The sequence below is a fragment of the Stenotrophomonas sp. STEN035 genome, assembly GCF_056759935.1.
On the sequence record NZ_JBRRDY010000010.1, the window covers coordinates 1 to 113,548 of the forward strand.

At 60.4% G+C, this 113,548-nt stretch carries 98 protein-coding genes, 1 tRNA gene, 9 pseudogenes and 1 other annotated feature (1 of these 109 cut by a window edge); of the genes and pseudogenes, 42 read left to right on the plus strand and 66 right to left on the minus strand.

From position 1 onward, the window contains the following. Window positions 1-141: 141 nt before the first annotated feature. The 7 genes from tsaC to ACVOLL_RS07020 all read right to left on the minus strand — a co-directional run bounded on the left by tsaC (window position 142) and on the right by ACVOLL_RS07020 (window position 8,238). Window positions 142-702 carry an L-threonylcarbamoyladenylate synthase type 1 TsaC gene (gene tsaC, locus ACVOLL_RS06990; protein ID WP_481512249.1) on the minus strand — a complete coding sequence of 187 codons (561 nt, stop codon included), beginning with the start codon at window positions 700-702 and terminating at the stop codon, window positions 142-144. 228 nt (window positions 703-930) lie between these two features. Next, complete coding sequence (locus tag ACVOLL_RS06995; protein ID WP_481512250.1) at window positions 931-3,432, minus strand: DNA topoisomerase I; 2,502 nt, start codon at window positions 3,430-3,432, stop codon at window positions 931-933. A 188-nt stretch (window positions 3,433-3,620) separates the two neighbouring features. Continuing rightward, window positions 3,621-4,574: an RDD family protein gene (locus ACVOLL_RS07000; protein WP_481512251.1), complete on the minus strand. Its 954-nt coding sequence runs from the start codon at window positions 4,572-4,574 to the stop codon at window positions 3,621-3,623. A 33-nt stretch (window positions 4,575-4,607) separates the two neighbouring features. Next, window positions 4,608-5,342, minus strand: coding sequence for a GYF domain-containing protein (locus tag ACVOLL_RS07005; protein ID WP_481512252.1), 735 nt, complete (start codon window positions 5,340-5,342; stop codon window positions 4,608-4,610). Between the two features lie 21 nt (window positions 5,343-5,363). Beyond that, window positions 5,364-5,837 (minus strand): DUF494 family protein, encoded by a 474-nt coding sequence (locus ACVOLL_RS07010; RefSeq protein WP_481508841.1) that lies wholly within the window; start codon window positions 5,835-5,837, stop codon window positions 5,364-5,366. A gap of 45 nt (window positions 5,838-5,882) precedes the next feature. After that, window positions 5,883-7,034 carry a DNA-processing protein DprA gene (dprA, locus tag ACVOLL_RS07015; RefSeq protein ID WP_481512253.1) on the minus strand — a complete coding sequence of 384 codons (1,152 nt, stop codon included), beginning with the start codon at window positions 7,032-7,034 and terminating at the stop codon, window positions 5,883-5,885. A gap of 79 nt (window positions 7,035-7,113) precedes the next feature. Next, window positions 7,114-8,238 carry a LysM peptidoglycan-binding domain-containing protein gene (locus tag ACVOLL_RS07020; RefSeq protein ID WP_481512254.1) on the minus strand — a complete coding sequence of 375 codons (1,125 nt, stop codon included), beginning with the start codon at window positions 8,236-8,238 and terminating at the stop codon, window positions 7,114-7,116. Window positions 8,239-8,366: 128 nt separating this feature from the next. Between ACVOLL_RS07020 and def the strand changes: the two genes are divergently transcribed. The 4 genes from def to ACVOLL_RS07040 all read left to right on the plus strand — a co-directional run bounded on the left by def (window position 8,367) and on the right by ACVOLL_RS07040 (window position 12,313). Further along, on the plus strand, window positions 8,367-8,882 hold the full coding sequence (gene def / locus ACVOLL_RS07025) for a peptide deformylase (RefSeq protein WP_481512255.1): 516 nt from the start codon (window positions 8,367-8,369) through the stop codon (window positions 8,880-8,882). 189 nt (window positions 8,883-9,071) lie between these two features. Continuing rightward, window positions 9,072-9,995, plus strand: a complete 924-nt coding sequence (gene fmt / locus ACVOLL_RS07030; protein ID WP_481512256.1) for a methionyl-tRNA formyltransferase — start codon at window positions 9,072-9,074, stop codon at window positions 9,993-9,995. A gap of 4 nt (window positions 9,996-9,999) precedes the next feature. Further along, window positions 10,000-11,343, plus strand: coding sequence for a 16S rRNA (cytosine(967)-C(5))-methyltransferase RsmB (gene rsmB / locus ACVOLL_RS07035; protein ID WP_481512257.1), 1,344 nt, complete (start codon window positions 10,000-10,002; stop codon window positions 11,341-11,343). A gap of 202 nt (window positions 11,344-11,545) precedes the next feature. After that, the gene (locus ACVOLL_RS07040; protein ID WP_481512258.1) at window positions 11,546-12,313 is read left to right on the plus strand and encodes a glycosyltransferase family 25 protein; all 768 of its coding nucleotides are present in this window, start codon (window positions 11,546-11,548) and stop codon (window positions 12,311-12,313) included. 27 nt (window positions 12,314-12,340) lie between these two features. Here the strand turns inward: ACVOLL_RS07040 and ACVOLL_RS07045 are convergent, their stop codons facing one another. The 5 genes from ACVOLL_RS07045 to ACVOLL_RS07065 form a co-directional block, all read right to left on the minus strand. Next, window positions 12,341-13,258 carry a glycosyltransferase family 2 protein gene (locus ACVOLL_RS07045; RefSeq protein WP_481512259.1) on the minus strand — a complete coding sequence of 306 codons (918 nt, stop codon included), beginning with the start codon at window positions 13,256-13,258 and terminating at the stop codon, window positions 12,341-12,343. Further along, window positions 13,255-14,202, minus strand: a complete 948-nt coding sequence (locus ACVOLL_RS07050; RefSeq protein WP_481512260.1) for a UDP-glucuronic acid decarboxylase family protein — start codon at window positions 14,200-14,202, stop codon at window positions 13,255-13,257. Before ACVOLL_RS07050 ends, ACVOLL_RS07045 begins: the two co-directional genes overlap by 4 nt. A gap of 115 nt (window positions 14,203-14,317) precedes the next feature. After that, window positions 14,318-15,238: a glycosyltransferase family 2 protein gene (locus ACVOLL_RS07055; RefSeq protein ID WP_481512261.1), complete on the minus strand. Its 921-nt coding sequence runs from the start codon at window positions 15,236-15,238 to the stop codon at window positions 14,318-14,320. Beyond that, entirely contained in the window at window positions 15,235-16,431 is a 1,197-nt protein-coding gene (locus ACVOLL_RS07060) for an O-antigen ligase family protein (protein ID WP_481512262.1), read from the minus strand. Before ACVOLL_RS07060 ends, ACVOLL_RS07055 begins: the two co-directional genes overlap by 4 nt. Before the next feature lie 286 nt (window positions 16,432-16,717). Beyond that, entirely contained in the window at window positions 16,718-17,539 is an 822-nt protein-coding gene (locus ACVOLL_RS07065) for a glycosyltransferase family 2 protein (RefSeq protein ID WP_481512263.1), read from the minus strand. A gap of 102 nt (window positions 17,540-17,641) precedes the next feature. Between ACVOLL_RS07065 and ACVOLL_RS07070 the strand changes: the two genes are divergently transcribed. Beyond that, the gene (locus tag ACVOLL_RS07070; RefSeq protein ID WP_481512264.1) at window positions 17,642-18,673 is read left to right on the plus strand and encodes a CDP-glycerol glycerophosphotransferase family protein; all 1,032 of its coding nucleotides are present in this window, start codon (window positions 17,642-17,644) and stop codon (window positions 18,671-18,673) included. A gap of 44 nt (window positions 18,674-18,717) precedes the next feature. Here ACVOLL_RS07070 and ACVOLL_RS07075 read toward each other — a convergent pair whose 3' ends face one another. The 4 genes from ACVOLL_RS07075 to ACVOLL_RS07090 all read right to left on the minus strand — a co-directional run bounded on the left by ACVOLL_RS07075 (window position 18,718) and on the right by ACVOLL_RS07090 (window position 23,055). Further along, window positions 18,718-20,211, minus strand: coding sequence for a PH domain-containing protein (locus ACVOLL_RS07075; RefSeq protein WP_481512265.1), 1,494 nt, complete (start codon window positions 20,209-20,211; stop codon window positions 18,718-18,720). A 17-nt stretch (window positions 20,212-20,228) separates the two neighbouring features. Then, entirely contained in the window at window positions 20,229-20,735 is a 507-nt protein-coding gene (locus ACVOLL_RS07080) for a PH domain-containing protein (protein ID WP_481512266.1), read from the minus strand. Between the two features lie 203 nt (window positions 20,736-20,938). After that, window positions 20,939-22,060, minus strand: a complete 1,122-nt coding sequence (ribA, locus tag ACVOLL_RS07085) for a GTP cyclohydrolase II RibA (protein WP_481512267.1) — start codon at window positions 22,058-22,060, stop codon at window positions 20,939-20,941. A 74-nt stretch (window positions 22,061-22,134) separates the two neighbouring features. Continuing rightward, a complete protein-coding gene (locus tag ACVOLL_RS07090; protein ID WP_481512268.1) occupies window positions 22,135-23,055 on the minus strand; it encodes a lauroyl acyltransferase in 921 nt (306 codons plus the stop codon). 63 nt (window positions 23,056-23,118) lie between these two features. On the opposite strand from ACVOLL_RS07090, the gene dtd reads away from it, so the two are divergent. From dtd to ACVOLL_RS07120, 6 genes are all read left to right on the plus strand, one after another. Continuing rightward, complete coding sequence (gene dtd, locus ACVOLL_RS07095) at window positions 23,119-23,559, plus strand: D-aminoacyl-tRNA deacylase (protein WP_481512269.1); 441 nt, start codon at window positions 23,119-23,121, stop codon at window positions 23,557-23,559. 93 nt (window positions 23,560-23,652) lie between these two features. After that, a complete protein-coding gene (gene rpoD / locus ACVOLL_RS07100) occupies window positions 23,653-25,500 on the plus strand; it encodes an RNA polymerase sigma factor RpoD (RefSeq protein ID WP_481512270.1) in 1,848 nt (615 codons plus the stop codon). Window positions 25,501-25,680: 180 nt separating this feature from the next. Continuing rightward, on the plus strand, window positions 25,681-25,863 hold the full coding sequence (locus ACVOLL_RS07105) for a type II toxin-antitoxin system HicA family toxin (protein WP_481512338.1): 183 nt from the start codon (window positions 25,681-25,683) through the stop codon (window positions 25,861-25,863). A gap of 8 nt (window positions 25,864-25,871) precedes the next feature. Next, window positions 25,872-26,261: a type II toxin-antitoxin system HicB family antitoxin gene (locus ACVOLL_RS07110; protein ID WP_481512271.1), complete on the plus strand. Its 390-nt coding sequence runs from the start codon at window positions 25,872-25,874 to the stop codon at window positions 26,259-26,261. A gap of 293 nt (window positions 26,262-26,554) precedes the next feature. Continuing rightward, window positions 26,555-26,630, plus strand: a tRNA-Ile gene (locus ACVOLL_RS07115). 180 nt (window positions 26,631-26,810) lie between these two features. Continuing rightward, a complete protein-coding gene (locus tag ACVOLL_RS07120; protein WP_481512272.1) occupies window positions 26,811-27,995 on the plus strand; it encodes a tyrosine-type recombinase/integrase in 1,185 nt (394 codons plus the stop codon). A gap of 619 nt (window positions 27,996-28,614) precedes the next feature. On the opposite strand, the gene ACVOLL_RS07125 is transcribed toward ACVOLL_RS07120, so the two are convergent. Then, window positions 28,615-29,103, minus strand: a complete 489-nt coding sequence (locus tag ACVOLL_RS07125; RefSeq protein ID WP_481512273.1) for a hypothetical protein — start codon at window positions 29,101-29,103, stop codon at window positions 28,615-28,617. A 372-nt stretch (window positions 29,104-29,475) separates the two neighbouring features. Here ACVOLL_RS07125 and ACVOLL_RS07130 point away from each other — a divergent pair, with 372 nt between their 5' ends. After that, window positions 29,476-29,817: a hypothetical protein gene (locus ACVOLL_RS07130; protein WP_481512274.1), complete on the plus strand. Its 342-nt coding sequence runs from the start codon at window positions 29,476-29,478 to the stop codon at window positions 29,815-29,817. Window positions 29,818-30,062: 245 nt separating this feature from the next. On the opposite strand, the gene ACVOLL_RS07135 is transcribed toward ACVOLL_RS07130, so the two are convergent. The 6 genes from ACVOLL_RS07135 to ACVOLL_RS07160 form a co-directional block, all read right to left on the minus strand. Further along, window positions 30,063-30,794 (minus strand): NYN domain-containing protein, encoded by a 732-nt coding sequence (locus ACVOLL_RS07135; protein WP_481512339.1) that lies wholly within the window; start codon window positions 30,792-30,794, stop codon window positions 30,063-30,065. A gap of 119 nt (window positions 30,795-30,913) precedes the next feature. Next, window positions 30,914-31,582, minus strand: a complete 669-nt coding sequence (gene hxsA, locus ACVOLL_RS07140) for a His-Xaa-Ser repeat protein HxsA (protein ID WP_481512275.1) — start codon at window positions 31,580-31,582, stop codon at window positions 30,914-30,916. Further along, a complete protein-coding gene (hxsC, locus tag ACVOLL_RS07145; protein WP_481512276.1) occupies window positions 31,525-32,712 on the minus strand; it encodes a His-Xaa-Ser system radical SAM maturase HxsC in 1,188 nt (395 codons plus the stop codon). The genes hxsA and hxsC overlap by 58 nt, the downstream gene beginning before the upstream one ends. Further along, window positions 32,699-34,192 carry a His-Xaa-Ser system radical SAM maturase HxsB gene (gene hxsB / locus ACVOLL_RS07150; RefSeq protein ID WP_481512277.1) on the minus strand — a complete coding sequence of 498 codons (1,494 nt, stop codon included), beginning with the start codon at window positions 34,190-34,192 and terminating at the stop codon, window positions 32,699-32,701. Before hxsB ends, hxsC begins: the two co-directional genes overlap by 14 nt. After that, complete coding sequence (locus ACVOLL_RS07155) at window positions 34,179-34,478, minus strand: hypothetical protein (protein WP_481512278.1); 300 nt, start codon at window positions 34,476-34,478, stop codon at window positions 34,179-34,181. The genes hxsB and ACVOLL_RS07155 overlap by 14 nt, the downstream gene beginning before the upstream one ends. Before the next feature lie 310 nt (window positions 34,479-34,788). Further along, window positions 34,789-39,078: a hypothetical protein gene (locus ACVOLL_RS07160; protein ID WP_481512279.1), complete on the minus strand. Its 4,290-nt coding sequence runs from the start codon at window positions 39,076-39,078 to the stop codon at window positions 34,789-34,791. A 150-nt stretch (window positions 39,079-39,228) separates the two neighbouring features. Here ACVOLL_RS07160 and ACVOLL_RS07165 point away from each other — a divergent pair, with 150 nt between their 5' ends. Then, complete coding sequence (locus ACVOLL_RS07165; protein ID WP_481512340.1) at window positions 39,229-39,849, plus strand: L-threonylcarbamoyladenylate synthase; 621 nt, start codon at window positions 39,229-39,231, stop codon at window positions 39,847-39,849. Window positions 39,850-39,864: 15 nt separating this feature from the next. On the opposite strand, the pseudogene ACVOLL_RS07170 reads toward ACVOLL_RS07165, so the two are convergent. The 16 genes and pseudogenes from ACVOLL_RS07170 to ACVOLL_RS07245 form a co-directional block, all read right to left on the minus strand. Next, window positions 39,865-40,062 (minus strand): annotated as a pseudogene (locus ACVOLL_RS07170) (transposase); the annotation flags it as partial. Window positions 40,063-40,074: 12 nt separating this feature from the next. Continuing rightward, entirely contained in the window at window positions 40,075-40,590 is a 516-nt protein-coding gene (locus ACVOLL_RS07175) for a M48 family metalloprotease (protein ID WP_447586499.1), read from the minus strand. Window positions 40,591-40,644: 54 nt separating this feature from the next. Further along, window positions 40,645-41,142 (minus strand): heat resistance protein PsiE-GI, encoded by a 498-nt coding sequence (gene psiE-GI, locus ACVOLL_RS07180; RefSeq protein WP_481512280.1) that lies wholly within the window; start codon window positions 41,140-41,142, stop codon window positions 40,645-40,647. Further along, entirely contained in the window at window positions 41,139-42,854 is a 1,716-nt protein-coding gene (gene kefB-GI, locus ACVOLL_RS07185) for a heat resistance system K+/H+ antiporter KefB-GI (protein ID WP_447586501.1), read from the minus strand. Before kefB-GI ends, psiE-GI begins: the two co-directional genes overlap by 4 nt. A 3-nt stretch (window positions 42,855-42,857) precedes the next feature. Beyond that, window positions 42,858-43,298, minus strand: coding sequence for a heat resistance system thioredoxin Trx-GI (gene trx-GI / locus ACVOLL_RS07190; protein ID WP_012761376.1), 441 nt, complete (start codon window positions 43,296-43,298; stop codon window positions 42,858-42,860). Further along, a complete protein-coding gene (locus ACVOLL_RS07195; RefSeq protein ID WP_481512281.1) occupies window positions 43,288-44,433 on the minus strand; it encodes a hypothetical protein in 1,146 nt (381 codons plus the stop codon). The genes trx-GI and ACVOLL_RS07195 overlap by 11 nt, the downstream gene beginning before the upstream one ends. A 79-nt stretch (window positions 44,434-44,512) precedes the next feature. After that, entirely contained in the window at window positions 44,513-45,124 is a 612-nt protein-coding gene (hdeD-GI, locus tag ACVOLL_RS07200; protein ID WP_481512282.1) for a heat resistance membrane protein HdeD-GI, read from the minus strand. Window positions 45,125-45,220: 96 nt separating this feature from the next. Further along, window positions 45,221-46,108 carry a heat resistance protein YfdX2 gene (gene yfdX2 / locus ACVOLL_RS07205; protein ID WP_481512283.1) on the minus strand — a complete coding sequence of 296 codons (888 nt, stop codon included), beginning with the start codon at window positions 46,106-46,108 and terminating at the stop codon, window positions 45,221-45,223. A 102-nt stretch (window positions 46,109-46,210) separates the two neighbouring features. Continuing rightward, window positions 46,211-46,432 (minus strand): annotated as a pseudogene (locus ACVOLL_RS07210) (hypothetical protein); the annotation flags it as partial. 53 nt (window positions 46,433-46,485) lie between these two features. Further along, window positions 46,486-46,614: pseudogene (locus ACVOLL_RS07215) on the minus strand (hypothetical protein); the annotation flags it as partial. A 27-nt stretch (window positions 46,615-46,641) separates the two neighbouring features. After that, the gene (gene cls / locus ACVOLL_RS07220) at window positions 46,642-48,072 is read right to left on the minus strand and encodes a cardiolipin synthase (RefSeq protein ID WP_481512284.1); all 1,431 of its coding nucleotides are present in this window, start codon (window positions 48,070-48,072) and stop codon (window positions 46,642-46,644) included. A gap of 16 nt (window positions 48,073-48,088) precedes the next feature. Further along, window positions 48,089-50,938 carry a heat shock survival AAA family ATPase ClpK gene (gene clpK, locus ACVOLL_RS07225; protein WP_481512285.1) on the minus strand — a complete coding sequence of 950 codons (2,850 nt, stop codon included), beginning with the start codon at window positions 50,936-50,938 and terminating at the stop codon, window positions 48,089-48,091. Window positions 50,939-51,031: 93 nt separating this feature from the next. Continuing rightward, window positions 51,032-51,601 (minus strand): Hsp20/alpha crystallin family protein, encoded by a 570-nt coding sequence (locus ACVOLL_RS07230; RefSeq protein ID WP_481512341.1) that lies wholly within the window; start codon window positions 51,599-51,601, stop codon window positions 51,032-51,034. A gap of 44 nt (window positions 51,602-51,645) precedes the next feature. Continuing rightward, complete coding sequence (locus ACVOLL_RS07235) at window positions 51,646-51,918, minus strand: helix-turn-helix domain-containing protein (RefSeq protein WP_447586507.1); 273 nt, start codon at window positions 51,916-51,918, stop codon at window positions 51,646-51,648. Window positions 51,919-52,078: 160 nt separating this feature from the next. After that, window positions 52,079-52,270: pseudogene (locus ACVOLL_RS07240) on the minus strand (IS3 family transposase); the annotation flags it as partial. A gap of 70 nt (window positions 52,271-52,340) precedes the next feature. Next, entirely contained in the window at window positions 52,341-52,967 is a 627-nt protein-coding gene (locus ACVOLL_RS07245) for a tyrosine-type recombinase/integrase (RefSeq protein WP_481512286.1), read from the minus strand. A 355-nt stretch (window positions 52,968-53,322) separates the two neighbouring features. On the opposite strand from ACVOLL_RS07245, the gene ACVOLL_RS07250 reads away from it, so the two are divergent. Together ACVOLL_RS07250 and ACVOLL_RS07255 are read left to right on the plus strand one after the other, a co-directional pair. Next, on the plus strand, window positions 53,323-53,889 hold the full coding sequence (locus ACVOLL_RS07250) for a substrate binding domain-containing protein (RefSeq protein ID WP_481512287.1): 567 nt from the start codon (window positions 53,323-53,325) through the stop codon (window positions 53,887-53,889). 130 nt (window positions 53,890-54,019) lie between these two features. Further along, window positions 54,020-55,182 (plus strand): IS3 family transposase gene (locus ACVOLL_RS07255; RefSeq protein ID WP_481512288.1). Its coding sequence is split into 2 segments (ribosomal slippage): window positions 54,020-54,257 and window positions 54,257-55,182, totalling 1,164 coding nucleotides; the frame shifts between segments, so codons are not numbered across the junction. Then, window positions 54,247-54,363: a sequence feature (AL1L pseudoknot), on the plus strand. (Overlaps the previous gene by 117 nt.) 255 nt (window positions 55,183-55,437) lie before the next feature. Here the strand turns inward: ACVOLL_RS07255 and ACVOLL_RS07260 are convergent. Continuing rightward, window positions 55,438-55,740: a putative quinol monooxygenase gene (locus ACVOLL_RS07260; protein WP_007182542.1), complete on the minus strand. Its 303-nt coding sequence runs from the start codon at window positions 55,738-55,740 to the stop codon at window positions 55,438-55,440. Window positions 55,741-55,941: 201 nt separating this feature from the next. Here ACVOLL_RS07260 and ACVOLL_RS07265 point away from each other — a divergent pair. After that, window positions 55,942-56,388: pseudogene (locus tag ACVOLL_RS07265) on the plus strand (type 1 glutamine amidotransferase family protein); the annotation flags it as partial. A 123-nt stretch (window positions 56,389-56,511) separates the two neighbouring features. After that, window positions 56,512-56,820, plus strand: coding sequence for a helix-turn-helix domain-containing protein (locus tag ACVOLL_RS07270; protein WP_202935623.1), 309 nt, complete (start codon window positions 56,512-56,514; stop codon window positions 56,818-56,820). Between the two features lie 69 nt (window positions 56,821-56,889). Here ACVOLL_RS07270 and ACVOLL_RS07275 read toward each other — a convergent pair whose 3' ends face one another. Then, window positions 56,890-58,116 (minus strand): IS256 family transposase, encoded by a 1,227-nt coding sequence (locus ACVOLL_RS07275; RefSeq protein WP_481512289.1) that lies wholly within the window; start codon window positions 58,114-58,116, stop codon window positions 56,890-56,892. A 303-nt stretch (window positions 58,117-58,419) separates the two neighbouring features. On the opposite strand from ACVOLL_RS07275, the gene ACVOLL_RS07280 reads away from it, so the two are divergent. After that, window positions 58,420-58,560, plus strand: coding sequence for a hypothetical protein (locus ACVOLL_RS07280; protein WP_481512290.1), 141 nt, complete (start codon window positions 58,420-58,422; stop codon window positions 58,558-58,560). Between the two features lie 132 nt (window positions 58,561-58,692). Here ACVOLL_RS07280 and ACVOLL_RS07285 read toward each other — a convergent pair whose 3' ends face one another. Then, window positions 58,693-58,944, minus strand: a complete 252-nt coding sequence (locus ACVOLL_RS07285) for a hypothetical protein (RefSeq protein ID WP_296251558.1) — start codon at window positions 58,942-58,944, stop codon at window positions 58,693-58,695. Window positions 58,945-59,729: 785 nt separating this feature from the next. Here ACVOLL_RS07285 and ACVOLL_RS07290 point away from each other — a divergent pair. Then, a pseudogene (locus ACVOLL_RS07290) lies at window positions 59,730-60,345 on the plus strand (DUF488 domain-containing protein). Window positions 60,346-60,380: 35 nt separating this feature from the next. On the opposite strand, the gene ACVOLL_RS07295 reads toward ACVOLL_RS07290, so the two are convergent. After that, on the minus strand, window positions 60,381-60,560 hold the full coding sequence (locus ACVOLL_RS07295; protein WP_156455860.1) for a hypothetical protein: 180 nt from the start codon (window positions 60,558-60,560) through the stop codon (window positions 60,381-60,383). 449 nt (window positions 60,561-61,009) lie between these two features. Between ACVOLL_RS07295 and ACVOLL_RS07300 the strand changes: the two genes are divergently transcribed. Beyond that, the gene (locus tag ACVOLL_RS07300; protein WP_481512291.1) at window positions 61,010-61,240 is read left to right on the plus strand and encodes a hypothetical protein; all 231 of its coding nucleotides are present in this window, start codon (window positions 61,010-61,012) and stop codon (window positions 61,238-61,240) included. Between the two features lie 48 nt (window positions 61,241-61,288). Next, a complete protein-coding gene (locus ACVOLL_RS07305; RefSeq protein ID WP_481512292.1) occupies window positions 61,289-62,125 on the plus strand; it encodes a CPBP family intramembrane glutamic endopeptidase in 837 nt (278 codons plus the stop codon). 818 nt (window positions 62,126-62,943) lie between these two features. Here ACVOLL_RS07305 and ACVOLL_RS07310 read toward each other — a convergent pair. Continuing rightward, window positions 62,944-63,246 (minus strand): putative quinol monooxygenase, encoded by a 303-nt coding sequence (locus tag ACVOLL_RS07310; RefSeq protein WP_481512293.1) that lies wholly within the window; start codon window positions 63,244-63,246, stop codon window positions 62,944-62,946. Window positions 63,247-63,489: 243 nt separating this feature from the next. On the opposite strand from ACVOLL_RS07310, the pseudogene ACVOLL_RS07315 reads away from it, so the two are divergent. Beyond that, a pseudogene (locus tag ACVOLL_RS07315) lies at window positions 63,490-66,122 on the plus strand (excinuclease ABC subunit UvrA). Window positions 66,123-66,274: 152 nt separating this feature from the next. On the opposite strand, the pseudogene ACVOLL_RS07320 reads toward ACVOLL_RS07315, so the two are convergent. Then, window positions 66,275-67,709, minus strand: a pseudogene (locus tag ACVOLL_RS07320) (IS1182 family transposase). Between the two features lie 421 nt (window positions 67,710-68,130). On the opposite strand from ACVOLL_RS07320, the gene ACVOLL_RS07325 reads away from it, so the two are divergent. After that, entirely contained in the window at window positions 68,131-69,087 is a 957-nt protein-coding gene (locus ACVOLL_RS07325; protein ID WP_481512294.1) for a DUF932 domain-containing protein, read from the plus strand. Beyond that, a complete protein-coding gene (locus tag ACVOLL_RS07330; RefSeq protein WP_481512295.1) occupies window positions 69,084-69,578 on the plus strand; it encodes a JAB domain-containing protein in 495 nt (164 codons plus the stop codon). Before ACVOLL_RS07325 ends, ACVOLL_RS07330 begins: the two co-directional genes overlap by 4 nt. A gap of 248 nt (window positions 69,579-69,826) precedes the next feature. Here the strand turns inward: ACVOLL_RS07330 and ACVOLL_RS07335 are convergent, their stop codons facing one another. Then, a complete protein-coding gene (locus ACVOLL_RS07335; RefSeq protein WP_082746590.1) occupies window positions 69,827-70,174 on the minus strand; it encodes a helix-turn-helix domain-containing protein in 348 nt (115 codons plus the stop codon). A 164-nt stretch (window positions 70,175-70,338) separates the two neighbouring features. Here ACVOLL_RS07335 and ACVOLL_RS07340 point away from each other — a divergent pair, with 164 nt between their 5' ends. Genes ACVOLL_RS07340 through ACVOLL_RS07350 form a run of 3 tightly spaced genes read left to right on the plus strand, consistent with a single transcriptional unit; the run spans window position 70,339 to window position 71,519 of the window. Continuing rightward, complete coding sequence (locus tag ACVOLL_RS07340; RefSeq protein WP_481512296.1) at window positions 70,339-71,025, plus strand: J domain-containing protein; 687 nt, start codon at window positions 70,339-70,341, stop codon at window positions 71,023-71,025. A 21-nt stretch (window positions 71,026-71,046) separates the two neighbouring features. Continuing rightward, window positions 71,047-71,262: a hypothetical protein gene (locus ACVOLL_RS07345; protein WP_481512297.1), complete on the plus strand. Its 216-nt coding sequence runs from the start codon at window positions 71,047-71,049 to the stop codon at window positions 71,260-71,262. A gap of 2 nt (window positions 71,263-71,264) precedes the next feature. Beyond that, the gene (locus ACVOLL_RS07350; protein WP_282268916.1) at window positions 71,265-71,519 is read left to right on the plus strand and encodes a hypothetical protein; all 255 of its coding nucleotides are present in this window, start codon (window positions 71,265-71,267) and stop codon (window positions 71,517-71,519) included. A gap of 63 nt (window positions 71,520-71,582) precedes the next feature. Here the strand turns inward: ACVOLL_RS07350 and ACVOLL_RS07355 are convergent. The 7 genes from ACVOLL_RS07355 to ACVOLL_RS07385 form a co-directional block, all read right to left on the minus strand. Further along, a protein-coding gene (locus ACVOLL_RS07355; protein ID WP_197595060.1) for an IS3 family transposase occupies window positions 71,583-72,706 on the minus strand; the annotation gives its coding sequence in 2 pieces (ribosomal slippage) (window positions 71,583-72,430 and window positions 72,430-72,706; 1,125 coding nt in all). Between the two features lie 91 nt (window positions 72,707-72,797). Further along, a complete protein-coding gene (locus ACVOLL_RS07360; protein ID WP_481512298.1) occupies window positions 72,798-73,076 on the minus strand; it encodes a hypothetical protein in 279 nt (92 codons plus the stop codon). Between the two features lie 1,573 nt (window positions 73,077-74,649). Then, window positions 74,650-76,029, minus strand: coding sequence for a TniQ family protein (locus tag ACVOLL_RS07365; protein WP_481512299.1), 1,380 nt, complete (start codon window positions 76,027-76,029; stop codon window positions 74,650-74,652). Continuing rightward, window positions 76,022-77,047 carry an AAA family ATPase gene (locus ACVOLL_RS07370; RefSeq protein WP_481512300.1) on the minus strand — a complete coding sequence of 342 codons (1,026 nt, stop codon included), beginning with the start codon at window positions 77,045-77,047 and terminating at the stop codon, window positions 76,022-76,024. Before ACVOLL_RS07370 ends, ACVOLL_RS07365 begins: the two co-directional genes overlap by 8 nt. Before the next feature lie 212 nt (window positions 77,048-77,259). Further along, complete coding sequence (locus tag ACVOLL_RS07375; protein ID WP_481512301.1) at window positions 77,260-78,051, minus strand: hypothetical protein; 792 nt, start codon at window positions 78,049-78,051, stop codon at window positions 77,260-77,262. Window positions 78,052-78,327: 276 nt separating this feature from the next. Beyond that, complete coding sequence (locus ACVOLL_RS07380) at window positions 78,328-79,482, minus strand: Tn7 transposase TnsA N-terminal domain-containing protein (RefSeq protein WP_481512302.1); 1,155 nt, start codon at window positions 79,480-79,482, stop codon at window positions 78,328-78,330. 1,151 nt (window positions 79,483-80,633) lie between these two features. Continuing rightward, window positions 80,634-81,401 (minus strand): HEPN domain-containing protein, encoded by a 768-nt coding sequence (locus ACVOLL_RS07385; RefSeq protein WP_481512303.1) that lies wholly within the window; start codon window positions 81,399-81,401, stop codon window positions 80,634-80,636. Between the two features lie 568 nt (window positions 81,402-81,969). On the opposite strand from ACVOLL_RS07385, the gene ACVOLL_RS07390 reads away from it, so the two are divergent. Both ACVOLL_RS07390 and ACVOLL_RS07395 read left to right on the plus strand, forming a co-directional pair. Continuing rightward, window positions 81,970-86,880, plus strand: a complete 4,911-nt coding sequence (locus ACVOLL_RS07390; protein ID WP_481512304.1) for a hypothetical protein — start codon at window positions 81,970-81,972, stop codon at window positions 86,878-86,880. A gap of 208 nt (window positions 86,881-87,088) precedes the next feature. Continuing rightward, a pseudogene (locus ACVOLL_RS07395) lies at window positions 87,089-87,541 on the plus strand (IS3 family transposase); the annotation flags it as partial. Window positions 87,542-87,839: 298 nt separating this feature from the next. On the opposite strand, the gene ACVOLL_RS07400 reads toward ACVOLL_RS07395, so the two are convergent. The 5 genes from ACVOLL_RS07400 to ACVOLL_RS07420 are packed head-to-tail and all read right to left on the minus strand — an operon-like array spanning window position 87,840 to window position 91,220. Beyond that, entirely contained in the window at window positions 87,840-88,106 is a 267-nt protein-coding gene (locus ACVOLL_RS07400) for a hypothetical protein (RefSeq protein ID WP_481512305.1), read from the minus strand. A gap of 31 nt (window positions 88,107-88,137) precedes the next feature. Next, complete coding sequence (locus ACVOLL_RS07405) at window positions 88,138-88,479, minus strand: ubiquitination-like system serine protease family protein (protein WP_481512306.1); 342 nt, start codon at window positions 88,477-88,479, stop codon at window positions 88,138-88,140. Further along, window positions 88,470-89,867 carry a ThiF family adenylyltransferase gene (locus ACVOLL_RS07410; protein ID WP_481512307.1) on the minus strand — a complete coding sequence of 466 codons (1,398 nt, stop codon included), beginning with the start codon at window positions 89,865-89,867 and terminating at the stop codon, window positions 88,470-88,472. The genes ACVOLL_RS07405 and ACVOLL_RS07410 overlap by 10 nt, the downstream gene beginning before the upstream one ends. Next, complete coding sequence (locus ACVOLL_RS07415; protein ID WP_481512308.1) at window positions 89,864-90,967, minus strand: multiubiquitin domain-containing protein; 1,104 nt, start codon at window positions 90,965-90,967, stop codon at window positions 89,864-89,866. The genes ACVOLL_RS07410 and ACVOLL_RS07415 overlap by 4 nt, the downstream gene beginning before the upstream one ends. Before the next feature lie 31 nt (window positions 90,968-90,998). Continuing rightward, complete coding sequence (locus ACVOLL_RS07420; protein ID WP_481512309.1) at window positions 90,999-91,220, minus strand: DUF2188 domain-containing protein; 222 nt, start codon at window positions 91,218-91,220, stop codon at window positions 90,999-91,001. A gap of 151 nt (window positions 91,221-91,371) precedes the next feature. Here ACVOLL_RS07420 and ACVOLL_RS07425 point away from each other — a divergent pair, with 151 nt between their 5' ends. Genes ACVOLL_RS07425 through ACVOLL_RS07435 form a run of 3 tightly spaced genes read left to right on the plus strand, consistent with a single transcriptional unit; the run spans window position 91,372 to window position 93,652 of the window. Next, entirely contained in the window at window positions 91,372-91,719 is a 348-nt protein-coding gene (locus ACVOLL_RS07425) for a helix-turn-helix domain-containing protein (protein WP_481512310.1), read from the plus strand. Next, window positions 91,716-92,264 (plus strand): ImmA/IrrE family metallo-endopeptidase, encoded by a 549-nt coding sequence (locus ACVOLL_RS07430; RefSeq protein WP_481512311.1) that lies wholly within the window; start codon window positions 91,716-91,718, stop codon window positions 92,262-92,264. The genes ACVOLL_RS07425 and ACVOLL_RS07430 overlap by 4 nt, the downstream gene beginning before the upstream one ends. Next, on the plus strand, window positions 92,261-93,652 hold the full coding sequence (locus ACVOLL_RS07435; protein ID WP_481512312.1) for an exonuclease domain-containing protein: 1,392 nt from the start codon (window positions 92,261-92,263) through the stop codon (window positions 93,650-93,652). The genes ACVOLL_RS07430 and ACVOLL_RS07435 overlap by 4 nt, the downstream gene beginning before the upstream one ends. Window positions 93,653-93,877: 225 nt before the next feature. On the opposite strand, the gene ACVOLL_RS07440 is transcribed toward ACVOLL_RS07435, so the two are convergent. Both ACVOLL_RS07440 and ACVOLL_RS07445 read right to left on the minus strand, forming a co-directional pair. Beyond that, window positions 93,878-94,093: a hypothetical protein gene (locus ACVOLL_RS07440; RefSeq protein ID WP_481512313.1), complete on the minus strand. Its 216-nt coding sequence runs from the start codon at window positions 94,091-94,093 to the stop codon at window positions 93,878-93,880. Continuing rightward, window positions 94,065-94,436: a MerR family transcriptional regulator gene (locus ACVOLL_RS07445; protein ID WP_481512314.1), complete on the minus strand. Its 372-nt coding sequence runs from the start codon at window positions 94,434-94,436 to the stop codon at window positions 94,065-94,067. The genes ACVOLL_RS07440 and ACVOLL_RS07445 overlap by 29 nt, the downstream gene beginning before the upstream one ends. A gap of 81 nt (window positions 94,437-94,517) precedes the next feature. Between ACVOLL_RS07445 and ACVOLL_RS07450 the strand changes: the two genes are divergently transcribed. The 5 genes from ACVOLL_RS07450 to ACVOLL_RS07470 all read left to right on the plus strand — a co-directional run bounded on the left by ACVOLL_RS07450 (window position 94,518) and on the right by ACVOLL_RS07470 (window position 101,215). Then, window positions 94,518-95,384: an aminotransferase class IV family protein gene (locus tag ACVOLL_RS07450; RefSeq protein WP_481512315.1), complete on the plus strand. Its 867-nt coding sequence runs from the start codon at window positions 94,518-94,520 to the stop codon at window positions 95,382-95,384. Window positions 95,385-95,644: 260 nt separating this feature from the next. Continuing rightward, window positions 95,645-96,439, plus strand: coding sequence for a DUF4198 domain-containing protein (locus ACVOLL_RS07455; protein ID WP_481512316.1), 795 nt, complete (start codon window positions 95,645-95,647; stop codon window positions 96,437-96,439). A 26-nt stretch (window positions 96,440-96,465) separates the two neighbouring features. Then, window positions 96,466-97,314 (plus strand): EF-hand domain-containing protein, encoded by an 849-nt coding sequence (locus ACVOLL_RS07460; protein ID WP_481512317.1) that lies wholly within the window; start codon window positions 96,466-96,468, stop codon window positions 97,312-97,314. Window positions 97,315-97,472: 158 nt separating this feature from the next. Continuing rightward, window positions 97,473-99,773 carry a TonB-dependent hemoglobin/transferrin/lactoferrin family receptor gene (locus tag ACVOLL_RS07465; protein WP_481512318.1) on the plus strand — a complete coding sequence of 767 codons (2,301 nt, stop codon included), beginning with the start codon at window positions 97,473-97,475 and terminating at the stop codon, window positions 99,771-99,773. 179 nt (window positions 99,774-99,952) lie between these two features. Next, window positions 99,953-101,215 (plus strand): serine hydrolase domain-containing protein, encoded by a 1,263-nt coding sequence (locus tag ACVOLL_RS07470; protein WP_481512319.1) that lies wholly within the window; start codon window positions 99,953-99,955, stop codon window positions 101,213-101,215. A 269-nt stretch (window positions 101,216-101,484) separates the two neighbouring features. On the opposite strand, the gene ACVOLL_RS07475 is transcribed toward ACVOLL_RS07470, so the two are convergent. The 3 genes from ACVOLL_RS07475 to ACVOLL_RS07485 form a co-directional block, all read right to left on the minus strand. After that, entirely contained in the window at window positions 101,485-101,937 is a 453-nt protein-coding gene (locus ACVOLL_RS07475; RefSeq protein WP_481512320.1) for a hypothetical protein, read from the minus strand. Window positions 101,938-102,180: 243 nt separating this feature from the next. Next, entirely contained in the window at window positions 102,181-102,822 is a 642-nt protein-coding gene (locus ACVOLL_RS07480; RefSeq protein WP_481512321.1) for a CDGSH iron-sulfur domain-containing protein, read from the minus strand. Between the two features lie 179 nt (window positions 102,823-103,001). Then, window positions 103,002-103,844 (minus strand): class I SAM-dependent methyltransferase, encoded by an 843-nt coding sequence (locus tag ACVOLL_RS07485; protein WP_481512322.1) that lies wholly within the window; start codon window positions 103,842-103,844, stop codon window positions 103,002-103,004. Window positions 103,845-104,139: 295 nt separating this feature from the next. On the opposite strand from ACVOLL_RS07485, the gene ACVOLL_RS07490 reads away from it, so the two are divergent. Continuing rightward, window positions 104,140-105,633, plus strand: a complete 1,494-nt coding sequence (locus ACVOLL_RS07490; protein ID WP_481512323.1) for a SulP family inorganic anion transporter — start codon at window positions 104,140-104,142, stop codon at window positions 105,631-105,633. 263 nt (window positions 105,634-105,896) lie between these two features. Here ACVOLL_RS07490 and ACVOLL_RS07495 read toward each other — a convergent pair whose 3' ends face one another. Further along, window positions 105,897-107,645: an acyl-CoA dehydrogenase family protein gene (locus ACVOLL_RS07495; protein ID WP_481512324.1), complete on the minus strand. Its 1,749-nt coding sequence runs from the start codon at window positions 107,643-107,645 to the stop codon at window positions 105,897-105,899. Window positions 107,646-107,821: 176 nt separating this feature from the next. Between ACVOLL_RS07495 and ACVOLL_RS07500 the strand changes: the two genes are divergently transcribed. Further along, entirely contained in the window at window positions 107,822-108,751 is a 930-nt protein-coding gene (locus tag ACVOLL_RS07500; protein WP_481512325.1) for a hypothetical protein, read from the plus strand. A gap of 188 nt (window positions 108,752-108,939) precedes the next feature. Continuing rightward, on the plus strand, window positions 108,940-110,010 hold the full coding sequence (locus tag ACVOLL_RS07505; protein ID WP_481512326.1) for a chitinase: 1,071 nt from the start codon (window positions 108,940-108,942) through the stop codon (window positions 110,008-110,010). A gap of 234 nt (window positions 110,011-110,244) precedes the next feature. On the opposite strand, the gene ACVOLL_RS07510 is transcribed toward ACVOLL_RS07505, so the two are convergent. Next, complete coding sequence (locus tag ACVOLL_RS07510; protein ID WP_481512327.1) at window positions 110,245-110,553, minus strand: ASCH domain-containing protein; 309 nt, start codon at window positions 110,551-110,553, stop codon at window positions 110,245-110,247. A 125-nt stretch (window positions 110,554-110,678) separates the two neighbouring features. On the opposite strand from ACVOLL_RS07510, the gene ACVOLL_RS07515 reads away from it, so the two are divergent. Next, entirely contained in the window at window positions 110,679-111,452 is a 774-nt protein-coding gene (locus tag ACVOLL_RS07515; protein WP_481512328.1) for a lytic transglycosylase domain-containing protein, read from the plus strand. A 171-nt stretch (window positions 111,453-111,623) separates the two neighbouring features. On the opposite strand, the gene ACVOLL_RS07520 is transcribed toward ACVOLL_RS07515, so the two are convergent. Continuing rightward, a complete protein-coding gene (locus ACVOLL_RS07520) occupies window positions 111,624-112,097 on the minus strand; it encodes a hypothetical protein (RefSeq protein ID WP_481512329.1) in 474 nt (157 codons plus the stop codon). An 87-nt stretch (window positions 112,098-112,184) separates the two neighbouring features. On the opposite strand from ACVOLL_RS07520, the gene ACVOLL_RS07525 reads away from it, so the two are divergent. Then, window positions 112,185-113,548, plus strand: the 5' portion of a protein-coding gene (locus ACVOLL_RS07525) for an NHL repeat-containing protein (RefSeq protein ID WP_481512330.1). 721 nt of this gene lie beyond the right edge of the window; only the first 1,364 of its 2,085 coding nucleotides appear in the window; the start codon lies at window positions 112,185-112,187; its stop codon lies off the right edge, out of view.

Below are 113,548 nucleotides of genomic sequence, written 5' to 3' on the forward strand. Positions count from 1 at the left end.
CGCCCCTCCCCCCCCCCGCCACGCCCCCCCGCGCGCGCCGGAGACCCCCGCCCCCGCGCCCCCCCGCCCCGCCCCCCCGCCCCCCCCCCCCCCCCCCCCCCCCCCCCCCCCCCCCCCCACTACAGGTGATGCGCTTGGCGCTCAGTCGCGCAGGACTTCGCCGGTGGCTGCCACGCGGATGCGGGTAGGCTGGGCCAGGCCACCGGTGGCGCCGTCCAGCAGACCATCCAGCAGGGCCAGCAGTGCAGGGTCCAGCTGCTCGCGGGAGCGCGCCGGGGGCTCGCCGGCGAGGTTGGCACTGGTCGATACCAGCGGGCCGCCCCAGGCCTCGCACAGGGCCTGTACCAACGGATGCGCGCTGACCCGCACGGCGATGCCGGTGTGTTCACCGGTGATCCAACTCGGGGCTTTGGGGCCGGCCGGGACGATCCAGGTGTTGGCACCGGGCCAGCTGTCCAGCACCTCCTGCCTGCGATCATCGGCCAAGGCATCCAGCTGCACCCAGCCATCCAGCTGCGCCGGGCTGGCGGCGATCAGGATCATGCCTTTCTCGACCGGGCGCTGTTTCAGCACCAGCAGCGTCATCACGGCAGTTTCGTTGGAGGGATCACAGCCCAGGCCCCAGACCGCTTCGGTCGGGTAGGCGATCACGCCGCCTGCCTTGAGGGCCGGGACGACGCTGTACAGGTCGAGTTCGAGCATGGTCAGCACCGTTGGAGGGCCGCGCGCATGTTTGCGCGGGTCCGCGAAAGGGACGCAAAGCAAAGGCCGCCCGGTGGGCGGCCTGCTGCGGGTGGTGCTGATTATCCGCTTGTTGGTGGGGGAGGGGATGGTTGGAAAGCGGAAGCTGCATTCAACCGGCTTCAGGAGCAAAGCCTACCCTCATCCGTCCTTCGGACACCTTCTCCCGAAGGGAGAAGGAGGTGCTGGTCAGAACGGCGGTGCGTCGTCGGCGGCCGACTTCTTCACTGCCTTCTTGGCGACGGTTTTCTTGGTTGCCTTCTTCGCCGCGGTTTTTTTGGTCGCGGCTTTCTTGGTTGCGGCCTTCTTGGCCGGGGCTTTCTTTGCGGCGGCCTTCTTCGGTGCGGCTTCCTTCTTGACCGTGGTCTTCTTGGCGGCCTTCTTGCCGAAGCCCTTGCGCACCGGCTTGCCGGTCTCAGCCATCAGCTGCTCGACTTCGGCCAGGGTCAGCGAGGCGGGCTCGCGGTCCTTGGGGATCTTGCCGTTCATCTTGCCGTCGCTGATGTACGGGCCGAAGCGACCGTTCAACACCTGGATGTCCGAGCCTTCGAACTCCTTGATGATGCGGTTACGCGCGATTTCTTCCTTCTCTTCGATCAGGAACACGGCGCGGGCCAGGTCGATCTTGTACGGATCGTCTTCCTTGGTCAGCGAGGCATAGGTGCTGCCGCGCTTGGCGAACGGGCCGAAGCGGCCAATGCCGACGGTGACTTCCTCGCCATTGGCGTCGGCACCGAGCTTGCGCGGCATGTCGAACAGCTTCAGCGCCTCGTCCAGCGAGATCGAGTAGATGCTCTGGCCCGGCTGCAGCGAGGCGAACTTGGGCTTCTCTTCGTCTTCAACGGTGCCGATCTGCACCATCGGGCCGAAGCGGCCGATACGTGCGGTGACGTCCTTGCCGCTGACCGGGTCCGGGCCGAGCACGCGCGCGCTGCCGGCATCGGTGCGGTCCAGCGATTCGCTCTTGTCGGTGACCAGTTCCTTGAACGGGCCCCAGAAGCGCTCCATCAGCGGTATCCACTCTTCCTCGCCACGCGACACCGCATCCAGCTCGTCCTCGAGCTTGGCGGTGAAGTCGTAGTCGACGTACTGGGTGAAGTGACTGGACAGGAACTTGCTCACCGCGCGGCCGACGTCGGTCGGCTTGAAGCTGCGGCCTTCCATCTCGGTGTACTTGCGGAACAACAGGGTCTGGATGATCGAAGCGTAGGTGGACGGACGGCCGATGCCGTATTCCTCAAGCGCCTTGACCAGTGCCGCTTCGGTGTAGCGCGGCGGCGGCTGGGTGAAGTGCTGGTCGGCGACGATGCGGTCCAGCGGCACGCGGTCGCCGGGCTTCATCAGCGGCAGCTTGCGGCCTTCGTCCTCGTCCTCGGCGCTCTTGCTGTCCTTGCCTTCCTCGTACACGGCAAGGAAGCCGGGCACCACCACGGTGGTGCCGCTGGCGCGGAACACGTGCTCGCTGCCGGCCGACAGGTCGACGCTGACGGTGTTCAAGGTGGCCGGAATCATCTGGCAGGCGACGGCGCGCTTCCAGATCAACTCATACAGCTTGCGCTCGTCATCGGTGAGGTACTTGCCCACCTGTGCCGGGGTACGCAGCGCGGAGGTCGGGCGCACGGCTTCGTGGGCTTCCTGCGCGTTCTTGGATTTGGTGGTGTAGGTATTGGGCTTGTCCGGCAGCGAGCTGATGCCGTAATCGCGGGCGATCACGTCGCGGATCTCGGCCAGTGCGTCCTGCGACAGGCTCACCGAGTCGGTACGCATATACGAGATCAGGCCGACCGTGCCTTCGTCGCCGATGTTCACACCTTCATAGAGCTTCTGAGCCACCTGCATGGTCTTGCGGGTGGTGAAGCCGAGCTTGCGCGAGGCTTCCTGCTGCAGCGTGGAGGTGGTGAACGGTGCGGCCGGGCGGCGCTTGCGTTCCTTGCTGGCGACGTCGGTGACGTGCAACGCACCCTGCGCGGCCTGCTGGATGCGCAGGCGCGCGGCCTCGGCGGTGTCGCCATCAGTGATGGTGAACTGCTCGAACTTCTGCCCGTCCAGCTTGATCAGGCGCGCGTTGAAGTGCTGCGATGGATGCGCGCAGGCGGCCTCGATGCTCCAGTACTCGCGCGAGATGAAGGCTTCGATCTCTTCCTCGCGCTCGACGATCATGCGCAGTGCCGGGCTCTGCACACGGCCGGCGGACAGGCCGCGCTGCACCTTGCGCCACAACACCGGCGACAGGTTGAAGCCAACCAGGTAATCGAGTGCTCGACGGGCTTGCTGGGCATCGACCAGGTCCGAGGCGATTTCGCGCGGCTGGGCAATCGCTTCCTTGATCGCGCGCGGGGTGATTTCGGTGAACACCACGCGCTGCATCGGCTTGCCATCGGACAGGCCGCGCTGCTTCAGGATCTCGGCGATATGCCAGCTGATTGCTTCACCCTCGCGATCCGGGTCGGTCGCCAGCAGGATGTCATCGGCGCCCTTTGCGGCTTTGGCGATGGCTTCGACGTGCTTTTCGTTCTTTTCGATCAGGTCGTAACGCATGGCGAACCCGTTCTCGGGATCAACCGCGCCTTCCTTGGGGACCAGGTCGCGCACATGCCCATACGAGGCCAGGACCGTGTAGTCCTTGCCGAGGTATTTATTGATCGTCTTGGCCTTGGCCGGTGATTCGACGATGAGCAGGTGCTTGGGCATGTCAGTACATTCTTGGGGCGGAACGCCCTTGTGGGGGCGCTAGGGTGGCTTAAACCGGGACGATAGTGAAGCCGATGTTTGGGTTGTGCATAAGCCGACGCCCGGGTTGCGGCCCGGGCGTTCAGCTTTGTTCCTTATTAGAGGAATCATGCCAGAGGGGGCTGTGTCAAGCCGCCCCCGGCAATTTGTCAGTTGAAGCCTGCTGCGGCAACACCGATAAGCACGAACAGCCCGATCAGGCAAAGCAAGCCCAGGCCAGCTATCGACAGGATCACGATGGTGACCGTGCCCAGGCCCTGCTGCTGCCACTCCGGGTGATCGGTGAACGCGTACTTGTCCACCACCAGGGTGTCGCAGATGATGTCGTGCAGGGCCTGCTTGCGCTCGGTGAAGGCGGCCATCACAAAGCCGATACACAGGGTGATGCTGCTCAGGATGTAGGCGAAGAAGCGGCCAACCGCGCGGCCCAGGGTCAGACGCTCGCCGTTGCTGCGCACCACCTTGATACCTACTGCCATCTTGCCCAGTGTGGCCTGGTACTTGGACGAGTGCATCCATGCCGGATACATCAGGTTGCCGGCGAAGATGATCAGGTAGCCGATACCCAGGGTCAGGAACATGCCAATCGAGCCAGCGGCGGAGTCCGCGCTGCCGGACGCGCCGCCTACAATCGCGCCGAGGATGCTCAGCGGAATCAGCACGATGTAGGTGAACACGGTCATGATCACGTAGTCGATGAAGTACGCGGCTACACGCTTCCAGAAGCCGGCCTGCACCACCAGCCCGCCCTGTACGGCAGCGGGGTCGACATCCTGCGGACGGCTGGCAGGTGCGGCATAAGGGGAGTGGGCATCGGTGCCTGCAGATGTCGGGGCGTCGGCTGCAGTGGCAGGCGCAACCAGGGTCTCGCCACTTTCAATGGCCGCATAGTCCTTGCGCAGGTCGATACCAGTGTTGGTGGCCTGCGCCAGCAACTGCAGTTCGTCGGTCACCGTTGAAAGCGCCTGCCACTGCTGCATGCCTTCACGCCACACCAAGGTGCCCAGGTCGATCTCGCCTGCGCGGAATTTTTCGCGGAGGGCGTCCGCTTCAATCGGACCATGCCGCTCGCGCTGGGCATCAGCGTAGTACCACTGGCTCATCGTTTTCCCCGTAAAAGTTCTGACCGCTACCAATCAGCCGCGACAGCTGATTGGCAGGTATTTGTCCTCGACATCGGAACTGCATTCCCAAGTGTCGGCCTGCATATCGTAGTCGAGCCAGATGCTTTTGCCGTCAAGTTGGGTGTGCTTCGGGATATGCAGACGTGCTTCCAGCCCGCAATGCCCGTTCTCGAAGCGGCCAATATTGATCTCGGCGACATCGCCCTCAGCATAGCTGTCCGGGCTGCCAAAGCCTTCGTCATCATTGATCGGGCAGCGTTCGTTGGTGGCGACAAACTCGCTCACCTGCTGCTTCAGGGCAATCATTTGCCCATTTGCCATGGTGACCTTGGAACGCATCACATAGTCCTGGTAAGCGGGCAGGGCGATGGCCGCCAGGATGCCAAGGATGGCTATCAGGATCACCCCGACCACGGCGGCGATGATGCCGGCGATCGCGCAGCCGGACAGGCCCTGGCGGGGAGCCGCGGCAGGGGTCGTGTGGATGGTTTGCAGCCCCAGAGGCAGTGATGGCGGGCCGGTTGGCGCCGTCGTCGAGGCCGTCTGCGCCGTGTCCAGGCCGAGCTCGCGGGCGAAATCACGCAGCGGGCGCCAGTCGCCGGCGCCTTCGCGCCAGACCAATGTGTCGCCGTCGATGCGGCGGGACTGGAACAGCTCGACGATGTCGTCATCGGTGATCGGGCCGCGACGTTCGCGGTTGCCCTCGGCGTAGAACCATTGGCTCACGTAGGTGGTGTCCTTATGCATCCCTGCACGCCGGTGTTGGGCTCAGTGCAGGGGTTCGGGTTCGTCGACGAACATCTGGGTTTCCATCCAGGCATAGGCAGCTTCCGCGCCGGGCTGGTTGAACAGCACCATCAGCACCACCCATTTCAGGTCGTCCAGGTCCAGCTCGTCCTGGTCCAGGGCCATGGCGCGGTCCAGCACCAGTTCGCGCTGGTCGGCGTCGAGCACGCGTTGTTGTTCCAGGAACAGCAGGAAACCGCGGCCTTCCACGTCCAGCTTGTCGAGCTCGGGGCCGTGGAATACGCGTACCGGCCCGTCAACGCGTGGCTGGGCCACGGCTGGGCGTTGTTCGGCCAAGGCATCGAGCCAATCGAAGGCCTTGTTGATTTCGGCGGGACTGAAACCGGCCTGGATCAGGCCGTTCTGTAGCGAGTCGCGGTCTCGGATGAGATCAGCGTCTTCGCTGAAATAGTGTTCAAACAGGTACAACAGGACGTCCAGGATGCTCTCTTTCATTGCCCCTCGGCCTGCGCCATTGGCGCTGTGGAGGTGAAGAAACCTTCAGGTGCGGGTGTAGCGGCCGTGCGCCGACGACACCTTGCCTTCCAATTCCATGAGCAGCAGCATGGAGGACAGGCTGGCGGCCGTCAATCCAGTGCGCTCGATCAGTAAATCCATACCGGTTGGGTCATAACCCAAGGCATCCCACAATCGCTGGTAGTCTGGGCCCGGTGGCGTGACGGCCGGGTGCTGGCCGGACGGTACAGGGGAGATGGGGGTCTGAAGCCGGGTTTGCAAGGCGCAGGCCAGTTCGCCGGCCAGATTGGCCACGCCTTCAAGAATGTCGGCACTGTGTGTCACCAAGGTTGCACCTTCGCGTATCAGCCGGTGGCAGCCGCGCGCCATGGGATTGTGGATGGAGCCGGGCACGGCAAATATCTCGCGCCCGGCCTCGCTGGCCAGGCGGGCGGTAATCAGTGCGCCGGAGCGTTCAGCGGCTTCGATGACCACGGTGCCCAGCGCCAGTGCAGCCAGCAGGCGGTTGCGGGCCGGGAACTGACCACTGCGCGGGGCGGTGCCAGGTGGATATTCGCTGACTACCGCGCCTTCGGCGGCGATCTGCGCCTGCAACTGGCGATGATGGCGCGGGTAGGCCAGGTCCGGGCCGGTGCCGATTACCGCATAGGTACCGCCCTTGCAGGCAAGTGTTGCCCGGTGCGCGGCAGCATCGATGCCGGCGGCCAGGCCACTGGCGATGGTGAGGCCGTGACCGGCCAGTGCGGTGGCAAAATCGCGGGCGATGTCGCGGCCGCTGGCACTGGGCATGCGACTGCCGACGATGGCGATCGCCGGTTGCCACAGGCGCGCCGGGTCGCCGGCAATGAACAGTGCCAGCGGGGGATTCGGGCTGTCGCGCAATAGTGGTGGATAGTCCGGATCACCCCAGCCGATCAGGTGATGGCTATCGACTTCCAGCCAGGCAATGGCGCGCGCCCAGGTATCTGCATCGGGCTTTGCCAGTGCCTGGCGTTGCGCTGGTGTGCAGCCAGCCGCTTGCCAGCCGCTGGGGCCAGCAGCCAAAGCGTTCGCGCTGCTGCCATGCTGATCGAGCAGGCGGCGCAATGTCTGTAGTGGGCCTCCGGCCAGCGCCAAGGTCAGCAGGGCAAGGTAGCAGGGCGGGGCGGGTGTATCGGCGGGCTTCAAGCGAGGCATGGCCAAGCCTGCCGCGACAAGCAACAACGGCGCCCTCAGGCGCCGTTGTCTTGCATCGTAAGGCTAGGCCGCAGGCGGTTTACTGCGCGTCCGGGTGCTTCAGCTCATAGCCAAGGCGAGTCGGCTTGCTGCCTTCCATGATCAACGCATAGCTGACCTTGTCGAAGGTGCGGAACACCATTGCATGCGCCGCATATTCGTCAGGCAGGCTGACCCGGCCGGTGCCGGCTTTCAGTGCATCGTCGGCGCGCGAAGAGCCCGGGTGCTGCATAAGGTTGGTAACGTGACTGCCGCTGCGCCAGACAGAGAACACCGTGCCGTTGTTGATGCCTTCGCGCGCGCCGCCGGAGATGGCGATCACGTCGCGCGGGCCGCCGCTGGTGAAGGTGTCGGTAACTGCAAGCACGCGCAGCTGGCCCGGTGCCACGGCGTTGGCCGGGGCGTGCGGAACGAACTGCAGGTCATACGGATTGACCTGCACCGGCATCAGGCGGTCGCCCCTGCGCACTTCACTGCCGCTGTCTTCCAGCTGCAGGGTGGATGCTTGGACGTTGCCGCTTGCAACCTGGGTAAGGGTGCCGACGTTGACCTTGGCCAGCTCATAACCAAGGAACTCGTTGCGGTCATTGGAGGCAACATAGTTGCTCCAGATGTTTCCGCTGCCCGGTGTGACCTTGCCGCGACTGTCCAGATCCTCGGTGGGCTTGGGCTGGGCAAACCGTACAGTCGGGCGCAGCACCATGTAGCGCTGCCCGGGTTGGGCGTTCTCCAGGCCTGCAACGTATGCCTTCTGTCCGGCGCTGGCGCGCAGACGGTTGTCTTCCAGGCCGACCACATAGGGCAGGTCCTCGAAACTGTCTACTACGTTCAGGTTCTTAAGGAAGGGCTCAACGTCCGCCAGCGGTACGCCGGTGATCGGTGCCTCCTGACGCGGGCCCGCCTGGGCCGTCACCCGGTCCAGATAAGCCAGGCTCAGAACGTCACCCGGATAGATCAGGTGCGGGTTCTTGACCTGCGGGTTGGCCTGCCAGATTTCCGGCCAAAGCCACGGCTTCTTCAGGAAACGTGCCGATATGTCCCACAACGTATCGCCCTTGCGCACCACGTAGGTGTCAGGGTGGGTACCGTTCATTTCGACGGCCACGGCATAGGTCGTGACGGTCAGCATCGCCACGGCGGCGACCGTACGTATTTGTTTCAACATGGTTGCGATCTGCCTGATTCCCCAACAGGTTGTCGCACTATATTGCAGAAACGGGGGCGCCGGGCAAGCGCAAGCGGTAGAATTGGGACATCTTGCCGAAATAAGCGGCATCCCAGATTGGTATTGCCATGGCCCTCCTGCCTATTCTTGAGTTCCCAGACCCGCGCCTGCGCACCAAGGCGGCCCTTGTCGAGGCGGCCGAAGTGACCACGCCGGCCTTCCAGCAGCTGCTCGACGACATGCTGCAGACCATGTATGACGCCCCTGGCATCGGCTTGGCCGCCAGCCAAGTGGATGTGCATAAGCGTTTCATGGTCATCGACGTCAGCGAAGAGCACAACGAGCCGCAGGTGTTCATCAACCCGCAGATCGTCAGCGCCAGTGAAGGCGGCCGTGTCTATCAGGAAGGCTGTCTGTCGGTGCCGGGCATCTATGCTGATGTCACCCGCGCCGATTCCATCGTGGTGCGCTACCTTGACCGTGAGGGCAAGCAGCAGGAACTGGCTGCCGAGGAGCTGCTGGCCACCTGCATACAGCACGAGATGGATCACCTGGACGGCAAGCTGTTCATCGACTATCTGTCGCCGCTCAAGCGCGAGATGGTGCGCAAGAAGCTGGCCAAGTCGCGCAAGCACGTAGCTTGATTTGAGGTCGGGATCGGGGAGCCGGGATCGGGGATTGGCAGGCGCAGACTGTGCCGTACCTCTCAGCTGTCGCGGCTCTCTGTTCTGGATCCCTGATCGGCACATTCTTTTTTTCGATTCGCGATCGGTGGCGGCCGCCGTTGGGCCGCTTTTGCCAATCCCGGATCCCGACTAGCGAATCCCCGCCCAATGAAAATCATCTTCGCCGGTACGCCGGAATTCGCCGTTGCTTCCTTGGGCGCCGCTGCGCGCCAGCATGAAGTTGTGGCGGTCTACACCCAGCCGGATCGCCCGGCCGGTCGCGGTCGGGGCATGATGCCGTCGCCGGTGAAGCTTGACGCGATCGCGCGCGGTATCCCGGTGTTTCAGCCGGAAAGCCTGAAGACGCCCGAAGCCCAGCAGCAGCTGCGCGAGCTGCAGCCGGATCTGATGATCGTGGTTGCCTACGGACTGATCCTGCCCAAAGCGGTGCTGGCCATCCCGACCCACGGTTGCTGGAACGTGCATGCCTCACTGTTGCCGCGCTGGCGCGGCGCCGCACCGATCCAGCGCGCGATCGAGGCTGGCGATGCCGAAACCGGCGTCTGCCTGATGCAGATGGAAGCGGGTCTGGATACCGGACCGGTGCTGCTGCGCCAGCACACCCCGATCAGCGATACCGATACCGGCGGTCAGTTGCATGATCGTCTGGCACAGATGGGTGCGCAGGTGCTGTCTGATGGCCTTGGCTTGTTGCGCGCCGGCCTCAAGCCGGTGCCGCAGCGTCAGCCGGAAGCCGGCGTCACCTACGCACACAAGCTGGACAAGGCCGAGGCCAAGCTCGATTGGGCCGAGCCGGCGGCCGCGCTGGCGCGCCGTGTGCGCGCCTTCAATCCGTGGCCGGTGGCCGAGGCCAGCTTGGCTGGCGAGCGCGTGCGCATCCACGGCGCGGTAGCCATTGAGGACAACCGTGGTCAGTCACCGGGCACGGTGATCGGTGCTGCCCGTGAAGGTATCGATATCGCCTGCGGGCAGGGCGCGTTGCGCCTGCGCGTGGTGCAGCGCGAAGGTGGCAAGGCGATTACCGCTGCCGATTATCTGAACGCGCGCCGCGATCTGCGGATCGAGGGCTGAAGCGATGACGGCGGCTACTTCCTCCCCGTGGGGTAAATCCGCGGCGGCACAGCCTGGCGTGCAGACCCGCGCATTGGCGGCCAAGGTGCTGGCGGCAGTGATCGGCAAGGGCCGCTCGCTGAAAGCCGAACTCGGTGCAGCCCTGCCCAAGCTCGACGACAGCCGCGACCGTGCGCTGCTGGAAGCCATCTGTTTCGCCGCGCTGCGCCGTCGTGTGGTCTATGACCAGGCGCTGCGGCAGTGGCTGCAGAAGCCGCTCGGCGCACGTGACAGTGATCTGCGTGCGTTGCTGATGGCCGGCTTCGCGCAGCTGGATGTATTGCAGCTGCCTGCCCATGCTGCGCTGTCGGCGACGGTGGAGGCGGCGCGTGCACTGGGCCGTGAGCGACAGGCCGGCATGGTCAACGCCCTGCTGCGTCGCGCCCAGCGCGAAGGCTTTGCCGAGGCGCGCGCTGAAGATGCGTGGCCACAATGGCTACTGGCCCAGGTGCAGCGCGACTGGCCGGAGCAGGCTGCGGAGATCATCGCGCAAAGTCTGCAGCCGGCACCGATGTGGCTGCGGGTGAACCGCCAGCAGCATGCGCGTGATGCGTATCTGGGCTTGTTGGCCGAGGCTGGCATTGAAGCCGTCGCCGAGCCCTTGTCGGCCGACGCCGTGCGCCTGCCGGTTGCGGTACCGGTGAGCGGCTTGCCTGGCTTCGCGCAGGGCGCAGTGTCGGTGCAGGACCTGTCAGCACAGCAGGTAGCCGATGCCTTGCAGGCGCCACTCGGTGCACGGGTGCTGGACGCCTGCGCCGCGCCGGGCGGCAAGTCCGCGCATCTGCTGGAGCGTGATCCGTCCCTGCAGTTGCTGGCCTTGGACGTCGATGCACGGCGTCTGCAGCGCATCCGTGAAACCTTTGCACGTACCGGCGTCGGCGCACAGGCGCAGGTGTTGGCGGTCGATGCCACCGATACCGCTGCCTGGTGGGACGGCAAGCCGTTTGACGCAGTGCTGTTGGACGCGCCGTGTTCGGCTACCGGCATCATCCGCCGCCAGCCTGATGTGTTGCTGCATCGCCGTGCCGAAGACATCGTTGCGTTGGCGGCCTTGCAGTCGCGCTTGCTGGATGCACTGTGGACGGTGCTGCGCCCGGGTGGGGTACTGCTGTACTCGACCTGTTCGATCCTGCGCCAGGAGAACGGTCAGCAGGTTGCGGCCTTCCTCGTTCGCACGCCCGATGCGAAGCTGCAGGCGTTGCCGGAAACCTTTGGCCATGACGACGCTGGCAATCGCCAGCGCTTGCCGGGTGAGCAGGGTGGTGATGGCTTTTTCTACGCGCGGCTGGTGAAGGTGGCGCAGGCCTGAGTGGACGATCTCCGTCCCTCGGATCAAGCTGGCGGCTGCGCTGCCGATGAGATCAATCGCCTGTGGCGCGTTGGTGGTGGGTGCCATGGCAGGGAGGCGGGCAATTGCTGATCGGTTACCATCGTGACTCGTTGTTGTGTCCAGGAAGGCTCCTGGTGGATGGAGAGCCTGTGTGGATTCTTTTCCAGGATCGCTTCGTGCAATGACTCGGCTACCTGCTGATTTGCCTCTATATGTCATCAACCTGCCGGCATCGGCGGATCGGCGTGCTTCGATCCAACGGCAGGCGGCGGCCTTGGGCATCGAAGTGACGATGTGGGAGGCGGTCAATGGCGGCATCCCGCATCCCTTGTTCGCCAAGGTAGATGAAAAACGGCGGTTAGCCTGCAAGGGGCGCCCTTTCCGGCCAGGCGAAATCGGCTGCTGGGCCAGTCACTATCTGTTGTGGCAACAGTGTGTGGACAGCAGCCGGCCGATGATCGTGCTTGAAGACGACATCACCATCGACCCGCGCTTCCTGGATGTATTGCGTGACCTGCCGTCATTGCCGGAGTCGGTGGGCTATTTCCGTCTGCATGCTGCGGACCGCCCCAGTTCGGCATGGGTACGGTTCGGTGACTTCGTACTGCACCGGTACTGGCGTAGTCCGCTGTGCACCTTGGGCTACTACCTGACGCCATCGGCAGCAGAGAAGCTACTGCGGCACGCAGATCACTGGGTGTTGCCGGTCGACGACTACATGGATCTGGCCTGGCTGCACGGCGTGGAGTGCCTTGGCCTCAAGCCTGGTGTGGTGCGCAGTGGTGATGTGTTCGCTTCGGTGATCCAGGCTGGGCGCAAGGCCAAGCCCAGGGTTGGCCTGTTTGGCTGGTTGAGCCGCGAGTCCTACCGTGCCGGTTTAAGCGTGCGCTGGTTTGTCCACAACCTGAGCTCGCGGCTTCGCTGGCGTGGGCGGACCAGTAACTGCTGATTGGCTTGGCGTGGGTCGAGGTGCTGTTCAGCGTCGGCTGGGCTTGCGTCCGAAGAGAATGCTGATGGCCTTCTCATAGCGCTTCCACCAAGGCGCATCCCCGCGCAGCGCGATGTTGGCATAGCGGTGCCGTTCTTTGCGGCTGGGCTGGGGTTTGGTGCGGTACTCGTGTTTGCCCAGGCTGGAGCAGCCGTCGTCCAGTCCACTGCGTGCTGCGTACACGCGAACGATGCCGTAATTGCGCAGCCCGTTGCGGTACAGGTTGGTTGGCTCACGGCGGGTGGCCCACCAGCCGTTGTTGCCATGGGTGCGGTACTCCACGCAGGCGGTGGGCAGGTAGTACTTGCGTGCGCCTAGGATGCTGGCGCCGTGCACCACGCAGGCATCGGCACAGAGCTTCCACTGGCGGCGGAAACTGTGTGGCAGGTCGAGTACGTTCTCGGCCCAGGCCCGGCGCAGGCTCAGGGCCGAGGTGGGGGCGCCATACCAGGGCACCAGGAAGTAGGTGCTTACGGCGGTATAGCCCAGGTCGATGGGCTGCTGGCTGTCTTCGTAGCGGATGTCGAGGGTGTCGATGCCGAAGGTCTGCAGGTCGCTGAAGACGAAGTCGATATCGCGGCGGGCGTCATACACCGCGCCGATCTTTTCCAGGTATTCCGGCTTCCAGCGGTCATCCGCATCCAGGAAGCAGATCACATCGGCGTTGGCAGCGGCCACGCCGCGTTGAAACGCGGCAAGCTGGCCTTCGTTCTCGCCAAACAACAACGTCACCCGGGCATCGTCACCGTAGCGCTGGCGCAGCAGTTCTGGTGAGCCATCGCTCGAGCCGTCGTCCACCACCAGGATCTGTGCGGCCGCGCGGGTCTGGGCCAGTGCGCTATCGATCGTCTCGCAGACGAAGTTGGCGTAGTTGTAGTTGGTGATGACGACGGCGAAGGTGGTCATGCCTGATCCTCGGTCAGCAGCTTGCGGAAGTAGGCGATGGTTTCCTTCAGGCCATCTTCCAGTGCGACCTTGGGCTCCCAACCCAGCTTCTCACGGGCCAGGGAGATGTCTGGCTGGCGCTGGCGCGGATCGTCCGAGGGCAGTGGCCGGTACACCAGGCGCGAGCGACCGCCGACCAGTCGCAGGACCATTTCGGCCAACTCCAACATGCTGAACTCGCCGGGGTTGCCAATATTGATCGGCCCGGTAAAGCCGCGCTCGGTGTCCATGGTCCGCAGCATCGCTTCAATCAGGTCATCCACATAGCAGAAGCTGCGTGTCTGGCTGCCATCGCCGAAAATGGTGATGTCTTCGCCGCGCAGGGCCTGCACGATGAAATTGCTCACCACGCGGCCGTCGTTCGGGTGCATGCGCGGGCCGTAGGTGTTGAAAATGCGTACGACCTTGATGTCCAGCGCGTGCTGGCGGTGGTAGTCGAAGAACAAGGTTTCGGCGCAGCGTTTGCCTTCGTCATAGCAGCTGCGGATGCCGATCGGATTGACCCGGCCCCAATAGCCTTCCTGCTGTGGGTGCACTTCCGGATCGCCATAGACCTCGCTGGTTGACGCTTGCAGGATGCGCGCGTTCACACGCTTGGCCAAGCCCAGCATGTTGATCGCGCCGTGCACCGAGGTTTTGGTCGTCTGGACCGGATCGTGCTGGTAATGCACGGGAGAGGCCGGGCAGGCCAGATTGAAGATGCGTTGCACTTCCACATACAGGGGGAAGGTGACGTCGTGCCGCATCAGCTCGAAATTGGGCCGGTTCAGCAGGTGCGCGATATTGCGCTTGCTGCCGGTGAAGTAGTTGTCCACGCACAGGACATCATGCCCCTGCTGGATCAGCCGATCGCATAAATGGGAACCAAGAAACCCCGCACCACCTGTGACCAGGACGCGTTGCATGAAGAACTCTCGAAAGGAAAGGGTAGGGCGGGCATTGGGGCTTGGGGCCCGGCTGGCAACGCCATTCTGCCACGATCTGTGCCCTTAGTTGGGGTGTGCCAGCGTGGAAAAGGTGCTAGCTCCAGCTGTCGGTGGGCGTTGTGCCGGGTTTGCCACGCCCAGGCACCACGTCCAGTCCCAGTGCGGCGGAAAATCCCGCCGCTCCCCATGCGGCCCACTTGATCACATCCCGTCGACGCAGCAGTAGGCTGTACACGAGCACGGCAGGCACCGTGGCGGTCATCAGCTTGGCTAGATGCATGCGCCCCGCGGCATTGCCTACATAGCGGCGGATTGCGATCTGACGTGAGCGTGCGTAGTGGAAGCGCTTGATGAAATCGGTGCGCATGCTGGGGGCGCAGGAGGCGCCGCCTTTGTGGAGGGCGCGAGCCGCTGGCTGCAGCAGGCACTGATGGCCGGCCTGGGCCATCCGCAGGCACAGGTCGTCGTCTTCGTAGTACAGGAAGAATACTTCGTCAAAGCCGCCGATCTGGCGGAACGCGCTGGTTCGCAGCAGCTGGCAACAGCCATGGATCCATTCGGCGGCGGTGACCTTGTCCGGCACCGTGCAGAAGCTGTCCGCGCCGGGTCTGAAGAAAGCCTGGCGATGGGATATCTGTGGGATTGTTTCGCTGCGCCAGTTCTGCGGGCCGATCACGCCGGCCTTGGGGTGTTGCTGCATACAGTCCAACAGGCACTGCAGGTCAGCCGGGGCGATGAAACAATCGGGATTGAGCAGCAATGCGAACGGCGTCTGCACCGCCGCCATCGCTTGGTTGTTGGCACCGCCATAACCTGCGTTGGTGCGGCGGGTGATTACATGCGCATGCGGGATATGCAGTCTGATGCGTGCGGCGGTGTCGTCGCTACTGCCATTGTCGATGATGATGACATGGGGGAACGGGGCCAGTGTGTTGGCCATCGTCTCCACCAGAGTCGAGCTGTTGTAGGTGACGCAGACAATGGTCACCTCATCAAACGACGTGTTGGGCTTCATGATGTGGATTCGCGTTCTCTAGCGAGGCCGTACCACGGGAAGCTGCCCATTGGGATGCAGGTCATCAACAGGATGAAGACATGGCGATGGGTGAAGTTGCTCCAGAGTCCATTTGCCAGGCCGGCGGCGACATAGATGATGAAGATGCTCACAAAGATACCCTTTTGCGGATCACGCAGTTTGCTCGAGTAGGCTGCGAAAGCCAGCAACAAGGTGGCAAAAAGCAGCAGGCCGACCACTCCTTCCTCGGCCAGGATCAGCAGTGCTTCCTGGTGTGGGTGGCCGGTGATGAACGGTTCCGAGCCCGGGATGCTGCGCATCTGCTCCAGGTAGAGCGGTTCCCACTGGTTCAGGCCGTGCCCGAAAACCGGTGCATCGGCGATCATGGGCAGGGTTTGCTGCCATAGCCACAGGCGGATTCCGCTGGAGGTGGCTTCCTGACTGACCAGGTAGCCATCAACTTCTTCGCTGATCGAGCTGAGCATGCGTTCGCGGATGCTGGGTGTCGACCACAGTGTGGAGATGGTGACAGCCACCAGTGCTGTGCTGACGACCAGCGTGCGCCAGCCATTGAGGCGATGGGCAACCGAGCGGTAGATCCAGTACCCCAGCAGTGGCAGCAGCACGATGTAGCTGGTTCTGCTCTGGATCAGCGTGACCACATTGCACAGCACGATCGCGGCACCGACCAGTGCAGCGATGCGCCAGCGCCGATCCAGGCTGTTCAGGCCTACGGCCAGCAGCATCGACATCAGGATCAGGCTGGCCAGTCCCTGCTGGGTGTATTCCTTGAAAACGGTATTGCGCATGGATGGCTGGATGTCAGCTACTGCACGTTGCGGCACCAGGCCAAATTGCATCAGGTAGGAGATCACCACCACCAGACCGGCTGCCGCCGCAAAGGCGGCAAGCGCGCGCCAGCGCCAGCGCGAATCCCGTAGCAGGCTGGCGATCAGGGCCGGATACAGGCAGCTCCACATGGAGCCTTCGCGAAAGGCCGGGTTGTCGTAGGTGATCCAGGCGTGTATCGAACTGGCAAGCAACACGCCGAACCAGACCAGAAAGCCAATCACCACCGGCTCGCGGAGAGCGGCGCGCCAGCGTGCAAACAGCTCCGTGCCAGTCAGGGAACACAGCAGGCTCAGTCCAATCAGAATGTTGGTGGCAGGCTTGTTGACGGGGGCGGCAAACAACGTGAATACCGCACACCACTGCCCAGCCGTCAGCAAGCGGGTACGGAGCCCCTGCAACAACGGGGGGGATTGGGCCGAAGACAAATGATTCACGTAGGGATCACACCGGTGGGGCATGGAGACGCCGCTGGGAAGGTGAGAGTGACAGCGGGACGGCCACCGGATAACCAGGTCGGAACCTCAGTCGGTAGAACAAATAATTCTAGCGGCGAGGGACTGCATCTTCAACGAACGAGAGGGCATGTACAGGTCATCTGCCGGGCTGGGTTCAGAAAATGCACATGTCTTACGGATCGGCTGCTGCGGGAGGGTTCACCAGCGGCTGCCCGTTCTGCAGCAGCCACAGCATGATGGTCTTCTGCCGAACGTAATTGGCGCTGACGAAGGCCTCGATCAGGCCCGGCCAGCCATCCATGAAGCCGCGTTTGACCACGTAGCTGCGGATGAAGCGCCAGCTCGGGGCGACGATCAGTTTGCCCAGGCTGGCACGCTTGCCCTTGGCGAATTCATGCTCGGCCATCATCCGCGCGTATTTCTGCTTCTTGTCCAGCAGCTGCAGGAAGCTGCGGTAGGGGTGGTGCAGCAGGTCGCCCTTGAGCAGGGCGGCCGGGCCGTCCAGCGAGACGGCTTCGTGGATTTCACGATCGCCGCGCCAGCCGCCGTGACGGCGGTCGAACAGGCGCAGCACCCGGTCCGGATAGGCGGTGCCATGGCGCAGGAAACGGCCGAAGTATTCCGAGCAGCGCGCGAAGCGGTAGCCGACGGCGCGCTTGAAGCCGGCGTCACGCTCGGCCTCGATGGCCGCGCGCAGTTCCGGGTTGACCCGCTCATCGGCGTCCAGGCACAGCACCCAGTCGTGGCTGGCCTGCTCCACGCAGAACGCCTTCTGGCTGCGGAAGCCGGTGAACGCACGTTGCACCAGGCGGGCGCCAGCGGCTTCGGCCACGGCGACGGTGGCGTCGCTGGAGAAGGAGTCGACCACCACGATCTCGTCGCAGAACGCCAGCGAGGCCAGGCAGTCGCCAATGCGGTCGGCTTCGTTGAAGGCGATGATGCAGGCCGACAGGCGCGGGCGCTGGGCGGGCGGGGCGGTGCTTGGGCTGGGCATGCGGGGTCTGGCACGGGGGATCGGGCCAAAGCCTAGCAGCGACGGCTTCCACTGGCGATGCGATAATTTCGGCATATCCGGGATATTCAGGAGTTCCCCACCGTGCCACGCCACTATCTGCTGTACGGGTCCGAGCGCTATGCGCTGGCCATCCTCCGCCCGCTGCAGGCGGCGATCCGCGCACGTGGTGATGAGGCGGCATGGTTTTTCGATGGCCCGGGCGCTGAAGACCTGACCGCCGATGAAACCCTGCTGAGCGTTGAGCAGGTGCGTGCGTGGAACCCCTGTGCGGTGATCACCTCGTCCAACGCGGTGCCGCACTTCTTCCCCGGGGTGAAGGTCGAGACCTTCCATGGCTTTGACGCCGGCAAGCCGCGCCACATCTATATCCGTGGCTTCTTCGACCTGTACTGCACCACCGGCCCGCGTGATACCGCTGCGTTCTCGGAACTGGCACAAAAGACCGGACATTTTTCGGTGGTGGAAACCGGGTTCCCAAAGATCGACCCGTTCATGAGCCAGCTCAAGGACGAGCCTGATCCGGTGCGCGAACCGCCGGTGATCCTGTACCACTCCACCTTTTCACCGTCCTGGAGCGCCGCCGGCATCCTGTACGACGAGATCAAGCGGCTGTCGCAGACTGGCGAATGGCGCTGGATCGTCACCTTCCATCCGAAGATGGATCCGGAAATCACCGCCAAGTACCGCGCGCTGGAAGGCCCCTATCTGCGTTTCGCAGACGACGACAACATCTTGGACCTGTTCCCGCAGGTGGACATGATGTGCTCGGACACGTCCTCGGCACTCAATGAGTTCCTGCTGACCTACAAGCCAGTGGTGACCTTCAAGAACCGCCGCCCGGGCCCACAGCTGCTGGACATCGATGACCCCGCACAGTTTGAAGGTGCAATCCGTACCGCCTTGTCGCGGCCGCCGGAGTTGATGGCCGCGGTGCGCCAGTTTGCAGATCAGCTGCACCCTTACCGCGACGGTCAGTCCAGCGAGCGCATCCTGCAGGCGATCGATGATTTCATCGCCAAGGGCGGGCGCAACCGCAAGCCCAAGCCGCGCAACTGGTGGCGCAAGATCAAGCTGCGCAAGCGCATCGGTTATTGGGGCCCGGCGCGGGTTTAGTCGCAGGAAGTGTTCACCTCTCTCCTTGCGGGAGAGGTGATGGCTCACCAGCGCAGCTTGCGCCGCACCATCTCCCGCTCAAGCTGCGCCATCAACGCGCGCGCCTGGGCTTCTTCAAGGAAACGCAGCTGCAGGGCCGGTGCACCGCCTGCGCCAGCCGTATCCAAGGTCAGTGTCGCGGTGCCGAACCGCCGGTCCAGCGGTGAACGATCCAGCCGCAGGGCCTGCAGCTTGTCCAACTCGGCTACCCGCCACCAGCGGTTCCACCAGCCGCCACGAATGGCCACGCGCTGCGCGTCGATGTTGTAGCCGATGCGGCTTACCTGGCGGTGCGCCTTCAGCGCAGACCATGGCAGCCAAAGCAGCGGCAGCAGGCCCCATGCACTGCCGGTTTCGTATACCAGCAGTGCAGACAGCAGGCTCATCAACAGCAGCGCCGGCAGGCACAACCGCCACCAGCCGCGGGTGCTTACCGGCAGCCATTGGGTGGGCGGCCACTGCAGCTGCGGCAGCAGGTGCTGCAACAGGCCATCGCAGGCAGCAGGCGTTGCCAGCGGGGCCAGTTCCTTCAGCGCGCGCCGGTCCTGTTCTTGTTGCTGGCCGCCACTGGCGATATCCACGCGCAGCTGGCGGCGCTTGAAAAGCCGATGTAGCGCACCTTCGCGCAGGGTCCAGGCCTGGATGCGACGGCGTGCCACGCTGCTGCGCACGCGGGTGAACAGGCCGCGTTCGACGGTGAGACGGCGGTCGGCCTCGCTCAGGCGGAAACCGTAGTACTGCACGATGGCCAGACCTATCGACAGCAGCCGCATCAGGACCAGCGCGAAGGCCAGCAACAGCAGGCCAGTAGCAACCATGGTCAGCGTGCCCAGCTGCAGCTGGCTGGCATAGCCGAAGGCGTGGCGGCCCTGTTCTTCGATGAAATCGGAGGTCGTCCGGCGCGGGAACAGCTGGTAGGCCGCACCGATTGCTGCCGCCACAACGACCATTGCGCGGTTGGAAATAAGCCCCTGCCGCACCAGTTCGGACAGCGGCAGGCTCAGCAATACACCATCGATGGGAGTGTCAGCTTGATCGCCGGTTGGCGTTGCTTCGCTGCCGCCCTGGCGGATCAGCCGCTCCAGCTCCAGCGCCTGCGCCAGTTTGAGTACACGCATTTCCGCTTCGGGCTTGTCGCCGCCAGCCGATTCCAGTCGCAGCTCGGCCACGCCGAACATGCGGTGCAACAGGTTCTGGTGCACCACCACGTTGTGGATGCGCGCGAAGGGGATCTCGCGACGGGTGCGTTCGAAGATGCCGCTGCGGATGCTCAGCGCATCGTTGCCGATGCGATAGCGGTAACTCAGGTATTGCAGCACCGCGCTGGCGACCAGCGCCACCACGATCGCGCCACTGATCCAGTGGTGATAGGGCAGGTCGTCATCGCGGCGGCTACCGAACACCAGCAAGGCAACCAGCGGCAGCAGGAACTGCTGCACCTGCTGCTGCAGGGCGAACAGCCACGACCACGGATGCAGCCGTTGTTCGTCGCTGGGCACGGGGGGCGGGAGTTCGCTCACAGCGCGTCGTCGTGGTCGAGCTGGCGCGCCAAACGATCACGCAGACGTTCGGCATCGGCGTGTGCCAGTCCGGCCACGGCGACGGTGTTCATGCGGGTGCCGGCGGTATGCACGATCAGGGTCGCCAGGCCGGCCATGCGTTCCAGCGGGCCGCGACGCAGGTCCAGGTGCTGCACGCGCGATACCGGCACGTGGCTTTCGCTCTGCCACATATGGCCACGGCGTACACCCAGCGATTGCGCGTCCAGCCGCCAGAAGGTGAGCCGATGCCGGCGCCAGCCGAACCATGCGCCAAGCAGTGCGCCCACTGCGGCTGCAGCCAGGGGAATCAGCAACCAGCTCGATTGGTCGGTAGCCAACACCAGCACCACGCTGGCGGCGCCAAACAGCAGGGCCATGCTCAGTGCCGAACCGGCGGCGGCAAACAGTGCGCCGCGCGGCGGCAATGGCTGCCACTGGATGTCGTCCGGCAGCGGCGTATCGAAGGCAGGAGGTTCAGTCATGCACAGACGATATAACGCCGGGACCGTACAGCGGTAGGTGCGATGCCGCTGGCTGTTGTAGGAGCGGTGTCAGCCGCGAAGCTGGCGAGGCTGCAGACCGCCGAAAGGCCTGCACTCGCAGTTTCAAGGTGGGGCGTTATTGTGGGCGCCGGATGTATCTTTGGCTTCGCGGCTGACGCCGCTCCTACAAAAAGTCAAAACGCTTACTGCGCCGCCATGATCAGCGCATCCACATCCAGGTGGTGGCCGGCACGTGCGGCCTTGGTGCGCAGGTACTGCTCGTTTTCGTGGGTGATCTCGCCGGTGACTGGTACGCAGCCAACCACTTCGATGCCGGCTTTGCGCAGGTGCTGCACCTTGGTGGGGTTGTTGGTCAGCAGCTGGATGCGTTGCACGCCCAGCGCGCGCAGCATGGCCACCGCGCTGCCATAGCGGCGCTCGTCTGCGCCGAAGCCCAGCTGTGCATCGGCGTCGATGGTGTCCAGGCCTTCGTGCTGGTAGCCGTAGGCACGCATCTTGGCGGCGATGCCGGTGCCGCGGCCTTCCTGGTCCAGGTACAACAGGATGCCGCCGCCCAGCTCTTTCAGCGTGTGCAGGCCGCGCCGCAGCTGGTCGCCGCAATCGCATTTGAGCGAGCCGAACAGGTCGCCGGTGAGGCAGGACGAATGCACGCGCACCGGCACGATGCCGCTCATGTCCGGATTGCCAACGATCACCGCAACCTGGTCACGCTGCGCTACGCCGCCACGGAACACGGCGAACTCGCTCATGCCGACGTCACGCAGGGGTACTGGTGAGCGCGTCACCAGTTCGTAGTCCTGGCCGGCCTGGCCAGCACCCTCGTACAGCGCGGTGGTGTCCAGTTGCAGGCAGTCATCGAACGGGCTGCCTGCCGCATCCAGTTCCACCGAGATCATGGCCGGCAACAGCAAACCCAGTCGCGCCACTTCCACTGCCGCTGCGTCCAGCGCATTGCCATTGGCTTGTGCATCGGCCGGTGCGATCGCATCTCGCAGGTAGGCCAGTGCTGGCAGCTCGGCAAATGCGCGATCAGCCAGTGGCACATGGATGCCGGTGGCGGCATTGATGCTCAGGGTCTGCGCGCGCGCTGCGCTCAGGAACAGATAATGGCGGCCTTGCGCGGCCTCGGCAAAGGCGGCGTAGCCTTCCGGCGAGCTGCTGTCCAGGGCAATGCTGGCCAGGCGTTGCCGGCCATCGCTGATCACTACCGGGCGGCCCGCACGGAGTTCGGCGGCGGCGCGCTCGCAGCGGATGGCGGCGGTCTGGCCGAAGTAGGACGGGCTGGCGGAAGCGGGGCTGTTCATTTGAAACCTTATGGGGGCCGTTGGCTGTCGAATCAATCCAGCGGCACGGGTGACGCAGTGTTGCAGCAGCAGGTTCAGTGCGGGTGACGGGCAGTGGCGTAAGGGTCGTGCTCGCCGCTGCCCGGCGGGCGCAGCGTGTAGCGCTTGTAGGTCCACTGGTACTGCGCAGGATCGCGGCGGGCGATGCGCTCGATGCCGGCATTGAGGGTAGCGGCGGCCAGTTGCAGATCCGGGTCGGCGATTTGTGGCTCAGCCGGTTCGATGTGCAGGGCGAAGTCCAGGTTGGGGCCGGTGCGCTCGCACCAGCCGTACAGCAGGGTGGCGCCGGTGCGCTCGGCCAGGCGATTGACCAGGGTCATGGTCAGCGCTTGCATGCCAAAGAACGGGACGAATACACCGTCGCCGTTCTTGGGTTGCTGGTCGGGCAGGATGCCGGTGGCGCCGCCGTCCTTGAGTACCTTGAACAACTGGCGCACCGCTGGCCCTTCAGCTCGTACCTGGCGCACGTTGTCGCCGCCGCGGCACAGCTGCAGGAATTCATCGCCGACCGGGTTCTCCGGCGGTGCATAGACGATGGCGATCGGCCCGCGCGAGGCCAGCCACTGGTTCAACAGCTCCCAGTTGCCGTAGTGCGGGGCAATCACGATCACCCCCTTGCCTGACGCCAGCGCGGCGTCGTAGAGCTCTTGACCGTGGCGTTCGCGCAGGTGCCTGGACAGGTTCTGGGCCGGGTCGTGGGTCCACAGATACAGGGTTTCCAGCGCCTGGCGGGCAGTGGTGCGCAGCACCTCGCGGTGCAGGCGCGCGCGCTGGGTGACGTCCAGTTCCGGGTAGGTCAGTTCCAGGTTGCGGCGGGTCACCCGGCTCTCGCGGGCATTGATGCTGCGCCACAGCCAGGCCACCGTGTCGGCCAGGGTCCGCTGCCAGGACCAGGGCAGGTGGGTCAGGGCACGGGCGAGGAGGTAATAGAGCTTGGCAGTGGATTGCGGTTTCATTCCCGCAAGTTTAGCCGCTGGCGCCCGGTGCTATGGTGCCCGGCCCCACAGCAGGAGCTGCCAATGCTTTGCCTGATCCAACGTGTCACCCAGGCCTCGGTCACCGTCGACGATGCCGTGGTCGGGCAGATCGGCCCGGGCCTGCTGGCCCTGGTCGGGGTGGAGCCGGGCGACGATGAGGCGATGCTGTCGCGGATGGCGGACAGGCTGCTGGGTTACCGGGTTTTCGCCGACGATGCCGGCAAGATGAACCGTTCCTTGCGCGATACCGGTGGTGGGCTGCTGCTGGTCAGCCAGTTCACCCTGGCCGCCGATACCCGTTCAGGCATGCGTCCGAGCTTCACCAGTGCCGCGCCGCCGGCCGAGGCTGAACGGCTTTTCAACCGTTTGGTGGCTATCTGCCGTGAAAAACACAGCGCAGGGGTGGAAATTGGCCGCTTTGGTGCCCATATGGTTGTCAGCCTGATCAACGATGGGCCCGTAACCTTTCTGCTCAGACCGTAGCGCGCCGCGAACCCACCGCCCCGGCAAGCGCTATGCTGCGCTGGTATAATGCTAGGTTCCCATCTTCACAATCGCCGGTGGCGCGAGCATTACATGGCCAACGAACGTCCTGCCCAGCAAAACGACATCAAGCTTCTGATCAGCAAGGGCCTGGAACAGGGCTACCTGACCTACGCCGAAGTTAACGATCATCTGCCCGACGACATGGTCGATCCGGAGCAGATCGAAGACATCATCGGCCTGATCACCGGCATGGGCATCGATGTCCACGAAGTCGCCCCCGACGCCGACACGCTGATGCTCAGCGACGGCAACACCGGCAACCGTGAAGTCGATGATACCGCCGCTGAAGAAGCTGCTGCTGCACTTACCGCACTCGACACCGAAGGTGGTCGCACCACCGACCCGGTGCGCATGTACATGCGCGAAATGGGTACGGTCGAGCTGCTGACCCGCGAAGGCGAAATCGCCATCGCCAAGCGCATCGAAGAAGGCCTGGGCCAGGTGCAAGCTGCACTGGGCACCTTCCCGCTGGCCGTTGAGTCGGTGCTGGCCGATTACGAACTGCACAAGGAAGGCAAGAAGCGCCTGGCCGAAGTGATCGTCGGCTTCAACGACCTGGTCGAGGAAGCGCCGGCACCGGCCGTTGCCGAAGACACCAGCGATGATGCTGATGCAGACGGCGACGAAGAAGACGACGGCGACGACGTCGAAGAAGAAGCCGGCCCGACCGGTCCGGATCCGGTGGAAGTGGCTGCCCGCATGGAGCAGCTGGCCAGCGATCTTGCCAAGTTCAAGAAGGCACACGCCAAGGGTGACACCAAGGCCCAGGCCAAGCTGCGCGAAGAAATCTCGGCCACCTTCGTGACCCTGAAGTTGCCGCTGCCGCTGACCGACGTACTGGTCCGCCTGCTGCGCGACACCATGGCACAGGTCAAGTCGCAGGAGCGCCGCGTGCTGCACCTGGCCACCATCACCGCCCGTATGCCGCGTAAGGATTTCATCCGCTCGTGGGAAGGCAACCAGACGAATCTGGAGTGGGTGGAAGACGCAATCAAGCGTAAGCAGAAGTGGTCTTCGGCCCTGCGTGACGTCAAGGATCAGATCGTTGCCGAACAGCAGGCCACCATCGACCTGGAAAAGAACACCCAGCTGAGCCTGGACGAGCTGAAGGAAATCAGCCGCGTCATGGCCTACGGCGAAGCCAAGGCGCGCAAGGCCAAGAAGGAAATGGTCGAGGCCAACCTGCGTCTGGTCATCTCCATTGCCAAGAAGTACACCAACCGCGGCCTGCAGTTCCTGGATCTGATCCAGGAGGGCAACATCGGCCTGATGAAGGCCGTCGACAAGTTCGAATACCGTCGCGGTTACAAGTTCTCGACCTATGCCACCTGGTGGATCCGCCAGGCGATCACCCGTTCGATCGCCGACCAGGCCCGCACCATCCGTATCCCGGTGCACATGATCGAGACGATCAACAAGTTGAACCGCATTTCCCGCCAGATGCTCCAGCAGTACGGCCGCGAGGCTACGCCGGAGGAGCTGGCCAAGGAAATGGACATGCCGGAAGACAAGATCCGCAAGGTGATGAAGATCGCCAAGGAGCCGATCTCGATGGAAACCCCGATCGGCGACGACGAGGATTCGCATCTGGGCGACTTCATCGAGGACACCAACGTGGAGTCCCCGATCGAGAACACCACCAACATCAACTTGTCTGAAACCGTGCGTGACGTGCTGGCTGGCCTCACCCCGAGGGAAGCCAAGGTGCTGCGCATGCGCTTCGGCATCGACATGAATACCGATCACACGCTGGAAGAAGTGGGCAAGCAGTTCGACGTGACCCGCGAGCGTATCCGCCAGATCGAGGCCAAGGCGCTGCGCAAGCTGCGTCACCCGAGCCGTTCGGAGCAGCTGCGCAGCTTCCTCGACATCGAGTGAGTGGTGGCTTGCAAGTGATTGCTGGCGCGTAAGTGTCGGAATGGAAAACCCCGCCTTGGCGGGGTTTTTCGTTTTCTGGTTTGCGACGGTGCGGTCGGTGTCCGGATCCAGCCTGCCTTCGCTGCCGACGGCAGTCTGTGGTTGCTTGTGGGTAGTGTGTATCGTGTGTATTTTGTCTGCATGAGAAGCGCGGACCTCATCAAGGAGTTGATGACCAATGGATGGACATTGGACCGCGTGCGTGGCTTTCACCATGTTTACGTCCATCCGGACAACCCAAGCATCATCACCGTCCCGCATCCAAAGAAGGACCTGGGAAAAGGGCTGGTAAACAATCTCCGCAGAATTGCGAGGCTGAAATAGGAGGCGATATGCGCTATCCCGTCATGATTGAGGCAGGCGACGAAAACACCGCGTGGAGCGTGGTTGTTCCAGATCTGCCGGGCTGCTTCTCCGCAGGTGACACTCTGGATGAAGCCATGACCGAAGTGGAAGAGGCTGCCGCTGCGTGGATCGATTCGGCGCTGGATGCAGGTCGTGCGATTCCCCGGCCGTCCAGTGCCCAGGCTGCATTGGAAAAGGGCGATTTCGCTGGTTGGATGGTGGCCTACATCAATGTAGATCCCTCCTTGCTCGATGACACGATCGAGCGCGTGAACATCACACTGCCGCGCCGTGTGCTGATGCGCTTGGACGCGAATGCGAAGGCTGCCGGCGAGAGCAGGTCTGCCTATATCGCGCATCTGGCTGCGCTGAACTGAAGCGTTCCTCTTGATTCGTCCAGGGGAACAGATGTTTTCCAGCTGCAAATCGCATAGTGGCTAATCAGAGTCGAGTTGCACCAGCCTGATAGGCTGTCGCCACGACCTGCCCGGGAACCAGGTATGCGGGATGGCAGTGCACGTACTGACCCTTGAGCTCATCGCCGATGGGGCAGTCGTCGCCTGAATGCTCCACCTTCGGTGATCTGGCCGTTCGCAATCCATGTACATCGAATCAGACTCAGGGAAGTAGTCGACAACGGCTCACGTCCACTACACTGTGCAGTCAGCGCGGGCCTATAGCTCAACGGTTAGAGCAGAGGACTCATAATCCTTTGGTTCCAGGTTCGAATCCTGGTGGGCCCACCATTCCATGGTCCGGCAAAGTCCAGTGAAGTCCGGAAAGTGACTGAAATACAGGGTTTTATAGGGTTTTTTCATCCGATCTAGTTCGATGTCGTCCGGCGACATCCGATTGGATTGTGAGTAACGGTGTGAGTAAGATTGCGGGGCTGGCCTCCGTTACTCACAATTGCGTTACTCACACACATGCTGACTGACACCAAGCTCCGTAGTCTCAAGCCTCAGAACAAGGTTTTTCGACTCGCAGATGCCAATGGGCTTTGCATCGAAGTGCGGACGACGGGCGCCAAGATCTGGCGCTACCGCTACCGATTTGGCGACAAGGCCAACATGCTGACTATCGGGGAGTATCCGCTTGTCTCTCTGGCGGAGGCGCGTGCTGAGCGTGATCGGGCCCGAGCATTGGTAAAAAAAGGTGTGGATCCGAGTCTGGTGGCGAAAGTGGAGCGCGCTGCTAAGCAAGAAGAAGCAGGCAACACGTTCGGTAGCCTTGCGGAAGAGTTGATGCTCCAGCGTGCGAAGACCCTCAGTCCTGGCTCGGTTGTTCGCGAGCGCCGGATGCTTGAGAGAGATCTGGGTGGTATTGCCGAGTTGCCGATCCGCAGTATCACTGCGCCGATTTTGTTAAAGGCACTCAGGAAGATTGAAGCGCGCGGAGCGGTGGAGACGGCGCATCGCACCAGGGCCGCCGCTGGCCTCGTTTTCCGTTATGCCATTGCTACAGGGCGCGCTGAGAACAACCCTGCGCTTAGCCTTGTGGGTGCTTTGTCTCCAACGAAGACGACGCATTTCTCCAGCGTGACCGAACCTGAAGAGGTCGCCAAGTTGCTCAAGGCAATTTACGGCTATCAGGGGTCCCCTATTGTCTCTGCTGCTTTGAAGCTTTCAGCGCTTCTGTTTGTCCGCCCGGGGGAGCTCCGAGCAGCGCGTTGGTCGGACATCGATCTGCAAGCTGGAGAGTGGCGCTACACGACCAGTAAGACCCATACGGCGCACATCGTCCCTCTGGCACGTCAGGCCATCGAAGTTCTGGATGAGGTTCGTCCGTATTCGAGGCGCAGCGAGTATGTGCTTCCCAGTATTCGGAGTATTTCGAAGTCGATCAGCGAGAACACGATTAATGCTGCTCTGCGAAATCTGGGCTTCGACGGCACGATAATGACTGCTCACGGCTTCCGAGCCATGGCTCGAACGTTGTTAGACGAGGTTCTGGGATACAGGCCAGACTTCATCGAGCATCAGCTAGCCCATGCGGTTCGAGATCCTCTGGGACGAGCATACAACCGTACGACGCACCTAAAAGAGCGTAAGAAGATGATGCAGGGATGGGCTGACTACTTAGAAAAGTTGCGAAATCAGAAAATTGCTTAGACGCCTGATTCTTGCCCGGTTCCAATGGCGGCCCGTCCCCGATAGCGTTTGAACGGCAGTACGCACTAAACGGCTGAAGAGTGTCTACAAAAGCCTGGGCGATTCATCCCTTCCTGACCAAATTTCGCACCGGCCGACCTTGGCATTTGCCAAACACTGGCAGACGACTACTTCACTGAGCTGGAGCGGTGGCAAGCCAGACGTGAAAAGGCCCGTAGATCGAACGCACGCCCTAGAAACGTGATCGACCTATGCGCTGTGCGGCTTGGCCGAGCGGGTGGGCGCTGAGTCAGGGGGGGCTACCGGAGAGCGGTAGTTTTCTCCAGCGTTACTTAGCCGGAAGAGTTCGGCCATCCCGCATGCACTGTGCGAGCCTCTGCTCGTACTTGTAAGACCCTTCCTGCAGTAGGGACAACCCGGTGCAGGCACGCGCTTCGAAGACCGCGAGGTGGGATGCCAGAGCGACCCCGCCAGCAAGAGCAAGCATCACCACGGTGCCAAGTCCCAACGCATTCACGTTCCACATCCAGTTGCTCATGTGCGCTCCAATTGATGGCACGACGTTCGCAGAGGACCCCCACGTCTTCTAGTCAGGGATTTCCTGACATGGAGCAATTGGCTACGGCTTGGATTGAATTCCCAATTGGCCGCGCCAGAAGGCCAGCGCCTGCGTAAGGAGCCCTCGCATGCTCACGTGTCGGCCGTCGGGGCTTTCAAAGTAGATGTCCACTGCCTCGGCGAATACGCCTTGGCCGAAGGGAGCGTTGAATAGGCCTGGCGTCGCCTTCAGCTGGTCCGCTCCGTCGATCTGGCGGGCGCGTTTCTGAATTGAGGCCAGCCTCCCGTGCTTGGCGGCATCGGCTGCATCGGTGAGTAGCTGCAGGTCTGGATACAGAGCTGACAGAGCTTCGCGGCCTTGGCCCACTGCGTCGCCCATCGCCTTTCTGGATTGGCTTCCCGCGTAGTTGCCCATCACCCAGTAATCGACCATGTGAGAGGTCACGATCAGGGACAAGATCGCTCGGCGGAACTCCCACGGTCGCTCGAAGTATTCGGCGCAAGTTGGCTCGACTATCAAGGCGAAGTAGTTCTGGGCTTCAACCCTCATTGGGGGATCTCGCTATCGGAAATGGTAGATGGCAAGTTGGGCATTGCAGGAATATCCTCTGAAAAACCAACCGGAGGGTGAACATGGGCATCATCGATTCGACCCACTACAGCTTGACCTGCAAGGGCTGTGGAGCGGTGGATACACCCTCTGCTCATCAGAAGGGCTCTGCCTACTCGGGTGGCAGCTGGAGCGGCCCTGATTCCAAGGTGTTTTCGCTCCACACCCGGGAATCGTACGGCGAGGACGTAATCAAGTCCGCCTCCTGCCCATGCGGTGGGGAGGTCGAGGTGAAGATAACTCGCACCGGTCCCTAATCGATTCAGCCATCTTGTCGCAGTCGTTGCGACCGCCGCCCGTATCCTTCCAGCCATGCTTCCCTCGCACGGCTACCAAGGCTTCCGCACCTCTCCTATCCCGTCCGGGTGGGTGAAGATGTGCGAGCGCTTGGCACTGTGGTGGAACGGACGCGAGGTGGCCAGTGTCACCCCGGCCCGCGAGGGTGGTTACCGTCTCCATCTGAACGCCCTGCAGATGTGGCAGACCAAGAACGCCCCAGTCGCCAGCATCCTCCAGGGTAAGCGCTTCGCCGAGCGTCGGTGCGCCGCCAGGCTGTACCCGGGCCTGCCGTTGCGAGAGGCGGTCATTCGCCTGACAGACAACACGCCGATTGAGCCCAGGGGGCCACTCCCGGGCCTGCCGCCTACCCGCTAGCTTGATTCAGCGACGACCTCTCTGGATGAGGAGGGGTAGTCAGCGATTCCATTTACTTGGCTGGACGCGTTGTTGCAGCGGTCCTTCTGGGCGACGGTTTGGTCCCGTGCCTCCGCACTCCCAGCATTTTGGCAACGCGGTCATCGGCCGAATCCCGAGGAAGGGAGAGAGGGGATATCTGCAGATGGAACACTAGCGAATTTAGGGGAAGTCCGAACTTTATTCTGAATTGGCGGCAACATCGGCTAAGCGGTCTCGGTCGCCAGGCTTGTGGTCCAGATGCCACTGCTCTCCTGATTGACGGTGAGAAGATCGTAGGTCCTCAACATGTTCAATAGGCCAGAGTGCCCATAGGTGTTGGGTGAGAAGCCAGAGTCAGCTCTCTTGAGATATGTGCCCAAAGCATTGAGCGTGACTTTCCCGTCTGGAGTGCTGGCTGCGAGCAGGGAAACCGCTTCGACAACGAAACGTGGTCGGCGCTTTATGGGAGCGACAGGACCTTCCGGATGTGGCTCGACGGCGACTAGATCTGCGGGCTTGCATGAGCTCGCAGCAACTGGCTCTGCAGCGACTCCGACCTCCTTGGTCCACTCAAAGAACTGATCGCAAGCATTGCGCAGTGCGTCCGGAGTTTTGGATTCGCCGACAATGAAGACTGAGGCGCCTCGCTCGCGAAGTCGGCGGCACAGGTACGCGAAGTCGGAGTCACTGGTGACAAGGCAGAAAGTCTCCGCCCGACGGTCGAAGTGTGCTTCGAGCGCATCTAGCGCTAAAGCAATATCTGAGGTGTTCTTCTTTGCAGCGTACTGAAATTGAAGGCAAGGAGTGAAGGCTTGTCTAACAAGAGCCTCTTCCCAGCTGTTGGTTAAGGTGGACTTGTTTCCGTAGCCGCGACGTAAGGTCACTCGCCCGGCCTGAGCTGCCATCAAAAGCGCGAAATCGATGATCTCGGCTGATACGTTATCGCAATCAATCATTACGGCGACAGATGCTTCCTGCTGATGGTGTGCCAAATCCTAGTTTTCCTTTCCAGTGCGAGGCTTCACGTATTGCCTTGTGTTTGGATTCTGATCTGGGTTAAACGCTAATTCGTTGGTCAGAGTCGAACTCCCAAAGCGTCGAGCGTAGGGGTGGTCATAGTTCCTGTTGCGGAAATTCCGTGAGCTAGCTGGAACATACGCAGCGCTTGGCGTGTCTCCGTAGAAAGAGTTCCATCAATGGCGCCCGGGTCGTAGCCCTTTGAGTAGAGCGCAGCTTGCACGCGCATGATCAGCAGCTTCAGGGTGTCAGCATCTCGGCTCTGCGATGGGAGGCGTGTAGTTGAGCTTGGCTCCAACGTGAGGTTGCTGCCAGTCGATGAAGGCCGGCTGGTCGATGGCTGCAAGCTCTGCACGTTTGACGTGTTACCACTACTACCCTTGCTGCTGGTGGTCGAGGGTGGTGTATAGGTGCTCGGCGGCGTATAGGTGGCAGGCGGCGTGTAAGAGCGGTATGAGCTGCCTGAGCCGGATGAGTGTGATCGATGGGAGCTATGTGATCGGTGCGAGCTATGACTTCTATGGCCGGCGTACAGATTGTGGCTGCCAGCATTGAGCGAGGTGCTCAACACAGTTACATACTTGCCATCCATTTCCGAAAGCCTTGAAATATCCAACTGCCCCTTTGAGGGCTCTGTGCTAATAGCGCCGATGGTTGCGCCAATTATCATTAATGCACTGGACATGCTTGTAGCTCCGGTATGGGGGAGATGGCACGGCTGGTCCATGCCGGCGTAACCCAAGAGAAGAATCCGCCGCAACGCTCTCGTACGGAGCAAGCGCTACAAGCAGGAAGATAGTCGTTCTTCCATGTTGAAATGCTCTGAACCGCGTAAGGCCACAAGGAACGGTCTAGCGAGCATAGTGGAAGGTTGTACAAGGACACAGGAATCCCACTGCCGGCAAGTGTATCTACCGCAGTACTGAGTGCCTCAGCATAGTCAGCGGGATCTGCCCAAAGCTCCTGGTGATGTGCCTTCGCAAAGCCGATGGGTTCTATCCCCATCAAGGCTACATGCTCAACAAAAGGAAGGTTGCGCCAGATGTATCGAGCGAGCTCAGCTAAACGCTCTACTGTTGGCTTCACCAGAACAACACGGATCTCGATACGTTGGTTAGCTGCTTGCATGGCATACAAGCCGCGCAGCGTCTGGGAGAACGCACCAGAGCTCTGGACCACATAGTCGTGCAAGGCGTAATGATCGCCGTAGAGGGGAATTCCCCAGCTTAGGTTTGGATGTGCGCCAGTAAACTTGGCATGTAGCGTAGGATCACGTATGCGCCCGTTAGATAGGATATGGATGTGCGTTTCAGGTAGCGATGTCGCACACTTCTTTACGATTTCCACTAGTCCATCGCCGAGCAGCGTAGGCTCGCCACCGCTAATCGCTAGAGAGGGCTCGCTGACGTCAATCAGGTCGATTAGATCTAGGAGGTGTCCGACGCGCCATGCGTCTTCGACCTCCCTAGGTGGCTGAGAGCACATCAGACAGTAGCTATTGCAGCGCTCGGTGGCGAATAGGACGTTGCCTGTATCTCCGCGGCGATAGCGAATCGCAACCTTCTTACGTATAGGGTTGAGTTCGATCGCGTCCCCTGACTTACAAAGATCTGGCGAACCTTCCAAGCGAACCACTGGCAGTGCTTCTGACCCATCCCAGGCTTTACCTGGAAGTATGGCGCCCCAGGGGAGTTCTAGTAGGGCTCCGCTGAGTCTCTCGGAGCCGACTTCTCGCAGGTCCAGGGCTAAACGGTCGAAGGGCAGGGCCGTTTGAGCGAACTCAGTCAGGTCGACGACCTTCAGTAAAGAAGCCTTGGTTGAAGGTGCGATTTGGGCTCCGGTCTCAAGCGGCAACATCGGGTGTCTCTCTAACAAACTTGGGCATTGCCCAGGAGCGCATCAGGCTTCGGGTCCACTGATCAGTGGTTTCGTATTGCTCCAATATAAAGTCGAAGAGCCCCATATTCCTGCTGCAGAAGTCGCTCGTCGGCCGGTGACCAATTGGGTCCCCTTGGCGTGCATAGTGCTCAATGGGGTCCGCGCCGCACATAGGAACGAATGCACAATCGGAGCAGGTCGGAAGTGCTTCCGCTACCCCAGCACTCAATAGGCGCTCCATTGCAGGTGAGACTAGCCACTCCGGAACGGTCTGGGACACGTCCCCCAGTGCAAAGCCGTCATCGCCCATCGCGGCAAGCATCCGGGCTTCGTCTGATGGGTAGACACGTCCATCGTAATCGTAGATCACTGCGCCAAGCCCTGCACCGGAAGGCGAGCGAAGATCGACATAGCCGTGCCCGAACGAAGTGAAGAGCTGTGAGAGCAACAGGGATGCGTAAGACTCATCCATGGCGTAGCCCGAGCGATTGATCGCGATCAGGTGCTGAAAAGCGCGCCTGTAGAAGGCTAGATAGTCACTGGTTGTGTAGCCGGTTCGCGGAGCTGTACGAGTGGCGAAGCCGTAAGGGCTGAGGGGGCGCAGTGAGATGGAGTGAAAACCTACCTTCCGATACTCGTCGATGATGGCTTCCGGCACCTCGAGGCTTCGTTTGGTGAGGGTTGTGAGTGCGGACACACCATCTTCGCCAAGCCAACGGCGACCTAAGTCAATGCCGTCGATAGTCCGCCGATAGCTGTCGCGCCCAGGTCGAGGCCGGTTGGCATTGTGGAGCCACTCAGGGCCGTCGAGCGACGTTGAAAGTTTGAAGCGGTGTTCGGCTAGGAACTCAAGCTGCTCCTCGGTGAGGTCGTGCAGAGTCGAGGCAAGCACGAAACGTAGGCTGCGCCCAGCGGATCTATTACGTTCTACGATCAGGTCCGTGATGCGTACAACCTGCGCGAAGTTGAGTAGTGGCTCGCCGCCTTGAAACTCTACGGTCAATTCTTGACTAGGCCATTCAAAAAGGCGCTCTACTGCAAGTTCGGCATGTCGCTTTTCCATGTCGAAATCTGCAGCTGTCGTCTCTTGGCGCGATACCTGGCAATAACTGCAGGTGTGATGGCAGCGCAGCGAGACGACGAAGATGTGCAGGGCTGGTCCGCCGAGAATGTAGGATTTCCGGGTACGAATTTGGCTAAGTAAGGGAGCAATGCTGCTGGTATCCGTACTTGCGACCGCCAGGTGGCGCGCTTGCACATCGGCAAATAGAGAAGAGTCTGATGGCAGCTCGTGGGCAACGAATCTCTGCAGGTCGTTCATGCCCATAAGGAGCCAGTCTCCGCCCATGGACGAAACAAAAGCTCGATTGTGGTCCCATGGCAGGCGCCGGAATCGGAAGGGCAGCAGTTTGTATGAATCGGAGAGCGCGAAGGCTTGCGGTGACCTAAACTTGGACATCAGGTGTCACCAGCGGTTGGGCCTGCGCCAATGCGGCCTTGAGCAGTTCTTGCTGTAACCCTGCTGTTTCAGCTCGCACTTGTGCCCGGAGGCGCTCGTCCAAGAGATCGCGCGCAAAGGAGGCGTCAATGTCTTCGGGGAGACAGGGAGATTCGAAGGAAGCCACAATAGTGTCGCCCTCGATGCGTAGTTCCACCTTGTGTTTGCCGGTGTAGCGATGGGCCGCTCTAGCGACCACGTCGTCGCTATACAACCGACGGTCAACAACATACTGAGAGCTTTCCATTGCTCATCCCCCTTGGATAGGCGAACTTTGCGCTTGAGCCGTGCTTTTTGCAAGGAAGATAGTTCAGCTCGTAAGAATCATCATGTGCTCGTCGAGGCTTTTTCCGCGGCTATCAAGGGGTTTCCAGTGCTACTTGCGGGCCGCTGTGAGCGCAGCGACGGTTTGCCGGCGTCTGAACGACGGAGTTAGGGTCCAATTCCAAGTGTTGCGAGGAATCGCCCAAGACGTTCTGTAGAGATCAACAACAGATCCTTGCTAAAGGACGTCATGCGACCCAAAGCGGTCATTGGACGCTGTTGTCCCAGCGGTACTACGCCTTTCCTCTGGGGCGTAGGTCGAGACCCCTGACGGCAACGAACGCACCATACCCCAAGCTGGCCGTCAATGCCTTTGCCTCGGCATCCAAACTGGCTATTATCTCTTCGAATTCCATTCGGTATCCGGTATCCGGATCCTTCCAGAATCGATCAGTCGCCACCGATATCAGCAGGCAACCCACCCGCCGGTGCTCCGGCGCCATGTACTTTCCAACCAGCTGCATATGGAGCGCATTCCGAAGATCGCGGAAGGTGTAGCCGTTTTCGCCGATCTTGAGCTCGATCACCGCTTCAAGTTGTGCGGTGGTAGAGGCTAAACGGATATCGGTTTCTTTCTCATCGCCCGTCGCGGCTTCCTGATTGACCGTGTAGGCGCCCCGGGCCATCTTCTGCAATTCTGCCGCCAACGCGCGGCGCAGCAACCGCTCGATTTCGATCGTCGCCCATAGCTCCCGTGGTGACGCGTCCTGGAGCAGAAGATCCTCGATGTCGGCAAGCCTCGTGTCGAGCAGGGCGGCGATCTCCACGCGACTGGTTGGCGAGAATTCATGCTCCCGCTCTAGCTGTACGACGTCGACCTCGCTCAGTACAACGGCATCCCAGTCTTCCGCCAGCTTCTCAAGAGCAACCGCCCGGACGCGGTCGCGGTAGTGCGCGACTTCTGGGTCATCGGCGAACTGCATCTTGATGCCCCATGCGCCGGGTCCCTTGATGCCCAACAGAGCGTTTCCCAGCATGCTCCGGGCGCGCTGCGCCTTATCTCGGGGGCCGGGCGAGTAGGTGCCCACATGATCCAGGTCGTCCTCGAACCTGACGTGGCGATTGGCCAGTCTGACGAGCCGCAGCAGCAGTTCAGGCGACACTTCGAACTTGGCCATATCCAGATCGGACTCTTGGCCGAACAGTGAGGAGAACCAGCCAACCACCTGCGATTGCTGTGCAGGCAAGATCCCTCCGGCCAGCCGCTCCATTTCTTCGACACATACTGCAGGATCCAACCGCGCGAGGATCGGAAGCCAGAACAGGATTTCTGACGGTTTCGGTGAGCCTTGTAACTTCGGTATCCCCGTTGTTCGTATGTACGCTACGTCTTGGTCATCTCCGTGGTCGAGAAGAAGCTTTGTTGCCCGACGTATCTTGTCGGCCTCCAGAATGGAAGCGTCCTTCGTGGGGAGCGAGTCTTTCAGCCAAGATCGAATGCGTCCTAGAAACAGCGAGATGACCGCGGGAGATGCATGGGAGATATCTTGCAAGAGCATCGAATGCTTCGCATCCGCGTCCTTCAATTCGTCCATGAGCTCATTTCCGATCGTTGTATCCACAACGGTCGGATGCACGTGAGCAACCGCTTCGAGCCAAGCTGGGAGTCGATTCAGGTCTAGCAATGCGTAACGACAAGCAAGGTCCGCTTCTTCCAACGTGAGTATGGACGCCCACGAGGCGCCTTCCGACTCCGCATAGAGACCGGCAAGGCCCATGCGCCATCGCATCAGATAGCTGTTCCTCTGGTCTGCCGGCCGCTCTGACTTGAGGGTGGGTCGGTCCTTGCGCCACGCTGCCGCGAGCGCGACCTTGAAGCGATCCGCCATGCCCTTGTCGAAGACGCGCTCGATGAACCCGGGATTCCACCCGGAGAACGAGCGATCTTGAGCATCCTTCTCCATGGCACGCCAAAGATTCCAACTGGTGTTGTCGATGCGGTTCTCCGAGAAGGCGGTCTCCGGATCATTTTTCAGCTCGCGCCAGAACAGCTTCCAGCTGGCCAGATTTTTGGCATGCTTCCGTTGGGTTTTTTCCCTGCGCTTCTCACTCTCTATCTGCCATGCAGGGGGAGGACTCGGGTTCTCTACCGCGTTCAGGTACTCTTTGGCGCGGAGCTCTAGTACCTCGTTGTCGCTGGACATCGCAACGAGCCGCTTCAGCCAAGCTAGACGATCTTGGTGGTCACCCGAGTAGCGCAAGGTGGTCTCCAAGGCGAGTTCGCGATCTTCAAGCGGCCTGGAGGTATCGGACAGCGCTGCCAGCAGCCAGTCAGCATCCTTTTGGAGCTCGATCTGGTATGCGCCATGCGACTGAAACTGATGGAGGCGAAGGAACGGTTCGCAGTCGTTCTTCGGGTAGTGCTCCCTGACCAAGCGGTCATTGGCCCAGAAAATGCCCTCCCGAACCTCGCTCGGCGCGTCGGTGAGGACGGCGCTCAGGGTCCTAGTGTCTTCAGTCGCGTCATGATCCAGTCTCGCAAGTAATCCGGCTAACGCGACGGCATCGAAGAGATCGGAGCCGATTTCTCGCATCTCCAGTCGGCGCCGGCTGGCGACTAGGAGCGCCGGCACTAGATCCTGACGATCGGATGTGACCCGGTAGTACTGGTCGTGCCAGCGGCAACTGTTGGACACCAGTTCTGCTAATCCGTGTTGCAGCTCCGCCAATACAATAGGTTCCAACTTCGCCTTGGCGATTGACAACGGCAGCATTGTTGAGACGCTCCCGATCTCACGAGATTTTGGAGATAGGCGTGCAAGCGTCTTGACGAGTTGCGGAACCGATAAGTGCTGGGGAAACAGGTAGTGGACGACAGACCGCGCCAGATCCTCCGGGCAATCCTGCGATGGTGCTGCGATCAGTTCCAGCAACGCCGACAGGCGCGAATCCCGAAGTTCCGCGAGCGCGAGAAGCCCATTCAAACGATCGCGCGGATCGTTGTCTGGATTGGTGGCAACGTCATAGGCGATGCCTGCGAGCCCAGTCATCTGCCCAGTCCCGATTAGTTCAAGCAGCGTTTCCCGAACCTCGGGATTCTTGATGCCGCCAGCCCACAGGCGGGCGATGACGTCGTTGAGATCGTTCGTCGCAACGCGTTGGACCTGCAGATTCGGAATTCCCTGCCCCCTCCATCCGCTGGCGCCGTACATGTGAACGTATCGCTCCAACGCCTGCGTCCGCAGCGTCAGGTTCAACGAACCGGGGTCGCCATATCGCAGCAGAATGCTTGGCTCGCGCTCGAGAAGTTCAGTGCGAACCGTAGAAATGTGGGGTGCCAGCCAAGCTGCAACGGGCTGCAACGAGGGCTTGACGATCCGCTGGCCCTCTGGTGTTGTCGCGAACAGCAGGCGCATCAATGTTCGGATCGGAAGTCCGCGATCCACGAGCAACTTGAGCCGTTCCGCTGCCAGGAACTCGACGATGGATCGATTGTGGAATCGAACGCGCCCGTAGGTTGCAAAGCCAAAGAGGGGACGTTCGAGCAGCGTTTTCACCTCATCGTCCGACCAGTCGTCCAGGATCTTGGCCGCGTCCAGGGTCGCGTCCCCTCGGCCGCGGTCGTCGTCACTGCTGTGCCAGAGTGTCAGTTTTCGCGAGAGGAGGGCAGCCAAAGCCAATCGGGCCGCCCCGCCGCGTACCCGCTGTGGCGGCAACTGTGTCCGCTCCGGCCGGTTGCCGCGTGCCCGAAGCTTGATGTCGATGCTGCTATCCACTTGTTCGCGGTGAGCACGAATGCGTCCGTGCACCTTCCAGTCACCACAAAGCTCCAAAAAATCCAATGGCCGCTTAGCGAAGTCGTGAGCATGGTGAGCATTGACAGCGTCCAGAAGCGCATCCGGATCCCCCACGCATTGGGCAACTGCGAGTGCACGCATCTGCTTCTCGTCGAGCGCCGACAGGGCGACAAAACGCCATTCTGGCGTTGATCGCTTGGCCGACTTCTCTTTGTTCACGCTCATCGCCACGTTGGCGAAGTAGTCCTCCGGTACGAACACATCCGGAGCTGGATTAAACGGAAGCCGCTTTCGAACAACATTCAAGTCGAATGCGGTCGGGCGCGTCGTCAGCACGATGCACGCTCGCTCAAGATTGTCGCCTAGGGCTGCGGCGAACTGCTTGAGGGTCGTTTCAAAAGAGCGCTGGGTGAGCTTCAACTCGTCGACCGAGTCCAGGAAGAAGAATGCACGTTCGGTCTGCGCTGCTTTCCAGTTGTCGAAGCGCTGCTTCTCCTCGGCGGAGAACTGCCCTTCCAGCGGTGCCGTCGCCAGCATGGCCAATTCCAAAAAGAATGCCGATCGCCCTTCCTCCCAAAGCCTTTGCTGCTGGCGCTGGCACTCGTACGTCTTGCCCATACCCGCTTCAGAGACGATCAGGATGCGCTCGGAACCTAACAGGGTTGACCAGCCAGTCCTTCCCCCAATGGCGAGATCAGCGAGCAGCTCGGCGGTCTCAATTTGGGTATTTTCATCGGTGGCTAGATCAAAAAAAGTGCGATTCAGTTCTTGGCCAGCCATCGCCATGGGTCAAGTGATGAGAGATGCCGTAAATAGTATCCGCCGGACAGGCCTTGCGGCTTCATTAATGACCGCGCCACCTAGTCGGCCAGTCACGACCAGGCTGACGCAGCAAAGTGGATAGATCGGTCATCCGCAGGTACCAAGCGTCGGCTTCTGGCCGTCAAGGGACGTCCGTCGGACCATCCGCTGATCGTGCATACCGCCGCAAGCCACCACCTGCTTGCGTGGGCCAGCTACATCCCGGACGCAGCGCGGCGGTTGGCCGACGCATTTTGGCCCGGCCCATTGACGCTGATACTGCCCAAGGCGCCAGGTGTGGCCGACGAGATCACGGGCGGCGCATCCACCGTAGGCGTGCGGGTACCGGCACATCCGGTCGCCCAAGCGCTGCTGCGCCACTTCGGTGACGGCATTGCCGCACCTTCGGCCAATCGCTACGGCCGCGTCAGCCCGACGCGGGCCAGGCATGTGGCCGATGCGCTCGGAGACGTGGTAGATCTGATCCTGGATGGGGGGACGTGCGAGATAGGTCTGGAGTCGACCATTGTTGACCTATCTGACGGAACGCCGCGCTTGCTGCGCCCGGGCGCAATCACCCGTGCCATGCTTGAATCTGTGCTGGGATCACCGATCTCCTTGGTGAATCCCAATGGCACACCTGCGCCCGGTCAGAAACCATCCCACTACGCACCCAAAGCTCGCGTCGTCCTGGCGGCATCACGCCGATGCAGAAACTCGCCCTTGCCGCTTAGCTCCACTTCTGGCGACTGCTAAAAATGGGGGGATTACCGTCTGCCCCCTGCGCAAGCCGCGATCACGCTCGGCCTGGCGCACCCACCGGCGCAGCGACTCGGGCGTAAAGCCCACCTTGCCGGCGATCGAAGCAATCGCTGCCCACTGCGATCCGTGATCGCCCTGGTGCTCCAGCACCATCCGCACCGCGCGCTCGCGCAGCTCCGGGGAGTAACGTGTTGCTGTCGTCTTCATGGCTCCAACCTCTCAAAGGTTGGAGCCTCCGGAGAACCCGGGGCGGTTCAGGTTGAGCAGGATCGCGATTTGTCCCATGAGGGCCAGCAGGCTCGTGAGGCGACTGACGGAATCCGCCAGCCCCATGACGCGCAGATCCTCATTGGCGATGTGCGCGATCTCGTGCGCGAGCACACCCGCCAGCTCGCGTGGGCTCAGGCGGCGCAGCAGGCCATCGGTGAGAGCGATCGATGCCTCCTGCTTCGATCCGGTGGCGAAGGCGTTGACGACGGCACTGGGCACGTAGTGCGGCACCGGCGTTGCGGGCAAACCGGCACGGACGGACAGCTCGCGCAACAGGGCCCAAATTTCCGGGGCTTCGTGCGGGTGCAGCGCCCGGGCTCGGTATAGGCGCAAGGTCAAGGCGGATGCGGCTGCCGGTTCCAGCAGCAGCGTGCCTGCAACGGCAAACAGCGCGAGCCACAGGCCGCTTTCCCCGAACAGCAGGCTTCCTGCGGCGGCTGCGATCCCGACCAGGGTCAGGACCAACAGCCCGGTCTGCAGGCGTTTGAGCCAGGGTGTTGCAACAACGCCGCGCGCGGGTCACTGGGATGATGACGGGTCATGCTCAGATGTCTCGGCGGCGCGGTCGTCGAGCTCGCGCAGCAGCCAGTAAGTGGCACCAAGCGCCAGCGTGGCGCCTGCAAGCGCGGCGATCTTGCCAGGGCTCGCCTCGGGGTCGAGGATCACGAACTTGCGCGCCAGCGCGATCAGGCCGATGAGGATCACGGTCTTGACCTGGATGATGCTGTCCCGATGCAGCGCCACGCGCACGATGGAATGCTTGAACTCCATCGCGATCAAGAGCGTCATGATCATGCCGAACACACTCTGGAATACCTTGTGATCCAGGGGATTGAAGGCATCGAGGACCAGCAGCGTGAAGACGATGGCGATGAGCTGGAACAGCGACACCACGATGATGACGGCAATTACCGCCGACAGAACGAGGGCGACGACCTGCTCGAAGCGCTCGTATAAACTCATGATGGCCCATTGGTCACGGAACACCTGAAATGGATTGCGGCCTGTTGACTTCATGCAGATGGACTCCCTGCGACATTGCCGCTGTCGAGACGGCGGCGCATCGCACTGATGTTTCGTTCGACGAGCTCGGCCGATATGCCAAGCGAGGACATCACTTGTTCCGCCAGCCCAAGGCCTGCGGCAAAGGATTGCTGGTACACACGCACGTTGGGCATGGCGCGAAATGCATCGGCCGCGGTCGTACTTCTGCATGACACCCACAAGGTCAGCGCCGGACGGCGCTCGGCAATCGCCTGGGCGATGCGCAGCACTTGCTGGGCATGGGCGAACGTGAGCACCACCAGACGCGCTTGCGCCAACCCGGCAGCCAGCAGGGTATCGGGCCGACTCGCATCGCCATGGAACACCGGCACGCCGGCGGCACGCTCGGCCTCTACCTTCTTCTCGTCTGCTTCCAGTAGCAGATGCGCCACGCCGGCGTGGCGAAGAATCTCACTGACGGTCAGGCCAAGCTCGCCCGCGCCGCAGATGATGACGTGGTCTCGAAATCGCGCTGTCTGCGCGGTGATCTCAACTTCTTCAGCCTGGGGTGGCTGAATGACGCCGCCGGTGCGGCTCAAGAACCGGGCAAGTACATCGTGATGGCGGATCAGCAGCGGTGCCAAGGCCATGCTGAGCACCAGCGCGACCAGCATAGGTTGTACGACGGTCGCGGGAATCAGATGCTGCTGCAAGACCATGCCCAACAACAGCAGGGCGAACTCGCCGCCATGCCCCAACGCTATGCCCGTGCGCCAGGCATCGAGGGCGGACAGGCGCGTCGCCCGCAAGGCCAGGGTGTTGAGCCCGATCTTGACCGGTACCAGCACTGCCAGCCACGCGAACACCGCCAGTGGTGCCGAAAGAATCTGCGCTCCGTCCAACTGCAGGCCGATGGTCACGAAGAACACCCCCGACAACACATCGCGAAACGGTTTGAGGTGGCTTTCCATGTGGTGACGGAAGTCGCTCTCGCCCAGCACCATGCCGGCCAAAAACGCACCCAGGGCGGCGGATACGCCGACCGCGTGTGCAGCAGCGGCGGCAGCCACCACCACGCACAAGGAAACCAGCACGAAGGATTCTTCGTGGCCCTGCCGCGCCACCCAGCCCAGCAGGCCATGCAACAGACGACGGGAGGCGAGGGCCGCTGCCGCGAACAACATCAGCACGCCCAACACTTCGAGCAGCACGCTCTCGATCTTCGGCGACTCGCCGCGCGCCCAGATCGCCAGCAGGGCCAGCAGGGGCACGCTGGCCAGGTCCTGAAAGACCAGCACGGCGATGGCGCTGCGGCCGTGGCGGGTGGTGAGCTCGCCTTGGTCGGCCAGCTGTCGGCTGACCAGCGCCGTGGACGACATGGCCGCCGCAGTGCTGAGCAACGCAGCGCACTGAACTGGCTGTCCCAGCCACATCAACATCAAGGTCAGTGGCGTGGCGACAGCGATCATCTGCAAGCTGCCGGCCGCCAATACGGTTTTACGGGAAAGCCAGAAGTGCCCGAGGGAGAACTCCAGCCCAACCATGAACAGCAGCAGGGCCACGCCCAGCTCGGACAGAAAATCAAGCGCTTCTCCCGGCGCGACTACACCGCTGACCGACGGGCCCAGCAAGGCGCCGACGGCGAGGTAACCCAGCAAGGCGGGTACTCTGAACGCCGCCGTCGCCACCGCCGCGAGGCTGCATGCCGCCAGCAGGATCAGGGTGGCGCCGAGCAAGTCCTGCATCGGTCAGCGCCCCACCTGTGCAGATGCCCAGCGCACGATGTCCTGCGCGCCCAAGGCGCCGGCCTGACGCCCGATCTCCCGCCCACCCTGGAACAGTGCGAGCGTCGGAATGCTGCGGATGCCGAACTGCGCGGCCAGGTGGGGTTCTGCCTCGGTATTGACCTTGGCCAGCCTGACCCTGGGTTCGAGCTGGCGCGCCGCTTGCTGGAACTGCGGGGCCATCATCTTGCACGGCCCGCACCAAGGTGCCCAGAAATCTACCAACAGTGGCAGGTCGCTGCGCTCCACGTGGCGCGAGAACGTCGCCGTGGTCAACTCGATGGGTTCGCCCGTGAACAAGGGCTGCTGGCAGCGGCCGCAGTTGGGATGTTCCGATAGCTTCGCAGTCGGTACGCGGTTGATGGACTGGCAATGCGGACAGACGAGGTGAAGATCATTCTTCATGGTTCGCCTCCTTGGACCACAGTGAGGCTGCCGCGCTTCGGGTCACAGACAATGCCGACCAATCAACGCCTTGGAGCCAATCGTTCCCGTCTTTGCTTACTCCGGCCTCTTCCAAATGAGCAGCGATGAACGCTTCGGCCTGCATGAGCCACCTTTGGACAGTATCTTCCTTACTAGGAATCAGCAGGATTTCAGAGACGCTGCTGGCATCCAGCCCGTCCACACGGATAAGCAGAAAAATGCGCCGCCACAAACGCGGCATGTCCTTCAGCAGGTCGAATGCAAAAGCGAACTCGCTCGACCGATCAACTAGCTCCTGCTGTTCCGCGATCGTTGCGGCATCGGGATGCTGACTGTCAGCGATGATATCGGCCAGCCTGAGTGTGTCATCGGGCTGATAAAATTCGAAGACTTCCTCTTCCACCATGGCCTCGGCGACGTCCTGGGCATCCGCTTCGACCGGCGTGTCCAGAGAAACGAATTCGCCAAATTGCCGGCTGTTTGCCACTTCGTGATCCAGGACGGCGAACAGATGCTTCAGAAGACCGAAGTAAGCCGCTTTTTCTTCCGGCACGGATTGCCATTCCACCTCAGCTTGGACAATCGCTTCATCCACCACGTCGCGCAGCGTCGGATAATCGCGCGGTAAATCGCCGACGGCACGCAGATAAGCCAGCTCACGCCTTGCGACAGCCTCAAGTTTCGACAGTAGAGGCATTCGGGTCACTTTGGCCTCATGGGCGGCTGACGCGGGTTTTGCGGCAATTCGCACCTTGAGCTCGCGCAAGCGCTCGCGTCGTGCTTTGCGCTTGATTTGGTCCTGAGCATGCAGCCGGTCAAAATGCTTCTTGGCCTGACGGAACAACGACTGTGCGAGCATCTTCGCGAGGGGCTTCAGCTCGTCATGTGATGCAGTAACGCTGACAATCTTTTTGCCGGGCAGGTGCATATAGCCACTGGCCAGAAATTGCCGCTTGGTCTTGTCGCGATCAAGGACGATTTGAAGTCGCACTGAATCCTTAGTGTGTTTGTCGAGCAATGGCTTGAGGGCGTGCTCGATCACATTTCCCAAAGCTCTCTGCCATGGTTCATGAAACTCTTTGTCGATAGCTCGATAGCTATATTGCATCTGCATGTGTGACTCCTTTGATGTCATTTCTATGGAGGCACGAACCGAAAATGCTCATATCCATAGAATTTAGCTTGACCCGCTCTTATCCCTGGCGCGTTTTGCGAAGACGCCAACTCAAGAACAAAAGCGTGACACCATAGACTGCCGCATAGAAGCCCAACAGCCAGCCTGCGGCCAGGAATGACTCGACCGGACGGGAAAAAAATATCCACAAGACGATAGCGCCAAGGACAATCGAGAGCAGTCCACTGAAGGCAAGCCAGATTTCACCCTTGATTTCTTGACGCAGCCGAACCGCGGCGGATATCTCCAGCACACCGGTGAAAATCGCCCAGAACCCCACGCTAGCCCATAAAAAAGAAGCCATGACCATCGTGGCGACCCAAGGAGCAACCAGGACGACGACGCCGGTAAGTATGCCGACAATGCCGCTGAACAGCAGCCAGCCCCAGCGCTCTTTTTTCTGGATATGGCGCACCGCTGCAACCAAGTTGAAAGCGCCATTGACCAAGGAAAATGCGCCGAACACTAAGGTCATGGCCAACAGAGCCGATTGTGGCATCCAGAACGCAAGGGCTGCGAAAATCAATGCCAAGACACCGCGCAACGCAAAAATCCACCAATTTTCGGTCAATGAACACAGTGTTTTGGTGGGCACATCCGCACTGGAATCGGTGATGGTGTCTGTATTCATGCTATATCTCCTAAAGATCTAATGGGGTGAAAAAGCAAACACTCCTGAGCCAAGAGAGGGGCGCGACGCGCCCCTCTTACGCCCTATCCAGCGGTTTCAGAACAACTTGGACAGCTTTGCGTTGATTTCATCGAGCCAGCCTTTTCCGCCGCCTCCCCCAGCCGTCTTTTGCTTGACTTTCTTGAGTTCAGCATACAGGGGTTCAAAGTCCTTCTTCTTTCCATAGCCCAGCAGTTCTGCCATTTCCAACTGCTGCCGCGCTTCGTTCAATAATGTCTCCAGGCGCTCATTGGACGCTTCGCTCCGCTGACCATCTTCTACCAGGGTCTCAGCACGCTTCAGGAGCAGCCTGGCGCGCAGGGCGGGCAGCGGATGCACGCTGCGCGTCTCGACCAGCGTGCTGAGCGCTGCCTGCAGCGCGGCTTTGGCTTCTTCAATCTTGCCCTGATCGATCAGCGGCACGACTGACTTCACGGCTGCGGGATAGGACGCCAGAGGGATGTTGGTGACCGCGATCACGATTTCACTGGCCAGCAAAGCCAGCACGTGACGTGCCTGTTGCACCTCGCCATGTTTGAGGGCATACAGCGCCTCGTCGGTCATCGCCTCAATGGTTTCCGTATTGGCGAACAAGTCGTGCACGATGGTGCGCACATCAACGGGGGCCAGGGCGAGCGTGGGTTCGCGCGCAACGATCAGCTCCAGCTTTCCCGTCACTTCGGCCAGCGTTGCCAATGCGCGTGCAGCGTCCTTGCCGTCAAGTGCGGCCAGCGCTGATTTGGTCAGCGCCAAGGCCGAGACGGCCTCATCGAGGACTTGTTTACGTCTGTCTGCCGCCTGCGAGTCCGTTTCCTTCTGAACCTCAGGCTGTACCTCCGTGACGACTTCAGGCTTGGCCTCTGGACTGACAGGAAGGCTGCTTACCGCGGCCTGTTCGTTTATTTCTTTGTTCGTCGCATTGGGATTCGATGTTTGCTCATTCATGGTGATATGCCTCGTATGAGTTAGTGAAAATAGGCGAATCTATTGGGGCTGACTGCGAACATCGCGAGACTGACCGACCGAACAGTCGGCCCCTTCATCACCTCAAAACAGCTTTTGGAGGCGCGTCTTCAACTCGTCGAACCATCCCTTGCCGCTTTTGCCACCAGCCGACTTTTGCTCAATGGACTTCACCTGATCGCAGATGGGTTTGAAATCCGCCTTCTTGCCATAACCCAGGATCTGCGCCATCTCGATCTCCGTGCGCACGGACGACAGCAAGGTGCTGAGCTCCTCGTTCTGCTTGGCATCGCGCTTGTCGGTCTTCCGGTGACCGTGCGGTCCGCCACCAGCACTTCGGCGACGCGCCCCTCGGCCAGCGCTTTCTCGAATTTGCTGTAGGGCACGGGCTCGACCTTCTTCGCCGCCCGCCAGTAGTTCTGCAGCGTCAGCAGCAACAGGCCGGCGACGATCCAGTAGCCAATGTTCCATTGATCTTTCTTTTCCATGGGCAATGTTCCTCGCAAGTCGTGTCGCTAGAGAATGGGGGTGAACAGACGGGCCACCCCGTCGCGCAAGCGGATGGCCAGCGGGCGGGCGCGCAACGCCTTCGCCGATATCTCGCCCGACGCATCACGAGCAGCATCAAAAAGGGATGACAGCCGCGTAGACAACGCGGTGTCGTACACCTCCACATTGAACTCGAAGTTGAGGCGCAAACTGCGCGCATCCCAATTGGCCGAACCCAGGCAGCACCACGCTCCGTCTACCAGCATCAGCTTGCTGTGGTCGAACGGGCCAGGCCGTTCGAAGATGCGCACACCGTGCTCCAGCACCTGCCAGTAGAGGGCGCGCGCGGCCCATTGCACCGTGGGATGGTCGCCGTTTGCGGGCGTCAGCACCTCGATACGCACGCCGCGCAACGCGGCCGTGCTTAGCGCCGCGATCATCGGCTGATCGGGGACGAAGTAAGGTGTCCAGATGCGCACCGAATGCTTCGCCACGCTCAAAGCGCCCATGAAGGTCCAGCGCATCCTGTCCAGGGCATCATCGGGACCGGCCTCGATGCCGCGCGCCCAAGAGTTTCCTTGTTCATCAGCCGTTGCGGGCGATTCGCCCCAGAAACCCTCGCTGAGCCGCTCGCCCGTGGTATCGCACCAATCATCGGTGAAGCACCCCATCAGATGCGCAACCACTGGCCCGCGCAGACGAAAGTGCAAATCGTGACAGGCCTGGCCCGGCGCATCGGGCCGCCAATACGTGCTGCAGATGTTCATGCCGCCGGTGAAACCTGTCTCGCCATCGATCACCAGCAGCTTGCGGTGGTTGCGCAGATGCGCGGCATGCAGGCGCGCGGGAATCAACGTCGGGTTGAACGTCGCCGCCGGAACGCCGGCGCGTTGCAAGGCGCGGTAGGCGCTGCGGGGCGTCCAGCGGGCAGAGACGTCGTCGATCAGCACCCGCACTTGCACGCCGCGCTCATGAGCCCGGCGCAGCGCATCGACGAACTGCGCCCCGATGCCTTGGCTGTCGAAGATGTACGAGGCCAGGGCGACGCTGTACCGCGCCGATTCGATGGCGGCGAGCATGGCCGGGTAGGCCTGCTCGCCATCGACAAGCGGCTCGATGCGGTTGCCGCCGGTCAGCGACTGGCCGGTGGCGCGTCCCACCAGGTGGGCCAGACCGGCAAGCGGCGCCGAAACAGCCTCGGGCATCGTGGGCGAGAGGCCTTGCCGAACAGCATGATCTGCTCCCGGAAAAAGCCGCCGCGCCCGCCGCTGGTAACGGTTGATGCCGAACAGCCCATACAGCAGCGAACCGCCCAGCGGCAACAAGGCGATCAGCAGTACCCACAGCGTGGCCGATCGCGGGTCACGCTTGTAGATGATCGCGTGCCCCGCTGTGGGGATAGCGACCGCCAGCGACACGAGGGTGGCTGCCCATGTCAGCCCGTTGGGGTCGGACACGACAGCCTCCCATCGCTCAAGATTCGCCGCCCGCCGGCTTCTTCTTGCGCTTAGGCTTGCTCTCGCCGTTCGGCGGTGCCTCGGCCACGTTCGCGGCATCGGGCTTTTCAGGCTCGGCCGGCTTCGCGGGTGGCTCCTGGCGCTCGAAGACCACCCGTTCGGCCTTGTCGTCCCAGCGGGCGCTGGCGTGATCGCCCTTGCCGATACCGCCACCCAGCATCTCGCGCGCCAGTGCCGTCTCCAGCTCGCTGCGGATCAGCCGCTTGAGCTCACGCGCGCCGAACTCGGGCTTGTAGCCTTCCTCCGCGAAGTGGTCGATCAAGGTCTGATCGAAGGTCAGCGTCACGCCCTGGCTGGCGGCGTTGCGCGCCACGCGATGGAGCTGCAGGCCGACGATATGGCGGATCTCCTCCTTGCCTAGCGCATGGAAGACGATGATTTCATCGATGCGGTTGAGGAACTCGGGGCGGAAATGCCCGCGCAGCACGTCCATCACCTCCGTCTTGGTCTTTTCATACTCCTCGCCGGCGGCACCACGCGCCTTGAGCCGACGCTGGATGATGTCCGAGCCCAGATTCGAGGTGGCGATGATGATGGTGTTGGTGAAATCCACCACCCGGCCCTTGCCGTCGGTGAGGCGACCGTCGTCGAACACCTGTAGCAGGATGTTGTAGACGTCGGGGTGCGCCTTTTCGATCTCGTCGAGCAGCAACACGCTGTAGGGCTTGCGGCGCACCTTCTCGGTGAGCTGGCCGCCCTCGTCGTAGCCCACATAACCCGGAGGCGCGCCCACCAGGCGTGCCACGCTATGGCGTTCACCGTACTCGGACATGTCGATGCGCAGCAGCGCGCCCTCATCGCCATAGATGGACTCGGCCAGTGCCTTGGCGAGTTCTGTCTTGCCCACACCCGTCGGCCCGAGGAACAGGAAGGTGGCCACTGGCTTGCTGCCTTCGCGCAGGCCCGCGCGCGACAGCCGCACGGCATCGGCCACGGCACGTACTGCTTCGTCCTGTCCCACCAGGCGCTCATGCAGCCGCTGTTCCAGATGCAGCAGCTTCTCGCGTTCTTCCACCGTCAGCTCGTTGACCGGGATGCCGGTCAGCCGCGAGACGATCTGCGCCACGTGCTCTGCCTTGACCTCGGCGCTGCCCGAGGCGCGCTCGCGCTCCCAATCCTCGACGAGCTTCTTTAGTTCGGCCTCTTTGGCCTCGATGCGCTTGCCGAGCTCGGCGGCCTTGTCGTACTGCTTGCGCGAAGCCACATAGTCCTGCTCACGCCGCAACTGATGCAGTTCGGACTCCAGCTCTTGCACCGCCACCGGGCGCGCCGTGGCCGACAGCTTCACGCGTGCGGCTGCCTGGTCGAGCAGGTCGATGGCCTTGTCGGGCAAAAAGCGCGCGGTGATGTAACGGTCGGACAACTCGGCGGCGGCGATGATCGCATCCTCGGTGATGCTGACCTTGTGGTGCGCCTCGAAGGTGTCGCGCAGGCCGCGCAAAATCATCATGGTCTGCGCTACCGTCGGCTCGGGCACCATCACCGGCTGGAAGCGACGCTCCAGCGCGGCATCCTTTTCGATGTACTTCTGATACTCGTTGAGCGTGGTGGCGCCGATCAGGTTCAGCTCGCCGCGAGCCATCATCGGCTTGAAGACGTTGGCCACGTCCAGCCCGCCTTCGCCGCCACCTTGGCCGGCACCGACGATGGTGTGCACCTCGTCGATGAAGAGAATCAGCTCCCCCTGGTGCTCGGTCACTTCCTTGAGCACCTTCTGCACGCGCTCCTCGAACTCGCCGCGGTACTTGGCGCCGGCCACCATGGCATTGATGTTGAGTTCGACCAAGCGCTTGTCACGCAGCGTTTCGGGCACTTCGCCTGCGACCATGCGCTGCGCCAGCCCTTCGACGATGGCGGTCTTGCCGACGCCGGGTTCGCCGATCAGCACCGGGTTGTTCTTCTTGCGCCGGGCCAGCACTTCGATGGTCGTCTCGATCTCCTGCGCGCGGCCGATGACCGGATCGAGCTTGCCCTCGCGCGCCATCTTGGTGAGTTCGCGCGAATACTTGTCGAGTTCCGGCGTATTGGTCGGCGTCTCGGCACGGCCGTCCTCGGCCCCCTTGCCGACCACCTTGCTCACCTGCTGGCGCAGCGCCTGCGGCGTGAGCCCGTAGCGGCGCAGCAGGTTGGCTGCCAAGCCTTCGCCTTCTTCGGCCAGGCCGATCAGAAAGTGCTCTGGCCCCACATAGGAATGACTCAACTCGTTGGAGGCCACGAAGGCACGGCTGAGCGCATCCTTGACACGTGGCGACACACCGATCTCGCCTTCGAACGGCTTGTCGCCACGCTTGGCTTCGGATTCGATCTGCCGCTTGAGGTCATCGACCTTGATCTTGAACTGCCCAAAGATGGTCTTGACCACGTCGCTGTCGGTCAGCGCCAGCAGCAGGTGTTCGGTATCGACTTCGGGCCGGCCGAACTCGGCAGCATGTTTGGCGGCTTCCTGCAACAGGGCCTCAGACTGTTCGCTGATACGGCTGGCCAGCCCACTGCCGCGGCGGCGCGCCGTGCCCGCCGTTGCGGGAGCGGATTCGCCGAAAGACGCATCGACCACTTCGTCGGCATCAGCCGCCACGGACGGTGCATCGTCACCGATGCGGAAGAAGTCGCTGCCGAGGAAGTCTTCGAACAAACCGCTGCGCGAGCCAAACAGAGCCTCCAGCGGCGAGACGGTGCGCTTTTGCTGGCGCACCAGTTGGCGATAGTGATCGTCACACAACAGCATGGTGCTGTGGCGACCATTGAGATTGGCTTCCACCCGCACCGTGGCGGGCTGGCCGCAGACTTGGCATTGTTTTCTGGCCATGCTGATGCTCCTGTAAAGATTGATCTGACGAGGCACCGCCGATCACGGTGCCTCATCTCTTTGTGGTGTTTGAGGAAAACGCGCTGCCCAGCGTCAGCCGTTGATCGGGATCGAGCGCCCCTGCTTGGGCGTACTGGCCTCGCGCTTTTCCATCGTGATCGTGAGCACGCCGTTCTTGAAAGAGGCCTTGATCGTGTCCTGGTTGGCATCGGCCGGCAGGTTCAGAGCGCGCTGAAAGCTGCCGTAGGAGCGCTCCACCCGGTGGAAACCGCCGTCTTTCGTTTCCTGCTCCTGACGCTTTTCACCGCGCACCAGCAGCATGTCGTTGTCGAGCGTGATCTGGATGTCTTTTTCCTCGACGCCGGGTACTTCCAGGGCGATCTTGTACTGCTTGTCGGTCTCCTGGATGTCCAGCGCCGGCTTCAGCATGCCCGGCCAGTCCGACGGCCAGCGTGGCATGGCCAGCGTCGGGAAACCGAAGCCTCGAAACGCGTCGTCGAACAGGCGGTCGATCTCGCGATGCAATTGCAGGATGGGACTGACGGGCCCACCCGCCACCGGCAGGTCATTGCGCGGCACCGGCAGCGAGGCAGTGCTCTGTTGTTCTTCCTGCTCCTTCTTGAACCAGTTCCAGGGAGCCAATTTCTTGAAATCAATGTCCATGTCACACCTCCAGCAGAAAAATTGAAGACTCTCGCTCACTCCGTTTACCTGCGGCGACGGACAGCGCGCCCAGACGACACGGAGTGTTCCGCTGACTTTGGCTGCTCATCTGTGCGTATCACCTCCTTCTTTCTGCCTGCTTGGATCTGATCATTGATCCATCGATCGATTTCACTTTGACGAAACCGCCACGTCCCGCCGACCTTGAAGGCCGGAATCTCCCCGTGCGAGGCGAGCCGGTAAAGCGTCCGCTTGCCGACTTTCAAGTAGGCAGCCAACTCGTCGAGTGTGAAGATCGCCTGCTGGCGCGCTGTCATACCACACCCCCACAAGTTCCGTCTTCGTGCAGCCTCGCTCGAGGACGTTCTTGCAAGACTTTGCAAGATATTGCGCTTAACATGCAGAAAGTCAAGAGTCAACATCCAGCGATTTGCTGGCTGAACCGCCCCGGAAATCCCGGAGGCTCGTTGGTGTGAGTCACGCCGCCATGGCGAGCTCACGGGTCTGCTGATAGTAGGCTGCTTCAGCTTCGGCTGGGGGGATGTTGCTGATCGGCTCCAGCAGGCGTCGAAGATTGAACCAGTTCACCCATTCCAGCGTGGCCAGCTCGACGGCCTCGAGGCTTTGCCAAGAGCGACGGTGGATCACCTCGGCCTTGTACAGTCCGTTGGCAATACCCTCAATCAGCAGATGTCCGCTTCGGGTCGAAAGCGGCCGGTCGAAGGCCGCTTTCGGAGAGCTACGCCTCGGTCTGCTCTGCTAGCAAGAGGGCATCATCCACCTCAACCCCCAGGTAGCGGACGGTGCTCTCTATCTTGCTGTGCCTCAGCAGCAGCTGGACGGCCCGCAGATTCTTGGTCCGTTGATAGATTAGTGATGCCTTGGTGCGACGCATGGAGTGCGTCCCGTAGTTCACTGGATCTAGGTCGATACTGAGCACCCAAGCCTTCACTAAGCGGGCGTACTGGCGTGTAGAAAGGTGGGATGAGCCTCGTCGCCTGCCGGGAAAGAGGTGATCGTCGAGGCCGAGCTTCTGACTATAGATCCAAGCGACCAAAGCATCTCTAGTCTGCGGCGTGATCTCGAACTGGACAGGACGCTTCGTCTTGCGTTGGATGACGCATCCTCGCGATCCAATGTGCACGCCATGTGCAACGTCGCGGACCCGCAGCCCAACCAGATCGCATGCCCGCAGCTTGCTGTCGATTGCGAGGTCAAAGAGCGCCAACTGCCGGCTATCGCCCTTGAGCTGAAGCCTGACTCGAATCGACCAGATCTCCTTGAGCTTTAGGGGCGCCTTCTGCCCGACCGGCTTACCTTGGTTCCAGGCACGGCGTGCTGCTGAGGGGCCTGAACTTCGCTTCATAGCTTTCTCCAATCCCGAGATGGGATGGAGAGGCTCTAGTTGCCTCCGTGTCGACCTAGTTAAGAGGTGCTAGGCGGCCAGCTTGGCCGCTTTCGACCCCAAAGCGGACGATGTGTCGTGGGCCTCTGCAATTCTGTCGAGCCGCCCATCGAAGGGGTGGTTTTATTGGCACTGGCCCCTGTTTTCGAGCCAGCAGCCATTGAAACCGCCCGAAGGCGGTTTCGGCTGTCTACGCCTGCCGAGTTGCCTAGCCGGGCAGCTTTGCCGCAAGCACCTCTACTTTCTCGATGGTCGGCGGCTCGGAGAATAATTCCCCGGCCTTTGCCATCAAGGCCGCCGCAACCTTGCCGGAGAGATGGGCTTTGCCAAACGTCATCCCGACATCATGTTGGATGTGCGCTTGTCTGATCGCATCAGCAATGCGGTCGACGACAAGATCGATGTCGGGGTCAGGGTCGGGTTCATGCGCGACAGTCGTTTCGTCGCGCGCAAGGCTGCCGATATGCGCCGTACAATCGTTGCAGCTCCGCGTCTGATCAAGAAGGTGGGAACACCGGATGGAGTCGATGAACTGGCCGGTTTTCCGGTGACAGCGGCCATCGACATCAATACCGGGCGACCGTGGTCCTGGCACTTCAGTGCAGGACGCCAGTGGACGCCTGTGTCGCCAGCCTTCATCGCGGACAACGCCGACATGGAAATGGGCGCCGCATTGGCCGGAATTGCGTTTGCTCAATTGGCGGACTACATGGCGGCCCCCTATATCGCCAGTGGAAAACTGGTGCGGGTTCTGCAGAAGGAAGAGCCGCCGGCTTGGGGCTTGTATGTCTATCGGCCTCAGCGCGCCCCTGTGCCAGCGAGAGTCCGGGTCGTGTTCGATGAATTGCAGACAGCTATTGGGTCGTTGCCGGCTTTGCCTTAGGGAAGGTCTGAACAAGTCACTCGTTTGACTGTATGAATCGCCCGGGCTTCCCCGGAGGCTCCATCACTTGAGAGGATGGAGCCATGAGAAAGTCGAAGTTTCCCCCGAGGTACAGGAGCGGGCCGTCCGGATGGTGCTGGAGCACCAGAAGGACCACGACTCGCAGTGGGCCGCGATCGGTTCGATCAGCGGCAAGATCGGCTGCACGGCCGAGACCCTTCGTCGTTGGGTTCGGCAGGCCGAGCGTGACCAAGGCATGCGTGCCGGGCCGACGACGTCGGATCTGGAGCGATTCAAGCAGCTCGAGCGCGAGAACCGCGAACTGCGCCAGGCGAACGAGATCCTGCGCAAGGCGTCGGCGTATGTTGCCCAGGCGGAGCTCGACCGCCGCACCAAGTGATGCGCTCGTTCGTCGACGAGCACCGCGACGTCTACGGAGTTGAGCCGATCTGCCGCGTTCTGCAGATCGCTCCGTCGTCGTACCGGGAGCATGCTGCGCGGCGCCGGGACACGCTCCGGGCGCCGCCGCGCGTCCGGCGTGACCTTGCGCTCATGCCGGAGATTCAGCGTGTCTGGACGGAGAACCACGAGGTCTACGGGGCCGACAAGACGTGGCGCCAGATGAACCGCGAGGCGATTGAGGTGGCGCGATGCACGGTCGAACGCTTGATGCGAAAACTCGGGATTGCCGGGGTTGTGCGCGGAAAGTCGGTTCGGACGACGCATCCGGATCCGGCCCGACCCTGTCCGCTGGACCTGGTGCATCGCACGTTCAAAGCGGACCGTCCGGACCAACTGTGGGTCAGCGACTACACCTTTGTTTCGACTTGGCAGGGATTTGCCTACGTCGCCTTCATCATCGACGTCTACGCACGGCGAATCGTCGGCTGGAAGCTGTCGTCGAGCCAACAGACCCAATTCGTGCTCGATGCGCTCGAACAGGCGCTTCACGCGCGGCGTCCGGGCGACGCGCTGGTGCATCACAGCGACCGCGGATCGCAATATGTGTCGATTCGCTACACCGAGCGCCTGGCCGAAGCCGGCATCGAGCCGTCTGTCGGAAGCGTCGGAGACAGCTACGACAACGCGCTGGCCGAAACGATCAATGGGTTGTACAAGGCCGAGGTCGTGCATCGTCGTTCCTGGCGCAGTCGCGAAGAGCTGGAACTGGCCACGCTGCGCTGGGTGGATTGGTACAACCACCGGCGACTACTCGGATCGATCGGCTACATCCTACCCGCCGAAGCCGAAGCGAACTACTATCAGCAGCGACAGCACGTCACGGAGACGTGACTCACGCCAACGAGCCTCCGGGAATCCCGGGGCGATTCAGGCTTACGCTACACCGGGTCCAAGGAACTGCGGTCAAGACAGGAGGGCCTCCGCGCTGGGAAGAACTCCCAGGCGTATCGTGCGCACAGCTACCATACGAAAGTCCCACCCGAGGCTATTGAGAAACTCATTCGTCATCACACGAGTGAGGGGTCGCACGTAGGGCTGTGTGACCCCCATCCTGCAGCGTGAGCTGATTGGGTCAAGGCCGAGTTGTCATGCAGGCAGTTTGGCTGCAAGAAGTTCGACCTTCTCGATATTGGGCGGAGAACTGAGCAAGGTCGCTGCGTTTGCCATCAAGGCCGCGGCGATCTGGCCGTTCAGATGCGCCTGGCGACCTGCCTCATCGGCAAAGGCATCGAACACACCAAACGTCGAAGGGCCAAACTTCAATGCGAACCAGGCCGTGGTGCCGGACTCGGCGTTGGCGAGCGGCAGTGCGCTGGCCAGGAAGTCGGCAAGCGCAGCTTCCTGGCCGGGTTTAGCTTCGAGGCGAACAAACAGGGCGAGCTTGGTCATGCTGTATTCCTTTGGGTAAATGGAAAAGTGGGTAAAGGGATCGACGAGACTGCAGTCTGAGTCTTCATGACAGACATCTCTATTGGCAATAATGACAATATTGATATCATTACTGCCATGAAACTCCACCTCCTTGTTTGTGATGGCGTGTTTGATCTGGGGCTTGCGGCGTTCACTGACACAGTGGGCTTAGCCAATGCGATGGCGGGCTCGCTGCCACAGGCTCCCGCGCACATAGAGCTCACGCTGGTGGGCGTGCGGCGTCGCATCCGAACTGCGCAAGGCTTGACGGTCCCCGTGGTCACTGCGCATGGTGTGCCCGAACCAGACGTCGTGCTCGTGCCGGCGTTTGGCGACAAGATGCCTGACACGCTCTCGGCTCGACTCACACGCCCCGATGTGCCCGACGCGGTCGCGGCGCTACAGCAGTGGTGCACCGCTGGCGCGCACCTTGGTGCCGCTTGCTCCGGTAGTTTCTTGCTTGCAGAGAGTGGCCTGCTTGATGGGCATCGTGCGACGACGTCATGGTGGCTGGGGCCGATGTTTCGGCAGCGCTATCCGAACGTCACTTTGGACGAGTCACGCATGATCGTGAACTCGACACGCTTCACCACCGCGGGTGCCGCTTTGGCCCACGTCGACTTGGCCTTGCGCATCATCCGAGGGCGCAGTCCGGCGCTGGCGGCCCTGGTGGCACGCTATCTGCTGGTCGAGACACGCAGTTCGCAAGCCGAGTTCGTGATTCCCGACCACCTTGCGCATGCCGACCCGATGGTGGAGCGCTTCGAGTGCTGGGCCAGACGTCGGCTCGCGCAGGGTTTCTCGCTGGCCGAGGCGGCCAGTGCCGCGGGCACAAGCGAGCGCACCTTGGCGCGGCGGCTGCAAAGCGTTTTGGGAAAGACACCGCTGTCGTATTTCCAGGACCTGCGCGTGGAGCATGCCGTCCATCTCTTGCGCACCGGGAACGCCAGCGTCGACCAGGTCGCCGCACAGGTCGGGTACTCGGATGGGGTGACCCTGCGGGCCCTGCTGCGCCGCAAGCTGGGCCGGGGTGTCAGGGAGTTGCGACGCGGTGGATGACCAAAGGCCTTTGGTGCATGTACGGCTGGAGACGAGCGTGTGCAGATTTTTGTGTAAACGGGATTCGGGTTACAGCTGAGGGAGCCGCCCCTCAAACTGGATGGTAAATCGGTTCAGGACTGCCTTCCAATCACGGATGGGTAAGGTCCATCGTTTGCTGATGTTGCGCAACGCGAGGTAGAGCAGCTTGATGAGAGCTTCGTCGCTCGGAAACGCGCCGCGGTGCTTGGTTAATTTTCGTAGCCCCATGTTCACCGACTCGATTGCGTTGGTTGTATAGATAACCTTACGGATCTCGGGTGGATAGTCGAAAAATGGGGTTAACCGTGTCCAGTTACGCCGCCAAGACTGGCCAATCGGCAGGTACTCCTTGTCCCAGCGTGCCTCGAACTCGGTGAGCCGTTGCTCAGCTTCCTCGGCGGTGGCGCAGGTGTAGATGCGCTTGAGGTCGGCGGCCACTTCTAGTCGCCGCTTCCACGACACATAGTTCAAGCTGTGCCTGACCATATGCACGATGCATAGTTGCACCGTGGTGTACGGAAACACTGCCTCGATAGCCTCAGGGAAGCCCTTCAGGCCGTCGACACAGGCGATGAAGATGTCTTGCACGCCACGATTACGTAGCTCCGTCACCACTTGCAACCAGAACTTCGCACCCTCGGTTTGGGCCAGCCACAAGCCCAGAACTTCCTTCTCACCGCTCATCGTTATACCGATGGCCAGGTAGACCGCCTTGACTCGAACTGCACCGTCTCGAACTTTGACGTGGATGCAGTCCAAGTACACGATCGGATAGACCGGATCGAGCGGGCGCGCCTGCCACGCCTTGACCTCATCCACCACTGCGTCTGTGACCGATGAAATTAAGCTCGGCGACACCTCGGCCCCGTACATCTCCTCCAGGTGTGCCTGGATCTCGCGCACGGTCATCCCACGTGCGTACAGTGACAGGATCTTGTCGTCGAACCCACTCCAACGGGTCTGGTGCTTCGGAATTAGCCTGGGCTCGAAGGTGCCTTGGCGATCGCGTGGCACCTCGATAGGTAGCTCGCCAAACTCACCCTTGAGCGTCTTGCGACTGCGGCCGTTGCGGGTGTTGCCAGCACCGTTGGCCACCGGCTCGTGTTTCTCATGCCCCAAGTGCTCGGTCATCTCTGCATCGAGCGCCTTCTCAACCAGCAGCTTGGTCAACTGCTTTAGCAGGCCGTTCTCGCCGATCAGGTCCTCAGGTCTCTTGTAGTTAGCCAACAAGCTGCTCAGCAACTCGTTGGGTACTTCATGTTTTCGTGAACTCATGGTAGCTCCAGGTCAGATGGCAGTTTCCTGCCGGTGACCCGTTTACACAAAATCTAGGACAGGCCCGGATGCGGCCAGAAGCTGTCGTTCGTCTGTCTAGAGCATCTCGGGCGACTCAAACATCAGCAAACGATGGACCTTACCCATCCGTGATTGGAAGGTAGTCCTGAACCGATTTACCATCCAGTTTGAGGGGCGACTCCCTCAGCTGTTACCCGAATCCCGTTTACACAAAATCTGCACACGCCCAGCAGTGAAGGGAAAGTGCTCTGGCACACGCAGTGGTGGCACTGCATCGGGGATGTGAAGCGGGCGGAAAGCCTGGGCCCGGTGATCGAGAACTCGATTGCGCAGGTGCTGGGGGACAGCTACGACGTGGGGGCGACCGAGCCATTGCCGGCTGCAGTGATCGTGGCCGGCATCAAGGCGGCGTACACGCACTAGGCTGCGGCGCACTTTGGGATTGAGACCGGAGCGGAGAGCGGGGGCTAAACCAGTCCCTGCAGGCTGCTTTCTTGAGCCACACCGAGTTCTACCAGCCAATTGGCGACAGGCAGCAAAGATGGGCGCGGTCTGTCACTGCTCAATCAATGTCGTCAGTTCATCCTTCTTTGCGTCAGTTGGTACTACGGCCGCTTCGCAGGCGCGCTGTACCAGCGCATCTATTGCCTCCTCATCTGCTTGCTCACAGCAAGCAAATGCTCGGGCTGCAGCTTGACGTACGGCCTCGAGTTTGCTGACGCGGTCGCCAGTCGAGAGGTCTTGCACTTCATTTTCCATGGAGTGGACGAGCTCTTCCAGGAGCTGGAAATGAGGGGAGGAGGCCATCGGCGGTACAGGTATGAAAGACGGTATTTGAAACCTCCGGCCGCCGTCCCGCAAGAGGGGCATGCGACCGGGCGGCTGGCCATGCTTGGCAGAGGGGAGGCGAAAGGCATTTTGCCCCTACTAGAATCGGGGGTCGCTCTTCGACCAGGTGCGGAAGGTGGCCCACATTTCATTGAGCACGATCTGGCAGCTGCAACGCCGCCGAGTAGCAGCCTGTTCCATAACGTCCTCAAAGGCCATCCAGAACCCATCGCCCGAACCGTAGCGCTCGAAGGCTTGGCGCAGCGCGGTCAGCTCATCGTCCGATAGGCATCCGTCGTTGGAACGGTCTGGCAGGCGCTGATCAGGGGGACGGAACGGCCGGCGCTTCTGGCCGATCAGAGGAACTGAGGGTCCTCCCTAGCCCACTTCCGGAAAGCGTTCCGCATTTCTTCGTTCACGATATTTCGGTCGCACCCAAGCCTGTTGGTGGCTGCATCAAGGATGTCGGTATAAGCGAGCCAGAACCCATCCCCGGTCCCGTAGCGCTCAAACGCGAGCCGCAGCTGGGCAAGCTCGGACAGAGTTAAGCACTGAGTTGAAGTGTGCTCGTTCATGAAAGGTGCCAGGCGGTCGGACCGGAAAATCCTATCACCGGGTCTGGCGCTGTTGCCAGAGGTGAGCGGGCAGCTGAGGCGAAGGTGTCGAGGTAAGTTCTAGACTACCCGCCCCCGCTCTTTGGGCAAAGAATTCCAGCGTAGTCGGGTTGAGATCGATGGCAGGAAAAACCCATGACTGTTTGGACGATGGGGTACTCAACGGGCACGTGGGGCGCTTTTATCGATGTTCTGCAAGCCAACCAAATCGACTCAGTTCCGGGTGTCAGACGGTTTCCTGGCTTCCGAAAGTTTCCTTGGTTCGGCAGCGACGCGATGAGTGCGCAATTGCCTCGGGAAGGCATTGGCTATCATTGGGTTCCCGGCTAGAGGGCGGCGAACAGTGCAGTCAAGGTCGGCGAACGGCGGGTGGAGGAACTCATCGTTTCAGGGCTACGCAGACCACATGGCCAGCGCAGGGTTTGCTGATGGGCTTGAACAAGCCTTGGCTGCTGCCGCGAGAAGTCGGACGGCATTGATGTGTGCAGAGCTACTGTGGTGGCGCTGCCATCGGCGGTTGATTTCGGACCTTCTAGTGCACCGGGGTCACCAAGTGCTGCATATCCAGACCGAACGAGCACCGGACCCGCACAGACTCAATCCCATGGCGCAGCGGGCGGGTGAGGGCCTTATATATCCCCCATTTGCAGCTCGGCTTGCTTTAAGAGCAACCCAGCCGAGCTCCTGGCCGAGTGCGCAGAAATGGTTGACTGAACTGAGGGCGGGGGCCATGATCCGAGGCATCTACTGGGGAGTAGCACCGTGAGCCCGGTACGCCGGGCTCTTTTTCTCTACTGTTATTCAAAAAGCTTCATCGAACGCGCTGTCTGTTCGAGCCAACTCTTTAAACGCACTCTTGACCATGTCTGTCACTTCCTTCCCGGAACAATCGCTTCTTTGAGTAACCGCTTCTGTGATGATATTGAAAGTAATCCAGAAACCGTCACTTGCCCCATAGAGCTTGTAGGCACTCTGGATCATTTCCAACTCGGTTTCTGTGAGGCACGGTTTCATCGTTCTTGGCTTGCTTCGATAACACACTGATAGGCAGGGAGCCATGAAGGATTGTGGTCGAGTGGGGAAGTTGCGTGTGTGAATACCTCACGCTTCACCCTCTGCATTACTCGTTGAATGCTTATGAGGATGGCCGCTTCTTCCCGATGACCTTGGACTCCGTCTGCAATTTTCGCTGCTAAATCAGCCAAGCCCTCGAGCAACGCCTGACGCTCGTTAGACGCCAATGCTGTGCAGGTGGCGACGAGATGGTGGGCTGAACGATCAAAGTCTGATCGAAGAGCAAAGTAGTTAAAAGAACGCGTAACCATGATTTGGCCCCACAAGCGCTCCCCCCCAGCATGGACCAGCGAGGGCGGGGATGCAACTTTGGGTGCTGTAATTTCGCGTAGGGGCTCCCGCAAGACCAGTACCACGTGCCAAAGTTCCAACCCTGCTGGTCACAGGCCGAGGCCTTCATCGGCCAGAAGGGCAGCGCGCTCGCGACGCTGGAACGCGAGGTCTACAGCTTCCTCAAGGAGCGACTCCCCGATCTGAAGCACAAGGGTGCGATCGCCTTCGAGAATGTCCCCGTCGTCCTCAGCAAAGGCTACGTAAAGGCCTTCGGTTCATCGCCTTCCGTCGGCGCCTATGCGCTGGACTTCTGACGCACGGAGACGGGCCTCGATGCTGGTGCTGCCGGTGCAATTTTCTACGTGCTGGTGGCCGACCTCGATGGCGAGGCCGATGCGCGGGAAACCGTAGAGCGGGCCATCGAACACACGAAACGACCCGAGGATAGGCCCAAGCTGGAACAGATCGCTCGGGTCGAACCCTTCCTCGCGGACTGCGCCTTCCCGCCAACGCTGGCGGGCGTGCTCGCCTGGGTACGCTTGGTCGAAGGGCGCTCGCTGGCGAGCATCGGGCTGACCGGTCCGGTACGGCTGAAAACCGTCCTGCGCGGACTTGCCGTTGGATTCGGCACAGTCGCGCTGGTCGTAGTCACGATCTGGATGGCAGGCGGCATGCAGGCCGCAGGCTTGGGGCAAGCATGGCGCTCGCCCGTGAGTCTGCTGCTAGTAAGTTTCATGTTCCAAGCGACCGTGGAGGAAGTCATCTTCCGCGGTTGGATGCTGTCGGTGGTGCCGCGCAAGACTAATGTCGCCGTGGCAGTGCTGCTTGTGTCGCTCGTTTTCTGCTTCCTGCATTTCAGTCCGCACCAGCCGCCCCTGATCATCCTCAGCACGTCCCTGTTCTCGCTGTTCGCCTGCGCCTGGGCACTGTGGACTGGCAGTATCTGGGGCGTGATGGGCTGGCACGCGGGGTGGAACTGGTTGCTCGCAACCGGCTTCGAACTGCCCGTCGCCGGTATGCATGCGCACTTGCCGGCACTCCTGGTGGCGCTGCGCCCGCAAGGCCTCGACACCTTCACCGGTGGCGCGCAAGGGCCGGAAGGCAGTTACCTGTGCAGCGTTTTCTTCGTCGCCGCGATCGCGTGGATTCAGTGGCCAAGGACGCGTGGAGCTCACAATTTCTCGCCGACCAGCAGGTAACGCCACTACTGGGGCGGCATCTCCCCGTCCCGGCACTTGCCGATCGGATGCTGGTTCGCGCCGTACCGGCGACGACCAAGCGATTGAGCGTCTGCTAGCGGTCGTCGGGCCGATCTCATGGGGCTTGAGCAAACCTCCGGGTTTTCGGCAGCGCGCAGGACATAAGTGCAGGCTCATCCGGAAGCAGCGGGTGCTCGCACTGCAATCTGCTGCTTGTACGGATTCCGCTCGAGGTATTTAGCGATCTAGAGGCAGCTTAGGTTCGTGATGCCAGTCCCAGTACCGACTGGAACCGAGACTGCCTTTGCTGAAGTGTCAACGGAGAGTGATGTGGCTTCCTCGATAGAGTTCGACCAGGCCACCTTCGGTTTACGTCTCGCAACGAGTGCATCGGGCCGCAGGGCGTGCGACCCGAAGCGGACAGCGACAACTTAGGCAATCCCTGCGAGCACGCAGGTCACAAGTCCCGGAGCCACGCCCTGTGGAATCGCGTTGGGCGAAGTCCCGCTCCACAGGAGGCTGGAATCGTCGAGGCCTCTGGCGTCGGCCTTGGCCCTCGGCGAAGCCAACGATTGAGAGGCTAGGGAAATGCAGGAGGCATCATAGACATCGGACGCGGGTCGCGCATAAGTCGATACACAAGCCCGTGTGCGGTGCGACCGTCTAAGAGACCAGTGATTTCCGAGGCACGGCTTGGTTGCTGCAGAGCCGTGGGATGGATTTCGAACGTAGGGACGGGGAGGGCATGGCAATGACTTGGTTGGGCAAACAACGAAGCCGCCCGAAGGCGTCTCCGAGTGGCGGCTTGCCCCACTTGCCTAGCTGGGTAGCTTTGCCGTGAGCACGTCGACTTTCTCGATGGTCGGCGGCTCGGAGAACATTTCCTCGGCCTTGGCCATCAAGGCCGCTGCAACCTTGCCGGCGAAATGGGCCTCCCGGCCCGCATCGTCGGGAAAGGCATCGAAAATGCCGAAGGTTGTTGGCCCGAGGCGAATTCCGAACCAGACGGTCGTGGCGGGCTCGTCCATAACTAGTGGCAGACCACCCAGGAGAAAGCTTTCAACTTCTTTCTCCTTGCCGATTTTCGCTTCGAAGCGAACGAATAGCGCAACCTTGACCATGAGCTGTCTCCTGTTGGTCTGACGGAGTAACGACGTCCCCTCCGTTACTTGGAAGCCTAGGACTTGATTGAGCCAAGAAATCAACGGATCGGCGCGCCTAGCCAGTTGGCCGCTATTGCCTGACAAACTAGTCGCTTCCGTGGAGCGATGTGTTGCGACGGTGTGAGGATGGCTCGACGCCCCCTTCACGCGGACGGCGAGCGCAGGTTTACCATAGTCACGAATCTGCAGGAGTGCGAACCCATGCCACACCAGTCCCCGTCGCCGGTCGGGTTCGACGCCTTCGTGCACGTGCGAGGCGCGCGTGAGCACAACCTCAAGGATGTCGATGTCGACCTCCCGAGGGATGCAATCGTCGTGTTCTCCGGCATCTCGGGATCGGGCAAATCTTCGCTGGCGTTTGGCACGCTCTATGCCGAGGCGCAGCGGCGCTACCTGGAATCGCTGTCGCCCTATGCGCGGCGCCTGATCGACCAGGTTGGCGTACCCGACATCGACGCCATCGACGGTATGCCGCCGGCAGTCGCGCTGCAGCAGCAGCGCGGTACGCCGAACGTCCGCTCCACTGTGGGCAGCATCACCACGCTGTCGAGCCTGCTACGCATTCTGTATTCGCGCGCCGGCGCCTATCCGCCCCGGCAACCCATGCTGTATGCGGAAGATTTCTCGCCCAACACGCCGCAGGGTGCTTGCCCTACCTGCCAGGGCTGGGCTACGTTTACACAGTCAAGGACGAGGCCATGGTTCCCGACCCGTCGCTGTCGATCCGCGACCGGGCGATCGCAGCGTGGCCACCGGCGTGGCATGGGCAAAACCTGCGCGACATCTTGGTGACGTTGGGGTATGACATCGATAAACCCTGGCGCGAGCTCCCGAAGAAGGACCGCGATTGGATCCTGCACACCGACGAGCAGCCAGTGGTTCCGGTGTACGCGGGTTTCACACCTGCTGAAACGCGCGCGGCGCTGCGCCGCAAAACCGAGCCCAGCTACATGGGCACCTTTACCGGCGCGCGCCGCTACGTGCTAGACACCTTCGCCAACACGCAGAGCGCGCTGATGAAGAAGCGTGTCGCGCGCTTCATGTCCGGTACCACGTGCGCGACGTGCGACGGTCGCCGCCTCAAGCGCGAAGCGCTGTCGGTCACATTCGCCGGGTTGGATATCGGCACCTTGTCGCGTTTGCCGCTCGCTGATATCGCCGAACTCCTGGCGCCCGCGGCGAAGCACCGGTTCGACACACCAGTTGCCACCGCCACGCGCAGCCGCGCCGCTGGACGCAAGGACATCGCCCGTCGCGTGGCCGCCGGCGGATCGCCGCATACCGGCGGCACGGACGTGCGGCGCACCGCGAACCTGTCCGAGGAGAAGCGGATCGCAGCACAACGCATCACTCGCGACCTGATCGAGCGGATTGAGGCGTTGCAGGGGCTGGGTCTCGGTTACCTCGCGCTGGACCGTTCTACGCCCACGCTCTCCTCGGGCGAGCTACAGCGGCTGCGCCTGGCGACGCAGGCGCGCTCCAATTTGTTCGGCGTGGTCTACGTGCTGGACGAGCCGTCGGCAGGGCTGCATCCCGCCGATGCGGAAGCCCTGCACGCGGTGCTGGGCCAGCTCAAGGCGGCCGGCAACACCCTGTTCGTCGTCGAGCACGACCTGGATACGCTGCGCCGCGCCGACTGGCTTGTCGATGTGGGGCCGGATGCAGGCCAGCATGGTGGCCGCGTGCTCTACAGCGGGCCGCCGTTGGGGTTGCGCGACATCGAGGCGTCGCACACGCGGCGCTATCTGTTCGACTCCGTGCCCACGCGTCGGCGCACGCCTCGGCGCCCGTCAGGCTGGCTCGAGCTCCTCGGCATCCAACGCAACAACCTGCATGGCCTCGATGTGCGGATCCCACTGGGGGTCTTCACTGCGGTCACTGGCGTGTCCGGTTCGGGCAAGTCTAGCCTGGTCAGCCAGGCGCTGGTGGAACTCGTGAGCGAGCACCTCGGCCACGAGCCGGCGGTGGAGGAAAGCAGCGACGACATGCCGCTGCCCGACGCAATAACGCGTACTGCGGGCCGGCTGGGTGCGGGCGTGGGTGCCATCCGCCGCCTGGTCAACGTCGACCAGAAGCCCATCGGCCGCACGCCGCGGTCCAACCTGGCGACCTACACCGGCCTGTTCGACCATGTGCGCAAGCTGTTCGCAGCCACGCGCGCTGCGAAGGCGCGCCGCTATGGCGTGGGTCGCTTCTCCTTCAACGTGGCGCAGGGACGTTGCCCCACTTGCGAGGGCGAAGGCTTCGTCAGCATCGAACTGCTCTTCATGCCGAGCGTCTACGCGCCATGCCCTACCTGCCACGGCAAGCGTTACAACGAAAAGACCCTCGAAATCGAGTGGAACGGGCGCAACATCGCCCAAGTGCTGGGGATGACGGTGGACGAGGCGCTGTCGTTCTTTGCCGACGAAGTGCCCGTGCACCGTGCACTGGCATTGCTCCACGGCATTGGCTTGGGTTACCTGCGGCTCGGGCAGCCTGCGACGGAACTGTCCGGCGGCGAGGCCCAGCGCATCAAGCTGGCCACCGAGCTGCAGCGCAGTCAGCGTGGCGACTCGCTATACGTGCTCGACGAGCCGACCACTGGACTGCACCCTTTCGACGTGGACAAGCTGATGGTGCAATTGCACGAACTGGTTGACGCAGGCAACACCGTGGTCGTCGTCGAACATGACATGCGGGTCGTCGCCGACAGCGACTGGATGATCGACGTAGGCCCGGGCGCCGGGGAGAAGGGGGGTCGTATCGTCGCCGAGGGCGTGCCGCAGGACGTAGCGAGCCGGGGCGTCGGAGCCACAGCGCCTTACCTGCAGCGCGCGCTGTACTCACGCTGAGCGAGGCGCTGCTCGATTTCCCTTTGGCAAACGCGTTTTCCCAGCCTTACGGCCGCTCTTGGCCGAGGCTGTGTAAAAACCCTTTGCGGATGATCTTTCGGGGAGAGCGCATACGACTCACGCAGTTTGGTCAAAACAATCATCCGGAGTTTTCAAGCCGCGATCGCTCTCAGCATGCCTTGCATTCCGACAATCTTGATCATGCGCTTCATGTTGTAAGCCAGAACCGCCAGGCTGATCTCTGTTCTGACCTTCGGAAGCGTCTTCGTGAGCAGTGGCGTCGTACCCAACCACGCCTTGAGCGTGCCGAACACGTGCTCTACGGTCTGCTTTCGCAAGATAGCGACTTGTGGCCTAGCGTTGAGGCGGAGCTGCATCGCCTTAAGTACGTGTTCGTGCTCCCATCGACCAACGCGTCGGTAGTTGGACGTCGTGCATCTGGTACGCATCGGGCAGTCGGGACAGGCCGACGACCAGTATTTGTGCAATTTCAGTCCGTTCTCTTCGGTGGTAAAGCGGTGGATGGCCAATTCGCCCGCCGGACATTGATAGGCATCGACCACTGGGTCGTAGATAAAGTCCCGCTTGTCGAACCTTCCTTCCGCCTTGCTGTTGGACGTTAGTGGCTTCGGAACCAACGGGATGATGCCCACCTGCTCACACGCCAGTATCTCGGGGGCGTTGAAGTAGCCACGGTCAGCCAACGCTGTCATGTGCTGAGTTCCAAGTGCGTCCTTGGCCATCGTAGCCATGCCAAAGAGTTGGGCGCGATCGTTACCGGCGTTGGTGATCTGGGGCGACGATCAGATGATGTTCGGCGTCAACCGCCGCTTGGAGGTTGTAGCCCACGGTGCCGGTTCCGCGTCCGCTTGAGGTCATCGAACGTGCATCGGGATCAGTTAGTGATATCTGGTGGTCCGGCTTGCCCTTGAGCTGTTGTTCGATGGCATCGAGCGTTTTCATCTGATCACGTACCTTCGCCAGCTTGTCCTTCAGATGGGGGACGCGCCCCTCCGGCAGCAGCGCTGGATCACGATCAGCCCGATCCAGCTCGGCCAGATAGCGCACGACGCTCTGGTCCAACATTTCGCGACGCGCCTTGATCTTGCCGGTGGTGAAGTTCCGCTCTCGGCTGTTCACGGCCTTGAGCTTGCTTCCGTCGATCGCAACCACAGCATGCGAGAAGACCTTCATGTTCCGACACAGTGCAATGAAGCGACTGCACACTGACATGATGGCGGTGCCGTTGTTTTTGCGGAAGTCGGCGATCGTCTTGAAGTCCGGCGCCAATCGCCCGGTCAGCCAAATCAGTTCGAGGTTACGCTGCGCTTCGCGCTCCAGACGCCGGCTGGACTGGATGCGGTTGAGAAAGCCGTAGATGTAGATCTTGAGCAGCGCGGCTGGGTGATAAGCGGGCCGGCCACCAGCGGCGCGATCGACGGTCCCACAGCCCAGGACACTCAGATCGAGCGCATCAACGAAAGCATCGACCACCCGCACCGGATTGTCTTCGTGGACGTAATCTTCGAGCCGATCAGGCAACAAAAGCCCCTGTGATCGATCAACGCCATCGACGAATCGCTTCATGCTCAGCACCAACCGAATGGTGCTGAGATATCGCCAGTGGCGCAGGGGTTTTCACACAGCCTCGGCCGGGAGTTGCCGTTCGGCGTGTCGAGCTTGAGTGTTGGGCCTCATCGTTGCTGTCTTTGATTGAAACGTATTTCAGACCCTTATTACTACGATGAAGCGGGATTCCCCTGCTTTGCGTGTGCGCCGCGCATTGGCGTATCGCTTCGAGTACTAAGCATGAAAGATAAATCCGAGTTCCTCTACTGCGTCTTCATTGTGGCTGCGGCCATCTTGTCGGCCGTAGCCCGTTGTTCGTTCACCCGCCCCGACCAGTTCGGCCGCGATTACTACGACTAAACCAACCATCCAGATAGACGCACAAGGCCCGGCACTGTCCGGGCTTTGTGCGTTATGCCGTCTATGAAAGGAGACCGAGATGCATCACGTTGAAACCATGGCCTATGCAGGCCAAGTCCCATGGCATGGCATCGGAAGCCAGCTGGCTCCAGGGCAATCCATTGAAGTGTGGCGCGAGCGTGCCGGCATGAATTGGTCCTTGGAGGAGGCCGAAGTGCGATTCGCCGCCGAGGCTGAAGATCAGTATCCGGTGCGGGCATTCCCCGGACAGAAGGTGCTTTATCGCTCTGACACCAAGCGACCGTTGGCCGTGGTGTCCAAGCGCTATCAAGTAGTTCAGCCGCGGGAGATCCTTGAGTTCTACCGCGACCTGACGCGCTACAGCGGTTTCGAGCTGGAAACCGCAGGAGTCCTACGCGGTGGGCGGAAGTTCTGGGCATTGGCCCGTACTGGGCAGGGTGTGGCTCTGAACGGCCAGGATCAGGTCAATGGCTACCTTCTTCTGGCTACGGCCTGTGACGGAACGCTGGCTACTACCGCCCAGTTCACCTCAGTTCGCGTGGTGTGTAACAACACCCTGCAGATCGCTGTTGGGGATCGAACCGGAGCCATCAAGGTCCCGCATCGCAGTGCTTTCGATGCTGACAGGGTCAAATGCCAGTTGGGTATCGCCGTTGAGGGCTGGCATGTCTTCGTGGAGCGGATGCGGATCCTATGCGAGACACCTGTGAACCCTGATTCGGTCGATGGCGTGCTGCGGAATTTGCTCACGTATCCGGCTGCTCAGAATGGGAAGGCAGTCGTGAATGAGCAGGCTGTTGCCAAGGTGCGGGCGCTGTATGACGGGCAGGGTAGGGGTGCTAGCTTGAAGACCAGCAAGGGCACCGCGTTCGGCTTGCTCAACAGCATCACCGAGTTCGTGGACCATCATCGGCGGGCACAGAGTACGGAGAATCGCTTGGATGCAGCCTGGTTCGGCCCGGGGGCATTGCTCAAGCAGAGGGCTTGGAAGGAACTGCTAGGGGAAGCCGCATGAACGTCGCTCTGCAGAAGCAGCGCCTGGAAGAGCTACCTGGTGGTTTGAACGAACGTGACAACTCCGTGCTCGCTCAGGCATTGGAGATCCTAGAGAGCAGAGCAATGGTCAGTGGCCTCCTACTGGGAGACCCCGATGTTGCAGGCAGGTTCTTCCGCCTGCGTCTAGGGCATGAAATCCGCGAGCACTTCGAGGTGGCGTTCCTCGATGCCCGTAACCGCCTGATCGCCGTAGAGCGATTGTTCTCAGGTTCCATAGGTGGTGCTGAGATCCATACGCGGATTGTCCTCCAGCGTGCCTTGGCCCTGAACGCGGCAGCGGTCCTGCTGGCTCACAACCACCCCAGCGGGCATTGCGAGCCGTCAGAAGCGGATCGAGCCATCACCAGGCGGTTAAAGGAAGTACTGGCGATGGTGGAGGTGAGGGTCGTCGACCATTTGGTGGTGTCGGCACGCCAAGGAACCTCGATGGCTCAGCTCGGGCAGATCTAAGGCCCGGATACCTAGGAGAACAGCATGAAGGAAACGCAGACGTCCTGGTCAATGACCAGGGCAGCGCTGGCTCGTGCCAAAGCAGCTGATCTGGACCGACAGGCTCGGGAGGTAGAGCGCTCAGCTGCCGATGGAAACTGGCGCATGAAGGCTCGGGCTAGAGAGGCGGCCAGCCGGCTTAGATTGCGAGCTGGGAGGTACCTGGTGGAGGCTCAAGGTCACGAAGAACAGGATCTCCCACTCTTCCCCTAGCCCGCAGGAGGGGACTTGCCTTCTGCGTAGCCCTTGATCAAGTTCAGAACGGCTTGTTGTCTTGATGCTGGAAGACGTGCGACCAGAAGGATGACTTCTGCCAAGACGTCAGATGTGGCGTGGAAGTAAGCAACAGGAACGCCGAGCGCCTTGGCCAATGCTTCAGCGGTTTCGGGATCAGGATCTCGTAACCCCAACTCGTAGCGCGAGATACGTGGTGCGGCGCTATTGGAATCTTCCAAGCCCAAGACGGCCCCCAAGTCAGCTTGACTCAACCCAGCTTCCAGTCGGGCCGCGCGCAGGCGACGACCAAAGACGGATTTTGGAATGGACGGAGCAGGCATGGAAACGGCACGAAGCAAGCGGTGTCCAAGTCTGCCTGTTTCATCATCGCATCACATTTGCCATTATGGCAAATAGTGGGGCGGTGGTCTTGTCCAACTGATCCCGTAACAACCACTCAGACCTTTCAAGAGGCGCGTGCGCCTAAGGATTGACAGATATCCAAATGTCACAAGAGGACTACTACGAAGTCCTCGGGGTCCGCCCCGAGGCACAGCTCTGGGAAATTGAGCTGGCCTACAAAGGCCGACGGAGCCAGTACCACCCGGACCGATATGAGGCAGGGGACGAGGCCGCCGTCGCATGGGCGACGGCCAAGATGCAGGCGGTCAACAGGGCATATTCGGTCCTCAAGGACCCGGACCAACGCGAGCGCTTCGACCGTACGCAAGCGTCGGCGAAGCCGGCTGATCCAGGCCCCCGAAGGGAGCGAGCCAAGGCCTCAGAGGCTCCGCCGCTCCGCTCACTTCGAGAGGCACTGGAAGGGCTCGAGTTCAGCAACGAGCCCTTCGAGCGCGTGTTCGTGGCTCCCCACATCCCCAGGAAGAAGCTCCTAGGGGCTCTGGACAGCTACGGAGACGGGCTGCGGGCTCAAGACGTTGTCGTGCTTATCGATGACACCGTGTTTGGCGGTGCCAGGGAGGGCGTGCTGATCACCGAGGCCCAGATCAGGGGCAAGGCCAAATTCGAGGCGGTGGAGACCCGTCTGCTGGGCTGCCTATCCCAGATCACTGCCCACGGCTCCCACGTGCGCATCCATGGCGAGCCGTTCATCAGCTTGAGCATTCCCAACCCCGACGACCTGCGCCTGCTGTTCGAGGCCGTCAGTGAGCATCTGAAACAAACGCACTAACTCCAACCAACGAGGAAACACATGAGGTACTTGATAGGCGTGTACGGCGTGACCGTACTCATCGCAGCGATCTGCTTCGATATCTGGGGGCGCTATGCGTACAAGGGTTTCTTCTACAACCTGGGTCAAGCCCTGGTGTGGCCAGCAGTGATGTTCCCGTCGATCGGCAAGCTGATCAGTGGCGTGATCTGGGTTCTCGTGATCATCGCCGTACTGGCGCTCGTAAGGAGGCGGTAAGCATGCTGATCAGAATCTCTCTGCTAGCAATGCTTCTGGTGTCACTCGGTGGCTGCAAGAGCGATCTAGACAAAGTCCGGGGCGAGTTCATTGATAGCTGCATGAGCAGTGGTGCCCCGAAAGCCCAGTGTTCCTGCGCTATAGACAAGCTACAAGAGCATTACGGCGAAAAGGGATTGGTCGCCATAGACAAGCGTGGCTATCCACCAATGGGCTTTGCCGAGCAAGTACAGGTAGCTGCTGGTCAGTGCCGGTGAGCCTAGCTGCGGGTCAAGCGCAGGGTGGTCCCGACGTCCCCCCGGCCTGAGTAGAGGTCGGGTTTAGAGTCCGGTTTTGATCTTATCTGTCTTCGCCACCAGCTGCGCGGCGTACTGGGCAGGTGTCATCCCGCCGAGTGCTCTTTTTGGCCTTTCTTCGTTGTAGTCACGTCGCCAGCTTTCGATGCTGGTACGGGCATGGAGCAATGTTGGGAACCAGTGTTCATTGAGGCATTCATCGCGTAGCCGGCCGTTGAACGACTCAACATAGGCGTTCTGATTCGGTTTCCCTGGCTCGATCAAGCGCAGGGCGATTTCCTTGTCGTGAGCCCAGGCAACCATGGCTTTTCCGCAAAATTCCTTTCCATTGTCCGTCCTGATAACTCGAGGTAGGCCGCGCTGAACTGCCAGCCTGTCCAGCACTCTGGAGACTCCTTGGCCAGATATGGCTCGCTCCACTTCGATGGCAACTGCCTCATGGGTCGCATCGTCGACGATGGTCAGACACTTGATCACCCGACCCTCAGCAGTTCGATCAAATACGAAGTCCATCGACCACACTTCATTTGCAGCGGACGGCCGTATCAGCGGCTGGCGCTCACCTACTGGCACCTTCTTGCGCTTCCTACGACGCACCTGCAGGCCGGCTTCCTTGTACAGGCGCTCCACCCGCTTGTAGTTCACAACAAGCCCTTGCTGCCGCAGCTTCAGATGGATCATGCCCACACCGTAGCGTTTGTGCCGTTGCGCCAAAGCGGCGATCTGCTCACGAAGCTCGGCGTTGTTGTCGGGTCTGGGCACATATCGCAACGCGCTGGCGCTCATGCGCGCTACCGCCAGCGCTCGTCGTTCGCTCAACCCCTTCTCAACCATGCTCCGCACCAGCAGCCTGCGCACTGGTGCGGTCACCACTTTTTTCGCAAGGCGTCCTTGATCACGTCGTTCTCGAATACCTGCTCAGCCAGTAGCTTCTTCAGGCGCGTGTTCTCCGCTTCCAGGTCCTTCAGTCGCTTGGCATCTGGCACGCTCATACCGCCGAACTTGCTGCGCCACAGGTAGTACGAGGCCTCGCTGAAGCCGTGCCGGCGGCAAAGATCCTTGATGGGCATGCCTGCTTCAGCCTCACGCAGGAAGCCAATGATCTGTTCTTCGGTAAAGCGCTTCTTCACGTCCAATCTCCTTGTCATTGAGGATTGGACTCCAAACCGTTGTGCTACTCAATCTTGGGGGGACGTCGCTCTCACCAAAGAAAAAGCCCGGCGGGGGCCGGGCTTTTGGTCAGCCAATTACCAGGCTCCAGTGGATTTCAGAGTCCGGGTACTTGAAGCGGAATCCGTCGTAGTCAGATTGAACGGCAATGTTTCCATTCTCGTCTACCAACGTCTTCACTTCGATCTCAGAGATCGAGCGATTCTTGATGCGAATGCTGTCGACACTGCCGGTGAACAATCGCTTGTTTTGGCGCGACAGAATGCTCACCGAGCGGCGTTGCTGGCCTGGCCCTTCCAGGTACATTGCGACTGACCCCATGGAAAATCTCCCTTTTGACTTTTTCAAGACATCCTCCGGTCCCGCTGGAGGGAGCGCAGATGATTCCTTCATCTCTGTGAAGTTCGAGTCAGCGTGGCCTGGAGCTGGTTCATTGTGTGTACATTTCGCTGCTTTTCCGGCGCCGAAGCGAGTACGGCGTTGCGAGCGCAAAGCGCTGGGTGGATGAAATCATTCCCTGCAGGCTGCACGTGGGTGCCAAGCCCTGCTTCGACAGCCAAGTTGAGGCGTGTGCAGGTTTTTGTGGCAACGGGATCTGGGCATTCCTTTTGAAAGATCTGCTGCCGGTAGCTCTTGGGGGATAATAGGCTGCGCTAGGGTTGCAGGGCGGGGCGGGGGCGGGGGCTTGATGGTTAGGGTGCCCGAACGGAACATTGCTTCCCGCGCAGAAAGAGCTTCCGTCACGGACAGGATTCGAAGTTGGTTTGGTTTTTCTTGCGTGAGTAACGCGGTGAGTAACGATTGGAGTGATGCGATTTAATGTCGTTTAAATTCAGTCGGATAGGGTTGCTTTTCGATTGATGGTGGGCAAACAGCTTCAATCACTTAGTTTTTTGCGCGCTTGCGCATAGTTTGGCCGGTTTGGCCAAACTATGAGACTACGAAAGCAATACTTGGCCGACGAGCTAGCTGTGATCTGTCCGCGGGTTATTCATCCAGGGCTCTCGGGAGGATGGCAGTTGCCGAGCCAAGCTGGCTCCTAGTAGCCAGGCCGAAGCTGCATAACCATGTTCGATTGGCGCCGCGCGATAGAGCTTTGCCTGTAGGCCGCGTCCTTGTTCAAGGGCTGCGTGCCGAAAGAGCGGTATATGCGCTTGCGACAGTAGGCGCACCGCCTACGAGTGGCTGAGGAGGTTCAAGCGGGATAGCGCTCCAGCTCCCTAGGCCTCTGTTTACTTAACTAGATTGCGTCTTGCGCGAGCATATGTGTGATCACGCTTCTCGACTTCTAGCGCGATTGCTTCTTTCATGAGTAGTCGAACGCGCGCGTGATTTGGATCACTCGTCATTCTCTCTCGTACAATTTCGCTCAGAACTCTTGCAGATAAATCGTTCAGGTGTTGTCGATGGAACCAGGCGATATCATCTTCGATGATTCTGCGACGAATTACAGTGCTGTCATGCTGGGCCGATGAGGGTGCGCTATAGCTTTGAATACGTCTCATATAGGAGTCCTCATGCGCGCGCCTGCAGAATTTTCTAGCATTTAGAAGCGCCGCATCATTCTCTCTCCTGCAACGTCTACGCGCAAACGCGACCGCTATCCCCCTCTTGTCCCAGTGAACTTCGTATAGGTTGGGAAGCACACGTCTCTAGACTTTGACCTATCCTGGGCGCCAGCATATCTGGAACAGTTTCATTGTTATCTCGATGATCTTGGCTGTTGCGCCGACCGAGTAACCCAGCAGTTCCTGCAGAAGCTCTCGCTCTCCCGTCTAGGGGCCGCGTGGACAGTCGTAATTGCCCTCAATGGTAGCTGTGACTTCTTCCACCATCGTCTGCGGGTGATCTCGAATACTCGTGCCGCAGATGAGCTGTGGTAAAGGCCGAGATCGGTGCCTACGATATGAAGTCGAAGGCTTCACAAATAGCCTGAAGCGCGGCCTCTTCGCAACATGGTTCTTTGACTTATGGTTAGCGTAGTCATTTCGCTCAGTGCTTTTATTCTTGCATGCGTCTTGAGTACCTCAGAGACTAAAAGGCGAGCAACATGCTTCTTCACTTCAAAATTCAGAAGAAGATGGTCGACCAGGTCATCTTGACTTCTGAACTCGCCCGCTAAGTAGCGAAGAAACGCCCGCCCATCGGTAAGTTCAGCTTTTGCTCGACGCTTGATCTGTTTGTTGACTTTGCAGACTTGAGCTTTGTACTCCTGCTTGTAGACCTTGCACAGAACCGGCGATTGGTAGGCAAGGAAACCTTTAGATACGCCCAGCGCTTGTGCGAATGCAGTGAAGGCGACCAAAGGTTTCTCGGGGTACTCCGCTATAGCTTCCATCAGGCGCAGGCGAACTTGCTTGAGCATCTCCGGTGAGCGACGCGGTTTGGGGTTAAGGGGGAGCGCATGTCGGTCAATCAAAAGCTGTCCAGCTGCTTTCGCTGCGCCATAAGGGTCAGTTAGCACGTTGGGAAGTATCACGCCTGCGGTGTGACAGCGGTTGAGCATCGTCGATAGTGTTGGCTTCTTTCCACGACGCCAAGTGCGGGAATTGAACTCGGGGCAGTCTTTTTTCCTTTCGTATCCGACGAGAGGGTTGGCCAGCGACTGTAACTCTTCGCTGAAAACTGAAAACGCGTGAGGGACTGACGAGCGGAGCGATCCGTCGGCGATAGCCTGAACTAGAGCTTTGCAATCGACCTCTGCAAAACCAGGGAGCGCTTTTCTGGTCCATGTCTTGGGCGACTGCACTAATGATGCGTTGCATTTTGCGCAGCACGTCATGCCTGCTCTCGGGTGATAAGCGAGCTGTTGATTGCCACAGTGTTGACACGTGTGTTCCAGTGCAACTTGATGAACCGGACATCGCTCTATCGGCGCAATGGACCATATCAGACGGTCGTAATGGGGCTCACTTTTTTGGGTAGACCAGTACATACAGGCAGGACACCACGCCCTTCCTCGTTTTAAGGCACCATGCGCGACCGCGTCGGCCGCACTAGCGATAGGGAGGAGGGTGGTGCGATAGAGGTCAGGTTGGTGAGCAGCCGCAGAGACGACGCGCACATAGTTTGCGACACCATCACCGTAGCCACACAACGGCTGGCGGTTTCCTTTGTAGAGATAGACATCGTTAAGCGGGATCACCTCGTCATGATTTCGCCGCCACCATTCGGCAAGGTGCTTTGCCATCGGAATCATCGTCGTGGAATGAAGTTGGGAGAATCGATAGAAGTACGAATGAAACTGTTCGATGTCCTCAGTTCCCCAGCCCAGTGGTTCTAGCAAGAAATAATTACTCATTGGCTACGACCGGATAAGCTGGCAGTATCCGATTCGGCTTGCGTTTGAAAGGCCGATTAGCTTTCCTCGGCTTATTTGGGTGCGTCGAAATTTCGGATTCAACGGGCTTGCCTACAACGATGCATTCGAGTGCCCGTCTTCCCAAGTTAATATCATGCTTGACTGCTTCATATTCGTGCCTTAAGGGGTAAGCCGCGCGTAGATGAGCGCGGCTTATGCCAGTGGGGCCGCTTAGAGATCGAGCGGACCACAAAATTTTCTCAAGTAGCCCGAAGCATCCATTTGTGACCTGGAGGAGCTGGTCGGCTTCGTCCAGGAGGAGTGAGTGTGGTCGTAGTGCAACGTACTTACTGCAGAACTTCAGGATCCGATTCCACTCTATGAGATCGCATTTTTTTTCCGAGTACGGTTCCAGTTCGACGCATACCAATCGGCCAGCAAAGTGAGCCGAATCGAACAACCCGCGGTAGGCTAGCTCGTAACCTCCCACCAGTACCAATGTTCGGTCGATCGCGCCAAGGCACTTGATCGACTGAATAACGTTCGCTCGAACGTCCTTGTTGTTCGTGTGAGTTAGGTGATGTGCTTCATCGAGCAATACAATGCTCGTCGAGCGTGCCGAAAGCGCCGACTCAAGAGCTACCCTCATGGTTCCTTCATCCCTACCCCTCGAAGGGCGGTAGTGGTTAAGCTCGTCAAATTCCCCAATGTGCTCATACATTGGATGACGAAGTTCCTTCAGTAGACTGAGTGTCAGATGCTTGGGTGATATCCGGCCGTCATTGCTTGTCCTTACTACCAGTGACACCCAGGGCATGATGGTGGGCGCGCCTGTATCTAGATCTTTGGCGAGCGTTCTTAACAGATGCTCAAAGATCAGGGGTTTTCCAACCTGTGTGGGACCGACTAGAGCAATTACTTTGCCGCCCGGTGAGCATCGAACAAGTTCGGTTATGCGATGCCTTGCGTCCACGAAACTTCGGTGTTGAAGAGGAGCGGGGAAGAGTATGGGCTTCATGTCATACCTTCATCCATCAGCAGGTCATCGATGTCTCCGAAGCGCTCCGACGGCGTACTCTCGGCGCTCGATGCGGGCTTGTCCTTCCTCCTATCAAGTCGACGCTGATCTGGCGGAACATCGCTGCCGAGCAATGATGTCAGTGTCGATTTCCGTGCCTCATATGTTGCCAGTTCGGCCTCGCGAGCTAGCGCTGCTGCCGCCCCGCGGAGTTACTGCGTTTCGGCCGTTCGCGCGATCAACTCTATAGTAGGTCGCGCATCGTTGATCTGTGCGGCCGTGCTGCGACAGACGAGCCACGTGTCGCCCAGACACACGTAGGCTATGGAACTATCGAACGGTTCTATCCGTACTCGAACGGTTTTTTTTGGCCCCCTGTAGCCGAAGAGGGCGTGACAGCCATACCAAGTGCCGTAAACGCGGACGCCGCGGCCTGGGGCAAGTTGGTAGCATTCGCGAGGAGCATCCACAGCTGTCTGGATCAGAAAAGCCGTATCTGGCTTAACCTTCTTTCCGCCAAAGGGGAGACTTGCATCGGATTTGGCTCGCATCGCTTGGCGGCTGTCGAAACTGTCTGGCTTTGGCTCGAGGTTGTAGCCATCGAATATGTATGCCTCCAACATATCTACCAGCTGTTCGAAGGAGAGGCGTGCACGCTTCGCTGGGCTGACCGTGCTGGACATTCTCCGTGCGAACGAGATGCCGGGAATGAAGCCTGGAAGTCCTCTCGCGAACTTTTCCTTGAATGCACCGAAAATTCGTTCGATTTCCTTGCCAAAACGAGGGTCTTCGGGAGGTCGTTCAAATCTGGTCACCGCCAAGGTAGCGAGCAACGCTGTAAAATGAACACTATCGAATTCCTTTCCACCGTCAACTACAAGTAGCTCTGGGACGCGTTCGTGCCTCGCCACGCAATCCCTTATGACCATCGCGCATGAGTTCCGACAAGGCGCGTTGTAAGAGAGCCAGATGCCGAGCACCTCCCCGCTGTATGCGTCCACCATGCCGGTTAACCAGGCTCTTCGGGTTATGGGTTTATGCCCCTCATGTCCCAGCAAAAGACCTATATCGACCAGGTAATGATCAATGTGGGCAATTGAGAAAGCCCGTGTCGGAAGAAGAGTCCGGAACTTCGGATCGATGGAATCAGCGGAGGCATTGCTGGCTCGACGGCCGCCGCGCGTCATCTGGAAGTCATCCTTGCCCGCGTAGTTTCGATAACGGCGGCGAAATGTTGCTTGCGATACCGGATTTTCAATGTCCTTCAGGGAAAGGCTTTTTCAACGGGAGAGGTACTCCAGATACCCGTTAGATGCAGTGGGAAGATTTGGATCCCCTTTGATCTTCTTGATCACCTGGTAGAGAAGGTCAAGGTGCTCAGGGCAGACTCGAGGCTTTCGGTTTCCGCACCGACTCCAGCGCGGAAAGAGTACTTGCGGAGCATCCTTATGTTCCCGAAGAAGCTTCATGTACCTTCTTTTTGTTCGCGCTGATCTTTCAGGTTGGCCTTGCATCGGTTCAATCAAACCGCATGCGGCGAAGCGAGCGGCCACCTCCGCTACATGTCTTGGATCCGGTACTTGGTCGGTTGATATAGCTTCATCGACGAGGATGGCATTCTTGAACCGGAAGCCGGTTGCACTGACTACCGGAGGCAAGTTGGGGTCATTCGCAACCCAGACATTGGCGGGGACGCTGAGCAGACTCTGCTCGAGGTCGGCATAGATAGTTCCTTGATCTACAAGCTGCAGAACCGGAGTCGCGTCTTCGATATGCAGTTGCTCAAGAATTTGTCCGATTTGTATGAGATCCGTGCTGCGAACGATTCTTGCGGCGCGCTCTCTTAGGCGTGCTAGCCGCGGAGTATCGCAAGTATCGCGGACTGATAGCAGCGTTCTTAGATTGTCTGCACGAACAGCGGAAGTCATGCTGTTCGCAACCACGCGATGCCTAATGCCTAATCTCTCAAAATGCGTCCTTGCCGGAACGTAGACAAACGTACCTTCCTCTCGATGCCAGTCATCTGCCCTCTCTGCGCAAAGCGCTTCAATTGCGCTGTCGGCCTTTAGCTCATAGACAGCCACGCAGTCCTCGTGAACGACCAAAAAATCAGGGGTATAGCTAACCCGGGTAGCGACGCCGGCCCTATTGATGATGCTCAGGGGCACGCTTTGAGGCTGGTCGTAGATTGCAGGCACATCCCGACGCCACAGCATCTCTAGAAGGAAGAAGTACTCTCCCGAAGCTGATTCCACACGAAGCACGTTGCCGAACTTAGGAACGGGCACATCGCCGACCAGATTCCGCATGCGGTGAACGCCTACCGGGCGAGATGGTGGGGACGAAGCTACTGCCGTCAAGTAGCGCTTTCCTTCTTCGGTGAGTCCAAGTCCGTCCATGCATTCATCTGACAGAAATTTCGGAATGCTGTTCAATGCAGTTTCCTAGTCAGCTACATCACAGGCTGTCGGTCTGATGGCTTGTGTCAGAGGCGCTTGGAACACGTCGAACGGGCCGAACAACATTCGTATGCTCGACACCTTGGTGCCCTTGGATAAAACTAGCGCCGTTCAACACACGACGCAATCGAGTACAGGATGTCTCGGATCTTGTACTCGCACTCTGGCTCTAGAGGTGGTCGATATGGCGTTCAGGGACCCGGTTAACTCAGATTTCCTCGCAGCGCACCGGCAGCGCGTCCGTCGATGCCGTGGAATGGCGTGTTTCAAAGAGGCACTAATCGCAACCAAAGCAGGTTCAGGAAATCAGCTCGAGAGGCTGCTTCTAGGTTCTAGAAAAGTTGATAGCTTCGGCAAAGAAATGTGGAGCGGGGTATGCCGCCGCTGGGCGAATGGTTCGGCGCTCCCATCAGATCAGACAATTGATCGGATCAGTGAATTGACTGATTGCCATGCGAAAGTCAGCTATTTGCGTGATCACTCGTTTTGGCTTCTCATGGAGGAGCCAGCGCCTCGCGATCCTGAATTCTATTGCCGGATTCTCGCGGGTACCGAAAAGCAGGTGCGGGACGTCCTATTTCTTGCTTGGCGTCCCTCACGGGATAGGGTGCCTGTACTAGCGGAAATCGGAAACAATGAACTGCGTGCGTTGCGTGCCTTGTGCTCGCTGGATGCGTCAATCGCCTTGCTCGCAGTAGCCAGGATCGCAGAGCTCTCCCACAACGATGAGAGGCATGCGGTAGCTTGTGCCTCTGCTTTCTCGATATTGCCGAGGGTGATACGGGCGCATGAACAATTGATGCCGTCGAGAAACGAAATTTTTTCTGCCCTACATTTCTGCTTCTGGTCCTGGTGGTATCTGGACGGGGTCCGTCAAGAAATAGATGAGCGCATCTTTGAGGAGCACTTGGCCGAGCTAGATGCTAGAGGCGAGATAGCTAATCCGATATGCATTGGAACGCTTGGGCATGGTTCGCGAGACATGATCGAACGAATGGTTGACCAGACGTGTGCGGTGCTAGGCATCTGTTGACGATGCTCGAATTTAAATTTCGCATGCAAAGCTTTGGGGGCCTCTCCGGGGGGGATTTTAGAATGCCCGGATCAAGTATGCGGGGAGGCGGCAGTCACAACCTCATCAAGCGCCCTACCTCGGCAATCACTCTCGCTTCTTTTCCTTCTTGAGCAAGGTAAAGCGGTGAGTTCACGCAGCGCCAGCCAGCCGACATGGGCACCCGCTTGCGATGGGCGGTGGAGAACCGAAGGTTTCTCCACACTAGGCCGGGCCTTGCGGGGTTCTTTCGGTCGGCGAGAATTCTTTCCAGTTGCCCTCCTTCCAAGTGGCCCAACTTCGGCATGGCGATAGGGCGCGCCGCCACCTTCCCTAAGTTTGCGCGCAACAAATCATTGGAAGGCTCATCCGCGTAGTGAGTCACGTCCAGCGGCTCGCAATACTGCCTCAATCGCCACACGAGCAAATCAAGAGCGCCCAGCTCATGCTCCTCGATCACGTAAGAGTTGATGAGGTAACGATCTGCATTCCAGCGGACCAAGCTGTTGAACGCGCTACGCTCAAGATCGGTAAGCTCGAGTTCGAGCGCCAGCGTTTGGTGGACACGTGCAAGCGCGCGCTCCAAGTCGTGTGACAGGTCTTTCGTGTTCACCCGATTCAAAACGAGGATGCACTTTAGGTACTTTTCCACTGCTTGTTCGGCAGCCCACAAATACTGTGTGTGTAGTCGTGCCCTCATGGCTAACCTGGCAGCGATGTAGTCTCCATCACCAGTGTCCCGGAAGCAGCGAATCGCAAACATGTTGATTTTTGCATGCTGTGTCGGCGGGCGATAGGCTGCGCGTCTAGCGGCAGAATCTGCATCCTTCGCTTTGTTTTTCATGACATCCTCATCTAGTTTTCGCATCTTACTTTATTTTCGCATCCACATTTTTGCTCTTTGATCCTGGGGCGACATGCGAGCGCAGAGAGGCGATGACGGCACGATACTATCTCACCAGTGTTAGATGGCCACGTTCGGGGAATTGCGTGGGACTAAACGGGTGTCAGGCCGAGCAAGAGCTTGTGGAGCTCCTCGGTAGGGAGGTTCAGGTCGCGTGAGATGCCGCACTATCGAAGCTGAGCGGCTGGAAGATATAGCGAGTCGACCTGCCATTGATCTTGCCATATTCAGACATGGCCGTGGCGCGGGATAGCTCGTATCTCAGCTCCCGGTTGTGGAGATCGATGTAGTACAGAAGAATCCAGAGCGCTTGCCCACTTTACCACCTCCGTCTAAGCCTTAGTATATGGTTGCGAGGTGTCTACGAAATCCCGAGCGATTCACTCTTTGCGGCTGGGGGAATAATGAAAGTTAAATCTCCCCTACCCAGTGCTAAGATTGGACAAGGGGCTCCCACACCATGTGGGTGCGGAAGGCAAGGACTAATGGACTAATGTCAGGGGGAGCTGTGACCGGATTGGCTGCTTTAAATGGAGGGGTAGCAGAGGGAACGCTGGAGGCGAAGTTCGGTTGCCCTCCGCATCTGCCGAAGGACTTTGTAGCTCGTGATCATTACGTGGAGAGCTTGAGAGATCTTCTTCTCAACGATGACCTAGTAGTATTCGTAGAGGCTGATCAGGGTGCGGGGCGGTCGATTCTGCTGTCGCATTTCTGTAGGACGTATCCTCTAACTACGTTTTCTCTTTTCATAAAAGCAACTAGCAAAATATCGTACTCGCTGGAGTACCTGACACAGCTTTTGGCTGAACAATTCTGGGCGTTTGTTTCGGATAATCCCGTTCCCGACACACCATTCGATGAGGGTTCCCTAAGGCGACTTGTCCTTCAAGTGCGAAAGAGGAGCCGCGGATCACGACTCTTTGTCGTCGTGGACGGGCTTCATCAAGTGCCGGTTGAGGACGCACGCCAGATTCTTGCCGAGCTACTGCCCATAGGGATCGAGAACTTCTCATTCTTGATCAGCGCGTCGGAAGACACGCTAAGCCAATACGTCGAGGGCATCAGGACTAAGTCTTTCACAATTCCAAAGTTCGGGGATTACGAGGCAGAGGGCTACCTTTCGGATCTGCAGCTGACTCCTGCTCATCGCGAACAAGTGAAGAAGCTTTGTCGCGGAAACATCGGAAACCTCGCTTCCTTTAAGCGACTAATTGCATCTGGCCGCACCGCAGAGGAGGTGTTGTCCGCCGATATTGAGCAGCATCTCGATTTTGTAAAACTTGAGTTCAACGCGTTACCTAGTCTTGACTCGGACGTCAAGCTGGTTCTTGCCGTGCTTGGCCAGTCAAAGCAAGAGCTTACTTGGAGTGAACTGGTCAGAATCGTGTCAGGCATGGATGCAGTTACCTTGAGGGCCTCCTGCAGTGAACTGCCGTTCCTCCTGGAGGACCCTGGCACGCTCGTCGTTTCTTTTACGTCTGAGGCACATCGCGCTATTGCCGTAGGGTTGTTAGAAGACTATCGGGAGCGCGCGCTTAACGTTCTCATCGACTACCTTGCGGCAAACCCGGGAAGTCCGATTGCGCTGCAGTTCCTGCCGACGTATTACCGTCTCATGGGGCAGCGGAAGGAGCTTGTTAGCTGCATATCTGCCGATCACTATGACAGCTTACTAAAGCACACGCAGTCCATCTCCGCACTAAGGGGCAGAGCATCGCTAGGTGTCCGAGCTGCGTCAGAGCTCAGGGACGCTGTGGATGTATATCGATTTTCAATGGAGCGAAGTATGTTCGGTGCGCTGATGGCGACCGAAGATCTTCAGGCCGAGGTAGGGGCCTTGGCAGCGCTCGGAAAAGATGAAAAGGCGTTAGATGTAGCCATTAATGCTCCCACGCACGAAGCGCGTATGTCGCTGCTCGCCGAGTACTGCCGGCGGGTGCGCGAGAGAGAAGGGACAGTCGACCCGCAAATCACCGAGTACATCGGGGAGGTAGCTCGCTCTGTCAATTTTGATGAGCTCGGCGACGCGGCTATCTCAATAGCGGAGAACCTGATCTTCGTTCTGCCAGACCTCGCCCTGAGAATACTCGACTCAGCAATGAGCGGTGGACGCTCTAAGGACAAGTCCAAAAATGAAGTCCTGGCGCGCCTATCATTTGCCGCGAGCATGGGGCAGAGGGACGGTGGTGAACAGGGGGACAGAATTACGTCTGAAATCTCGGACGAGCGACTACAGAAGCTACTTTCATCCTTGCGCTCAGTTGTTGATCAGTCCTCCACGAAACAAGTTCTTTCCCTAGCAAATGGGATGAAGATCGGCCAGCGCATGCAATTCTTGCGCTGGGTGATTGGTTTATGTGGCGATGAGAAGAACGCTGCAGAAGTTGTGTCTTACGCACTGGATCAGCTGGTTGCAAATTCAGAGTACGTGCCGAAGGCCGTAGACCTCGCGGACCTAGCTGCGCCTCTTCGTCTCGTCGGAGATGAGGGTCTTCGGATGAGTCTGCTTAGAAGAATTGAGGGCCAGATACCGCTCATCGAGCGATCTTCCCCGTCCAAGGATTTAACGCTGCTGCAGATGCGACTTGCGCATGCGGAATACAGCGTCAGTTTGGCTCGTTGTTCAGCGCGCATGAACGATGCCTACTTTGAAGTAGATAACATCGGGAGCGTTGAGACTAAAGTCGACTGCTTGGCTATTATGCTGTCGGCTTTAGACGATGTTGATGTTGATCGCAAGCTTGAGAAGAGTGATGGATTTAGCGAGGTTTTCAGGAACGACCTCCTTGCAAACATTGACGTCTTAATAAGTGATAGTGCGAATCAGGGGAGAGTTCTCAAGAGGCCAATTCATTCCTTGGCGACTTATAGCGTTACTCAAGCGCTTGAGGTAGTCGATCGGTTGAATTCCGTCATGTCGAGGGATGATGCCAGAGTAAATGTGATAAGTGCGGCGTGTAAGAGGCCGTGGTCCTCGGTACTTGAGTCAGAGATCAATGCGGCAATTGGCGCCATTGAGGATCACACCAGGCGGGACCTTGCTCTACTCGCGGCAGCGCGAGCAATAGTTACCGCGAAGTCCCCGCTGCAGTGGAGCCATTTTCTCCGTAAGCTTCCGCTGCGCGCAAAAGACCCTCATTTCGTGTGCAGCATCGCCATTGATGTCCTTGCCTTTGCAGTGGCCGAGGAGCCCGAGGAGGGAATCGACGGCCTAATGGATACATTCAACTCTGCGGTAGAGAGTATTGAGTCTCTTTTTGCACGGGTTGAGTATCAGTATCTTCTTGTTCCGATCCTTGCGAAGAAGAATTTTGAGCTGTCCGAGAGAATCTATGAGTCTGCCTTGGTACTTAACGGCAGTGAGACGCTGGGGAAGCGAGCTGTTGCTGAGGTCGTTGCTCATTGCCTCGCGCTTATGTCGCGGGCTTTCAGGCCATTGATGAAGTATGGCGGTGTGGCGAGGGCTGACCTGGACCGTATGTACCGGCTTTGCGACGCTATACCGTGCTCTTCAACCCGCGTGAACATCTATACCGATCTGGCTACGAGGTTTTGGTGCGAGCGACGTACCGATGAGTGCAAGGGGGTTGTGAAGGACAAGATTCGACCACTGATAAGTGGAGGCGATGCTGGAAGCGAAGCGGACATTGCAGCAATGATCTCCCTTGCTGCTCCTGCGTTGTATGTAGCGCATACTGTTACCGCGCTCCAGGACTTCGAGAAGCTCTCGTCTCAGCAAAGAGCATCTGCCTTCTATCGTACAGGCAGGATGATGTTGTCCCGAAAGAGTACCGGCGAGCCATCACAAGACTTGGAAGAGGCCCGGGTGATCCCAGATCACGAGGACCTCATGGACCTTCTGGCGCTGCTTGAAAACGTGAGCGACGATTGGCTGGTCTGGGCGTTGATGGAGGCAGCGTGCCGGGCCATCTCGTTGAAGGACAACAAGACCCGACTAACGGGCCAGCAGAGGCGAGATTTTGCTATCAAGGCTCAAGAGCTTGCTCGGGCAAAGCTTCCTGATCTACGAAATATTAAACATGACGGTTACCTGATTGTCTGCCTTGCACAGACAATGCGGATACTTGAAGCAAAGCAGCCTGAGTGGGAACAATTGATATCGCGTGCGAACGGAGTTGGCAATCGGGCTGATCGGGCCTACGTTCTCATTGAGGTGTCTAAGTGTCTTCCGGCACGAATGCTTGAGTTAAGGAAGCAGTTGTTGTCAGATGCTAGGTCAATAATCGACGGACTTCCTTCGTCTTATGATAAATACACTAGACTTGAGAACTATATCCGGGCCGTGCGAGAAGTTGTACCGGCGCTGGCCAAGACAGCACTGAGGGATGCGCTCAAGATCTCGCTCGATAGCGGCCATCGAGACGTAGACTCTCGCTGGCGGCGGAATCTTGTCGACCTCGCAGACGTTGTCAGTGCTGATCTCTCGCAGATGGTGTCTGAGCTCTCAGATGAGGATCCCGCCCGGCTTGAGATGAAGAAGCGCTTTGATCGAGACATCGCCATTCAAGGAATTCGCAAGCGACTCGGCGATGAGGATGCGGATAAGGATCAGCAAAATAGCGCCTTAGACCTATCAGATGCTGCTCAGCGGAATCTTTGCTCGCTTTTGAACGGCAGGATGCAACCTAAGGAACCGGAAAGAATGATTGGCACACTTGTTCAGGCAGGGGAGATGTATCTCCCTGATGCCTACCCGGTGCTTGCCTGGTATATAGAGAACGCGGCGTCAAGATGCATGCGCGATGTGGACACCGAATCCCGCATTAGACCGCTGCTGGAGGTCATCATGCTGTCAAGTGAGATCGCACTTAGTACGGCGAATCGTATAGGCGCTGCTAAGTCTCGCGCATCAATCCCGGTTGCAGGTTTGGCGCCTGAAGGCGCTCTCATCGTCAGGCCCGGGCATCGCCAAGAAGCAATGGATTACATTCGCTTCTGGCTTAGGAATAACCCATCCGACTCCGTTATCCTCTGTGATGCCTACTTCTCCTGTACGGATTGCGAATTCCTGCAACTGGTGCTCGCCGAATGTCCAGAAGCGCAAGTTACGGTACTTACAAGCCTAAAGGGCGTAGAAGGTGCTGACTTCGATCGTGAGATGTTCCTAAGTCAGTGGAAGCTGATGTCAGACGACGAACCCCCGGCGACGGAGATCATCGCAATGGCCGGCTATGACAACAAGGGGCAGATTCTCATACATGACCGCTGGTTGATTAGTGGCGCGGCTGCGCTCAGGCTGGGTACCTCGTTCAATAGCCTTGGCATTGGCAAACTTAGTGAGATATCTCCAGTCGTTCCGAACGAGCACCCGGCTGTGCTTGAAGAAGTGCTCAAGTACAAGAACAAAAGTCGGATCGTAAATTCTGTCCGTGCGCAGTACAGGTCCGTAACGCTTTGATCGGTAGCGGATGCCGCCCTTCCGGGGCGGCATCTCTTTTCTCTGCGCTCAAGAGGCCCCCTCCGCACTTCGGAATCACTGTGGTGCATCCATCAATGTAGCCCCGAATTTACATTTTGATTTGGTTGGCCAACTACAGCGGGTTGGATGTGAATCGCCCAGGATTTCGTAGACACCTCGCAGCCATAAACTATGGCTTAGGCGGAGGTGGTTAACGGATATCACCTACATCCGAACCTACGACGGCTTCATGTACTTGGCCGTTGTGCTCGATCTGTTCTCACGCCAGGTGGTGGGTTGGGCGACGCGCCCCACGCAGCACACCGACTTGGTTCTGCAAGCGCTGCTCGCTGCGGTTTGGAGGCGCAAACCCGCTCCAGGTTTGCTTCTGCACTCTGACCAAGGAACGCAGTTCTCCGGCGAAGACTGGCAGTGCTTCCTGCGTGAGCACGACATCGTATGCAGCATGAGCCGGCGAGGAAAATGCCACGACAACGCAGCAATGGAGAGCTTCTTCAAGTTGTTGAAACGCGAACGTATTCAGCGGCGGATCTACAGCAATCACGACGAGGCACGCGCCGATGTCTTCCAGTACATCGAGATGTTCTACAACCCGTCACGGCGACACGATTCCAATGGCGGCCTGTCCCCGATAGAGTTTTAACGGCAGTACGCACTAAACGGCTGAAGAGTGTCTACAAAAGCCTGGGCGATTCATTCCCTGCTGCTCGACATGCAACTCGACGAAGGACGATGATTGGCTTTCCGCCGCAGGCAAACGTCAGTTTTTGTACGCTTACGCTTACGCGGACGAGGTGGCGGATCTGCAGTTCTTAAAAGTGAATTTGCGCGAAGATAGGCTATTCGAAGGCGTAGGGGCGACCTTCTCATTGGAGAGGCCCGCAAATGTGGCCGATAACTTATGGGATCTTATTGACTCCCATTTCTGCCGGCTTAAGCTAGTCGATCGGTACGACGAGCAGAGCAACGACGAAGCTGCCGAGATACTTTCGGACTGCCGTGAGTTCCTCGATGCGGGAGGGCAGCACGTAAGTAATTTTTTTAGAGGTCGCGCCAAAGACCGTGGTTCTGTCTACGGAAGAAATCTCTGGGTAGCTGTCCTGGTGAACGTAATGGCCGAGCATCCGTGGCTTGGTGCCGGAGTGCCCGCTGCATGCAGGTGATACGCGGCTAATACGCGCCGTCTCGCGCACAAAGCTATGCATGGTGACGGCCGATCATCACGCTGCTACATTTTCAAGTCACCCAGTTCACTCGTCCACGTTTCACCCAGTAGTGTGAGCGACAGCCAACATTGCGCCATACCGAAGGAGACAGTGTGGGCTTACCGTCTTCAAGATGGAGGGACCAGTGTGGCGTTGAAGCTCCTGACAGCGAGAGTTCGACGATTTCACCGCATCCGCATGGACACATCATGACGGCAGCCCATGGCTCGCCTTCGTCGATCATACGGAGCAATTTACCGCGCGCAATTGCTTCCGGAACTTCATCTGCATGCACATCTTGGATGTTAAGGTCGCGCCGGATCCAACCCAAAAAGCGGTCCCAGGCACGGAAAAGAAATTGCATCACTTGCATCGCAAATCCTCCAAGGCGGGAAGGCCGAGCAAAGGCGTCGTGAGTCCGTGCGTCGCATGTGCATGAATTACGCGCGGGAATGAACTCTCCTCAGAATACTCGTGTTCCTCAGCAGCAAGGCAAAATTGGGTGCGCGCATATAGCGCGTTGCTTTCGATTCGATAGGGATAGAGTCGTGCAATCAGCTCTTGAACGACTGCGCTAGCGGCTCGCATATTCACAGTTATTACTGCAGGTGCCTCTTCGTTGCTGCCGGGCATGTAGCCTTCTTTAATTTGCGAGGCATAGGCTGCTGGATCTCGTTCGCGGAGTTCTTCCTGCGCGAGGCGCTGGGGTGTATAGACCTTTCGATCACCCAGGCTCGATCCCTTGGGCTGGACGTAGTCGATCCGGCCGCTGATGTTGGAGATAACTGTCCCGCTTTCGGGGCGTCTGATAGGGATGAGAACGCCGACGTCGAAGAGAGGCTGGACCATGGATGCGGCAAGACGATCCGCGATTTGCCGGCCGCCTTGGCTGTCAACGCAAGAGAACAGAACGTCCGCTTCGGCGGCAGCCTTGATCGCTTCGATCGTTCCGATTTTGAAGTGCACCGTCCGAACGCGTATTTGCGGGTTGACTCGCGCTGCCGCCTCCCGAAAAACGTCGACCTTGTAACGGCCTGCTTCCGCATCGCTTTGTGTTGTATTCAAGATCCGGTTGAGATTCTTCTCTTCGACCCGATCATCATCGATCACGATGAGCTCGCCAACGCCAAGGCGCAGGAGCTGCTCTGCCACGATACTGCCGGTCCCAGAAATCCCGATGATCGCGACTGACAAGCGACCCATTTCGTTGCGCATGTCACTGGTGAACGCCATGGCCGCTGGCTGGTCCGGCTTGTCGTACCAACAGAGGCGCAGGTCGTCACCATAAATTGCAACGAGGTTGATCGGAACGTGTTGCGTCTGTTCGGTATACAGCCTGGCCTTGATCGCGCCGCTGGGTAGCATGATCGCAGAGCCGTGCCACAGATCGTTCAGATGGTCTGAATATCCGTAGGGATAGAGATACGGCATGATGCCCTGATCGGATACGTCATCAAGATCCGAAAAATCAGGGTATCCGCTGGGATGTGAGTGGATCAAAACGAGCGAGAGCTGGTCGGCATCGCAGCGATCCAGTAGGTCATCGAAGGCGGCACTCGGCCAAGTCAACCGATGGGTTTCTCGCTGGCAAACTTCGTATGGGACAGGTACGACCTTCTGCACAAGCAGTTTCAGCCGTTCTCCACGATGGCGAGTACACACCAGGATAGCGGCGGCTTCCTTGCCGTCGCCGGGGAACAAGTGGCACTTGGCTGCGTTGTGATCAGCCCCTGCCATAACCAATGTGATGCGCTCGCTCACTGGCCGACCTCCCGACCTAGCGAAAGCTCAATGAGTGCGAAATGAGACGCTAAGTTGTCGATGCCTGGCGTCCACGCGCTCCCTGCGCCTCGGTGGCGCGACCAGCGCTGAAACTGCGCATTATCGATTGGTTGCCGAGCCTCGGTCTGGGGTGGTACTCGTCCGTCTGCGAGAAGATCGGGAGCGCAATAGAACATGTCGAGCTGAGTATCCGGATACCCGGTTGGCATCTGCACGGCAAGCGCGCAGCTTAATACGTTATAGCCTTGGGGCAGGGGGTAATCGTCCACGATCAGCCAGCGATCACCGTCAACAACGGTCCGCCAACGAAAGCCCTCCCCATCAAGAAAAGCAGCGTCAGCCGCCAAGAGGCTGAAGTCACGGCGCACCTCCTGCGCGCCGTCACCATTGTCGACATTCGCAGGCGCGACACGCAGACGCTCGACCCCAGGCAGACTCAGGTCCAAAACCTCATCCAGTGCAACCGGTCGGATGGGCTGATCCTTCACCTTGAACTTGATCTCCCAAGGCTTAGAGACATCGTAGCCCGCTTTGATGAGTGCCTGACGAACGCTGACGGTCGGATGGTTCCACTCGGTATTCTGGTTCTGGACTTTCAGGTGCCAGACTGGGAGCTTCGCATAGATACGCTCGACGCCCTTCGCATCCAGATCGACAACGTCGCCAGCCAATAGCTCGTGGTCCTCCTTGCTGGTGCGTTCGAGCCAGAGTTGCTTGGCCTCATCCACCCTACCGATCCGGCGGATAGTCTCGACGTCGAGCGGACCCGCCCAAGCGAAGCGCTCTTCATCAAGCGTGAAGTAGCGGACGCCATCCGACTCGACCGCAAAGAACTCTGCCGCCTGCCCACGTTTCGGCAACTCGACGATGTCTTCGAGTGCTACTTCGTTCGTCGGACCATTTTCCGGCCAGCGCAGCAGGGCGTAGTCGGCGGCAGGGCGTTTTCCGGCGGCAGCCAGAATCTGCTGGCCAGTGGGGGTCGTGTCGTTCAGCTCGATCATCCGCCCGTTGACACGTACGACAGCGCGGGTGCGTTCGGCCTCGTGATCGGGCGGCTCGCTACTTGATTGAGTGTTCATGGTTGTCCTTTTGATATCTGAAATGGACTGCTTAGCCCTTAGGCGGGAAGGGGTCGTTGCCGTAGCTGTTGGAATCACGGATCTGTCCGTTCGGGCGGTGGATCACTACCTCTCCTCGTTCGCGGATCGCCTGACTCCTGGCCGCTTTGGTCGCTTCGGCTTGAGTGCGGTGTGTGCCGCCGACGCGTGTTGCGCCTTCGGAGCGGGTGGCCCAGCCGGAGGGGTGGGGAACTACGTGAATGCGCTTTGTCATGTGTTGCCCTTTGCAGATCGTCTGCGCCGAATTGGCACAGCAATATGAGGCCAGACCTGAATATGTTTGTCAACAGCACATTGAAATGTCAATAACAAGCACAAAATGTTTGTGAGGTTGACGCGCTCAAGCCAAAATGTAAGCATCTTTGATGCGCGAAGAAGAGATATACGTAATGTTGGGGCAGCAAATTGCTGCGCGCCGCAAGGCGCTTCGAATGACGCAAAGCAACTTGGCGGAGCGGGTAAACATGTCTCGTGCGTCGATTGCCAACATTGAGCGAGGGAGGCAGAGTGTTCTGCTTCATCATCTTTACCGGTTCGCAGATGCGCTCGGGGTATCGAAAGTAGCTGACCTTGTTCCCCAGGTTGTCGTGCAGCCACGGCTGTCTGAAGATCTCCTCGCGGTCCCGTTTTCGATGCCCATCAGTGAAACAAGTAAGGCGCTTATGACTAGTCTTTTGGCGAACGAGATGTCGCAACGGAAAGGAAAGTCGTGAAGGCGGATCCAAAAAAAATCGAAGAAGCTCGCAAGTGTGCGCGAGATCTACTCGAGCACTACGCGATCAAGTCTGCACCGGTTCCTGTCGAACGCATCATCAAGAAGCGCGACATAGCACTTCAATATGCGCCGTTTGAGGAGGACCTGTCGGGTATGGCCTACATCAATGATGGCGTCGCTATCATCGGTATCAACGCGCTGCACCATCCAAATCGCCAGCGGTTCTCCGCAGCACATGAGCTTGGTCATCACATGCTGCATGCTGATTTGCTCAGGGATGCGGTGCATGTTGATCGAGGTATTCGGGTCATGTTGCGTGATGAGATATCATCTCAGGGCATTGACGAGAACGAGGTAATGGCGAACACCTTTGCGGCAGAGCTCCTGATGCCAAAATTGCTTCTCGCCAAGGAGATGGACGAGGGTGAGATCGACATTGAAGACGACACGCAGATTGAAGCAATTGCCAAGAAGTTCCGAGTCAGCACTGCTGCGATGCGATTTCGCTTAGTCGGACTTATGGGTGAGAACAATCTCTCATGAGTTTCGTTTTCTACGACTTGGAAACGACGGGACTCTCGGCGCACTTCGACCAGATCATCCAGTTCGCGGCAATTAGAACTGATCATCAACTCCGAGAGATCGATCGATTCGAAATAAGGTCTCGCTTGTGTGACGATGTAGTTCCGCATCCTCAGGCTCTCTGGATCAATGGAGTTGGGATTGAGCAACTCATCGATCCATCTCTGCCTTCTCACTACGAGATGGTCACCGCGATACAGGCCAAGCTCTTGTCCTGGTCTCCTTCAATCTTCGCGGGTTACAACTCACTCCGATTTGACGAGGAGTTTATTCGTCAGGCGCTCTACAAATGCTTGTATCCGCCTTACTTGACTAGCAATCGTGAGTGCGGCAGGGCCGACGTACTGAATCTCGCGCTGGACGCTGCCGGTAGTTCGTCCGATGCATTTATCGTTCCGCTCACCGACGAAGGTAAGCGAAGCTTCAAGCTCCCAGATATCACTCGCGTTAATGGGCTGGCGCATGGCCAGGCGCACGATGCATTGTCAGATGTGCGTGCGACGATTGAGCTATGCAATCGATTGCAGCGGAGTGCCCCCGGTGCATGGCAGCGGTTTGTGCGCTTCTCGAACAAGCGGGCTGTGGGGGACTTTATCGAAGGTGAAGATGCATTTTTGCTGACGTCGTTTGTCGGAAATGAAGCACGCTACACGCCGCTCGTGTGGCTAGGGAATGACGCGAGTCAGGCGGCTCTTGCGTCATGTTTAGTTATCAATAGCGAAACGATCCGACTGCTTAGTGCCCCGCAGGCTGAGCTCGCCGCTGCTATAGCACATACACCTTCGTTGGTGCAGCAGATACGCACTAACAGGGCGCCCGCGCTCACACCGATGTATGACGTTGACGATTCGGAAGTTCAGCTGGATCTTGGCATCGACCAAATCGAAGAGATTGGGCGCACTGTGCGCGAGGATGCAGCTTTTCGGATCCGGCTCCTCGATGTCATGAATGAAAGAAAGCGCGAGTGGCCAACCGAGACATATGTTGAGAGGCGGATCTACGAGAAGTTCAGTTCGCCAGCCGATCAGTCGATCATGGCTGAGTTCCATGCCGTCGATTGGTTGCACCGGGCGCAGGTTCTTTCCAAGCTTTCAGACGACCGGATGCAGACTTTGGGTTTGAGGCTGCTCAGCAGGGAGCGGCCGGATGCGCTATCGACAGAGCAGCGCAGCGAGGTTGCTCGTGGTTTGGCAAGGTGTTCGTTTGATCCAGGTGGTCCGTTGACTGCTGATATGGCGCTTGAACTCATCGCTGACCTGATCGAAAAATCGGTGGGGGAGGATGTCTCCGCGCTCCATCGGTATCGAGCTTACTTGGCGGCACAAGCCAAGGTGGTCCAGTTGGCCTGAGCTATGTCAGGGCGAGGAACTGATTTCAGGAACTAGTTGATCTGGTCAAACTATGCTTTCCAGTGATGGCCAAATTATGCTTTCACGCGCATTTTTCGGTTTCTTGCTGAAACTGCTGACTCCCGAAAGTTCTCCCGAAAATTCGGGCATTTTTGCAGGATTTACCACGGCTGGTTCGTTGTCGTAGGTAACGAGCATGCTCTCGTCCACGTACCCGCTACCCTGCTATCTATCCGCTCTGTGGACAGGCGTGTCAGTTATGCCGCGGTGCTTGAGTCCGTGCAGGCTGGATTGCTCGGTATGCGCGATGACGCCGTCGGCCATCGCAGCGGCGATCATCTTCTGCCACGCCGTATCCAAACCATATTTCGTCAGCTGGTCGCCGCTCTCGGCGATGAAGATGGGGCGCTGCTCAGGCCCGAGGATCCAGTGCGACACCATCAAGGCCTGCTAGAAAGTTGGCAATGATCCGCCTGCTTTCGGTTAGTGCATCCAGTTTTTCGTCCAGCCTTCTTACTTCCTCGCGAAGGGTGGCGACGATGTCGTCGCACAGATCGAAGACTTCTGGTCCGTCAACCATACAGGGCAGCAATACTTTGACGGCGTCGAGCTTGATTCCAGATTCGCTCAAGAGCTTGATGCGCTGGGCAGCTTGCAACTCGGCCTGCCCGTAATCACGGTAGCGTGCCTCGGTGCGTGCTGGTCGCAGGAGCCCCTGCTGTTCGTAGTAGCGAAGCATCCTTTCGCTCACCCCACTGCGTCGGGCCAGTTCTCCAATGCGCATCTGACACTCCTTCCATCGGTGCTTGACTTTAACAGCGCTGTCAAGGTTTAGGCTGGGTGCTGCCTTTGAAAGGAGACGCGCATGTCCATCGAAAATCCACACCCGTCCACATTGAATCCAGTCCAGCGTAACGGGCATCTCGCCAGCGCCGGCGACCTCGCGCCCCTGGCCTTCGCCGGTTATGCACACTTCACTGCCATGCAGGTTCGCGGCGGTCAGGTGCGTGGCCTCGATCTGCATCTGGCTCGCTTGCGAGCGGCATCGCAGGCGATGTTTGAACACGCGCTGCCCCATAAAACAATTCTGGGCCATCTCAGCGCTGCGCTGCCAAGTGAAGATGCTGATGTTTCCTTGACCGCTACCGTGTACTCCCCCGCTGGCGAGTTCACAGCGGCGGTGGATCGGCATGTACCGGATGTATTGGTGCGAGTAAGTGCGCCTTCGAATGGTCCAGTTGGGCCGCTGAGGATGGCCTTGGTAGAGCACGAGCGGATGCTGCCGCACCTCAAGCATGTGGGTGAGATCGCCAAGACGTATCTGCTGCGGCAAGCGGTGGAGCGGGGCTTTGATGACGCTGTTTTCCTTGATAGGCAGGGACACATCAGTGAGGGGACCATCTGGAACATCGTGTTCTGGGATGGTCAAGCCGTGGTGTGGCCCCAAGCCCGGATGTTGCTCGGTACGACGATGTCCATCGTGAAGCGGCAGTTGGAAGCTATGGGAATTCCCCAGCGGAACATGGAGATCGGGATCGATAGCCTGCCAAGCCTTAAAGGTGCAGCGGTGATGAATTCCTGGACGCCATGCATCGCTGTTCATCAGCTCGGCACCGTCCCCATGCCTGAGGCGCCCGAATTCCATGCGTTGCTCCATCGGGCATTTTGCGCTGAGCCGCTGAGATCCTTGCAAGAGGCTATGCCGCTGCTTCTGCGGTCCTCAATGCAGTGATGTATGACGTAGGGCATCTTGCCGCGTCCATAGTGCGGTCAAGTTGCGGTATGGCGCGAGGAAGGCTTGGGGGGGGGGGCGTCGGTCGACCAGCGCGAACGCGTTGTTGAAGTCGTTGCCATTGGTCCGGCCCCCCGGGCAGCCACAGGAGGCTCGACCAGTCGCTGCCGCTCATGGATAGACGGTATTGCGAATCATTCGCAATTGACTTAACGTATCGGCCGCCGGCATCGCGCCAGTCACCTCCATGAGACCCTTCGATGAACTTTCGTCCTTTGGCCTGCCTGCTGCTGGCCGCTGCGGTACTGCCTGCCCAGGCGCATACGCCGTACCTCGCTCCGGCCACCTTCAAGGTGCAGCCGACCAGCACGGTTACCCTGGATGCCAGCTTCGCCGAGCATTTCTTCGTGCCCGAAGTGGTGTTCGACAACAGCGAGTTCGTCGTCACCGATCCCGATGGCCTGCAGCATGCGCCCGATGTGGTGCAGCGACTGAAGACCCGTGCCGTGGTCGAACAGACCCTGCCGGGCAAGAAGGGCACGTACCGCTTCTCCACCGGCAACCGCCTTGGCGCCGTGTTCCGCACCTGGGAAGTGGATGGTCGCAAGGAAAGCAGCCGTGATCCGGCCAAGCCGCTGCCGGCTGGTGCAACCGTGCTTTCGCATTACCAGAGCCTGTCGCGCTCGGAGGTCTACCTGACCACCGGTGAGCCGACCCGGCAAGCCTTGGCGCCCTACGGCAAGGGTCTGGAACTGGTGCCGGTGACCCACCCATCGGACCTGTATGTCGGTGAGCAGTTCGTCTTCGAGGTGCATTACGACGGCAAGCCGTTGCCGGCACAGAAGGTGGAGATCCACGCCGCACGCGGTGATGACGAGATCCAGCCGGCTCCGGTCGAGCTGAGCACAGACGCCGCTGGCAAGGCCTCGTTCGCCCTGCAGCAAGCGGGCGCTTATCTGGCCCTGATCCGCTACCGCGGCCCGGCACCTGCTGGTGCGGCCGCGCCGGAATACGGCAACAACTACACGCTCAGTTTCCGCGTGCTCGAACCCTGAGCCGCTTTCCAACAGGGATATCCCAGATGAAAACCTACTTTGCTGTTGCCACGATGCTGGCAGCGGTGCTGGCCCCGCTTGCCTCGGCGCAGACCGCCGCACCGCCCGCGGTGTCGCCGACGGTCACCGCCTTCCTGGCCCAGTTCGATCCGGACAAGACCGGAGCAGTGAGCTGGGAAGCCTTCGAGCAGTTCCGTCGGCAGCGTTATGACGCCACCGATGCGAACAATGACGGGCACGTCGATCGCCAGGAGTACGTGGACGAATACCTGCAGCGCTTCGATGTGCGGCTGGCCGACGCGCGTGCCGGCCACCTGCGCCAGACCGATACCCGCTTCAAGGCGCTGGACCGCGACAAGAACGGCAGCATAAGCCGGGCCGAGTTCGATGCCGCCGGTGAGCGCACCTGGGCCGGCTACGAGAAGAGCCAGGAAGCCACCGGGGAAACCGCCGCCAGCGACAACCGTGATCCGCTGAAGATGCCAACCTCGCACACCGCCAACGGCATGCTGGAGTTGTACGACCGCAATGGCGACGGACTGGTGGAGCGCACCGAGTTCGATGCCGCACGTGACGCCACCTTTGCCGCTGCTGATACCAATAGCGATGGCGTGCTGGATCTGGCCGAATACACCGCCGAGTTTGAAGGTCGGCTGGATGCGCAGCGCAGCAAGGTTCGCGACGCGGCAAGCCGCCAGGCCGGCGTGCGCTTCGATTCGCTGGATGCCGACAAAGATGGCCGCATGACCTTCAGTGAGTACCAGGTTTCAGGCAAGCGCCTGTTCGAGCGCGCTGACAGCAATGGCGACCGCATCGTTGACGCACGCGATCCCGAGCCGGTTGCCGGCGCCCATTCGGCCAACGGCAACCGTTGAGCCCTGCGTACCGCTCGCTGCCTGCGACCGGTCGTTCCAGTTTCTGCAATGACACGGCGCCCGCGCGGCGCCGATACCCACCCAGCCGGCATGGTCCATGTGATCGAGCAGCCAGGAACGGCGTAGTCCCCGCCATTACCTTTCTGTGGAGATCTCTCATGAATTCAGCTGTATCCCTACTTGCGCTGGCCGTTCTGGCCAGCCTGTCCGGCACTGCCCGCGCTGAAGCGCTGGCTGACGCCTCGAACCTGGACACGGTCCGGGTCGAGGCCGAGCGGGCAAAGAAGAGCAAGTCGCGCAACCAGAACGTGACGGTTCTCACCGCCGCCGATCTCGATGCCGAGATGGCCAACAACATGGAAGAGGCCATCCGCTACATCCCGGGCGTAAGCGTGGTCGACATGGGCCGCTTCGGTGACAACGGCTTCAATATCCGTGGGCTTGAAAGCGATCGCGTGGCGATCACCGTCGATGGCCTGAGCCTGGCCGAATCGGTGGAGACGGCGCGCTCCTACGAGTTCTTCCGCAGCGGCCGCGGCGATGTGGACATCGACACGTTGAAGAGCCTGCAGGTGGTCAAGGGCGCGGATTCGATCACCTCCGGCAGCGGCGCACTCGGCGGCGCGGTGGTATTCACCACCAAGGACCCGGCGGACTATCTCAAGCCTGAAGGCAACGACACCCACGTAGGGGTGAAGTTCGGCTACAGCGGCTCCAACGACGAGAGCATGGGCACGCTGAGCTTTGCCAACCGCACCGGCATCGTCGAGTCGATGCTGGTCTACACCCGCCGCGAGGGCCATGAAAGCGAAAGCTGGTACGACAGCACGGTGGACCGGATCGGTGTTGGTCGGCGCACGCCGGACCCTGTCGACAGCACGCGTGACAACCTGCTGGGCAAGGTTGATCTGCAGTTGTCGGACGCGCACACGCTGGGCTTCATGTACGAGCGCGGCCGCGCCCACAACGAGGTCGACAATCTTTCCCGCGTATACGCACCGGGCTACCTGGAGCGCAGGGGCGACGATCGCAATGACCGCGATCGCTATGGCGTGACCTGGCAGTGGCGTGCAGGCAATGCCTTGTTCGACACCCTTGATGCGCAGTTGGACCGCCAGATCACCGACAGCCGTGGCGTTACCCGTATTCTGGCTGGCAGCGGTTGCCCGGGTGGTGGCGCTCCCTGCAAGCGCAGTGAAGACCGCGCCACCGAGCAGACTCTGGACCGCGCAGCATTGGATTTCAGCAAGGTGGTGGAAGGCCCGGTGCGGCATGACATCGGCTACGGCCTGGCCTGGCAGCAGCGCGACATCGACTACACCGCGGTGGATACCCGTTGGAATGCAGCCGGCGGCATCGCCAGCGTGGAGCATGACCCGCGCCAAGTGCCCAAGACCGATGCACGCTCCTGGAACCTGTACGTGCGCGACAGCCTGAGCTTGTTCGACGAACGCCTGCAGCTCAGCGGTGGCCTGCGCTATGACCGCTACGACTACTCGCCACAAGTAGACAGTACTTTCGTCGACAAGACCGGCAGCGTGCGTGACCTGCGCTTCTCTGCACCGAGTTGGCAGGTGGGGGCGGAGTTCCGCTTCCTGCCCGACCATGCGCTGTGGGCGCAGCTGGGCCGTGGTTTCCGTGCGCCGAGCGTGGCCGACCTGTATTCGCCGACCAGCGCCAGCGCCGCGTTCGATGCAGTAAGCGGTGCGCCGATCCAGCTGGATACCTCGATGTCCAACCCGGACCTGGATGCGGAGAAAAGCCTCAACATTGAACTGGGTTACCGCTGGACCACCGATCGCGCGCAGTTGGGGCTCTCGGTGTTCCGCGACCAGTACGACAACTTCATCGAGACGGTGACCACGGCGGTGCCGTATGCCAATGGCTACCGCACCACGCCAACCGGTCCGGTGCAGTACAGCTACAACAGCACGATGCCGATCAATGCGGGCAAGGTGACGGTGAAGGGCGCCGAGCTGGAAGGGCGCTGGCAGATCGCCGACGCGTGGTCGTCGCGGATGGCGGCGGCGTACAGCAAGGGCGAGAAGCGCAATGGTGATCCGCTGGAGAGCATCGTGCCGGCCAGCGCAGTACTGGGCGTGCGCTATGCACCTTCGCCGTCGTGGAACATCAGCGCCAACCTGACTCACGCCTGGGGCAAGAGCGCCAGCGACGCCTACACCACATCGGCCAATGGCACGCAGGTGGTACCGGCATGGACGGGCAAGGCCGATGGCTACACGGTGCTGGATCTCACCGGCAGCTGGAACATCACTTCGCAGCTGCGACTGACCGCAGGCCTCTACAACCTGACCGATCGCGAGTACTACCTGTGGCAGCGCGTGCGGGTGATCAACAAGGGCCCCAATACCCTGTACGGCTACGTCAACGATGACGGCATCGGCCGTTACAGCGAGCCGGGTCGCAATGCCCGCGTCACGGTGGCGTATTCGTTCTGAGTCACGGGGCTGTCACCAGCCCCTTGGCGCTGGAACAACAGCGTGGAGCGGAGGCTCCGCGCTGTTGTTCTTTTGGGCCGATATGGGTCTGCATGCAGGCGACAACACGTCCAGATGTTTCGCCCAACGCGCCCGGAACACCGGCTAAGCTCAGCAATCCGCACCGGAGGCTGCTGGCAATGCCGATTCGCACAGATTCAGGTCGTCGTCGCTTCATCACCCACTCCGCAAGCCTGGGCATGCTCGCCGCGTTGCCTTCGGCGCAAGCGCTGGCTGTCCCGTGCAAGGGCGCCGCCAGCAGTTGGATTCCGGACGATACCTTCCTCGCCGAGTTGCCGCGGATCATGCAGGCCTTCGCGGTTCCAGGCGTTGGCATCGCCGTGGTTGACGATGGCGCTGTGGCATGGAGTCGTGGCTTTGGCCTTGCCAACGCGCAGACACGCACGCCTGTGGATGCGCGCACGGTGTTCGAGGATGCGTCGCTCAGCAAACCGATGTTCGCCTACCTGGTGATGCAGCTGGTGGAGCAGGGACGCATCGACCTTGATGTTCCCCTGGTGGGTTACCACCGGCCGGACTATCTCGGCGATCATCCGTGGATTGCGCTGGTCACCGCGCGCGATGTGCTGCGGCATACGACGGGTCTGCCCGATTGGCGCAAGTCGCCGGCAACCGAGAAGCTGGTGCCGATGGTGAAGCCTGGTACGCGCATCAATTATTCCGGTGAGGCCTTTGTCTGGCTGCAGCTGGTGGTTGAAGCAATCACCGGCCAGAGCCTGGATGAGTCGATGCAGGTGCATCTGTTTGGTCCGGCTGGCATGAAGGACAGCAGCTATACATGGAACGCGGATCTGGCGGCACGCTCGGTCCATGGTCATCCCGCGCATGACCGTGTTGATGGCGGAGTGCCAAGGCAAGTCCTTCGCGACCAATGGGGCGTCGCCCAGCAGGTTGCGGATCGCTGGGGTAAGCCGCTGTCTGCCTGGAAATATGAAGATGCCGAACGTGCAATGCCGGAAGTGTTGAAGCTGGCGCCGCCGGGTCTGGTGACATGGCCGGGCGATATCCTCGCCAACGCGGCAGCCAGCCTGCGCACGACGGTGCAGGACTATGCGACCTTCCTCAGTCTGATGATGGCGGGCCGGCAACGCGCGTCGTGGGAGATCAGCGAGGCTGCGCGGCAAGCCATGCTCACGCCGCAGATCAGCTTGCCCGGGCGCTGGACCGAAAAAGGACTGGGTTGGAATACCGAGCAGACCCGTGATGGCCCGGTGTTCTACCACTCCGGCAGCAACAGCGGCATCTTCAAGAATTTCGCCATTGGTGATGCGCAACGGCGGCGTGGCATCGTGGTCCTGACCAACGGAGGAAGTGGCTCGTTGGTGCACCAGCGCGTGGTGCGTGCGGTGACGGGGTATGACCTGCTTTCTTACGATCTCTAGATGCAAATTGGATCTGCGCTTGAAGGCGTCGGTATCGCGGTGGATTGTTCCGAAAAAGGAGCCTTCCACTTCGCTTTGTTCCAGAGTTTCACTCCATCGAGCGGGTGGCAATATCCAATAGCGCTGACCTTCCAGGCTTGCGGTTCCTCGAATGAATCGAGTTTTGCGAGAACTCCCATATTGAATATGCTCGCTTCACTCGCTGGCGACTTTTCAGCCGCCGCGAGACGTTGGCATGTAATCGCGCGGTTGACCAGGCTGGTATCCGCTTATTGCTGCAAAGACTCGATGTAGTTGTCAACAACTTCGGTACCACAACGCGTCCGCTCCAACGGGCCTTGCCGTGACTCGCAGTCCTTGAGACTGGGGTGTATCGCGGCATAGTCGATGTTTATTTCTTTGTTCGGCTGCAGCGAAGCCTTGTAGCAGATGAAGGAACGATATCCGCTATAGACAGCGGCGTCGACGAGCGGCAGCTGACCAAACACTTCATCCAGCGTTTCCTTGACCATGGTTGCGTTCCATTCCGGGTCCAAACCTTCCGCGGGCGAGTTGACTGCCAGGCTTTCGCGGCTATCGCCACGTTGCCGGGCTTCGATTGCCTTCAGGGCGAAGCCGATTGAAGCGTGGGTGCCATCAAGGGGGCTGCAGCCTTTCATTGCATAGGCGGGGGCTGCTCCGCAGATCAATGCAAGCGCGGCCAGAAATTTTACTCTTTTCATCTAGACGGTCCTGTCCTTGGTATTCAAGCCGAAAGAATACCTGCAATACGTGACGGGGAGACCAATGCCTTACGCGTCGAATGTCACGGTTGCCCCGATCATGTTTCCGATCCAGATTTCAAGCGGCCTGCATGCGAAGGATAGCTGTGCGCATGCGTGCGGGCAGGGCGGCGGGCAACATTGCGCTGTCGATCTGCGGATGGATTGCTTGATTTCCCTCACAGACATCATCTGGCTTGGAAGCTATTCGCCCTCAGCTTGGAACCCTGCCTTCCTGTGGCTGCCATCGCAGAACGGTTTGTTATTGGAGTGACCGCAGCGGCATAGCCAGGTTTCGCTGAGGCGATCGATGGTGCGCCCGGTGCCGCTGACAACTTCGAGATTGCCAATGACATGGAGCGGGCCATTCTTGGTCGGCTTGACCTGAAGTGGACCATCGCGTTGCGGCAATGCCTCTGACTTCTTTTCAGCGGGTTCGCCAGTAGCGATGAAGCCGCACTCGACATGGCGGTGGTCGCAGAAGGGTTTGTTGTGCGATTCGCCGCAGCGGCATAGCGTGGCGCGCATGCCTTCGTCCTTGCCGGCGATCAGCAACGGGGCATTGAAGGCGAGGGGGCCGTTCTCACGGACATGCACCAGGTTCACTACCGGCGCAGGTTCGCTGTGCGTGCCGTCGTTGTACTCATAGCGGATGGCACCGGATGGGCAGTTGCGCGCGATCAGCTCGACTTCTTCGGGCGCGACAGCATCGGGATGGATCCACTCGCCAACAACATTGGGCACGAACACATCCGGATGACTGAGCACGCAGTTGCGTGAGTGGATGCATCGTTCACCGTCGAAATGGATGGTGACGGTTCTGCCGCGTACGGTTTCGGTTGCCATGGGCTGCCTCCGCTTCGGAATGCGCAGTGTCGCGCGGAAGAGGTGAAGGCGGGGCGTATACAGCTATTTTTTTTGTAGGAGTGGCGCGAGCCGCGAAGCTGAGGCCAATGATTCATCCATTGGACTGGGGCATGATGGGGTACGAGCTTCGCGGCTTACGCCGCTCCTACAAAAGCTGGTTATTTGCGTATGGCGAGTACGCCATCCAGCGCCAGCTCGGCTTTGAAGCCGGCTTTCTGCAGGCGGGTGGCGACTTCGCGAGGCACGTCGCGGCCGCTGGTCAGCTTGTTGGGAGCGCCGGTGTAATGGAACAGGCGGCCACCTTTGCGCAGCACGCGGGCAAGGTGATCGTAGAACACCTGCGAATACAGTTCGCCGGCAATGCCGAAGCGCGGTGGGTCATGCAGGACGGCGTCCATCGAGGCGTCGGCGATGCCTTCGATTTCCTTGGAGACATCACCATGGTTCAACTGCAGGCGGCCGCCGGCGTGTTCACCATCGGGATCCGGTGACCACGGGTTCAGGGTGCGTAGCCACAGCACTTCGGGGCTCTTTTCAAAGGAGCGGATCGCCGCCACGCCTTCGTCCAGACAGCAGGCGGCGAAGTAACCCATGCCGCCGCAGGTATCGAGCACCTGCTTGCCGCGGGGCTCCACCAGCGCCACCTTGCGGCGGGCGTCGTCCAACGGCGAGATCTGCGCGCTGACCAACATCTTGATGCCGTCGATCTCGAAGGTGGGGATGCCCCAGTCGGTGGGCACCAGTTTGTACAGGCCGCTGCCGAAGCGCGAGGCGGCGCTGAATTCGTCGCCGTTCCAGTAGTAGATGGTGCGGTCCTTGAGCTTGGCCGGCCATGGGTAGTGCTTGCCGCGGTGCTGCCAGCTGTCGGTGCTGAGGCTGATCGGTTCCTGGCTGCGGCCGAGGTCGAGCGAGACGCTCACATCGCTGCTGCCTTTCTTCAGAGCGCTTTGCAGCTGCTCGAGCAGAGGGCGGGTTAGCAGGGGGCCAGTGTAGTGGGACATGGGGGGCGAAGGCGATGCGGGGGAGGGAATGCTACCGCAGGGTGGGTTTTGGGGTTTTGGTTGTTCGCGAAGAGCACCCCTCCCCAGCCCTCCCCTTGCCTGCGGCAAAGGGAGGGAGCTTCTGCCCCCTCCCTTTTGCGGAGCAAAGGGGAGGGCTGGGGAGGGGTAGCTTTGGGCGTTCACGGAACCTAGCCCAAGCAGCGTCCAGTAACCCAAGCAGGCATAATTCGCGCCCCTCATCTTGATTCTGCCTGCGCTGCCGCACCCCATCGGCCAGCACCGGCGGCCAGCCCGTATGTCCTTCCTGCATTCTGAATTCGCGCAATGGCGTGCCAACCCCCTGCGCGAAATGTTGGCCGGAGCCGTGGCTACTTTTGCGCTGATCCCCGAGGTCATCGCGTTCTCGTTCGTGGCCGGGGTGGACCCGCAGGTCGGCCTGTTCGCCTCCTTCGTGCTGAGCATCGTCATCGCGGTGTTCGGCGGGCGGCCAGCAATGATCACTGCGGCTGCCGGTTCGGTGGCCTTGGTAGCGGCGCCGCTGATCAGCGCGCATGGTCTGCCGTATCTGTTTGCGGCTGGCCTGCTGGCGGGCGTCATCCAGATCGTGTTCGGCGTGCTGCGGCTGGGCGTATTGATGCGCTTTGTCAGCAGCTCGGTGCGTACCGGCTTCGTCAATGCGCTGGCCATCCTGATCTTCGCCGCACAGCTGCCGCAGCTGCACGGCGCCACTGCTGCCACCTGGGCGATGTTGGCGGTGGGGTTGCTGGTGATCTATGGGCTGCCGCGGTTGCCGCTGCCAGGTGTGCGGGCGATTCCGTCGCCGCTGATCTGTATCGTGGTGCTGAGCGTGCTGGCTTCGTGGCTGAAGTTGGATCTGCCCACCGTCGCCGATCTGGGGAAACTGCCGGACGCCCTGCCGCAGTGGATGGGTTTGCCATCGTTGCCGTTTGATCTGGAAACGCTGCGCATCATTGCAATGCCGGCCTTGGCTATCGCGATGGTGGGTTTGTTGGAGTCGATGATGACGGCGCGTGTGGTCGATGAACTTACCGATACGCCAAGCTCCAAGAATCGTGAGTGCACCGGTCTGGGTGTGGCCAATATCACGGCCAGCCTGTTCGGCGGCATCGCTGGCTGCGGCATGATCGGGCAGACCGTGGGCAACGTGAAGTACGGCGGACGTGGTCGGCTGTCGACCTTGTTTGCCGGCGTGTTCCTGCTGGTGCTGATGGTATTGCTGAAGCCCTGGGTCGGGCAGGTGCCGGTGATCGCGCTGGTGGCGATCATGGTGATGGTCAGTGTGTCCACGTTTGACTGGCGCAGCCTGGGCGCGCTGGTACGGCATCCGCGCCTGTCCGGTGTGGTGATGCTGGCGACGGTGGCGGTGACCTTGGGTACGCACAACCTGGCGGCCGGTGTTGGCGTGGGCGTGCTGCTGAGCGGGGTGTTCTTCGCGCTGAAGGTGGCGCGCCTGCTGCGCGTGGAAGCGCTGGATCAGGCTGATGGCAGCCTTCGTTACATGGTGCGCGGGCAGGTGTTCTTTGCGTCCGCGGATGCCTTCATTGATGCCTTTGATCCGCGTGTTGCTGAAGGGCGTGCGGTGACGATTGATCTATCCGGTGCGCAGCTGTGGGATATCACCGCTGTGGCGGCTTTGGAGAAGGTGGTCAGCCGCTATCGCCATCATGGTGTGAAGCCGCGTGTGCTGGGGCTGGACCGACAAGCACGGACGCTGATGCGGCGGGTGCTGCGCGAGGGTGAGCTGGCTGTGGACGACCTGCCCTTGTAGGAGCGGCGTAAGCCGCGAAGCCGGTGCAGCTTTCGGTTGCTGGATTGACTGCAATTGCAGAATCTTCGCCGGTGGATAACTCGGTGGCTTCGCGGCTTACGCCGCTCCTACAAAGCATCGATGCACGGGGTTTTATTGTGGGAGCGGCATCAGCCGCGAAGCTGATGTAACCATCTGTTGCCGGGGAGTCTGCAATTGCAGAGCTTCCCCGGCGGATGCTGCGCTGGCTTCGCGGCTTACGCCGCTCCCACAAAACACATGGTTTACATCACATCCCAGGCGTAGCCGCCGCGCTCAAGCACCGATGCCGCCAGCGATTCGACGATGTCATCTTCGTTGCGCTCCAGTCCGCGTACGTTGCGCGCCATGCGCCGGCGCGCCTGACGGGCGAACAGACGGGCGATCTTCACTGCGTCATCGGCCGCCGGGTGTCCCGCCTGCAGCAGGCTCTCCACGCGCGACAGCACGCACAGGCCGACAAACAGATCGATGGCGATATCGGCTACGCGCTTCTGTGCGTGCTGTTGATCGGCGATCTTCTTGCCGTGCTTGCGCAGCAGTCGATCAGATGCCTTGGACAGTTCCACCGTGTATTTCTCGCACAGCCGCGCCAAAGGCCGCAGTGCATCGTTGAGCGGTGCGCGGATACGGCCGGTGCCATAGCCGGTAGCCTCGCGCACGCGGCGGCCGGCATAGTCGCTGAGCACGCCGAAGCCCTTGATCGGGTCGTTGAAAATACCGCCGACCGCAGTCTGCAGTTCACTCAGCGTCGCGCCCACGCCCTTCAGCCCATTCAGGGCCACATACAGGCGCAGGATCTCGTTGGTGCCCTCAAAGATCGACAGGATGCGCGTATCGCGGGTCATCTGCTCGTACGGCAGTTCGCGCATGAAGCCGTTGCCTGCGGCGATCTGCAGTGCCTCGTAGCAGCTACGCTGCACCGCTTCGCTGGCGAAGATCTTGCTCATCGCCGCTTCCACCGAGTAGTCGGTGCGGCCGCTGTCGATCAGGTGCGCCACCATCCACACCGTGCTTTCGGCAGCGAAGCAATCGGCGGTCATCTGTGCGATCTTCTCGCGCACCAGGCCGAATTCGGCGATCGACTGGCCGAACTGCTTGCGCTCGCTGGCCTGTGCACAGGCCATGCGGATCAGCGCACGCATGCCGCCGACAGCGCCGCCGCCCAAGCCGGTGCGGCCGCTGTTGAGGATATTCATTGCCACCTTGAAGCCCTTGCCAACCGGGCCCAGCACGTTTGCTGCGGGCACACGTACATCGCTGAAGGCGACCGTGGTGGTGGACGAGGCGCGGATGCCCATCTTGTCTTCGTGTGGGCCGTGGCTGACGCCTTCCCAGCCGGCTTCGACGATGAAGGCGGTGACCTTGCCTTCCGGCGTGTCGGTACGCGCGAACACGGTGTAGAAGTCGGCGATACCGCCGTTGGTGATCCAGATCTTCTCGCCGCTCAGCGTCCAGCTGCCGTCATCGTTGCGCTGTGCCTTGGTACGAATGGCAGCTGCATCGGAGCCGGCGCCGGATTCGGTCAGGCAGAACGCAGCGATCATTTCGCCGCTGGCCAGCTTGGGCAGGTAGCGCTGCTTCTGCTCGTCGTTACCGAACAGCAGCAAGCCCTTCATGCCGATCGAGCTGTGCGCACCGATGGTGAGCGACACCGAGCTGTCATGGCTGCTGGTCTGGCCCAGCACGCGCGCATAGGCGCCATTGGACAGCTCCAGCCCGCCGAATTCCTCCGGAATGATCAGCCCGAACAGGCCCATCTCACGCAGCGCCTGGAGGAACGCCGGCGGCTGCTCGGCATCGCGGTCGTACTGACGCAGATCGGCGACCTTGTCGGCCAGGAACTGGTCGATGGCATCGGTCATCGCGCCCAGCATCTCGCGGTCACGCTCACGGATCTGCGGATAGGGGAACAACACATCTTCGGCGATATGGCCAAAGAACAGCTGCTTGGCGATGCTTTCATCCAGGTTCTGTGTTGCAACGGTATTCACGTACGGCTCCTTGTGCTGCGAACGATGGTGAATCATCGCCCAGCGCGATGACAGGTTCACCTACCCCGGCGTGCCAGGCCGAGTGAACTTGTGGCAGTTTGGCTTGTCAGTGATCCATCGGAACTTACCGCAAAATGGTCAATGGTGGCCTTTGCGCAGTTTTCCTGAAGGAATGCATGCGTTATTCCCCCGAGCGCGAACCGTTGTGGATCCGGATGGCTGCCGGCATGGCGGCGTTGGCCATGTTGTCGGCGTTGACCCGGCTGATGCTGCAGCTGCCAGAGCTTGCGCAGACCGGTCAGGAGACGCGCACCCAGTTGCGTTGGTTGGCGTCGGCGGCAACGCCGCCACTGCTACCCGCGCCCGTCGTACCCGATCCGGCCAGCCCCAGCCTTGCAACGCCAGCGTCAGCGCCGAGCTTGCCTGCGGTTTCTTCCAACGCCGCTCCAACTGCCGTGCCCCCGCCGTTGCCTACACCGGTCAAACCTCCGGCAGTGCGTTTGTACGGCGCCGATGGAAACGCTTTGTTGGCTACGGACACAGTGAAGTCAGAGGCGCAGAAGAGCAACGCTGAACGGGTATTCGAGCACCGTGATGAGCTGGCCACCGGCGTCGGCGAGCGTGCAACCGCCGGTCTGTTCTCTGGAAAGAGCGCGGGTACCAGCCAGTCGCGTGTGCAACGTGCGCTTTATGGACGGGATATCCAGGCTGCCGAAGCCCGCCGTCCGCCAGATATAGCGTTCAATCCCCGGCTGCACGAGCGCAGCTCCGACCTTGGCAGTGAGGCCACCGGCGACGCCTACAAGGCTGCACCCATCCGCTACGAGAAAGCGCCTGACCTCAAGGGCGAAGCCAGTCGCCGCATCCGCAACGCCATCGGCGCGCTGGAACAGCGCTACCCGCGGTGCAGCAGCGAGCAGCGGCAGCGCTGGCTGGGGATCGCGCAGCAGCACCTGGATGCCTTGCAACGCGTCGAATACCGCTACAACAACGGTGCCGACCCGGTCGAGGCAGAGCACAGCCTGCCCAGCGCTGCAGACAGCGCTTACGACCTCGCTCGACGGGCGCTGTGGGATGCCGAGCGGCGCATGAAAATGTGCACTTGAGCGGTGGTCATTGCGGGCCAGTGGCGAGCCTTGCTGTCGTCATTGCCGGTGCCCATTGATCAGGCTGTGCGTCATGCGACGGACAAACCGGGACAAACCAGGACGACTTTTCTAAGTGGTTGTCTTTAAATGGCTTTTCGCTGGTTTTGCATGCCTAGAATCGGGCGTCTTCCCTTTCTGGTGTTGCGATGAAGTCGATCGGTTTGCTGTTCTCCACGCTGGTGCTTGCTTCCACATTCGGCTGTCAGGCAGCGCCGGCGCCGGTGCCGTCCACAGGCGTGGGCGTCGCCCCCGGCCATAGCCATGCGCTGCCCAGGCATGCGCTGGTCGGCTATCTGCACAACTTCGACAACGGCCAGGGTCTGTTGCCGGTAGGCAAGGTGGATGAGAGCTGGGACGTGATCGTGCTTGCCTTCGCCGATGACATGGGCGAAGGCAAGGTCGCTTTCAACCCGGATCGCGCGCTGGACCGCACGCAACTGATCGCAGACATCGCCGCCAAGCGTGCTCAGGGCAAGATCGTGGTGCTGTCCTTCGGCGGTGAGCTGGGCACGGTGACCTTGAACACGCAGCGCGATGAAGACAACTTCGTCCGCACCACCGCCGATGCGATCAATACCTACGGCTTCGATGGCATCGATGTCGATCTGGAAAAGATCGCTGGTGTGGTGCACGGCGCGCCAGTTACGCCGCACTTGATTTCGGCGGTGAAGCGCCTGCATGGCATGTACCCGAACCTGTATGTGTCGATGGCACCGGAGCATCCGTACGTGCAGGGTGGTCTGGTATCGATGGAGGGCATCTGGGGCGCCTATCTGCCGCTCATCGATGGCCTGCGCGAGGAGCTGGATCTGCTGCACGTGCAGCTCTACAACAACGGTGGTCTGCCCACGCCGTACCGCGCTGAGAAATATCCGGGTGGCAGCGTGGACATGATGGTGGGCTCGGCCAGGATGCTGATCGAAGGTTTTGATCTGGCCGGCGGCAAGGGGCGGTTTGCAGGCTTGCGTGCGGACCAGGTTGCCTTGGCGTTGCCGTCGGGTTTGCGCGCTGCAGGCAATGGTTATGCGACGCCGGCGGATATCAATCGTGCCTTCGATTGCCTGACTACGGCGAAACAGTGCGATGAGGTGAAGCCGAGCCAGCCGCATCCGGATTTCCGAGGCGTGATGACCTGGTCGATCAATTGGGATGTGGCCGATGGGCGCGCGTTCTCGGGTCCGGTGGGCGCGCATCTGCGGGCGGCGCAGGGGCGTTGATTGCGGTGGGGGCTTTTGCTGTTTTGGGCCTTGGTTGAGGCAAAAGCAAAAGCAAAAGCAAAAGCTCCCCCTCATCCGGTGCTTCGCACCACCTTCTCCCGTGAACGGGAGAAGGGAAGGCTCAAGGCCAAAGCTCCAAGCCATAGCTAAAAGCCAAAGCCAAAGACCAAAAGCGAAGAGCCAAAAAGCCCAAAGCCCAAAGCCGATCTATCCGCTTCTCTGACGTCTGCGCTCTCACTCCACCCAGAAATGCACCAACGTCACCAGCTCATCGCTGCGAAAGCCGGGATACAAGCGCTGCATCACCGCCAGTAATCCTGCAGGCGTACGACAGCCAGGGTCATGCTCATCGCGCAGATCAGCTTCATCCAGGGCATCAAAGCTCCGCAGCTCGGTCTGCAGTGACAAAGGACCAATCTGGCGGCCTTCATCCAGTTCGATACATGCCAGCGCCACCCCATGCCAGCGTGCGCCACGCCGTACGCTGGTATTGCGTCCGGTATGGAACTGGGGGTTGTCAAAGCCGAGCAGGGGCACAGTCATGGGCGCTGGAAGGGGCTGGAAAGCAGGTATTCATTCTGGGCGCGATTGGTGGCTTTTTCATCACCTGCCGTTCAAACAGGCAGGCTCAGCATCGTTTCCTTCACCGCGATTGGATCTACCCCCCCATGCCGCGCGCGGCCGTGCTTGTGCTGTTGCTGCTGTTGTACGGGCTGTGCCCGCCGTTGCAGGCGCGCACGGTGTACCGCTGCGTGCAGAAAGGCACGGTCAGCATGGCCACTGCGCCGGAGCCGGGTTCCAACTGCAAGGCCATCGAGATCGATGACAACGCCGTGCAGGCCCCCAATCTCTGGGGCAACTTCGGTGTGTTCAGTGGCACCCTGTATGAGCGTGAGCAGGATGGCAAGCTGGTCTATTCCACCCGCAACCTGCCGGGCTCAACGCCTTATCTGCGTTTCACCGTGGCCACGCCGCCGGGCGAGCCGGCCCATGAAGGTCTGGGCCGTGCAGGCACGCCGCAGTTGAACCGGCATGCCCCACAATTCCGGGCCGCTGCCAAGGCCACCGGTGTGGACGATGCCTGGCTGCGTGCGGTTGCTCACGCAGAAAGTGCGTTCGACGAAAAAGCAGTGTCACCCAAGGGTGCGCAGGGGGTGATGCAGTTGATGCCGGAGACGGCAACTGAGTATGGGGTGAGTGATCCCTTGTCGCCTGCACAATCCATCAGCGGTGGCGCGCGTTACATGAAGTCGCTGCTGCGTCGCTACAACGGTGACCGGACGTTGGCGGCAGCGGCTTACAACGCCGGGATCGGCGTGGTTGCACGCTATGGCGGAGTGCCGCCCTATGCGGAGACGCGGCAATACGTGGACAAGGTGCTGGCCTTGTATGGGCGTTACCGGGAGGCGATGGGGACTGGGCCTGAGAAGCCAGCTTTGTAGTTGGTTCTCCCGGACTGAGAAAGGCAAAAGCGGGGCAAAAGCACCCCTCCCCAGCCCTCCCCTGCTGCGCAAGGGAGGGGGCTCAAGCCAAAGCTGCGGCGCCGCGCGAACTGCCCCCTCCCTTTGCCGCAGGCAAGGGGAGGGTTGGGGAGGGGGGCTTTTGCTCTGGCCTTAATTCTCAGTACCAACCAGCCCAGCCTCCAGCAATCGCAACTGCTCCCAGCCAACGTGGTGCATCAGCTCGCGCACCACCACAAGCGCGGCGACGAAATCCGGGCGCTCGGGGATATCCAGGCTCTTTGCCGGCATCCCCGCCGCTACCTGTGACAACTGGTTGAATGCCCGCTCGACTTCGTCGATGCCCAGCTCACAGATCGCTTGTGGCGGATAGCCCAGCACGCCCGGCAAGGGCGCCAGCACTGCATCGGCACACTCCAATACCTCCAGCGAATCCAAACGTAGCGCTGGAATCCATGGCATCAGGGCATCCTCGGTGCTGGCGATGGCCTGTTCCATTGCCCGTTCCGAAGGCGGGAAATGCCGCAGGCCGGCCTCCAGCAGCGAGGGCAGTGACAGCGGCAGGCTGATATCCGTGCTCCGCCCGGCTTGCAGGCGGATCTCCTCTTCTTGCAGATATAGATGCATACGGTTCTCCACCATGCAGGGCTTTCGGCGGTTCCGCCGCGGGCCGTGAGGGTCTATCGTGCCGGGTCCGTAGTTGGTTGGGTGTACATGGATCGCAAACATTGGGTAATTGCCGTCATCGCCGTGACCGGTGCCGCGCTGGCTGCCACCTTCGTGTGGGCGCCGCAGGCGCCCGCGCCAGCTGGTCTGCCGCCTACACCGCTGGGCTGGCAGGCGCAGATCGAGTTGCTGGGCGGCGACGGTGTGGCGGGCAACAGCGCCGGCAAGGCCGCGCAGACCCGCTTCAGTGATCCGTGGGGGCTGGCGATGGGCGGTGGCGTGTTGTTCGTCGCCGATGCAGGCGACAACAACCGCATTCTCTATCGCGGCTTGGACGGAGCCTTCCAGGTGTTGGCTGGTGGTCTTGAAGGCTTTGCTGACGGCCAAGGCGCTGCGGCGAAGTTCAATACGCCGTCGGGCATCGCCTTGGACGCGCACGGCAATCTTTACGTGGCTGACACCGGCAACCATGCCATTCGCAGGATCAGCGCGCAGGGCAAGGTCACCACCTTGGCCGGTGACGGCGCGCCCGGCTTCGCCGATGGCAAGGGGGCGCAGGCGCGCTTCAATGGACCGATGGGCGTGGCGGTGGGCGCCGACGGCCGCGTCTATGTCGCCGATACCTGGAATGACCGTATCCGTATGATTGCTACCGACGGTACGGTCAGCACCTTGGCCGGTGGTGCACTGCCGGGTTGGGAAGACGGGCAGGGCGTACAGGCCCGCTTTGATACGCCGACCGACCTCAAGTTCGACAGCCACGGCAACCTCTGGGTCGCCGACCTGCAGAACAACGCGCTGCGCACGGTCAGCAGCACCGGTTTGGTCAGTACCCGGGTTGGCATGCCCGACGCCGATCGGGTGTTGTGGGGGCCGATGACTCTGGCCATCACCCATGACGACGTGGTCTATGTTGGCGAGCGGCTGAGCGGCCGCGTGGTGCAGTTGTCACCACACGGCCATATCGTGGCCGTGGCCGGCAACGATGCCCAGCGCTTCGCGCGCCCTGCAGGATTGGCGCTGGCGCCAGATGGCAGCCTGCTGTTGAGCGACGCCGATGCCTATCGCATTCACCACCTTGTGCCGCGCACAGCGACAGCTGCTGATGTGCCTGCGCTACTCGGCCCCTCGCCTGACAACCCGCTGCCCGCCAACCAGGGCCGCTGGCCGCTGGCACCACAGCTGGGCTGGCATGAAGTCACCGGCACGCTGGGCGAAGTGCGTGGCAACTTCAGCGGCGAAAGCAGGCACCACCTGCACAGTGGTTTCGATGTGCGCGGTGACGTGGGTCAGACCGTGCTGGCCATCGCCAATGCCAAGGTCAGCAGTCCTGCATCGACCTGGACGCTGGGTGGCCAAGCCGAAGGTCTGTCGCTGGACAAGCTCGACTACATCCACATGAAGGTTGGCCG

Bases quoted from the DNA above. Each gene is read 5' to 3' on its own strand.
- tsaC (WP_481512249.1), bottom strand. From the start codon at position 702: ATGCTCGAACTCGACCTGTACAGCGTCGTCCCGGCCCTCAAGGCAGGC.
- ACVOLL_RS06995 (WP_481512250.1), bottom strand. From the start codon at position 3,432: ATGCCCAAGCACCTGCTCATCGTCGAATCACCGGCCAAGGCCAAGACG.
- ACVOLL_RS07000 (WP_481512251.1), bottom strand. From the start codon at position 4,574: ATGAGCCAGTGGTACTACGCTGATGCCCAGCGCGAGCGGCATGGTCCG.
- ACVOLL_RS07005 (WP_481512252.1), bottom strand. From the start codon at position 5,342: ATGCATAAGGACACCACCTACGTGAGCCAATGGTTCTACGCCGAGGGC.
- ACVOLL_RS07010 (WP_481508841.1), bottom strand. From the start codon at position 5,837: ATGAAAGAGAGCATCCTGGACGTCCTGTTGTACCTGTTTGAACACTAT.
- dprA (WP_481512253.1), bottom strand. From the start codon at position 7,034: ATGCCTCGCTTGAAGCCCGCCGATACACCCGCCCCGCCCTGCTACCTT.
- ACVOLL_RS07020 (WP_481512254.1), bottom strand. From the start codon at position 8,238: ATGTTGAAACAAATACGTACGGTCGCCGCCGTGGCGATGCTGACCGTC.
- def (WP_481512255.1), top strand. From the start codon at position 8,367: ATGGCCCTCCTGCCTATTCTTGAGTTCCCAGACCCGCGCCTGCGCACC.
- fmt (WP_481512256.1), top strand. From the start codon at position 9,072: ATGAAAATCATCTTCGCCGGTACGCCGGAATTCGCCGTTGCTTCCTTG.
- rsmB (WP_481512257.1), top strand. From the start codon at position 10,000: ATGACGGCGGCTACTTCCTCCCCGTGGGGTAAATCCGCGGCGGCACAG.
- ACVOLL_RS07040 (WP_481512258.1), top strand. From the start codon at position 11,546: ATGACTCGGCTACCTGCTGATTTGCCTCTATATGTCATCAACCTGCCG.
- ACVOLL_RS07045 (WP_481512259.1), bottom strand. From the start codon at position 13,258: ATGACCACCTTCGCCGTCGTCATCACCAACTACAACTACGCCAACTTC.
- ACVOLL_RS07050 (WP_481512260.1), bottom strand. From the start codon at position 14,202: ATGCAACGCGTCCTGGTCACAGGTGGTGCGGGGTTTCTTGGTTCCCAT.
- ACVOLL_RS07055 (WP_481512261.1), bottom strand. From the start codon at position 15,238: ATGAAGCCCAACACGTCGTTTGATGAGGTGACCATTGTCTGCGTCACC.
- ACVOLL_RS07065 (WP_481512263.1), bottom strand. From the start codon at position 17,539: ATGCCCAGCCCAAGCACCGCCCCGCCCGCCCAGCGCCCGCGCCTGTCG.
- ACVOLL_RS07080 (WP_481512266.1), bottom strand. From the start codon at position 20,735: ATGACTGAACCTCCTGCCTTCGATACGCCGCTGCCGGACGACATCCAG.
- ribA (WP_481512267.1), bottom strand. From the start codon at position 22,060: ATGAACAGCCCCGCTTCCGCCAGCCCGTCCTACTTCGGCCAGACCGCC.
- ACVOLL_RS07090 (WP_481512268.1), bottom strand. From the start codon at position 23,055: ATGAAACCGCAATCCACTGCCAAGCTCTATTACCTCCTCGCCCGTGCC.
- dtd (WP_481512269.1), top strand. From the start codon at position 23,119: ATGCTTTGCCTGATCCAACGTGTCACCCAGGCCTCGGTCACCGTCGAC.
- rpoD (WP_481512270.1), top strand. From the start codon at position 23,653: ATGGCCAACGAACGTCCTGCCCAGCAAAACGACATCAAGCTTCTGATC.
- ACVOLL_RS07105 (WP_481512338.1), top strand. From the start codon at position 25,681: ATGAGAAGCGCGGACCTCATCAAGGAGTTGATGACCAATGGATGGACA.
- ACVOLL_RS07110 (WP_481512271.1), top strand. From the start codon at position 25,872: ATGCGCTATCCCGTCATGATTGAGGCAGGCGACGAAAACACCGCGTGG.
- ACVOLL_RS07120 (WP_481512272.1), top strand. From the start codon at position 26,811: ATGCTGACTGACACCAAGCTCCGTAGTCTCAAGCCTCAGAACAAGGTT.
- ACVOLL_RS07125 (WP_481512273.1), bottom strand. From the start codon at position 29,103: ATGAGGGTTGAAGCCCAGAACTACTTCGCCTTGATAGTCGAGCCAACT.
- ACVOLL_RS07130 (WP_481512274.1), top strand. From the start codon at position 29,476: ATGCTTCCCTCGCACGGCTACCAAGGCTTCCGCACCTCTCCTATCCCG.
- ACVOLL_RS07135 (WP_481512339.1), bottom strand. From the start codon at position 30,794: ATGATTGATTGCGATAACGTATCAGCCGAGATCATCGATTTCGCGCTT.
- hxsA (WP_481512275.1), bottom strand. From the start codon at position 31,582: ATGGACCAGCCGTGCCATCTCCCCCATACCGGAGCTACAAGCATGTCC.
- hxsC (WP_481512276.1), bottom strand. From the start codon at position 32,712: ATGTTGCCGCTTGAGACCGGAGCCCAAATCGCACCTTCAACCAAGGCT.
- hxsB (WP_481512277.1), bottom strand. From the start codon at position 34,192: ATGTCCAAGTTTAGGTCACCGCAAGCCTTCGCGCTCTCCGATTCATAC.
- ACVOLL_RS07155 (WP_481512278.1), bottom strand. From the start codon at position 34,478: ATGGAAAGCTCTCAGTATGTTGTTGACCGTCGGTTGTATAGCGACGAC.
- ACVOLL_RS07160 (WP_481512279.1), bottom strand. From the start codon at position 39,078: ATGGCGATGGCTGGCCAAGAACTGAATCGCACTTTTTTTGATCTAGCC.
- psiE-GI (WP_481512280.1), bottom strand. From the start codon at position 41,142: ATGAAGTCAACAGGCCGCAATCCATTTCAGGTGTTCCGTGACCAATGG.
- kefB-GI (WP_447586501.1), bottom strand. From the start codon at position 42,854: ATGCAGGACTTGCTCGGCGCCACCCTGATCCTGCTGGCGGCATGCAGC.
- trx-GI (WP_012761376.1), bottom strand. From the start codon at position 43,298: ATGAAGAATGATCTTCACCTCGTCTGTCCGCATTGCCAGTCCATCAAC.
- ACVOLL_RS07195 (WP_481512281.1), bottom strand. From the start codon at position 44,433: ATGCAGATGCAATATAGCTATCGAGCTATCGACAAAGAGTTTCATGAA.
- hdeD-GI (WP_481512282.1), bottom strand. From the start codon at position 45,124: ATGAATACAGACACCATCACCGATTCCAGTGCGGATGTGCCCACCAAA.
- yfdX2 (WP_481512283.1), bottom strand. From the start codon at position 46,108: ATGAATGAGCAAACATCGAATCCCAATGCGACGAACAAAGAAATAAAC.
- clpK (WP_481512285.1), bottom strand. From the start codon at position 50,938: ATGGCCAGAAAACAATGCCAAGTCTGCGGCCAGCCCGCCACGGTGCGG.
- ACVOLL_RS07230 (WP_481512341.1), bottom strand. From the start codon at position 51,601: ATGGACATTGATTTCAAGAAATTGGCTCCCTGGAACTGGTTCAAGAAG.
- ACVOLL_RS07235 (WP_447586507.1), bottom strand. From the start codon at position 51,918: ATGACAGCGCGCCAGCAGGCGATCTTCACACTCGACGAGTTGGCTGCC.
- ACVOLL_RS07245 (WP_481512286.1), bottom strand. From the start codon at position 52,967: ATGAAGCGAAGTTCAGGCCCCTCAGCAGCACGCCGTGCCTGGAACCAA.
- ACVOLL_RS07250 (WP_481512287.1), top strand. From the start codon at position 53,323: ATGGGCTTTGCCAAACGTCATCCCGACATCATGTTGGATGTGCGCTTG.
- ACVOLL_RS07260 (WP_007182542.1), bottom strand. From the start codon at position 55,740: ATGACCAAGCTCGCCCTGTTTGTTCGCCTCGAAGCTAAACCCGGCCAG.
- ACVOLL_RS07270 (WP_202935623.1), top strand. From the start codon at position 56,512: ATGGTGGAGCGCTTCGAGTGCTGGGCCAGACGTCGGCTCGCGCAGGGT.
- ACVOLL_RS07275 (WP_481512289.1), bottom strand. From the start codon at position 58,116: ATGAGTTCACGAAAACATGAAGTACCCAACGAGTTGCTGAGCAGCTTG.
- ACVOLL_RS07285 (WP_296251558.1), bottom strand. From the start codon at position 58,944: ATGGCCTCCTCCCCTCATTTCCAGCTCCTGGAAGAGCTCGTCCACTCC.
- ACVOLL_RS07295 (WP_156455860.1), bottom strand. From the start codon at position 60,560: ATGATCCAGAGTGCCTACAAGCTCTATGGGGCAAGTGACGGTTTCTGG.
- ACVOLL_RS07310 (WP_481512293.1), bottom strand. From the start codon at position 63,246: ATGGTCAAGGTTGCGCTATTCGTTCGCTTCGAAGCGAAAATCGGCAAG.
- ACVOLL_RS07325 (WP_481512294.1), top strand. From the start codon at position 68,131: ATGCATCACGTTGAAACCATGGCCTATGCAGGCCAAGTCCCATGGCAT.
- ACVOLL_RS07330 (WP_481512295.1), top strand. From the start codon at position 69,084: ATGAACGTCGCTCTGCAGAAGCAGCGCCTGGAAGAGCTACCTGGTGGT.
- ACVOLL_RS07335 (WP_082746590.1), bottom strand. From the start codon at position 70,174: ATGCCTGCTCCGTCCATTCCAAAATCCGTCTTTGGTCGTCGCCTGCGC.
- ACVOLL_RS07340 (WP_481512296.1), top strand. From the start codon at position 70,339: ATGTCACAAGAGGACTACTACGAAGTCCTCGGGGTCCGCCCCGAGGCA.
- ACVOLL_RS07345 (WP_481512297.1), top strand. From the start codon at position 71,047: ATGAGGTACTTGATAGGCGTGTACGGCGTGACCGTACTCATCGCAGCG.
- ACVOLL_RS07350 (WP_282268916.1), top strand. From the start codon at position 71,265: ATGCTGATCAGAATCTCTCTGCTAGCAATGCTTCTGGTGTCACTCGGT.
- ACVOLL_RS07365 (WP_481512299.1), bottom strand. From the start codon at position 76,029: ATGAGTAATTATTTCTTGCTAGAACCACTGGGCTGGGGAACTGAGGAC.
- ACVOLL_RS07370 (WP_481512300.1), bottom strand. From the start codon at position 77,047: ATGAAGCCCATACTCTTCCCCGCTCCTCTTCAACACCGAAGTTTCGTG.
- ACVOLL_RS07375 (WP_481512301.1), bottom strand. From the start codon at position 78,051: ATGGTGGACGCATACAGCGGGGAGGTGCTCGGCATCTGGCTCTCTTAC.
- ACVOLL_RS07385 (WP_481512303.1), bottom strand. From the start codon at position 81,401: ATGAAAAACAAAGCGAAGGATGCAGATTCTGCCGCTAGACGCGCAGCC.
- ACVOLL_RS07400 (WP_481512305.1), bottom strand. From the start codon at position 88,106: ATGCATAGCTTTGTGCGCGAGACGGCGCGTATTAGCCGCGTATCACCT.
- ACVOLL_RS07405 (WP_481512306.1), bottom strand. From the start codon at position 88,479: ATGCAAGTGATGCAATTTCTTTTCCGTGCCTGGGACCGCTTTTTGGGT.
- ACVOLL_RS07415 (WP_481512308.1), bottom strand. From the start codon at position 90,967: ATGAACACTCAATCAAGTAGCGAGCCGCCCGATCACGAGGCCGAACGC.
- ACVOLL_RS07420 (WP_481512309.1), bottom strand. From the start codon at position 91,220: ATGACAAAGCGCATTCACGTAGTTCCCCACCCCTCCGGCTGGGCCACC.
- ACVOLL_RS07425 (WP_481512310.1), top strand. From the start codon at position 91,372: ATGCGCGAAGAAGAGATATACGTAATGTTGGGGCAGCAAATTGCTGCG.
- ACVOLL_RS07435 (WP_481512312.1), top strand. From the start codon at position 92,261: ATGAGTTTCGTTTTCTACGACTTGGAAACGACGGGACTCTCGGCGCAC.
- ACVOLL_RS07440 (WP_481512313.1), bottom strand. From the start codon at position 94,093: ATGGTGTCGCACTGGATCCTCGGGCCTGAGCAGCGCCCCATCTTCATC.
- ACVOLL_RS07445 (WP_481512314.1), bottom strand. From the start codon at position 94,436: ATGCGCATTGGAGAACTGGCCCGACGCAGTGGGGTGAGCGAAAGGATG.
- ACVOLL_RS07450 (WP_481512315.1), top strand. From the start codon at position 94,518: ATGTCCATCGAAAATCCACACCCGTCCACATTGAATCCAGTCCAGCGT.
- ACVOLL_RS07455 (WP_481512316.1), top strand. From the start codon at position 95,645: ATGAACTTTCGTCCTTTGGCCTGCCTGCTGCTGGCCGCTGCGGTACTG.
- ACVOLL_RS07460 (WP_481512317.1), top strand. From the start codon at position 96,466: ATGAAAACCTACTTTGCTGTTGCCACGATGCTGGCAGCGGTGCTGGCC.
- ACVOLL_RS07465 (WP_481512318.1), top strand. From the start codon at position 97,473: ATGAATTCAGCTGTATCCCTACTTGCGCTGGCCGTTCTGGCCAGCCTG.
- ACVOLL_RS07470 (WP_481512319.1), top strand. From the start codon at position 99,953: ATGCCGATTCGCACAGATTCAGGTCGTCGTCGCTTCATCACCCACTCC.
- ACVOLL_RS07475 (WP_481512320.1), bottom strand. From the start codon at position 101,937: ATGAAAAGAGTAAAATTTCTGGCCGCGCTTGCATTGATCTGCGGAGCA.
- ACVOLL_RS07480 (WP_481512321.1), bottom strand. From the start codon at position 102,822: ATGGCAACCGAAACCGTACGCGGCAGAACCGTCACCATCCATTTCGAC.
- ACVOLL_RS07485 (WP_481512322.1), bottom strand. From the start codon at position 103,844: ATGTCCCACTACACTGGCCCCCTGCTAACCCGCCCTCTGCTCGAGCAG.
- ACVOLL_RS07490 (WP_481512323.1), top strand. From the start codon at position 104,140: ATGTCCTTCCTGCATTCTGAATTCGCGCAATGGCGTGCCAACCCCCTG.
- ACVOLL_RS07500 (WP_481512325.1), top strand. From the start codon at position 107,822: ATGCGTTATTCCCCCGAGCGCGAACCGTTGTGGATCCGGATGGCTGCC.
- ACVOLL_RS07505 (WP_481512326.1), top strand. From the start codon at position 108,940: ATGAAGTCGATCGGTTTGCTGTTCTCCACGCTGGTGCTTGCTTCCACA.
- ACVOLL_RS07510 (WP_481512327.1), bottom strand. From the start codon at position 110,553: ATGACTGTGCCCCTGCTCGGCTTTGACAACCCCCAGTTCCATACCGGA.
- ACVOLL_RS07515 (WP_481512328.1), top strand. From the start codon at position 110,679: ATGCCGCGCGCGGCCGTGCTTGTGCTGTTGCTGCTGTTGTACGGGCTG.
- ACVOLL_RS07520 (WP_481512329.1), bottom strand. From the start codon at position 112,097: ATGCATCTATATCTGCAAGAAGAGGAGATCCGCCTGCAAGCCGGGCGG.